The organism is Jatrophihabitans sp. GAS493, assembly GCF_900230215.1.
In the GTDB taxonomy this organism is placed as follows: Bacteria; Actinomycetota; Actinomycetes; order Mycobacteriales; family Jatrophihabitantaceae; genus MT45.
The window spans coordinates 459,937-575,279 of the sequence record NZ_LT907982.1; the positions used below are offsets into that span (position 1 = coordinate 459,937).

The following is a 115,343-nucleotide window of genomic DNA, read 5'->3' on the forward strand; positions in this document are numbered from 1 at the left end:
AGAGGAACACCTCCGGTGACTCGGTGAGCGCGCGGGCGATGGAGACGCGCATGCGCATGCCGCCGGAGAGTTGAGCCGGACGGAGCTTCTCGTAATCGGCCAGTCCGACACGCTTGAGCGCCTCGCGCGCGGTGGCGTTCGCCTCCCGGCGGGGGCGGCCGGCCAGCCGCAGCGGGAGCGTCACATTCTGCAGGGCGGTGAGCCAGGGCAGCAGCGTCGCGTCCTGGAAGACGTAACCGACGTGGGAGGCCGCGCTCTCCACGCTGCCGGTGGTGGGGGCGTCGAGTCCGGCCAGCATGCGCAGCAGCGTGGACTTCCCGCAGCCGGAGGGGCCGACGAGGGCGACCATCTCGTCGGGCGCCAGTTCAAGCGACGTCCGCTCGATGGCCACCGTTCCGTTCGGGAAGACCCGCGTGACGTCGGTGAGCCGCGCTGCCGGCTGTGTATACGAGATGCCCATTCACGTATACAACGATGGCTGTGTTTCGGCGCTGTTGCCTCGCTGTGCTTGGGCTGTAAACGTCGCGTCGGGGGGCGGCCCGCTTCAGTCGCGGGTCAGCAGGATCTCGAAGAGGAGCTTCTCGTCGCGCACCACGTCTTCCCGCATGGCGGCGGCGGCGGCCTCGGGATCGCCCTGCAGGATGGCCTCGGCGATGAGGGCGTGATGGCGCCAGGAGTCGGGCGAGCGCTGTTCGAGGTTGTACTCGAAAATCCAGCTGACCTGGCTGCGGACCGTCTGCAGCAGGGTGGCCAGCTCGGCGTTGCCGGAGGCCTGAGCCACCAGCTCGTGGAAGCGATCGACCAGGCCGGCGACGTGGTCGAACTGCTTGCGGGCGGTCGCCGACGACCCCTGCTTCAGCACCGACCGCAGCTCGGCGGCGACGGGAGCGCCCTGCCGCTCGGCGGCCAACCGGGCCGCCAGCTCCTCGAGGTTCTGCCGGATGACCATCAGCTCGCGGGTGCGTCGCGGCGACGGCAGCGCGACGGTGGCTCCGCGGCGCGGAACGATCTCGATGAAGCCCTCGTGGGCCAGCAGTTGGAGCGCCTCGCGGGCCGGTACGCGGGAGACGCCGTGCTGCTCGGCCAGCGCGTGCTCGAGAATGCGGGTGCCCGGCACCAGCTCGCCGGAGATGATCTCGGCCCGCAGCGACCGGGCGATCGAATCCCGCAACGGCTCCACAGTGGCGCTCACTGGCTGGTACCTCGGCTCGGCGTTGACACGTCCAACAGTCTGCCGCACGCCGCGGAGGTGGTTGCTCCCGAATCGCCCGTCGCCAGGCGTCGTCGTACCGGGCGGGCGAGTCTTGGCGCCCGCGTCCGCGGCCTTCCCAATTCGCCGGGCCTTCTTCGTGCCCATAACATCTGGGCATGACGACGCCGCGGGATGCCGACCCTTACGACGAGGGACGCCAATTCTCCCGTCCCTATATGCCAGTGGCGTCCACGCCGGCCGGAGATGCTCCCACCGCCTACGGTGTGAGCCCGGCCCCCTACGGATATGCCGCCGCTCCGTGGACGCCGCCGTATTCGTCGGACCCGAGCTACGCCCAGTACCCGTCGGACCCGAACCACACCCCGTATCCGAACTACACCCCCGACAATCTGCAGGTCGGGGCGCCGTACGCGCCGCAGGGCTATCCCCCACCGTATTGGGCGACCGAGATGCCACCGGCCCGGGTGGCTCCACGCCGACGGAAGGGGCTGTGGATCTCGATGGCGGCGGCGGTCGTCCTGATCGGCGGCCTCGCGACGGCGGTTGCGGTCAGTTCGCAGAGCACGTCCAACTCTGGCGGCAACGCATTCGCTGCCGTCCCGACCGTCGTCGACACCGGGTCAGGAGGCGTCGTTATCAATTCGAGCTCGGGCCATTTTCGGGCCCGGTTCCCGGCGACACCCGACGAGCAGTCCATCCCACTGACGGTGAGCGGAGTGAAGATCGCCGTCCACGTCGCTGTCACCCGCGACCCGCTGACCGCGGTGGAGAGCGAGTCCTACTCCGAAGGGCTACCGACCGACCAGACAGCGGACACTCTGCGGATCGCCCTGCGTTCCTTCGCCGCGTCGGCGAACCTGACCGTTGACAGCCAGTCCGACACGACGTTCCGGGGCCTGGCTGCCCGAACCGCGACGTACACGGCCCCGGACGGTGAGCACCTCACCGGAGTCATCTTCATGGCGTCGCCCACCATGTCTTATTTTCTTGTCGCCGATACGGGTGCCCCGTTCGAAGCGCTGGAGAACTCGTTCGAGACTGTTCCTTAGCCGGCGCCCGTTAGCGCATAAGCGACCGATCGAGCGCCCACCGCCCGCGCTGAGCGAGCCATTCCAGCCGTGAATTGGCAATGAACCCCCCATGTTTCGCTGGGAAAAGTCCTGAGATCACGCCGTGGGCGTTCTCAATCCGATTTTTGCAACAGACGAATCGGTGTTATTTTCCATCTGCCCCTCCACCATTTCTGGTGGGGGCTTTTTGTTGCCGCGCCCCCAGCGCAATCGGGTCCCCCCGCCCACACCGAACGTTCCAGGAACCTCCATGCACACAACTCGACACCCTCTCATCGCGGCGCTCCTCGCAGGCGCAGCCTCCGCAGCTGCTCTCATCGCCGTCAGTTCCAGCCCAGCCGCCGCGGCCTCCGCGTCCGTCGATCTGGGCACGGTCAACAAATGCGCGAACCCGCTGTTGGCCACCGACACCACCGGTTGGTCATCCACCGACGGGACGATCACGCGCGTTGCCGCATCCGGCCTCAGCGGCGCGTCCTGGGCAATCTCGACCAACGGCAAGAAGCTCGTCCAGCCCAAGCTGACCGTCGTCGCCCATGAGTCCTGGCAGGTGTCGGGTTGGGTGCGTTCCATCGGCACCGACATCACCGTGCGGATCGGCATCGACTGGTTCAACGCCGCCGGCACCGTCATCAGCAATACGTTCAGCGCTTATGTGCCGGTCGCTGCCTCCACAGCGACCACCGGAACCTGGACGAAGGTATCCACCGTCGCGGTCGCGCCCACCGGGGCAGTCCGGGGAGCCGTGTCGCAATTCGCGACTGTTCCCACCGGCGCCACCGCCACACTGCTGGACACCGGCTGCGACTACGAACTCGCATCCCTGGGCGACGTGAAGATCCCGAAGGGCAACCTGCCGGCCGACGATCAGGGTCCGAACGGCTGGACCCAGACACTCTCCGAGGACTTCAACACACCAGAAGGATCCGCAACGAAAGTCGGCGCACTGCCGGACGGTCTGTGGTGGGGTTACCCCGACAACACCAAAATCACCAACAGCACCAACGGCGTCTACGAGCCGACCCAGGTCGTGACGGTCTCCGGTGGCCTGCTGCACTTCAACGGGCACACCGAAGGCAGCTCCGCGTACGCGGCCAGCGAACTTCCGTTGCCCAAGGCAGGTCAGACCTACGGCCGCTGGGACGTGCGATACCGCTACCTGCCGGGGAGCAACATCGCCGGCTTCAAATCCGTATGGATGCTCTGGCCGTCGAGCGACGTCTGGGGCGACGGTGAGATGGACTTCGCCGAATTCGACAACGCCGCCGACCGATCAACCGTCGGCGCCTACAGCCATCGCGCCTGCGGGCAGACTCCACCGGCCTGCCCGACCGACGGCGCCATCGCCAAGATCGACCCGCAGCAGTGGCACACCGCGACCGCGATCTGGTCGCCCGGCAAATACACCGCTTACACCGACGGGCACCTCATCGTCTCCGCCACTACGCAGATCGCCACGACTCCGCATCACCTGGTCCTGCAGACCGAGGCGTCCGACTACGGGCCCACCGCCAACCCTGGCGATGTGTTCAAGGTCGACGTTGCGTGGGTCGTCGCCTACACACGGAACTAGCCGAGTAGCGCCATGGTTTGGAAGCCGCCCTCTCGACCGTCATATGCACGGCGTGCGGCCACGGTGTTGCGCTGGTCGGTCTTCGTCTTTCCTCGTGGGGAGAGTGCGCCCTACGACGAACATGTTCTGCGTGATCTGCGCTCGTCGCCGGCACGGCTGCTGCGCAGGCTCGACGCCGGCCGCACGGTGCGACTGTGCGTCCACGTTGATACCCACCCTGGCTGGTCCCCGGAAGCCGGCCAAATCAATCTGACTCGCAGCGGCGGCGAGCTGTACGTCGGGGCGACTCGGATCCAGTTACCTACTGGTCCAACCACGAACGTCCGCACTGTCTCGCCGCCGGATCAAGGCGAGACAGAAGTTGGCGGCGACCCTGTCTGCTGGCTTGAAGTCGAGGTCGAGAACCGGCCTATGACCTTTGGACTACGGGTCAGCTACGCGTCGGCCCTTGGGACCAGTCTCGGCTGGCCGCCGCCCGAAGGCTTCTAGCCAACCTGTGAATCGAGCATCGGCGGCTATTGCGTCGATGTAGAGACGGCCTAGTACGGGCTACTTCCGACGTTTGGGCTTCGATTCCGGTCCGAGCGGTGCGGCGCCAAAGGCAGCCAAGCGGGCGCGGACATGCTCAGGCACCTTTGCGCCGAGCCACATGCTGGCGACGGCCTGGCGGAATCGTGGTTGCTGCCGTGCCCTGCGCTCCACATCGTCGACAAACTTCGAGGCGTGACCGCTGTGACTAACGAGGTCTTCCAAGGGTCCGGCTCCGACAAATTCGAGTTCGGCATCGGTGATGGCGGCGTCGACTAGTGCCTGGATCGCGTCAATGGCGGCTGGCGAGCCGCTGCGAGTCAGACTGGCCACAAACTCCTGGGCGGGCCCGTACACGCCTTTCGCTCGTCGATAGTCCGAGTCATTCCAGTACTGAGAAGCGACCTCGGCCATCGATCCCCATAGCACCGGACCGTCGCATCTGGACCATGTGCACACGCCCGACTGATCGACGCTGGCCTCCGACCACTCGTCGTCCACCTCGTCCATCGACCAATCATCTATCAAGCAACGCCGCGTCGCACAGGCTGCAGGTCGTTGCCCGTTGCGCCTGATGGTCGGGGTGCATGTCAGGCTTGTCGGACATGCACCCCCCTCGACTCTGACTGGAATGCGGAAGAGCCGGTAGACCGATGACTTGGCGCTTGCGATACTCGATTGGTGTTTATGCTTCATGGCCGCCTGGCCGCCAAGTCTGGTATGCGCGGGGACCTGCTGGCGATCCTGACCGAAGCCGCGAGCGGCAGCCTCCTGCCCGGTTGCCGACTATATGTCGTCGGGATCGAGGAAGGCGACTCCGACGGTGTGTGGGCGACGGAGATATGGGAATCGCCGGAGGCTCACGCGGCGTCGCTTCAGATGGACAGGGTCCGGGACCAGATTGCTCGGGCGATGCCGCTGATCGATGTCGACGCTTCTACCCAGCAGAAGCTGGACGCGATTGCCGGCATTCCTGCGTGAGACCAGGAGTCACCTGCGCAGCGTGTCGTCACCGCAAGCCAGCCGACCGGCGACACTGAACGCACCGACCCGGCACGTCACACCGTCGGCCGGTCGGAGCCGGTCGCGCTCGGTCCGTCCGGAGCCGTCAGCGGTAGAACGTGAAGATCAACTCGCCGGGGTGCAACTGTTGAGGTGGTGTGTTGAGCCGGTTTACGCCGACTCGCATGCCAGTTCCTTCGATCCATTCCTCGCAGGACAGTTCTTCGAACCCGGCTTGGTTAAACCATCGGCGGATGTCCGTTCCAAGATCGGGATCCTGCGCGCCGCGAGTCCAGATGACCGTGGCCCCCGGTGCACATAGCTGACGGGCCACGTGCACGAGCCGCTCGATGTCGGATGCGGAGATGTTGCCCATGATCCCGCTGAGGAGCAGGAGGTCGGCCGGGATGAGATCGACATAGGTGGCGGTGGTTCCGGCATCGGCTTGAACAACGTTTAGGGCGAGATCGAGCTGCGCGATGCGTCGGCGAGCGACGGCGGCGTTTATCGGGTAGATCTCGACCAGGGCGCCGCTCACTCGGGCGCGGTCGTTCCGGCCACGGGCCTGCAGCGCGCCCAGGATGTCATGGCCTTGGCCGGCGCACACGCTGAGCACGCGTACCGAGCCTGGCGTGCGGTCTAGCCACTCGAGAATGGCCTGCTGGACGTGGCGCAGCCGGACCGAGAGGCTCGACTCATGGTCGTCGTACGCCGCGTGCCAGGCCACGTAGTCACGCAGCTGCGGATGGTCTGGACCTGGATCGGCGCGATGGTCCGTCATTCTTGGATTGTCCCTGACCGCACTTTAGGACCGGAACATACCGTCGGGGTCGCCAAATTTTGGGTTATTCGCTTCGGCGAACGGCGCCTTAACGGCGATCGTCCGGCGCGGCGAGACCGGCCGCCGCAAGCTTTCTCAGCGATCTCGCGCACCGGTGGGGCCAGTCGCCGAGCGGCACACGGCGGAGCTGAGCCACCAGCCCGCGTGAACAGCACACTCCACCGGCGACATAGTCCGAGCCCTCACCACTGACCGCCCTGCAACCGTCCATTCAAACAGCACGTGTTGCGAAGACGGCTCGAATCCTCGTCGGCCCAGCCGGGTCCGTTTTCAGACGGCATTACCGACTCGCCGGCGGCGAAAACAGGAGCCAAAGAGGCCGCTCTCCGGCAGCGGACACACCAGTTGATACTGCGGCAGAACCACTGACCAAGACTCCACGACCTACATACGCGCCGAAGCACGGTCGCAGTTGTGACGCGCTGCGGCTCTGCCGAGCACAGTAGCGGCAGCGCAGAAGGTTCCTTCCCACCAGCCGCACCGACACTGTGCATCAGCGCGGGAACATAGTCGGAGATGATGTTGTGGTGCAACGGCCTGAGGATGTCCGCGCGGCATTCACCGAACCGGAGGAGTTCTGGAGCTCGCCGCTGTACCGTACGCTGTCGGCCGCGGTGGCCGGTGATCCGTACCTGGTGGGTTTGGCTGCGCATACTCGCGACGGGCAGGTGCCGACGTTCGCCTTCTTCGGTGCGGTGCACGCGCTGCTGCTCGACGGCGCGGAGCACCCGCTGGGCGCCTACTACCCGTCGCTGCGCGGCGACGCTGCCCTCCCCCCGGAGGGCGCCGGTCAGCACCTGCTGGCCTTCGCCCGTCATCACGAGACCGCCATCATCGGCATCGTCTCCACCCGATTCGCGCAAACCAACCAGGTGCGGCGGGCGGTTGGCCTGCGCCTGGGCCTGGCCGCGATCGCGCCGTCGCTCAGTGATCAGCCAGCACACCTACTCGAGGTCGGCACCAGCACCGGTCTGCTGCTGCGCCACGCGCATTACGGATACCGCCTGGGCGTTCGGCAGTTCGGCGACCGTGATCCGCCGGTTCAACTGACCACCGAATGGCGCAGTACCCAGCCACCACCAGATCTCGACGCCATACCGGTCCTCGCCTCCACCTGCGGAGTGGACCTGAACCCGCTCGACGCGACCGTCGAGGCCGACCGGCGCTGGCTGGAGGCGCTGATCTGGCCGGAGGACCGCGACAAAGCAACCCTGCTGCACGACGCGCTCACCCTCGCCACCCACGAGCCGGTCCAGATCATGGCCGGGGACGCCATCGACCTGTGCCCCGTGTGGTCGACGCGCACCCCCGCCGGCGAACCGCGCATCGTGTTTCACTGCGCCACCCGCATGCACGTACCCCTCGATCAGCGCGCGGACTTCGACCGCGCCATCGACAACATCGGCCAGGACGGGCCGCTCTATCGGATCATCATCGAAGGCGACGGCATTCAGATCACCGAGCCCGGACAGCCGACCTCCCGCCGATTCGACGCAGAGGGCCACCTCGGATGGGCCGCGCCGGCCGATAGCTGACCACGCCTCGTGGGCGCCGGGCGGTTTAGGCTGACGGAGTTCGGCTGACGTTTCCCAGTTTGAGAGCCAGTTGGTCTGGCCAGGCGGACAGGCAGTGAGGCTTGCGAGGCGCAGAGGTGAGGTTAGCCCAGCCCGAGTCCAAGGTTAGCCAGGATCTACGCTGCACCGAAGGCTGACCATCGCACGCGTTTCGCAAGCGAACGAACCACGCTGGGCTGTTCGGTCGGATGCCGGGGGATCAACTAACGTTCGCGACCGACTGGCCGTGCACCATAATGGTGCTTAGAGGTATCGTTATGGTTATGGCGATGACATTGAGGCTGCCACCGGAACTCGACGCCGCGGTCCGTGTGGCGGCCGACGAAGAGCACCGCAGCGTCCAGCAGACGGTCGTTCACGCCCTCGAGCTGTACCTCGCCGCTCGCGAGACCGCCGACATCAAAGCCGACCCTGACGCCCTCCGGGCCCTCGCCGAAGCACGCGATGCAGTCCGGGCCGGTGACGTTGCGTATGGAACCGACGCGGCGCGAGCGTTGTTGAAGGATCGCCACGCGTCGTGAGCGACGCCTTCGAGCTCGGAACAGCACCTCCTGCTCGCCGTGCGATCTCCGAGCGGCTTCCGCCGGACATCGCAGCCGCGGCCGTCGAGTTCATTACTGGACCGCTGCTGGCCAACCCCCACCGCGTGGGCAAGGCACTTACCGAAGAACTCACCGGGGTCTACAGCGCCCGGCTCGCCACCAACTGGCGCATCCTCTACGAAATCGATGAGATCAACCGCGTCGTCATCGTCCTCGACATCCGCCACCGATCCAGCGCATACCGGAGCCGTTGACTGCGCAATACGGACAGACACTGGAAGCGACGAGCCAGTACTGTTGAAGCTAGTTGGCGGGGCGTTGAATTCGCCCCAGAGCACGATGACCGCCCGCACCCAAGGGGTCCGGCCATTCAATTTGGCGAGTTCGTCGTGAACTTTGGCTGCGTTGCCGCGGGCCTGTCCAGCCGGATTGAACGTGTAAGCGGGTCGATCTGCGCCCGGGCGGGTCACCGCCAACGTCTCACCTGTGCGCGTGACGGTGCCGTTCGTTGTCTTCGTCTCCAGCACAAAGACTCCGGCAGGGCCGACGACAAGGTGGTCGACGTTCGCGCCACCGAACGTAGGAAGATCATGCCGCACGGTCCACAACGCCGGGTCGAGGTCGCTTAGCGCAGCGGCGGTACGTTGCTCGCCGTATGCGCCATTGCGCCAGTTCTCGATCCAGCTCGGCGGACTTTGGCGGACGATCACGGCCGCGGCCAGCGCCATACCCGCGAACAGCCCCGTCTCCCAGGCGGCGGCCGGCCAGAGTCGACTGCCAGCCAGCGAGCCGATGACCAGCGTCGCGACGACGCCGTTGACGATCCGAAAGAAGCGGCGGTTACGTCCGATCCACTCAAGTCGTAGTTCTTCATAGCGCCTCTCGGCGGACTGGCCAGCCCGACTGCGCCCCCGGTGAAATCCCATGCCTCTAGTGATCGACCGGGTCTCCGATGACCTTTGCCGCGGTCCGGGCACACATTTTTCCGGCAATCCTCTCGCCAGCGTTTGCACGGACCTTCGGCTGTGGCCGCGTCGCCACATCGAATACGCTGACCGGCAGAACTTTGTGGGAGGAATTGGTGACTGATCCCGGCTCGTTTGAACACCGTGTTCGCCAGGAGGCGATGCGTTGGCTCACGGTCCGAACGAACGACGGGCAGGACGAGATTTCGTCGCAGGATCTCTTGGATTTCGCCATTGATGGTGAACCATTCCGTCTTCTCGACGCCCAACGCGGGATTCGCAAGCCTGCGGCGTTTGCTGCCGCACTGGCGATCCGGACCACTTACACGTCACCGTCCCAGGAGCGCCCGTACGACGACAACGTCGGCGCCGACGGCCTGCTGCGTTACAAGTGGCGCGGCATCGATCCTGACCATCCCGAGAATCGTTCACTGCGCGAAGCGATGCGACTCGAACTGCCGCTCATCTGGTTCTTCGGCGTCGGACCCGGCGTGTATCGGCCCGTGTTCCCTGTCTTCCTGCTCTGGGAGGAGGCTGCGAGCCACCAGTTCGTCATCGATCCCGACGTAGCGCGTGGCCTCGTCGCGAAGAACAGTCCGGTCGAGGAACATCTGCGCCGGTACATCCTCCGAGAGACGAAGCAACGACTGCACCAGCCAGTCTTTCGAGCCACCGTTCTGCGCGTCTATCAAAAGCGATGTGCGGTCTGCGCGTTGGGCCATACCGTCCTGCTCGACGCCGCGCACATCATCCCAGATCGGCACGAAGAAGGCATCGCCTCGGTCACGAACGGCCTAGCGATGTGCAAGATCCACCACGCGGCCTTCGACAACCTGATCCTCGGGATCACGCCAGACCTCATCGTGCAAATCAGACCAGATCTGCTGGACGAGAAGGATGGCCCAATGCTCCAGCACGGCCTGAAAGAACGGCACGGCGAGCGACTAATGGTGATACCCAATGCCCGAGCCGAACGCCCAAATGCGGACCTGCTGGCGCGGGCCTACCAGAGATTCAAGACGGCCTAGTCAAGCTATTGGTGGACTCGCTGGTCGGGTGCCGGTTCCATCGACTCGTCCGCTTCCAAAAATGACATCCGGAGACGCTCTCCTCACTGTGGGACACCACGCTCGAAACCGGTTTCACGATGCCCGCCACACCTGCGGGACGTTGCTGCACCTTCAGGGAGTGCCTGTCGCAGTTATCTCGGCCTGGCTCGGACACTCCAACGCGGCGTTCACCAGGAAGGCCTACGTCCACTCCGAGCTGGACGCGTTGCACGACGTCGCCCGGTATTTCGAGCGGGAGCAGTGACATGACTGATGGCAATTTGATGGCATCGGCAGATTTCCCGACCGATTCTGACGTCCTATTCGAACAGGACGTACGACAAAGGCCCCGAACGAATTCGGGGCCCAGGACTGTCTCAACACAGCGTGCGCCCGACAGGATTCGAACCTGTAACCTCTTGATCCGTAGTCAAGTGCTCTATCCGTTGAGCTACGGGCGCTAGTACTAGTTCGGCACCGAAGCGCCGCAGCGATTCTGTACCGACGAGTGAGTCTACAGGGCGATTTTCGTTCCTCTGACCAGCCCCGAACCAACCCGGCCAGCACCCCCGAACAGCTCCGGCAACCCCATGAAGCACGACACGCGGGAGCAAGTTACTACCGAGAGTCACAATTCAGCAGGCGGATCGGACAGAAACCGTTACAGTGACCATAGATACAACATCGCTGACAACTGTTGACGACGACAACGTTTCGCAGATCGGACACCTGGTTTCGGGCCATGACCGCCAACGCTGTAACTCAAGACGACAAGCTCATCGACGACTGGCTAAGCATCGTCGATAGCGTCGAGCGCGCCCAGCGCCGCATGCTCATCGACATCGAGCGCAGCGGCGTCTCTCCGGCGACCTTCCAGGTTTTGCAGCTGCTTCTCCGCGCCGAAGACCACCGCCTGCCGATGAGCCGGCTGGCCAAGTCACTCTCGATGACCGGCGGGGGCTTCACCAAGCTGGCCGACCGGATGGCCCGTGACGGCCTCATCGACCGGCGCCACTCCGACACCGACCGCCGTGTCATCCGCGCCCAGCTCACCGAGGCCGGTGAGCAGCTGGCCATCGAATCCGTCCAGCGCTTCCGCGAGAGCCTCTCCGACTACCTGCTCCCCTCGATGTCACCGGCGACGGTGCACGCGCTGGCCCAGGCGATGAACGCCCTCAGCGACTCGCTGGCCACCGAATTCATCACCGGACTCGACGAGACCGTCTTCGAGGTCGTCGCCACCCCGCGCGACCCGTCCCTGCCTGACCGCCGCGGCGGGCGCAACGGACGCGAGCCCTGGACCGACGCCCAGCGGGCCGCGCATCGCGCCGCACTGGAGGCCGAGATCGAGGCCGCCGAGAACGCCACCCCAACAAACACAGCAAGCTCAGCTAGCCCAGCAACACCCACTCCCCCGCCCAGTTCTGAACTGTCAAGCCATGACCCTCGTTTCGGGACGTCAGAGTAGGCCGGGGCGACGAGCCGGCAATCGAGCCACCCTGGTAGTGCTCCTGGTCGTCCTGCTCGGCGCGTGGCTATCGCATAAGTACGGCGGCAAGAACTCGCCCAGCCCGGCGGCCAAGGACCCGATCATGAGCACCGTGCACACCGCGCTCACCGTCGATCAGACGCTGCACCTGCCGGCTGGACCCCGCCCCACCGCCGCTGACATCGATCTGCAGCGGGCCAGCAGCACGGCTGCGATCAACTCCTTCTTCACCGGCACCGCCGCCGCACAGGAGCGGGCCAGCCTTCAGCAGACGCTCTCCAAGGAGGCGGCGCTGCAGCCGACCATCCTCAGTGCCGGCATCGAGAATCTGACGTTCCGGTCGATCACCATCAAGGGCAACACCGCAACCGTCCTCTGCAGCCTCACCACCTGGACGCGCTACACCGTCACCGATCCGGCCGGCAACACTGTGCTCACCCAGCCCCGGGCCAACGTGACGGCCAATCTGACGCTGGTCAAGAACACGTCCGGCCGCTGGTTGGTCACCACGTACAAGGCCGAATCGGCCAACGCCTCCGGCTCGGCCGAACCGCAGTAACCCAGCAACCCAGCAACCCAGCAACCCAGTAGACGAAAAAAGTCCCGCAATCGCGAAGATTGCGGGACTTTCTACGTCAAAGAGCACGTCATACAACGTGGCGGAGGCTCGGGGATTTGAACCCCGGATGGGCTTGAGACCCAAACCGCATTAGCAGTGCGGCGCCATAGACCGGACTAGGCGAAGCCTCCTGTGGCCTCCAAACCAAGAAATCTCTTGCTTTGGCTACCAGCGCGCCAGCTTACCAAGGGATTCGACACTCGCCCAACGCAGGGCAACGCGCAAGGACTGCGCAACGATTCAGGAGCGTCCGAAGAGACGCCCGATGAAGTGTGGACGCACCAGAAACGCCTCAGCCTCCAGCGCTGCGATGACGATCCGGGGCAGATCCCGGGTCGCCGGGAAGGACAGGAAACGGGGCTCCCAGTCGGGGCGGAACTTCACGTTGAAGCGGTAGAGCGACTCGATCTGCCACCAGCGCGACGCGAACATCAGCACCGAACGCCAAGCCCGCAGAATCGGCCCGGCGCCGATCTTCTCGCCCCGTTCGATGGCATCCCGGAACACCGCGAAGTTCAGCGACACCCGCCGCACGCCCAGCTGCGGGCCGGCCTGGATCAGGTGCGTGATCATGTACTCGTTCAGCCCGTTGTCGGCCGTCCGGTCGCGGCGCATCAGGTCCAGCGAGAGGCCGTCCTGACCCCACGGCGCGAAGTTCAGCATCCCGCGCAGCACACCCTCGGAGTGGGCCGTCGTCACGACGCACTCGGGATCGGACGGATCTCCGAGCCGGGAGAGCGCCATCGAGAATCCACGCTCGGTCTTGGCCCCGCGCCAGGCATCGGCCACTGCCAGCAGCTCCCGGAACTCGACCGGGTCGATGTCCTTGGCTCGTCGCACCTGCACTTCATAGCCAGAACGCGCCACCCGCGTGCAGGCCTGCCGCACCCCGCGCATCGCCCGCCCGTCCAGGCTGAATTCGGCGACGTCGACGATCGCCTCGTCGCCCAGTTCGATCGCGGCCAGGCCGTACTCGCGGCGGAAGACGATCGCGCCGAGCTCACTGCAGCCGACCACCGCCGGCGTCCAGGCGTAGGACTCCACCATCTCCCGGTAGGCCGCGATCGCCCCCGGCCACGCCTCGGGATCGCCGATCGGGTCGCCACTGGCCAGCGCCACCCCCTGCACCACCCGGTAGGTGATGGCCGCCTTCCCGGTCGGCGACCAGAGCACCGACTTGTCCCGCCGCAGCGCGAAGTACCCCAGCGAGTCCCGATAACCCTGCTTCTCCAGCAGGTCCCGCAGCCGCTGCTCATCGTCGGCCGACAGCCGCGAGATGTGCTCGGACGGGCGCAGCGCCAGGATCAACACCAGCACGACGGTGAGCAGCGCGAAGCCGAAGAGCGTGTAGTGGAAGATGTCGTCGAATCGTTCGCTCTTGAGCTTCACCTCCCCGTCGACGCCGACGAGCCCGTAAAGCACCTCCTGCAGACGCTGCCAGAACGACGGATCCCCGACGACCATCCGCGGATAGAAGTAGAGCATCGCCATGCCGTAGACGATCGCGACGGCGAAGAACTGGAAGAAGATCTTCACCGCCACCCAGCGCGTCGCCGGATCCGACTTCGCCGTGAAGCGGGAGCGTGCGGTGATCAGTAGGACCAGCAGAATAAGGACGAAGAGCGCCTCACCGACGCGCCGCCCCTTGAGAACATGCCCAACGGTGAGCACCACCGTGGCCACTACGGCGACCCGCCAGGCCAGCCGCTTTCGCTTCCGTAACCCGGCCGCGACCCGCAGCAGTACAAGACCGGCACAGGCGACCACGGCCGTCGCCGCGGCATTCCCCGGCACCGGCAGGATCCGCACCAGAAACCCGACTCGGAACAGTTCGTCCGGCCAGACCGCATCCAGCAGCGTGAGTAGACCCAGCAGCATCGCGACGGTGGCGATGATGCTCGGAGAGCGCTCCAGATAGCGAACGCGGAATCGCGCCCACCGGCCGAGGCTCGCGGCGGTCGGGTCGACCGGGCGGCCCGGGCCGCTCTGCCGCTTCTGCTGCACAACTGCAGGCACCGTCGAATCCGCTCCCGATTTACTGCCGTCTCACTTGCGTACTTGGTCGAGTACGAGGATACGCGGGGCGGGTGTGAAGTCGGCCTGGGTCAGGGTGCGCCCAAGCGGCCCGCGGCCACTGGCTTCGGACGTCCGGACGGGGTCGTATTCGCCAGCAGCGGCAGCAGAATGCCGTCGACGATCCGCTCGATGTCGGCGTCGGTCACGGCGCGCCCGACGAGCAGCATCTGATGAGTCAGCATCGCCGGCAGCACCTGGGCGATGAGGTCCAGATCAACGCCTGCGCTGACCTCGCCGCGACGAGCTCCCCGCTCCAGCAGGGCAACCACGGCATCGTGGGTTGGCTCGTGCAGCCGCTCCTTCACCGCCCCGGCCGTCTTCGGGTCGCGGTTGGCCTCGCAGCTCACCGCCCGCATGGCCTCCCCGGCGACCGAGACGAACTCGACGATGCGCCGACCGAGCGCTATAAGCGCGGCTCGGGTGGTGACGTTCTCGGGCAGGTTGTCGAAGGTGGCCCGCTCGCTCTCCTCGTCCAGTCGGGCGAAGAGCGCATCGAGCACCAGGTCGAGCTTGTTGGGCCAGCGCCGGTAGATGCTGGCCTTGCCGGTTTTGGCCCGGGCGGCGACGGCGTCCATCGTGAGTCCGGCGTAGCCCTGCTGGGTGATCTCGACGAAGACCGCCTCGCGAATCGCCTGCTCCAGCGCCGCCCCTCGCTTGCGGGAGCGCAGGCCGGCGATGGCGTTCATGGCGATCGCGGCGGGGCAGCTCTCCGGCAGCCGGTCAGTCGGCTTCGACTGGGTGAGCCCGTCCGAGGCAGGCAGAAGGGGGGTTTCGACGTCGACGACCGCCGGCTTACTTCGCATCGTTGTCAGACCCCCAGTCAATAATCATTGGTGACGATAGTGCACGGTTGCGTACCTTAGAGCAACAGGACTATCTTACTCTTTTAAGAGACGATGACGTCCCTTAAACGTCTTTCCATCGCTCGCTTTCCCTAGCTTCACCCGAGTTCGAACGGAGCATCCCGTGACCGGGACAGATCAAAAATCCTCTACCTCTGGCTCCACCGCGCGGCGCACTATTCACCCCGGGCTGGTTCTGCTGATCATCGCCGGCGCCCAGGTGATGGTCGTCCTCGACGCCACCATCGTGAACATCGCACTCCCCTCAATGGGTGAGTATTTCGGCAAGAACCAGACCGACATGACGTGGGCCCTCAACGCCTACACCCTGGCCTTCGGCAGTGGTCTGCTGCTCGGTGGGCGCTCCGGTGACCTGCTCGGCCGGCGCAAGATGTTCATCATCGGCCTTGGCCTCTTCACCCTCGGCAGCCTGCTGGGTGGCCTCTCATTCAACTTCGGATTCCTGCTCTTCGGACGGGTCATCCAGGGCTTCGGTGGCGCGATCGCCTCACCGACCGCCCTGTCGCTGATCACGACTTCGTTCGACGAGGGCGAGGAACGCAACCGCGCCATCTCCGTCTACGCCGCCGTCTCCGGCGCCGGTGCAGCCGTGGGCCTGCTGCTGGGTGGCATCCTCACCGAGTACCTGACCTGGCGCTGGGTCCTCTTCGTGAACGTCCCGATCGGCATCCTGCTGATGGTCGGAGCCTTCCTCTACCTGCACGAGAGTGAGCGACTCAAGGGGAAGTTCGACTTCATCGGCGCCGTCTCCTCGGCCCTTGGCATGTTCATGCTGGTCTACGGCTTCATCCATGTGGCCCACGACGGCTGGGCCAACGCCGAGACCTACGCGCTCTTCCTAGCGGCCGCCGTGCTGCTCATCGGCTTCGTCGTCTTCGAAGCGAAGGTCGCCAAGGAACCGATGATGCCGATGCGCATCTTCGCCAACCGCAGCCGCTCCGGGGCCTACATCGTGATGCTGGTGGTGGGCGCGGCGATGTTCGGCCTCTTCTACTTCGTCACGTACTTCATCCAGCAGGTACTCGGCTACAGCGCCCTCAAAGCCGGTTTCGCCTTCCTGCCGGTGGCCATCACCATCGGCATCACCGCTCAGATCGCCGGCAAGGCGCTACCCAAGGCCGGACCGAAGGCACTGATCACCGGTGGCACCGGGCTGCTGGTGGTGGCGATGCTGCTGCTCTCGACGGTCACCGCCGAGAGCACGTACCTCGGCAAACTGCTGCCCGGCATGATCATCCTGGCCATTGCCATGGGTCTGATCTTCGTCCCGATCACCAGTGTCGCGGTCTCCAACGTCCGCAACACCGACGCCGGTCTGGCCTCGGCACTGCTCAACGTCGGGCAGCAGGTTGGTGGCGCGATCGGTCTCTCGGTGCTGGCCACGGTGGCGGCCACCACCGGCAAGAACTACGCCAGCGCTCACATCAGCGACGCCGGCAAGGCCGTGGCCACGCTCCCGCAGGATCTACAGCAACCGGTCCAGGGCTTCCTCGGCAGCAGTGGCGGGAAGGCTCCGGAACCCGAGCAGATTCAGGCATTCATCCATAGCCAGCCCGCGGCCGAGCAGGCCACCCTGCAGCACTTCTTCGGACCGGACGGTGCCCTGCAGCAGATGTTCACCGCGCACGTCCAGGCGCACTCCTCGGCGATGGGCTTCCTCACCGCCGCCGTCTTCGCGATCGTCGCCCTCGTCGTCGCGGCCACGGTGATCAACGTCAAGAAGGAGGACCTGCCCACGGGCGCCGAAGACAGCGCGCCGATGGTCGTCTGATCCGGCGTTTTGGTGGCGGGGGCTGACGAAACCGGTCATCCCCTGCTACCGTCCGCGGATGGGGGAACTTAGATACCAAGTTGAACGCAAGTTTGGGGCGGCCGAGTTCAAGCGGTCCCGGACGCGCTCTCGGGCGCCGCACATACTCACCACCAGCTCAGACCGCGACCACGTCCACCGTTACGCCGGGGGCAAGGGACGCAATCTTTACGAGCTCTCCCGGCACGGCCTCCAGCCAGTCGACGGAGGGCAGAGCTTCGCCGTCCCGGGCTGGGCCGCCATCGGCAGCGACGTCTTCTCCGACGTGGTCGCCGAGCTCCGGCCGGGCGCGCAAGTGGCCGGCTCCGAGACGACCGATTCCAAGGAGACCGGCACCCCGGCGCGGCTGCGGGAGACGATTCTGCGGCTCGACCTCTCCGCCTCGACACTCGCCCAGATCGACGCCGCATACGCCCATGTCGGCGGCGGGGCCGTGGCCGTCCGCAGCTCAGCCAACCAGGAGGACGGGGCCAACCTCTCCTACGCCGGCCAGTTCGACACGTGCCTCAATGTCGTCGGCGTCGAGGCCGTCCGGGACGCCGTGCTGCAGTGCTGGGCCTCGGCCTACTCCGACCGCGCGGTGCAGTACCGGCTGGCCCACGGCATCGGGGTCGATGACGTCGACATGGCGGTGGTCATCCAGCAGATGGTCCCGGCCCAGACCGCCGGGGTCCTCTTCACCGCGCACCCGACCACCGGCGCCCCGGACCGCTTTCTCCTCTCGGCCGTCTACGGACTCGGCGAGGGACTCGTCTCCGGACACGTCGACGCCGACACCCTCACCCTCGACGCCGACACCGGCGACGTGCTCGAGGTGGCCATCGGCGAGAAGAGCGAACGCTTCGACCCGGCCGCCGGACCGGACGAGGGCGGCGGGATCGAACCGACCGACGTCGACCCCGGGCTGCGTGACGCCCAGGCCCTCACCCCGGCCCAGGTCAGCGAGTTGCACCGCGTCGGCCAACTCGTCACCAACCACTTCGGCGCCCCACAGGACATCGAGTGGGCCTTCACCGCGGACGCGCTGCACCTGCTGCAGAGCCGGCCGATCACCACAGATTTCGTGACGGGTTCGAACCGCTCCGAGAACTGCACGCAGGGTGACCTGCTGGAGGACGTGCAGCTCTGGGACAACTCGAACCTGATCGAAAGTTTCAACGGCATCACCTCACCGCTCACCTACACCGTCGCCAAGGAGATCTACTTTCGCGCCTACCGCAGCTACGCCAAGTCGCTGGGCGTGCGCAGCGCCCAACTGCGCCAGATCGACGCCTGGATGCCCGACATGCTGGGCGAGTTTCACGGACGCATCTACTACCAACTGCTGCATCGCTACCGGATGCTGCGACTCGCCCCGCTCTATAGGCTCACCCGTCGGGTGCTGGAGGTGGCCCTCGGTGTCAGCGAGCCGATGCCGGACGAGATCCTCGACCGGCTACACCCGTTCACCTTCACCTCCAACCGGCAGCGGTACCTGCGCCGCGGCCGTTCGGCGGCCATCTTCGCCCGCCGGTACCTCACCAACGACCGGGAGATCAGCGCGTTCTCCGAGCGCTTCTATGCCAGTTATCGCAAGTTCGACCAGCTGAACTACGAGCGGATGAACAGCGAGGCCATCTTCGCCACCTTCCGCCTGATGGAGGAGGAGCTGGTCGACAGCTGGGGCCCGACCATGATCGGTGACGACAGTGTGCTCATCACGGTCGGCCTCATCCACCTGCTGACCCAGCGCTGGCTGCCACAGGCACCGGCCTGGCTCATCTACTCGGCCGTGACGCCGGGGGCTGAGGTCGAGTCGGCCGGGCCGGCCGAGGCGATCCGGGCGCTGGCCGCCTACCTGCGCGCACATGGCGAGCTGGCCCAGCTCGTCTCGACGACACCGCCCAAGCAAGTATACGAACGCCTCGTCGCCGGGGATTACCCCGAGTTTTTCGGCATGTTCAACGACTACGTGCGTGACTACGGCTACCGCAGCACCGACGAGCTGAAACTCGAAGTGGCCGACCTGCGCGAAGACCCGACGGTGCTGCTGCCGATGCTGCGTAACGCCCTCAACGAGCCACCGGCCCGCAGCTCGGCCAATGACCCCGACGCCTACCTCGACGCGCATCTGCACGGCCCGCGCCGCTACCTCTACAACCGGCTGCGGAGGAAGGGCTCGCACCTGCTGGCCAACCGGGAGCGGCTGCGCTTCTGCCGCACCCGGGCCTTCGGGCTGGCCAAGCGGATGTGCCGGGCAATGGGTCGCGATCTGGCCGCCCGCGGCATCCTCGAATCCTGGGACGACATCTTCTACCTGGAGTTCAACGAACTGCGCAGCTACTTCGACGGGATTCTCCCGGCCGAGAAGCTACCGGGCCTGATCGCCGAGCGCCGGGCCCGGTCAGTCGACGACGCGAAACTCATCGCACCGCCCCGTTTCGAGACCCGGGGTAAACCCCCGAACTACACCTGGCGGCACGTCGACGACATCGACCCGCATGCCGAGCAGGTCAGCGAACTGCGTGGCGTCGCCTCCTGCCCGGGCGTCGTCGAGGGGGTCGCGGTCGTGGCCCAGACGCCTGAGGACGCGAACGGTGGCATCCTCATCAGCTACCGCACCGACCCGGGCTGGATCGCCGCCCTGGCCAACGCCACGGCGCTGCTGGTCGAGCGGGGCAGCCCGCTCACCCACGTCTGCGTGGTGGCCCGCGAACTCGGCATCCCGACCATCGTGCAGATCCCCGGCCTCACCGAGCGGATCCGCACCGGCAGTCGGCTGCGCATCGACGGGGCGACCGGAGTGATCCAGATTCTCACCGAACCAGAACAGCCAGTAAAAGAAGCGACATCAGCACTCGATGACGTTGACGGCGAGGCCGCCTCGTGAGGTCTCCTTGTACTTGTCCTTCATGTCGGCTCCGGTGTCGCGCATCGTCTTGATGACCTTGTCCAGGCTGACGATGTGCTCACCGTCGCCGCGCAGCGCGATCCGCGCGGCGTTGATCGCCTTCACCGCCGCCATCGCGTTCCGCTCGATGCAGGGCACCTGAACCAGGCCGCCAATTGGGTCGCAGGTGAGCCCGAGGTTGTGCTCCATGCCGATCTCGGCCGCGTTCTCCACCTGCTGCGGCGTCCCGCCGAGCACCTCGCAGAGCGCGCCGGCCGCCATCGAGCAGGCCGAGCCGACCTCACCCTGACACCCCACGTCGGCGCCGGAGATGGAGGCGTTCTGCACGTAGAGCACGCCGATCGCGGCCGCGGTGAGCAGGAAACGCACCACCCCGTCGTCGGAGGCGCCGGGGACGAAGCGGGTGTAGTAGTGCAGCACCGCGGGCAGGATTCCGGCCGCGCCGTTGGTCGGCGCGGTGACGATCCGCCCCCCGGCCGCGTTCTCCTCGTTGACGGCGAGGGCGAAGAGATTCACCCAGTCCATCACGCGCAGCGGGTCGGTCGAGAACTGCTCCCGGCAGAGATCCGCATAGAGCTCGGGGGCGCGCCGGCGCACCTTCAACCCGCCGGGCAGCACGCCCTCGCTGGCCAGGCCGTTGCGGACACACTCCTGCATCACGCCCCAGATGCCCAGTAATCCCTGACGAATCTCGGCCGGCTCGCGCCAGGACGTCTCGTTGGCCAGCATCACGGCGCTGACGGCGATCCCCTCGGCTGCGCAGTGCTGCATCAGCTCGGCCGCCGAGTTGAACGGGTAGCGGACCGGTGTGGTGTCCTCGGCGATCCGGTCGGCGCCGGCCGCCTCCTCGTCGACGACGAAGCCGCCACCCACCGAGTAGTACGTCCGCTCGCGCAGCACAGTGCCTTCTGAGGAGTAGGCGTGGAAGCGCATCCCGTTGGGGTGGAAGGGCAGCGACTGACGGCGCAGGAAGAGCAGGTCGTCGGCCGCGAAGTCGACCACCCGCAAACCGAGAAGATTCAGTCGGGACGCCTCACGGACCGCACTCACCCGACCGGGGATGGTCGTGGTGTCGACGCTCTCCGGCGTGGCCCCCTCCAGCCCGAGAATCACCGCCCGGTCGGTGCCGTGGCCGCGTCCGGTGGCGGCCAGCGAGCCGAAGAGCTCGACCCGCACCCGGGCGACGTCGTCGAGCAGCCCGTCGGCGGCCAGCCCGGCGGCGAAGGTGCGGGCAGCTCGCATCGGCCCGACCGTGTGCGAGCTGGACGGGCCGATGCCTACCGAGAAGAGGTCGAACGCACTGATCGCCACCGGTTCATCATGCGCCTGCCAACGACGTGAAGGGGCTAGACGACTTCCAGCGTCACGTTGATGTTCCCCCGGGTCGCCTTCGAGTACGGGCAGAACTGGTGCGCGAGCTCGACGAGCTCCTGGGCCTTCTCGTCCTCGACGCCGGGAATGTTCACCTTCAACGTGACCGCGATGCCGAAGCCACCATCCTCGGACGGGCCGAAGGAGACCTCGGCGGTGACGGTCGAGTCGGAGGTGTCGAACCCCTGCGTCTTGGCCCGGTTGGCCAGTGCGCCCTGGAAGCAGGAGGCGTAGCCGGCGGCGAAGAGCGTCTCCGGGTTCACCTTGTGCTCGGCGCCGGAGCCCGGCTGCCCCAGGTCGAAGTCGATGAGGCCGTCACTGCTGGTGACGTGTCCGGCTCGCCCACCCTTCGCGGTTGCGGATTCGGTATAGGCGACCTTGGTCAGCTCAATTGCCATGCTGGGGAACTCCTCGGATTGTGATTGTTTGTGTTCCTACCTCCCACATTAGGGTGAACGGCGATGACCTCGATACGCCGCACCCCTCTGCACACCGCTACCGTCACCGCGGCCAGCGACCTCACGCCGCGGATGCGCCGGGTGACGGTGACCGCGCCGACGCTGGTCGGGGTGGCGGTGAATCCGGCGCAGGACGTCGAGCTGGTGCTGGCCGAGCCCAGCGGGCGCCGGGTGAAACGCCGCTACACGATCCGCTTCGCCCGACCCGAGATCGGGGAGTGGGACCTGGACATGCTGCTGCATCAGGAGGGTCCGGGCTCCCAGTGGGCGGCTGACGCGAAGCCCGGAGACGCGATCACCTTCTTCGGACCCCGCGGCCGGCTCAAACTCACCGAAGCCGACTGGGACCTCTTCGTCGGCGACGAATCCTCCTTGCCGGCGATCGCCGCCCTTCTGGAGGCGCTGCACGGGGACGGGCCGGGCGGCCAGCCCCGCCGCGCTCGCGCCTTCATCGAGGTGGAGGGAGCTGGCGACGAGCTACCGATCCAGGCCGGTGATGGGGTCGAGTTGGACCTGCGCTGGATCCACCGTGGAGGGCTCGCCGCCGGGACGCCGACCGCGCTCGCCCCGCAGCTCGATGGCTTCGTCAGCGACGGCTGGACCGCCTCCGGCATCGGTCACGCCTACCTCCTCGGCGAGAGCCGCACCGTAGTGGCGCTGCGGGCGCATCTGGCCCCGCTCCAGCTGAGCACCGAACAGATCTTCACCAAGGGCTACTGGAACCTTCCGCTCGGCTCAGACCGTTAGCCAGCCCCGTCGACCGGCGGTTCGTGGTCAGTTCAGGTGTACGAGCTGTTCCGCATCGAGGCGGGTGGTGTAAGGATCAACTGGTGAACAGCCCGCGGGCCGGTCAACCGGCGCAACCATCGGATCTCGTCGACGTACCCCGCCTGGTGACGGCCTACTACTCCGAACATCCCGATCCGAGCGTCGTCGAGCAGCGCGTCGCCTTCGGTACCTCCGGGCATCGTGGCTCCGCCTTGAACACCACCTTCAACGAGGATCACATCCTCGCCACCAGCCAGGCGATCTGCGAGTACCGCCAGGCGCAGGGCATCGACGGGCCGCTCTTCCTGGGGGCGGACACGCATGCTTTGAGCGCTCCGGCCACCGCCTCGGCGCTGGAGGTCTTCGCGGCCAACGACGTCACCGTCCTCATCGACTCCCGCGACGGCTACACCCCGACCCCGTCGATCTCGCGGGCGATCCTGTCGCACAACTCTGCCAATACCGCCGCGGCCCACCGGGCCGACGGGGTGGTGGTCACCCCGTCGCACAACCCACCGCGGGACGGCGGCTTCAAGTACAACCCACCGGACGGCGGCCCGGCCGGCACCGAGATCACCGGCTGGATCCAGGACCGGGCCAACGAGATCATCGCCGGCGGGCTGAAGGAGATCAGGCGCACCACGCTGGCCCGGGCCCTGGCCGCCGACACGACGCAGCGCTACGACTTCCTCGACGCCTACTGCGCCGCGCTGCCCGAGGTGATCGACCTGGAGAGCATCCGCCGGGCCGGCGTCCGGATCGGCGCCGACCCGCTGGGCGGGGCCAGCGTGGCCTACTGGGGCGAGATCGGTTCGCGCTTCGGCCTGGACCTGACGGTGGTGAATCCGAACGTCGACCCCACCTTCGGCTTCATGACGCTGGACTGGGACGGGAAGATCCGGATGGACTGCTCGTCGCCGTCGGCGATGGCTTCGCTGATCAGCCGGCAGCAGGATTTCGATATCGCGACCGGCAATGACACCGACGCCGACCGGCACGGCATCGTCACCCCGGACGCCGGGCTGATGAACCCGAATCACTACCTGGCCGTCGCGATTCAGTACCTCTTCGCCAACCGCCCCGACTGGCCGGCCAGTGCCGCCATCGGCAAGACGCTGGTCAGCTCGTCGATGATCGACCGGGTGGCCGCGTCGCTGGGACGGACGCTGCTCGAGGTGCCGGTCGGCTTCAAGTGGTTCGTCCCCGGCCTACTCGAGGGATCGGTGGCCTTCGGCGGTGAGGAGAGCGCCGGGGCCTCCTTCCTCAAGCGGGACGGCTCGATCTGGACCACCGATAAGGACGGCATGATTCTCTGCCTGCTGGCGTCGGAGATCACCGCTGTCACCGGCCGTTCCCCCTCGCAGCACTACGACGCCCTCACCGCGCAGTTCGGCGCTCCGGCCTACGCCCGGGTCGATTCGCCGGCCTCGCGAGAGCAGAAGGCGCTGCTCGGAAAGCTCTCCCCCGAACAGGTGAGTGCCACCGAGCTCGCCGGCGAGACGATCACGGCCAAGCTCACCGCCGCCCCCGGCAACGGCGCCGGCATCGGCGGCCTCAAGGTCACCACCGAGTCCGGCTGGTTCGCCGCCCGCCCGTCCGGCACCGAAGACGTCTACAAGCTGTATGCCGAGTCCTTCCGTGGCGCTGAGCATCTGGCCGAGATCCAGGAGGAGGCGCGGGGCATAGTCGCCTCCGCTCTCAACGTCCGTTGAGACTGAAAATCTGATTTAGACGAAACGTCTAAGGTCAAGACCGGAGCTACCGGACAAATATCCATGGCAACCCGCGGAGATCGCGACCTTTGCGCGGTATGCCGGATAATTGGTTGCCCGCGAAACGACATAACTAGGTGGATCTGTTGCACAATGTGTCAGTAACGGACACCGGATCGCAGCAGCAGAACATCGCGTAACAGCGCGGGCGGAGTACGCAACTACCGAATTGCGGTCATCTGACGTCGGGGGAGCTCATGAGTGCGGTGCGGACGCCTCACCGAGAAGACGACGATGCCCTCTACGCGTCGCTGACCGTCGAGCCGACCTCGCCGATCCATCCGCTCCAGTTCACCGCACTACGGGCAGAGGACACCGTCGAGGTGGTCCACGGCCGAGCCGGCGTGGAGCAGGCGCTGCTGCAGGCCGTTGCTGACTGCCGCACCGAGTTGACCGCTCTCTCCGCCGGCCGCGGACAGGGACGACTGGCCCCACCGATGCGGCAGGCCGGCGAGACTGCCCGGCAGAACGGCGCCGTCAACCGGGCGATCTTCCACTACGCCGAACTGCGGGACGAGGCCACCGCCGACTACCTGCGCGAGATGACCCGGGACGGGGCGCAGGTGCGGCTCACCCGGGTGGTACCCGGGCAGGGGCTGGTGATCGACCGCCGGATCGCGCTAATCCCCTTCTCCTCGGACGAGTCGCCGGAGGAGGTCTCGCTGGCCATCGTCCGGGAGACCGCGACCGTCGGGTGGGCGCTGGCCTGTTTCGAACAGTTCTGGATGACCGCCACCCCGATCGAGGAGGTGCCGGGCTGGGCCGAGTGCGCCTCACCGGCCGGGCGAGTGCGCCTGGACCCGACCCGGGTGAAGATTCTGCGGTTGATGGCCGACGGCGAGAAGGACGAGGTGATCGCCCGCCGGCTGTCGATCTCGGTACGCACCTGCCGGCGGCACATCGCCGACTATCTGGAGCAGGTCGGCGCGGCCAGCCGCTTCCAGGCCGGTGTCATCGCCGCCCAGAGTGGGCACCTGCGCTAGCCGTCTCCCCGCATTCAGATCCCCGAGTTCAGGTCCCCGCGTTCAGATCCCCGCGTTCAGGTCCGCAAGAACAGATCTGCAAACTCAGACGTCGAGGGCGCGCAGTTCGTTCTTCAGCACCTTGCCGGTGGCGTTGCGCGGCAGCTTCTCCAGGAAGCGGACGTCGCGGGGAACCTTGTAACGGGCCAGGTTCTCCTTCACGAACGCACGGGCCCCCTCGTCATCCAGCTTGGCGTCCGGCTTCAGCACGATGAACGCCGCCAGCCGCTGCCCGAAGGCGTCATCTTCGACCCCGAGGACCGACACGTCGAGCACGTCCGGGTGGCTGATGAGCAGGTTCTCCACCTCGAGCGGGAAGACGTTCTCGCCGCCAGAGACGATCATGTCGTCGTCGCGGCCGTCGACGAACAGGCGCCCCTTCTCATCGAAGTGGCCGACGTCGCCGCTGGAGAGCAGCCCGTCGATGATCTGCTTGTTACCCCCGTCGGTGTAACCGCCGAAGGCGAGGCTGCTGCCGGCGAAGATGCGACCGACGGCGCCAACCTCCTTGATTTCCTTGCCATTCTCGTCGTATAGGCGGACCGTGCAGCCATGCGGCGGGTACCCGACGGTGCCCGGCGCCTCGCGCCAATCCTGCGGGGTGGCGACGCTGATCACGGCGACCTCGGTCGAGCCGTAGAGGTTGTGGATGACATCGCCCCAGAGCGCGGTGACGCGCTGCCCCAGTTCCGGCGACAGTGCGGAGCCGGCCAGGAAGATGATGCGCAGCGGTGAGAGGTCGTAGCGCTTGATCGTCTCGTCCGGGAGGTCGGCCATCCGCTGCAGCATGGTGGGCACGGCCACCAGAGCGGTACAGCGATGCTCGGCCATCGCGGCCATCGTCGCCTCGGGGTCGAAGCGGCGACGCACCACCAGCTTCGCGCCGAGGGAGAAGGCCATGATGAACTGCGAGAAGCCGGTCGCGTGGAAAAGCGGGGCGGCGATGAAGATCGGCTCGCCCTTCCCCAGTGGGATGCGCTCCAGGAAGTAGGCGGCGGCCAGCGGCGAGGTGACCTGCCGGGGCGCGCCCTTCGGCGTTCCGGTGGTGCCGCTGGTGAGCAGCACCAGGCCGCCGGAGTCCTTCGGCGGGGCGGCGACCGGTGCGTCGTCGGTGCCCTGGATCAGCGATTCGATATCGCGCAGCCCGTCGCTCTGGGCCCCGGGCACGTCCTGCCACCCCAGATAACGAGTGACGTTAGCCGGCAGCGCAGAGAGCAGGTCGGTGAACTCCTCGTCGTAGACGATCACATTGACGCCCTCGCGGGCCGCGACATCGGCCAGCTGCGGCTTGCTGAAGCCGGTGTTCATCAGCAGCAGCTTGGCCCCGACCTTGGCCGAGGCGATGATCGAGTCGACCAGGCCGCGATGATCGCGGCAGAGCACCGCGACCACTGACTTCTCGTTGACCCCGGCGGCCATCCAAGCCCGGGCCAGCGCGTTCGAGCGGCGATCCAGGTCGCCGTAAGTGAGGACGCCGCGCTCGTCGGCCAGTGCGGAGTGATCTCCGTGACGCATGGCGCTGGCCGCGGCGGCTCCGGCGACCGGGCCGAGGCGGCGCATGGCGATGAGCGACTGGAGGCCGTGGTCGAGGCGTAGCGGCACGATTCCCCGCCGGACCAGTACACCGGCGTTGTGTGCGGAGTCGGTCATTTTCGCCAGAACGCTTGGCATCGAGGTCCCTTCGCGCGGCCGATCGGCCACCATCCTGAGTTGTTCCGTACGGACGGTACCGTGTATTTCCCCGGCACGGAAGACGAAGCGGATCAGCGCCGTCAGTCAGGGTCCGATGGCCAGCATTTCGTTAGGTAACGCGTACTGCGCGTACTACTTACGCAAGCGTAGGTTAGACGTGCGAAGGACTGACCACTTCGGCTTGGAGACCTCATATGACGATCACCGCCACCGGTCTGGGCACCGGCCCAGCGGCGAACCAGACCCGGCTTCTGCATGAGCTGGAGCAGGTTGTGGAGACGAACCTCGAGCGGCACCTGAGCGTCGCCAAACCGTGGCAGCCACATGACTACATCCCGTGGAGCCGTGGGCGTGACTTCGCGTTTCTCGGCGGCGAGGACTGGCAGCCGGAAGATTCCCCGCTGGACCCGGTGGCCAAGACGGCGATGATCGTCAACCTGCTCACCGAGGACAACCTCCCCTCCTACCACCGCGAGATCGCCACCCGCTTCGGGCGCGAAGGCGCCTGGGGGCAGTGGGTCGGGCAGTGGACGGCCGAGGAGGGGCGGCATGGCATCGCGCTGCGCGACTACCTCGTGGTCACCCGCGGGGTCGATCCGGTGAAGCTGGAGGCCCTGCGGATGGAGCACATGACGGCCGGCTACGACTCCGGCGACAAGACGATGCTGCAGGCGACCGCCTACGTCTCCTTCCAGGAGCTGGCCACGCGGGTCTCCCACCGCAACACCGGCAAGGCCACCGGCTGTCCGCTGGCCGAGCAGTTACTCAGCCGCATCGCCATGGACGAGAACCTGCACATGATCTTCTACCGCAACCTCGTCGAGGCGGCGTTCCAGATCGACGCGGACGCCACCATGTCGGCCATCCGCGACGAAGTGGTCGGCTTCCAGATGCCGGGGGCGGGCATGACCGACTACCTACGCAACTCGGTGATCATCGCCAAGGCCGGAATCTATGACCTGCGCCTGCATCACGATGCGGTGGTCGCACCGATCCTGAAATACTGGCGCGTCTTCGAGCGCGACGACTTCGGCCCGGAGGGTGAGCAGGCTCGCGAGGAGCTGGCCACGTTCATGGCCACCCTGGATGCGCAGGCGACGAAGTTCGTCGAGCAGCGGGACCGCATGCAGGCTCGCGCCGCCGCCCGCGCCTGACTAGTCGCGTCTCCGGCGAACGATCCTGCACTCTGGGGGCTCTGGGCCACATAGTGCAGGAGGTTCAGCGCGCGTTTGCCCGACCTGGCCTCAGATCAGCTGGCGGTGGTCGCTCGGTTCGGGGTCCGGCGTCACCGGGTCGTCCTCATCCCGCCCGTCGCCGCCCTGGCACTGGGGGCACCAAGGCTGCAACCGTCGGTGCGTCGAATATGAGGCGATCAGGTAGATCATGCTCAGCTGTAACGCGGCCCAGAGAATCCGGGTGGCGGCGTTTGGATCGACACTGACCAGCAGGTTCACCGCGACCAGGGCCAGCAGATAGCCGACGACGATCTTCTTGTTCCCCCCGGCGTGGGCCACCCGGAAGCGGTTCTGGTAACGCGCGGCACTCTCGCTCGGGTTCAGTGGCATCGAGGACATGCAGCGTTCACAGAGGCGACGGTCGTGCTGGCGCATCAACGTCCAGGTGCCCAGAACGACAAACATCAGCAAAACAGGGAGTGTTATCGCCAGCGTCGAGGTGCCGTCCTCGATCGGGTGCACGCCGAGCGCGACCGCGGCGATGATCGCGGCAACCAGAATCTGCGGAGCGAAGTGGCCGAGTTGCCAGCCGATGCGACGCGGCTGCGCGCCGCCGTATGTGTATGTCATCTCTGATGCCCCCGCACCTCGATGGTGGAGCTTTCCACTGTAGGCGGAGGTGCGGCTCCGGTCTAGGAGCTGGGCGGTAGTTGAGACGTTGCCCTCAGCGCCCGGACGGAACCGGTCGCCGATCCTTCGACGACCGGAATGTCCATAAATACAAGGGCTATACGAACTACGCGTCCGGTAGCGCCTGATTGAAGAGGCGAACCTGCCCGCGGGCGATCGCCTTCCCCGCGCTGTTGGTGAGCTCGGCCGACCAGAGCTGAAGCGTCCGTCCCTGCTGGATCGGAGTGCTCACGACGTCCAGGCGGCCGCGGACGTGCGGGCGAAGGAAGTCGGTCTGATTGTTCACCCCGACGGCGAACATCCCCTTATCTTGTACGGCGAATGAGGCCCCGACGCTGGTGACGCTCTCGATGACCGTTGCGTACAGTCCGCCGTGGGTGATCCCCCACGGCGTGTGATGCTCCTCGGTTACCTCCAGATGCGCACGCACCTCGGTCGCCGTGATCAGGTCGAACTGCAGGCCCACGGCCTGCAGGAATAAGCTGGCTCGACCCAGCTCCACCGCCTGCAGCGGGTCGGAGATGGGGCCAACCGCAGGGTCAGTCAGAGGTGCTTGCGTCATCTATTCTTCCTTGTTTCATTGTCGATACTCGAACTATTCGATCGTCGAACTCTTCGACGATCGTCGGAGTGGAGAGAACCCGGACTGGAGTCAGTCGAGTCGCTCGATGATCGTGGCGTTGGCCAACCCGCCCGCCTCACACATGGTCTGCAGGCCGAACCGGCCGCCGGTCTGCTCCAGCACCGACAGCAGGGTGGTCGCCAGCCGGGCGCCGCTGGCGCCCAGCGGGTGACCGATCGCGGTGGCGCCGCCATTGACGTTCACCTTGGCCAGGTCGACACCGGTCTCGGCCTGCCAGGCCAGCACCACACTGGCGAACGCCTCGTTCACCTCGAAGGCATCGATGTCACCGATCGACAGGCCGGCCCGGGCCAGCACCTTGCGGGTCGCCGGGATGACCCCGGTCAGCATCATCAGCGGATCGTCGCCGACCACGGCGAAGGAATGTAGCCGAGCTCGCGGTCGTAGCCCGAGACGGGCCGCCGTCTCGCTACTGGCGATGAGCACGGCGGCCGATCCGTCGGTTATCGGGCTGGAGTTGCCGGCGGTGACACTCCAGTTGATCTGCGGGAAGCGCTCGGACATCGCGTCACTGTAGAAGGCCGGTTTGAGACCGGCCAGCACCTGCACCGAAGTTCCGGCCCGGACGGCCTCGTCCCGGCTGAAGTCGATCACCTCGCCACTGGCCGTCTCCACCTTCAGCGGAGCCACCTCGCGGTCGAAGCGGCCGGCGGCGGCGGCGTCGGCGGCGCGCCGATGGCTCTCTGCGGCGAACTCGTCCAGCTGGGTGCGGGTGAAGCCCCACTTGGCGGCGATCAACTCGGCGCTGATCCCCTGCGGGATCAGTCCGTCCGGGTAGCGGGCCTGGACCCCGCTGCCGAACGGGTTCTGCCCGATGAGGTTTGCCCCCATCGGTACCCGACCCATCGACTCCACGCCGGAGGCGATGACCAGGTCGTAGGCCCCGGCGATGACACCCTGGGCGGCGAAGTGGATGGCCTGCTGGCTGCTGCCGCACTGCCGGTCCACCGTGGTGGCGGGCACGCTCTCGGGGAGCCCGGCGGCCAGCGCAGCCCACCGGGTGGTGTTGTTGCTCTGCTCCCCGACCTGACCGACGGCACCACCGATGACGTCGTCGATGAGGGCCGGGTCGATGCCGGTGCGGGCGACGAGCTGACGGATCGAGTGAGCGTGCAGGTCAACGGAGTGCACCCCGGCGAGGCCGCCGTTCGGCTTCCCCTTCCCGATCGGGCTGCGTACCGCGTCGATGATTACCGCGTCTGTCATGACTGACTTCCTTCGAAAGCGACTGAAGAAGCAAGCAGGCGACTCCCCGGACGCATACCCCTGCGATGCGAGCGGGTTTGAGAATCAAACCTACTGATCGGAACGCTAGCAGAGCGAGTTTGATTTCACTACCCACCAGGGGCGAGAATTGTGGAATGTCAGGTACGACCGAGATTCATCAGCTGCCGACCCTGCCGGCCACCCCGGAGCCGTACGTCCGCGAGTGCACCATCGCCGACGCCCTCGCCGTCATCGGCGATCGCTGGTCGCTGCTGGCCATCCGGGAGATGTTCTACGGGGTGCACCGCTTCAACGACATCGCGCGTAACACCGGCGCGCCGCGGGACATCCTGACCAGCCGGTTGCGCAAACTCGTCGATACCGGAGTCCTGACCCGGGAGCAGTACAGCGAGCGCCCGGCCCGCTTCGAGTACCAGCTGACCGACGCCGGGCGCGCCCTCTCACCAGTGCTGCTCACCTTGAAGGAATGGGGGGACACCTACCTCATCGAGGGGGTGCCGCCCGTGCGCTACCGGCACTCCTGCGGCTCGGAGCTGCACGCGGTGGTCACCTGCCAGAACTGCGAGCAGCCGCTGGCTGACCGATCACTGCGCCTCATCCGAGACTGACCCTGCTCTCGTCGCCTCACTGCCGAGTACGCATATTTCCGCGCTTGGAGAGTTTTGTTCCCGGATTCCGGGAACAAAACTCCCCAAGAACTACGGACGGGCGTCGAGTCGCGAGCACGGGCAGACCGTTCAGCTAAGCGACCTGGAAATGGACCACGCCTGGCCGTCGACGGACGGCCAAGCGTGATGAGGGGGGCGTGATGAGGGGGGAGGGAGGAGCTTAGATGCGCGGCTCAACCGTGCTAGCCGGCTCGACGTAGGTCGCACCGTCGGGGCGGTACACGACGTCAGTACGGCGACGGGCCGTCATCATGATCAGGGTAAGGACCAGGCCGGCGGCACCGACGACCATCAGCACCACGCCAACGGTCGAGAGGTCGATCCCGTTTACCTGTTTTGTCACCGCGAAAGTAAGGATCGCGCCGACTGCGATGAGAAAGAAGCTTGCACCGATTCGCATGATTACTCCCCGTGTCTGACCCCGGTGGGGGTCGCTTGATTGACTCAGAGGCTCCATGCCTCGGGGAGTTTGATACCCAGCTCGCAGAACATCCAAACCGCCGGATATCGACTAGGGAGGGCTAGGGAGGGCTAAGGAGGGCCTAAGGAGGACCTAAGGAGGGCGAGCCAGTGACTAGGGAATGCGGTTGGTCCACTCGGGTGTGCCGAACTTCGTCTCGACGAGCTCCGATGCCCGTAGCAGTTCGGCGTCGGTCACCTCGTCCGGCTTGAGCCCGTAGCGACGAGAGAAGCTGGCCAGCATCACGTCGATGACCGTCTCCCGCGGCAGCCCGGTCTGGGAGCGCAGCGGGTCGACCCGCTTGGCCGCGCTGGCCGTTCCCTTCATCGACAGCTTCTCGCCGCCGATTCGCAGCACCTGAGTCATCTTCTCCGCATCGATGTCATACGACATCGTGACGTGATGCAGCACGGCCCCGGTTCCCAACCGCTTCTGGGCGGCGCCGGCTATCTTCCCGTCCGGGGATGCGATGTCGTTGAGCGGCTGATACCAGGCCTTGATCCCCAGTTCGTGCAGCGCCGCCAGCACCCAATCGTCGAGAAATGCATAGGAATCCTGGAATGAGAGTCCCTCGACCAGTGAGCCCGGGACGTAGAGCGAGTAGGTGATCGTGTTCCCCGGCTCGACGAACATCGCGCCGCCGCCGCTGATTCGACGCACCACCTGGATGCCGTAGCGTTCGGCACCCTCGGCATTCACCTCATTACGGACCGACTGGAATGACCCGATAACCACGCAGGGTTCAGACCACTCCCAGACCCGCAGGGTGGGTGGCCGACGCCCGGCGGCGACCTCCTCCAGCAGCGTCTGATCCATGCTCATGTGGTAGAGCGGCGAGCGCGGGGGCTCGTGAATGAGCTGCCAATCGTGATCGGTCCAGCTGGTCGCCGCCGCCAGCGCCCGCCGGACCGCGGTGGCCACGCTGGCTGTACTGAAGCCGTACATGACGGTCTCCGGCGGGAGGGCGCGCTGCACGACGGCGGACAGTGACTCGCCGGTGGAGTTCGCCGGTTGGCCGTCGAGGGCTTCGTTGATCAGCAGCAGAGCCTCATCCGGTTCGAGGAAGAAATCGCCGGATACCCGTACATTCCTCAGGGTTGCGTCGACGACGTCGAGGTCGACCACGACCAACTTGCCCCCTGGCACCTTGAACTCGCCGTGCACTTCGACCCCACTCCCGGTAGTTACTAGTTCAAGTAACTCACGAATACGGTCGAAATAGTCCCAACCTGTGGGCTATCAGCCTACTTTCCGGCAGAGTTCGGGCCCTGTTCACCGATGCTGGCCAGTTCCTTGATCACATCCGCGATCTGCGATGCGCCGTCGGCAACATGCCCGAACGTGTCCCGGGTCTGGGCGGTGATCACCGACTGCTCCTCGACGGCCGCGGCGATGGTCGTGGTGTAACCGTCGATCTGGTCGATGACCTCGGAGACCTGCACCATCGACTCCAGCGCATTGCCGGTTCCGGAGGTGATACGCGCGGCGATGGCGCTGATCGTGTCGGTTGCCGTCGCGGTGTCCCGGGCCAGATCCTTCACCTCGGCGGCGACAACCGCGAAGCCCTTCCCCGCCTCACCGGCTCGAGCGGCCTCGATAGTGGCGTTGAGGGCGAGCAGGTTCGTCTGCGCGGCGATACCGGTGATGACCCCGACCAGGCGGGTGATGTCCTCGACCTCGTCGCCGAGGGCGGAGATGACGGTGCTGGTTCCCTTCACCAGGTCGACCGCACCGGTGGTGACGACGGAGACATTGCTGACGTTGGTCGAGATCTCGCGGATCGCCGAGTCGATGGAGGCGACCGCGGTGGCCGCAGCCGAGACACCCTCGGAGACGTTGCCGGATGCGCCGCTGAGTGAGTGGATCTGCTCGTCGACGCTCTCCCGGCTCTCGCGGGCCTGGGCGTCGGCCGCGGCGAGAGCCCGGTCGTTCTCGAGACGCTCGGCGTTGTTACGGCGTTCGGCGTCCAGCTGGTCGGCGAGGGCCTCACGGGCCTGGGTCTCGGCGACGGTCGCATCGATCTGGGAGGCCTCGGCGAAGCGCCAGAAGGTGATCTGCGCGGCGGCCGCGCCAAGAACGAAAGCGGCGTGGATGAGGGCCCAGAGAACCGGCTTCTGCGCCTCGGTGCTGCCCATCGAGAAGAGGTGCATGGGCATCCAGATCGCCATCGCGAGGTGGTGCACGGCGGTGAAGGCTACGGCGATGAGGTAGACCGACCAGCTCTGGTAGAGCGCGATGAAGCCGAGGACGACGAAGAATTCGAAGTGCGCCGAGACGGAGCCACCCATCAGTTCGACCAGCGTGCTGGCGCTGCCGAGGAGGGCGATCGAGGTCGCAATCGAGGCGACGGCGCGGTTCTGCGTGATTCCGGCGATGGTGGCCGGCAGCAGGATGAGGACGGCGCCCTCGATGAGCGCGCCGCGAGTCCCGAACGAGCCGAAGAGGGCGAGCCCGACCAGTAGCGGAACGTGCAGCAGCAGCACGGCCTGGACCACCCGGTGCCGCTGCTTCCAGGCGGCGTCGCTGAGCGGCAGACCGATCGGCAGGAGCGCGAGCAGACCGGTGCGGTGCTGGTTGGCGCTGGCTGGCTGAGTCAAGACAGTTCCTCGTCTGGGTAGGGACGTTTCCCCCTCTATCGGCAGGCCACGATCGGACGTTAGGCGAGCTATTGGCCGGTCAAATAATCGGCGAGTAGTCGGACGGCAGTCGGCCGATACGGGGCGGCAGTCTTGCCCGGAGTGGCCGACCGTTGCCCGGCAGAACGTCGAATCCGGCGACCCGAACGACGTTTCGCGGGGCGGAGCGCCAGTAGAGCGGTCAGCAGAGCGGTCAGATGAATCTTTCGGCCGAACAGGCTGTACACGCCGACGGCTCTTGACCGGCCACCTACTCATGGGTGAAAGTCAACTAAGAATTCGCAATGAGCTGATCAACCGATCCGGGCCCTTGGGGGATTTTCGTGAGGAAGTTAATCGCTGCGTTCATCGCGGCCGTAGTTTTGCTCGGTTTCGCCGCCACGGCCCAGGCCAGTCCGGTCGCTAAATCGCCCGCGCCGGCCGCTGAGTACACCCCGGCACCGATAGTCTGGGGCCCGTGCGACAGTCCGACGCTGCAGTCCTTCGGGGCCCAGTGCGGCATGCTGACCGTTCCGATGGACTACGCGAAGCCCAACGGCACGAAGATCCAGCTCGCTGTGTCGCGGGTGTTGCACACGACAACCGACTACAAGGGCGTCATGCTCGTCAATCCAGGTGGCCCCGGCGGCTCGGGGCTCATCTACTCCGTCTTCCAGACCTTCGTTCCGAACGGTGGCGGGGCGCCTTACGACTGGATCGGATTCGACCCCCGTGGCGTCGGTTCCAGCGTCCCGGCGCTGACCTGCAACCCGAACTTCTTTCACGGTGACCGACCCCCGTACGAGCCGACCACGTCCAAGATCTACAAGCAGTGGATCAACCGCTCGAAGGCCTACGCTGCCGACTGCAAGGACGCGGCGAGCAGCGCGCTGTTCAAGCACGTGAAGACCACCGACTCGGTGGCTGACATGGAGAGCCTGCGCATCGCCCTCGGCCAGCAGAAGACCAACTACTACGGCTTCTCGTACGGGACGTACCTGGGCTCGGTCTACGCCACGCTGCACCCGACGCGCGTGGGCAAGTTCATCTTCGACGGCACCGTCGACCCGCAGCGGGTCTTCTACAAGAGCAATCTGGATCAGGACCGCGCGTTCCAGAAGACCTTCGACATCTACTTCACCTGGCTCGCGAAGTACAACAGCATCTACCACGTCGGTGCGACTCAGGCGGCGGTCCGGGCGAACTACTTCAAGGCATTGCGTCAGCTCGACCAGAAGGCAGCGGGCGGCATCCTTGGCGGCGACGAACTGATCGACGTCTTCACCTCCGCCGGGTACTACGTCTACGACTGGGAGGACATCGCTCAGGCGTTCTCGGACTACATCAACCAGGGCGATGCGACGGCGCTGATCGCTCGCTACGTAGATGCGAACCCGACCACGACCGGTGCCGACAACGGCTACGCGATGTATCTGGCCACGCAGTGCACCGACGCGCCGTGGCCGCAGAGCCAGCAGAAGCTGGACCAGGACAGTTACAAGCTGGTGAGCCAGGGTTACAACTACTTCACCTGGAGCAACGCCTGGTTCAACGGTCCCTGCGCGTACTGGAAGTTCCAGGCGAACCAGCCGGTGGACGTCACCGGCGCGAAGGTCAAGACTCCGATCCTGATGATCGGCGAGACCTACGACGCCGCGACGCCGTTCGCCGGCAGTCTGGTCGTGCGCAAGCTCTTCCCGACCGCCTCCCTGATCGAAGGCCTGGACGGGTCGACGCACGCGGGGTCGTTGTCGGGCGTGGCCTGCACGGACGACACGATTGCCACCTATCTGCTCACCGGCGCGGTGCCACCACGCAAGAGCGGCAACCAGTCGGACAAGATCTGTCCGCCGGTGCCGCAGCCGACCCCGACCCCAGCGACGGCCGCGGCGGCGTCCTCCGCGTCACGGGCCGGGACGGGCCGGGCGCAGGTGCTCGACCAGCTACGGGCGACGGTCGCATTCTCGGCCACCCACGGCTGATTCCCGGATTGGGCGGTCGACAGTGGGTGTGGTGGATGCCGACGCCTACCGGTAACTCATTCGCGTGAGCGACCGGTACGGCGATCGGACGCCTGAGCGGAGGGCGTGGGATTTGAACCCACGGTTGGGGATCACCCAACAACGGTTTTCAAGACCGTCGCACTCGGCCACTATGCGAGCCCTCCAAGTTGCCGGTCCAGCCTAGCCGACGGCGATCGGGGCGGATTCCACCAGAAATTCTGCCGCCGCTGTCGATCCGCCGCCACCTCACGCGTCGATACTGTGTGAGGCCCCAAAAAAGCGGGCCGCGACGAAAGGACAGCCCATGTCGCAGTACCTCATCCTGATCTTCGGAGACGAAGCCGAGTACGCCGCCGCCGACGAGCAGACCACCAAGGAGATCCACGCCGGGCACGGCGAATTCGCCGACATCGCCGGGGCCGCCATGGTCGGCGGCAACGCGCTGTACCCGACCGCCACCGCCACCTCGATCCGTAAGGGAGCCGATGGCGAGTTCACCGTCACCGACGGCCCCTTCGCCGAGATCAAGGAGGCGCTCGGCGGCTACTACCTGGTCGAGGCGGAGGACCTCGACGCGGCCATCGCGCTGGCCAAGGCCGTTCCGGCACCGTGGGGCGGTGTCGAAGTTCGCCCGATTCAGGTAATCGATATGTCGTGACCGGTTCGGCTACGGTCACGGCCGCAGTCGCGGACGCGCACCGTCGCGAGTGGGCCTTCGTGCTCGCCGCGACCGTGCGCGTCACCCGCGATCTGGACCTCGCCGAGGAGTGCGTCCAGGACGCCTACGCCAAGGCTCTGGACACCTGGGGAGCGCGCGGTGTCCCGGCCAACCCCGGCGCCTGGCTGACCACGGTGGCTCGACGCCGGGCCCTGGACGTGCTGCGCCGCGACTCGCTGTGGCGCCGGGCGGTACCGCTGCTCATCGAGGAGGCGGGGGCAGCCGGCGATCACATCGGCGATGATCGTGACGAGATCCCGGACGACCGGCTGCGCCTCATCTGCACCTGCTGCCACCCGGCCCTCTCGCCGGAGGCGCAGGTGGCCCTGACGCTGCGCCTGGTCGGCGGCCTGAGCACGCCGGAGGTGGCCCGCGCCTTCCTGGTGAGCGAGTCGACGATGGCCGCCCGCATCACCCGGGCCAAGAAGAAGATCAGCGGCGCCGGCATCCCCTACCGCATCCCGGACGTGCATGAACTGCCGAGCCGGATCAGCGCCGTCCTCGAGGTCATCCACCTCGTCTTCACCGCCGGACACACTGCGGCCGCGGGCGAGCAGCTACAGCGCAGTGACCTCTGCGAGCGGGCCATCGATCTCGCCCGCATGCTGCACTCGCTGCAGCCGAAGAACGGCGAGGCGACCGGCCTGCTCGCCCTCCTGCTGCTCACCGACTCGCGACGGGAGACCCGACTCGACGCCGACGGCCGGCTGGTTCTGCTGGCCGATCAGGACCGCACCCGGTGGGACCGAGCGGAGATCACCGAGGGCCTGGCGCTGGTGCCCGTCGCCCTGCGAGCCAAGTCCAACACCAAGGCCAAGTCCAAGACCAAGGCCAAGTCCAAGACCAAGACCAAGTCCAAGACCAAGTCCAAGACCAATGGCGACGGCTATCTCCCCGGACGCTTCGCCCTGCAGGCGGCGATCGCCGCCGTTCACGCTCAGGCCGCCTCCTCGCCGCAGACCAATTGGGAGGAGATCATCGGCCTCTACGACGTGCTCCTGCAGGTCTGGCCGACCCCGGTCGTCGCCCTCAACCGCGCCGCGGCGATCGGCCTGGGGCGTGGACCCGCGGCCGGCCTGGCCGCCGTCGATGACTTGACGGTGGAGCCGCAGCTGGCCAGCTACCCGTACCTGGCCGCGGCCCGGGCCGACTTCCTGCGCCAACTCGGATGCGCGGACGAGGCCCGCACCGCCTACACCGAGGCGGTCATGCTCACCGACAACGATGTGGAACGGGCCTTCCTCGCCGGCCGCCTCGCCGCGCTCTAGCCCGCTAGCTGAAGGCCCGCGGCTGGCCGGTCGCCTCCAGTACCGACAACCAGAGATCACCGTCGGGGTCCACCGTGTTGCGGGTGCTCACCACCAGCTCGATCGGCAGGTGCACGAAGCGACCGTGCCAGCGCCCCACGACCATGGCCGTGTACCCGGCCATCGCCGCGTGCACCGCGTTGTGGGCCAGCCGCAGGCAGTAGACGCTGTCGAACGGGTTCGGCGGGATGCTCCGGATCGCGTACGAGGGGTTCACGTAACGCAGATTCATCTCCAGCCCGGCTTTGCGAAAATGCGCCGCGATCCGCTCCTGCATCAGCAGCCCGATGTCGTGCAGGCGGGCGTTGCCGGAGGCGTCGGTCTCCGAACCGCGACCGGCCAGCAGTTCCTGCCCGGCTCCCTCGGCCAGAATCACCACCGCGTGCCCGCGGGCCTCCACCCGTCGCCGCAGCTGGGCCAGGAACCCCTCCTCCCCCTCCAGCCGGAACGGGATCTCCGGGATGAGCACGAAGTCGGCGTCATTCTTGGCCAGCGCCGCGTAGCAGGCGATGAAGCCGGAGTGGCGACCCATCAGCTTCACCAGCCCGACCCCGTTCGGCGCCGCCCGGGCCTCGACCGTGGCGGCTCGGATCGACTCGGTGGCCCGTCCGAATGCGGTCTGAAAACCGAAGCTGCGGTCGATGTAGGGGATGTCGTTGTCGATCGTCTTCGGAACCCCGACGACCGAGATGGTGAGACCCCGGGCGGCGATGACGTCGGCGATGGCCAGCGCCCCGCGCAGCGACCCGTCACCGCCGATGACGAAGAGCATCGAGATCCCGTCGGCCACCAGCCGGTCGACCATCGCCCCCGGATCCTGCGCGCCGCGCGACGAGCCGAGGATGGTGCCGCCGATCTCGTTGATGTCGCGCACCACGTCCGGGGTGAGCCGCATCGGCTCCCGCCCGATCAGCCCGGCGAACCCGTTGCGGTAACCGATGATGTCGCTGACCCCGTAGTGCAGGGACAGCTGCAGGACGATGCCCCGGATGACGTCGTTGAGGCCCGGGCAGAGACCACCGCAGGTGACGATCGCGGCCCGGGCACCGGCGCCGAAGAAGATCTTGCGGCGCGGCCCGCCGGGCTCATAGGTCGGGAGCTCGCTGGCGCTCACCCGCCGGGCAGTGGCCGCCACCAGGGTGTCGTCGACCAGCACCCGGTCGGTCTCGTCGACCCAGTGATAAGAGGCCTTGCGGTCGCTGAGCATCGCCAACAGCGGGGAGTCGATCGTCGCCGGCCCGAGGGTGCGAACGGCCAGATCGATGTTGGGAACAGTCATAGCCATATGATCCCGTAGCTATGTTTCCAGACACTGCAGTCTTGGCTACGCGCTAGTAGGAATGCGGGCAGAATTGACGATCGAGCTCAAGACCGTAGCCGGCCGCGGCGTCCTCGCGGCCACCATCCTCGGCGCGGGCATGTCGTTTCTGGACAGCACAGTCGTCAACGTCGCGACCCGGCAGATCGGCCTCGACTTCCACGCCAGCTTCGCCGCGCTGCAGTGGGTGCTGAACAGTTACATGCTCACGCTGGCCAGCCTCATCCTGCTCGGTGGATCCCTCGGCGACCGCCTGGGCCGGCGGCGCATCTACCTCATCGGCGTCATCTGGTTCGCCTCCGCCTCGATCCTCTGCGCGGTGAGCTGGAACATCGAGTCGCTCATCGCCGCCCGGGCCCTGCAGGGGGTCGGCGGCGCGCTGCTGACCCCGGGCAGTCTGGCCATCATCTCGGCCGCGTTCGTGCAACGGGACCGGGCCGCTGCGGTCGGCGTCTGGTCCGGCCTGACCGGAGTCAGCTCGGCCTTCGGACCGATCCTCGGCGGTTGGCTGGTCCAGGACGTCTCCTGGCGCTGGGCCTTCGCCATCAACGCACCGCTGGCCGTCGCCGTCGTGATCCTCGGGCTGCGTTACGTTCCGGAGAGCCGAGCCGAACATCTGGCCAAGCACCTGGACATCGTCGGCACCGTCCTGGTCTGCCTCGGCCTGGGCGGACTCACCTACGGCCTGATCCACGCCGGCGCCGGCTGGGACAGCACCGCGGTCGTCAGCGTGGTTGGCGGCGCCGCCATCTTCGTCGTCTTCGTCCGGCACGAGGCGCGTACCCCCGGTCCGTTGGTGCCCCTGGATCTGTTCAAGAACCGGACCTTCACCGGCACCAACATCATGACGTTCTTCACCTACGGCGCGCTGGGTGCCCTCTTCACCGTGCTGGTGCTGCACCTTCAGATCGTCGCCGGCTATGGCGCCTTCGCGGCCGGCATCTCCACCCTGCCGATCACCCTGGCGCTGCTGATCCTCTCCCGCCGCTCGGGCGCGCTGGCCAGCCGGATCGGTCCCCGCCCGCAGCTGATCGGCGGACCGCTGGTCGCCGCGGTCGGGATGGCGTTGATGCTTCGCATCGACCAGACCCACAACTCCTACCTGCTGGACGTCCTGCCGGCGGTCACCGTCTTCGGCATCGGAATGGCGATCCTGGTCGCCCCCCTCACCGCGACTGTGATGGCCGCCGCGCCGTCGGACGAGGTCGGAATCGCCTCCGGGGTGAACAACGCGGTGGCCCGGGCCGCGTCGCTGCTGGCCGTCGCCATCCTGCCCGGGCTGGGCGGCCTGCACGGCGAGAACTACCGGATCCCCGAGGACATGCTGCACGGCTTCCGAGTGGTCACGGTCTGCTGCGTGCTGCTGCTGCTCATCTCAGCCGCGGTCGTGGCGCTGACGGTGAGCGGCACCCCGCTGGCGTCGCGGTCGGTGCCGGCGACGGGCGGAACCGATGGTGGCGGTGTTGCGGATTTCGGCGACGCCACCGCATGATGATGGGCATGGACGACAAGACGATTCTCGATCACATCCACGCACTGGTAGCCGAAGAGAAGGATCTTCGTTCATCGCACGCCGGTCACGGCCTCGGCGGTGAGGGGCGTCAGCGCCTGCAGCACCTGGAGGAGCAGCTCGACCAGGCCTGGGACCTGCTTCGGCAGCGCCGGGCCAAGGTGGAGATCAACGAGGACCCGAGCACTGCTCAGCAGCGGGACGTCCACGAGGTCGAGAGCTACCTGAATTAGCCGGGAATTAGCCGGGAATTAACCGGTAACTAGCTCGGAACGAGCCGCCCGCTAACCGATCCGGACTTCGCGGCGCCCGGTCGGGGCGAAGGTGTCGTCGATGATCCGGCATGCGTTCTCGACGCCGTCCTCGGCCTGCAGCCAGCTCCCCACCAGCGCCGACTTCTCCCGGATGGAGCGGTCCGAGGTGGCCACCCGCAGCCGACGGGCGAGGCGATCGGCGTCCAGATCCTTCATCGGCGCCGGCGCCGGCCCGACGCCGAGCTCGGTGACTTTGTTGCCCCAGAACGGCTGATCGCCGAAGAAGGGGCAGACCACGCTGGGCACACCGGCCCGCAGCGCGGTGGCCGTGGTTCCGGCGCCACCGTGGTGAACGGTGGCGGCCATCTGCGGGAAGAGCATCGCGTGGTCGACCTCGTCCACGAAATACACGGTGTCGCCGGTGTGGTTCCAGCGGGGCAGCCCCTGCACCACTCCGCGGAGTCCAGTGCGGTGGAGGGCGGCCCGCACCACGTCAGCCAGGATCCGCGGCTCGCTCGCCGTCATGCTGCCGAAGCCGACGTAGACCGGCGGCGGACCGGTGTCCAGAAACTCGGCCAGCGACGGCTCCAACGGCCGGCCGTCCGAGCGCAGCCAGAATCCGGTCATGTGCACATTCGCCGGCCAGTCGAGCGGGCGGGGCACGACCACCGAACTCACTCCGCAGAGCATCGGGACCGCCGCCGCCCGGTCGTAGTGGAACGTACTGCGGCGCAGCGGCGCCAGCCCGAGCACCGAGCGGCGCAGCCGGTTGGTCATCCGGGCCAGCGCGGCCCAGGTGAGTCCCTCGATCAGCGCGAAGGTAGCTCGGTTAGCCGTGCCACCGAGGTTCCTCGCCGTGATCACCGGGTTGGCGAAGGCACCCGTCGGCTCACTGGGTTGGAACTGCAGGATTCCGTGCGGGATGCCGTAGCGCTCGGCGATGTGCCGGCCGCAGCCGCCCATCGCCGGCGCCAGGATGAGCTCGGCATCCTCGCAGGCGGCCTCCATCTCGCTGAGCGTCCGCTCCGCCAGTGGTTCGATCACGTTACGTATGCCGCGCACGAAACCCAGCGCGCCGCCGGCGAGCATCGCCTGACCCTCCTCCGACTCCACCATCTCCTGCGGATCGAAGGAGATCGGCACATGAGTCAACCCAACTCCCCGAACAACATGCGCATACCGTTCCGACGCCAGCACAGTGACGTCGTGCCCACGCTGCATGAGTCCTTCAGCAAGCGCGACGCATGGTTGGGTATCGCCGCGCGAACCAAGCGCAGCCAGAACTATTCTCATGAATCCCCCTCTTCGCTCTGATAGATCTCACTTGTCGGGCCGGCGGCCGAGACGAGCACCAGCGGATGGGACTGCATCGCCTGACCGGTTCGAAGTTCGACGTCATCCAGCAACCGGCGATGACGTCCGGACGTATCTGACACTGTGCGCAGGTGCTTCGGAACATGGCGCATCGTCACCAGCGCGACGACGGCTCCGACGAGCGTGAGCAGGGCCCCCACCTGCAGCCCGCGTTCATACCCCCCGACAAAGGCATCCGAGGCGGAAGACCCTTGCTCCACAAGGGAATTCTGCCGTCCGAGCAGTACAGCCCCGGTAAGGACGATGCCGAACACGCCGGCGATCTCCTTGGCTGCGGTGAGGACGGCCGAAGCCATCCCCGCACTCACCTCGGGAACGACGGTGAGGGCGGCCGAGGTGAGGGGAATGGACAGGGCCGATCCGACCCCGACCAGGATCAGCGCGGGCAGCAGATCGAGGTAGACCCCCGACGAGCCGACCGTGGAGACCCAGAAGAGACCGATCGCCACCATCAGCAGCCCGGCGGCGACGGTGAGGTCGGTGCCCAGCATCGCGACGATCCGCCCGACGAAGGGCACCACCAGCACCAGGACCACGGCCAGCGGGATGAAGGCCGCCCCGGCCTGGGTGGGCGAGTAACCCATGATGTTCTGCAGGAAGAGCGAGGTGAAGAAGAAGACTCCGTTGATCCCCAGACCCCAGAGGAACTGCGCGACGGTGGCCCCGCTGAAGAGGCGGTTACGGAAGAGGGCAACGTCGATGAGCGGGTCGTCGGTGTGAAACTCGGCGTAGATGAACGCGATGACGCAGAGCACCGCGACCGCGAATGCGAAGAGGATCGGCTGGGAGTTCCAGCCCTGCACCCCGCCTTCGATGAGCGCCCAGGTGAGCCCGCTCAGGGCCAGCCCGGAGAGCACCAGGCCAGGCACGTCCATCGGCCCGTCCGGGTTGGCCGGCGGTGCCTTCGGCAGCCCGATCGCGGCGATCAGCACAGTGACGGCGACGACCGGAACGTTGAGGAAGAAGATCCAGCTCCAGTGGAAGTACTCGGCGATCGCCCCGCCGACGAGTGGACCGAGGGCCAGCGCGCAGGCGGCCGACGCGGTCGCCATGCCGGCCCCGAGGACGCGCTCACGCGACGTCGCATCGGAGGCCAGGATGGCGAGCGTCGCCGGCAGGGCCAGCGCGCCACCGACGCCCTGCACGGCCCGAGTGGCGATCAGCACGCCGGCGTTGGGGGCCAGTCCCGCCAGGAGCGAGCTGGTACCGAACACCAGCATGCCGATCATGAAGATGCGCCGCCGGCCGAACCGGTCGGTGAGCTTCCCCCCGGCCAGCATCAAGCTGGCGAAGGAGAGGATGTAACTGGAGGCGATCCATTCCAGATCGTTGGTGCTCAGCTGCAGCTCTCGCTGCATCACCGGGAGAGCTACGTTGACGACCGTATTGTCGAGCGCCGTAATGAACGTAGCCAGGGAGATCGAGACGATGATGGTCGTAGAGGTCCATCGCCCCCGATCAGTGGTGGCCGAACTCAGGGCGACACTCCGGTGAGCGAACCGCTGATGCCGGCAGCGGCGGCGAACATCGGCCAGGAGCGGACGAACTCGCGGTCCCAGTAGAACCAGCTGTGGGTTCCGTTGCCGTAGAAGTCAGAGGTGACGGGAACTCCGGCTGACTGCGCCTTCTGAGCGAAGGACTGGCTCGTGCCGAGCACGACCGGCTCGATCGAGTCACTACTGGCCCCGGACGGATCGAGCGGGCCGACCTTGCCGTTGCCGGCGGAGACGAAGACCGGTGTGTTCCGCAGGTTCGCCAGCAGCGCGGCCGGGTCGTGGGCCCGCCAGATCGAGTTCTGCAGCAGGTAGTCACCCCACATGGCGACCGGGCTCTTCAGGTCGATCAGGTTACCGGCCTCGATGATGAGTCCGGTGGTGACCGAGGAGAGATCGTCCAGGCCGCTGTAGGAGGCGGCGGCGGCGAAGGTGGCCGGGTGCAGGGCGGCGAGGGCGAGCGCGCTGTAGCCGCCGCTGGAGATCCCGGCCACGACGGCCTTGCTGTTGGCCCGGTAACCACGCTGCAGCAGCTGCGGCAGCTCGGTGGCAACGAAGGTGTCGTACTGGTTTCCCTGACCGGAGATGCCGTAGTTCCAGTAATTGGTGGCGAAGGCGGAGCTGCCGATGCTGGGCAGCACGAAGAGGGCGTCGGTGGCCGCCGTCTCCTGCGGAAGCTTGGTGAACAGCGACCAGGACTGGTAGTCGGTCTTGTCATTGCCACCGTGCAGCAGGTAGACCGACGGCCAGGTCGAGCTGGGCTGGGTGGACCAGTCGGCCGGGAGCATCAGGCGAACCGGCGCGGGACCGTTGAGGGCCGGTGAGTAGACCATCAGGTCGACGGTGCGGGCATCGACCCGGCTCTCGTAGGCGACGAAGGCGCCGTCGTCGGCGCGGGCGCTGTTGAGACCGACGATCGGTACCACGCCGGCGTTCGGGACACCGATCTTGCTGGTCGAGGGGACGGCACCCAGCTTGGGGTTGGTGCCGCCGTTGCCGCTCTGGTTGACCTGGCTCAGCTGTGCGACGGAGGTGCCGGGAGCACCGGTCGGTGCCTTCGGCGCACAGTTGGAGAGGCCGAGGAAGCCGCAGCCCAGCGCACCGGCCGCGGTCTGCGGGATGACGGCCAACGCCAGGGTCACCGCTACCGCGGCGGGAATGAGAATGCGCCTCCGCCGGGAGCGACCAGCCTTGCGAATTGACTTGCTGTCGGATGAAATCTCCACTGCGCCACATCCCCCACGGTTGGCTGTTGCGGCGACATTTTTCAACGAACCGACAGTCGGCCCAGCCCCCGCAATCATTACTTGTGAGTAACCGTATTGGCCGGGTGAAGGAGCGTCAATAGCTTTGTTGGTATTGCAACCAATACCGCCGACGGACTCGGCCGAAGCCCCGTAAACACGGCACTTGCGGTGGTTGCCTACCGTCTGGACGGCATTTCGAACCGGTAATTCTCGCCGGTTTCAGCTAGTGACGTCCTTGTTACTGAAACGGGCCCAGCTGAGGGTGAGAAAGAGTGCCACATAAACCAGCGCGACCACGCAGCCATGTTGAACTCGGGCTGTGTCCATAGGGTCACGCAGAAGATCCGCGAACTGCAGCCAGTAGTGACTCGGCAGCCAGGGATGCAGCGTACGCAGTTGCGGAACCGCGTCCAGCACCTCGCTGGTGATAACCAGGGCCAGCGTGGCGGCCATCGACGCCACCGGCACCTCAGTCAGGGTCGAGACGAAGAGCCCGATCGCGCCGACCGCGGCCATCATCCAGCTCAGGTAGAGCACCACCAGCAGCAGTCGATAGAGCCCGGCCGCGAACGAGACGGAGGTGCCGGATAGCAGCGTCACCGATCCACCGCCGAAGAGCGCGACGCCGATCAGAACGCCGATGAGGGCGACCAGCAGCACGCTCACCAGGCACCAGACCAGGATCCCGAGGTACTTCACCACCAGAAGTCGAGTGCGTCCGACCGGCACCGTCAGCAGGTAGCGCAGGGTGCCGACATTCGCCTCCCCGGCGATCGCGTCGCCGGCCACCACCGCGACGGCCAGCGGCAGGAAGAAGGCGAGGACGGCGGCCAGCGCGGCGAAGGCGACGAAGACCCCGTTGTCGGTGATGCTGTTGAAGAGCGCTCCGCCGTTGTCCTCCCCGCCGCGGCTCGGATGCTGGGAGGTGCTGCGCACCGCGATCGCGATGACGATCGGGAGTGCACCGAGGACGGCGAGGATGGCCAGGTTGCGGCGGCGCCGGAAGATCATGGCCAGTTCCGAGCGCAGCAGTCGCAACACCGCGAAGGGAGATCGGCGCCCGAGGGGGCGGCCGGCCAGCGGGTCCACTGGTGCCTCAGCCACTGACATCGAAACCCGACCCGGTGAGCTCGACGAAGACGTCCTCCAACTGCGGGCGGGCGACGACGAAGCCGCGCACCGCCACTCCGGCATTGACCAGGGCGGCGACCACCGACTCCGGGGGCACCGATCCGAGCACGGCCGTGGCGCCGCTGTCGTTGATCGCGACGTTGGCCAGTCCCAGCGCGGCCAGGGTCGACGCGGCCCGCTCGCCGTCGGCCGTGCTCACCTGGGCCAGCACGTGCTGCTGCTGCGAGAGCTCGGCGAAGGAGCCCTGCCAGACCATCCTCCCGACACTCATCACGCCGACATGGCTGCAGACCTGCTCGACCTCGCTCAGCAGGTGCGAGGAGACCATCACGGTCACCCCGTCGGCGGCGAGTTCGGTGATCAGATGCCGGACCTCGCGGGTGCCCTGCGGATCGAGGCCGTTGGTGGGCTCGTCGAGTACGAGCAGGTCGCGCGGCTGCAGCAGCGCGGCGGCGATGCCGAGCCGCTGTCGCATGCCGAGGGAGTAGTTGCGGTACTTCTTCCCGGCGGCGGCGGCCAGGCCGACCCGGTCGAGGGCCGCCCCGATCCGGTGCCCGGCGTTGCGCGGATCGGCGAAGGCGTCCGCGGCATCCAGCCGCGCCAGGTTGGAACGTCCTGATAAATACGGGTGAAAGGCCGGCCCCTCAACCAGCGCGCCGACCTTCGGCAGTACCCGCGCGGCGCCGGCCGGGAAGGCCTCACCGAGCAGCGAATGAGTTCCGGCGGTGGGGAGGATGAGGCCGAGCAGCATCCGGATGGTGGTGGTCTTACCCGAACCGTTGGGGCCGAGGAAGCCGTAGACCGATCCGGTCGGCACCGCCAGATCGAGGGAGTCGACCGCGACCTGGCCGCCGCGGAAGCGTTTCGTCAGGGCAGCGGAGGCCACAGCCAGCTCGGTCACCTGACGATTGTCGCTTACTTGTAGGTGGCCGCCGCCGCATATAGCGCGGACGGCTCCACCGCGCCGGCCAAGACGCGGCCGTCATCGGTGAGCAAGACCGTCAGCAACTTCGAATCGAAGAGCCGGCCGCTGCCCCAGGCGCCCTTCACCGGGGTGAGCGCGGCCATCAGCTTGGAGTCGCTGCCCGTGTCGGCCGGAAGTTTGGCGTGGGTGGCCAGCACGCTCGTCCACCCGCTGCCGATCGTCGAGGGCTGGTCGGCCGTCGACGCGGCGGCGATCGCCTTGCCGGCCTGCTTGGAGGTACCGGAGTCCTGGGTGACCGTCGCGCCCGACGGCGGCTTCCAGTCGAAGTTGGAGTCGTCCGGTACGGCGAAGTTGATCTCGGTGAAGGAGACGTCGAGCGCCGCCTTCGACAGGTCGTTGCGGGCATAGACCTGCACGGCCAGCGGGACGCGTTTGGCCCCGTCGACGGCGATGCGAACCGACCCGATCCGCGACGCGGTGTCCCGCGGGGTGAGGACGAGCTCGTAGGCCGCCCGTCCGGCGACCTCACGGGAGGAGTCGGTGGTGACCAGCGTCGAGGGGCTCATCACGGCCAGCGCTCGGGCCGCCAGCTGATCGGGGGTCAGCGTCGTCGCGCTCGGAGTCTTGGCGTCGGCGGCCGGCAGCGTGGTGTGCGAGGCGACCTTGGAGCTGCTGTTCCAGGACCAGAGGTCGGCGCCGCTGCGGAAGATGTCGGTCTCGCCAACCGAGTCGAGCAGTGCCACCCGCTGCTTGGTGGCCCCGGAGTACCAGACCCGGGCGGTGTGCGAGCCGCTGAGCAGGCCGAGCAGCGTGCCTCCGGTCTGACCCGAGCTGTCGACGCTGGGTAGTTCCGGAAGTCCGAGCGCGGCCTTCTGCACGACGGTGCCGCTCAGGCCGCCGACGTGTGAGGACTCGAGGTCGGCCAGCAACTGGGCCGCACTTCGGTACGGCAGGTCGGTGCTGGCCTGCGCCGAGAGGCCGCCAGCGGCGACGACGGCGACCACCCCAGCGACCGCCGTCGGCACCAACCACCGCAGATAACGATGTCTGGTGAAGACACCACTGATCCCGCGCATGCCGCAAGTCTGGCTCGAAGTGACTGTGATCAGCCTGAGCGATTCCCACCCATCCTGAGAAATTCCTGGCAGAGTGAGTGGCAGAGTGAGTGCCTGACCCGCTCGACTCTGCTGACGGAGGACTCATCGTGCGACTGCTCATCGTGGAAGACGAAGTGCGCTTGGCCTCAGCCCTGCAGCGCGGGCTGATCAGCGAAGGTTTCACCGTCGATGTGCTGCACAACGGCCCGGACGGGCTGCACGCGGCCCAGGAGACCACCTATGACCTGGTCATCCTCGACATCATGCTGCCCGGACTGTCGGGCTACCGGATCATCGAGGCCCTGCGCAAAGAGGAGAACTGGGTCCCGATCCTCATGCTGACGGCCAAGGACGGCGAGTACGACGAGGCCGACGCGCTGGATATCGGTGCCGACGACTACCTCACCAAACCCTTCTCCTTCGTGGTGCTGGTGGCCCGGGTGCGCTCGCTGCTGCGCCGCGGTGTCATCCCCCGGCCGGCGTCGCTGACCGTCGACGATCTGGTGCTGAACCCGTCCGCCCATTCGGTGCACCGCGGCGAGACCGAGATCGAGCTGACCCCGCGCGAGTTCTCGCTGCTGGAGTACCTGATGCGCCGCGCCGGCGAGGCGGTCTCGAAGTCCGACATCCTGCACCATGTCTGGGACGCCCACTACGAGGGCGACGCCAACGTGGTGGAGGTCTACGTCGGGTATCTGCGGCGCAAGATCGACGTCCCGTTCGGTCGCCAGAGCGTGCAGACAGTTCGTGGTGCCGGCTACCGGCTCGCTGTGACCGGCGTCGGCGGAGCGGATGCCACCAGCGGCGCCGGCGGGTAGCTGCCGGCCGTGATTGGCGCTCTCAAGGGGTTCTGGCGCAAGCGGTCGCTGCGAGAACGGATCACCGCCGCGACCACGCTGCTCTTCGCCTTCGCTGTGGTGACCGGTGCCGTGCTGCTCATCGGGCTGCAGCGCTGGTCACTCACCCGCTCCATCGACTCGTCGGCCTACAAGACCGGAAACGAGATCGCCGCCCTGGTGCGCAGCGGCAAGCAGCCGTCCCCGCTGGTCGGCGGGGCCGGTGACTACATCCAGATCGTCGACGCGCAGAACCGGGTCGAGGCCTTCCAACTCGGCACGGACGCTGCGGTCTCGCTGCTCTCGGACGGGCAGGTGGCCGCGGTGCGGGCCGGCGGTCGGCTGACCATCAACGCCGAGAGCCGCGGCGTGAACGACACCCTGCGCGTCGTCGGAGTGCCGGCCGACGACGAGACGGTGATCGTCGCGACGAGCATGGCCCAGGTGACCCGCAGCGTGCATCTGCTGCGAAACGCGGCCCTGCTGGGCATCCCCATCGCGGTGCTGGCGATGGCCCTGGTGACGTACTGGATCGTCGGGCAGACGATCCGCCCGGTACGCGGGCTGCGGGCCAAGGCGGAGGCGATAACCGCGGCCGGGTTGGCCGACCAGCGGCTGCCGGTCCCCGCCGCCGAGGATGAGATCCAGCGCCTGGCGGTGACGCTCAATGCGATGCTCGACCGGCTGGACTCGGCGACCTCACGGCAGCGCACCTTCGTCGGCGACGCCGCCCACGAGCTCCGGTCGCCCATTGCCTCGGCCCGGCTGCAGTTGGAGATCGCGCAACGGCTCGGCCCGGAGACCGACTGGAACGAGGTGGCGGCCGATGTCATGGTGGATATCGACCGTCTGCAGCGGCTGGTCGATGATCTGCTGGCGCTGGCGCGTTCAGATGAGGCGGGCGGCGGTCTGGCCCGGCGTGAGCCGGTGGACGTCGGTGAGCTCGTGGAGTCGCTGCTGCCGCAGTACAGCCAGGCGCGGGTTCCGGTCGAGGTGGTGATCGCGCCGGAGGATCGGGGGCCAACGGTCTCGGACGCGGGCTCCGGTGGCGCGCGGGCATTCGGGCCACTGACCGTCTCCGGCGACCCCGATGGGTTGCGCCGGATCGTGGTGAATCTGGTCGACAATGCGCTGCGCTATGCGGCGGCCTCGGTCTGCGTGACGATCTCGTCGGAGGGCGGCGGGCGGCGCAACGTCGTCATCGCGGTCAGCGACGACGGGCCCGGAATCGAGCCGAACGAGCGGGGCCGGGTCTTCGATCGCTTCTACCGGATCGCGGCGTCGCGGTCGCGTGGCACCGGCGGCACCGGGCTCGGCCTGCCGATCGTCCGCGACCTGGTGCGCGCGCACGGCGGCAGCATCGTGCTGTCAGACACCCCGCGTTCGGCGGGGAAACCCTCGGAGAAGGGTGGTCGCGGCGGACTCACCGCGACCGTCACCCTCCCCGCCCGCAGCGTCTAGCAGCCCGGAGCCGGCGGAACCACCGTCGGAGTCGGGGTCGCCGCCGGATCCGGCGTCACCCCCGGCAGCGGCGTGGCGGCCGGGCTCGGCGATGGCGCACAGGTCGGCGTCGGCGCGATGAACTGGTAGACGGTGAGCGTGATCGGCGTCGCCTGCGTGTAGGAGATGCCCGGCTGCGGGTTCATCGCCGAGACCAGACCGTCCTTGGACTTGTCGCTCGTCTTGACGATCGTCGGCGTGCTGTTGACCGCGAGCCACCCCTGCTGGGTCAGCTGCTGGCGCGCGTCGGCGAACTTCATCCCGACCACGTTCGGCAGCGGCACCTTTCCGGAGGAGACCGACAGCTGAACCGTTGACCCGGTCGGTACCGAGGTGTTCGCCTTCGGATTCTGATCGACGACCTGCCCGGCCGGCGCCGCGTTGTCGACACTCGTGGAGGTCACCGTCAGGCCCTGTGCGGCCAGCACATTGCTGGCATCGGAGAGCTGCTTGCCGACGACCGACAACACGGCCACGGTCGGCACCGCGTAGACCGTGTACGTCACCACAGTCCCTTCGCGCTCCTGCGAGTTGGGCAGCGGCGTCTGCGTGCAGACGTTGCCCACCGCCACCGTCTGCGGGGCGTTGTCCGGGTCGATGCCGCACTTGCTGGCGGTGGCGTGGGTGCCGGAGGCGAGCTTGAAGCCCTGCTGCAGCAGGGAGTTGTCCGCCGCCGCCGGAGCGGCCGCGATGATGTTCGGCACCGCCACCAGCTTCGGTTTGTCGCTGCCGGCGAAGACGATCAGGTACGCGGTGAGTCCGATGACGATGAGCAGCGCGGCCACCACGGCCAACCAGACGAAGGCGGCCCGTCTGTTCTTCGGCTCCTCCTCGGCCAATGGGTCGCCGTCACCGCCGGCCGCGACCGCGGCCGCACCGGCCACCGGAACCGGTGTCTTGGCGATGAGCTGGGTCCGCTCGTCGTCGGTGAGAACCGCCTCGGCCTCGACCGGCAGATCCGCCAGCGCCCGCTGCAGGTCCGAACGCATCTCCGCCGCCGACTGGTAGCGGTTCAGCGGGTTCTTGGCCAACGCCTTCATCACGATGGAGTCCAGCGCCCGCGGGATCGTCGGGTCCACCGAGGACGGCGACGGCGCCGTCTCCCGGACGTGCTGGTAGGCCACCGCGACCGGCGAATCACCCGTGAAAGGTGGATGTCCGGTTATCAGTTCGTAGAGCAGGCAGCCGGTGGAGTACACATCCGAACGGGCGTCGACCGACTCCCCCCGTGCCTGCTCCGGGGACAGGTACTGCGCGGTGCCGATCACGGCCGCGGTCTGGGTCACCGTCGCCGAGTTGTCGCTCAGGGCGCGGGCGATGCCGAAGTCCATCACCTTCACCGCACCGGCTTCGGTGATCATCACGTTCGCCGGCTTGATGTCGCGGTGCACGATTCCGTTGCGGTGGCTGAAATCCAGGGCGGCACAGATCTCGGCCGAGACCTGCATGGCCCGCTCGGCCGGCAGTCGTCCCTCGGCCTTGAGGACGTCGCGCAGGGTCCGTCCCGAGACGTACTCCATGACGATGTAGGGGATCGGGCCGTCGGTGCCGACGTCCTCTCCGGTGTCGTAAACGGCAACGATTGCCGGGTGATTGAGTCCAGCGGCGGCCTGCGCCTCGCGACGGAACCGGTTGAGGAAGGTCTGGTCCCGAGCCAGGTCGGCGCGCAGCACCTTGATCGCCACCTCGCGGCCGAGACGCACGTCCCGCCCACGGTGCACTTCGGCCATGCCGCCATAGCCGATGAGCTCACCGAGCTCGTACCGGTTCGCGATTAGACGGGGCTGTGTCATCGAACATCCTCACTCATTGCCGTACGCATTTCGCTTGAAATCTTCATATCAACTGCTCGCCGGATCATTGAGATACGCCGACATGACGGCCCTGGCCACCGGCGCTGCCGCCAGACCACCGGCGCTCTCGCTTCCGTTGACGCCGGCGTTCTCCAGCACCACCGAGATGGCGATCTTCGGGGTGCCGTTGCGGATCGCGTAGCCGGTGAAGGTGGCATGTGGGGCCAGCGGGTGGCCCTGCGAATCCTGGTTGTCAGCCGTTCCGGTCTTGCCCCCGACGACCACGCCCGGCAGCTTGATCTGGGCCTTCGTCCCGGTGCCGTTCTGCACGACGCTCACCATCATCTGCTGGAGCATGGTGGCCTGGGCGGAGTCGAGCACGGTGTTGAAGAGCTTCGGTTCGGTCACCGAGAGGGACGAGAGGTTCGGCGCCTGCTCGCGGGCCACCAGATACGGGGTCATCAGCTTGCCGTCGTTGGCCACCGCGGCCGAGAGCATCGCGATCTGCAGCGAGGTCAGCTGCACATCCCGCTGACCGATGCTGGTCTGGGCCAGCGCCGCCTGGTCGGGCACCGGCCCGATCGTCGACCGGACCACCGGCAGCGGCACCGTGCGCGACTGATCGTCGATTCCGAAGAGCGCCGCCTCACTGCGGACGGCGTCGGTACCCAGATCCATGCCGAGCTGCCCGAACGCGGTGTTGCAGGAGATGGTGAACGCGTTGAGGAGCGTGTCGGTCACTCCGTTGCCGCACTTCTCGCCGCCGAAGTTGGTCATCGTCGCCGACTCGGTACCGGGGAGCTTCAAGACGGTCGGCGCCGGGATCCGATCGCTCGGCACCTTCCCGGCCTTCAGCGCAGCGGCCGAGACGACGACCTTGAAGACCGAACCGGGCGGGTAGCTCACGGCGAGGCCGCGATCGAGCATCGGCTGGTTGGGGTCGTTGACGTTGCGGTCCCAGGCCGCCTGGATCTCGGCCGAGTTGTGCGAGCTGAGCAGGTTCGGGTCGTAGGAGGGCGAGCTGACGTCGGCCAGGATCGCCCCGGTAACCGGATCCATCGCCACCACCGATCCGCGCCGCCCGGCCAGCGCGGCGTAGGCGGTGGCCTGAGCTGCCTTGTTGAGGGTGAGGATCACGCTGCCGCCCTGCGGCTCCCGACCGGTGATGATGTCGGCGATGCGCCGTCCGAGCAGCCGCGGGTCGCTGCCGGAGAGCACCTCGTCCTCGGACTGCTCCAGACCGCCCTTGCCGTAGAAGAGTGAGTAATATCCCGTCACCGACGCGTACTGCTTGGCCAGCGGGTATCGACGGAGGAACTCCAGCTCGTCGGTGGTGCGCACCGACTCGGCGACCGGGGTGCCCTGCACCACGATCTGCCCGCGCGGCGTCGAGTACTCGGTGAGCAGCACCCGGCGATTGCGAGAGTCGTCGCGATAGGCATCGCTCTTGATCACCTGGACGTAGTTGAGGTTCAGCAGCAGCGCGGCCATCAGCACACCGACGGCGATCGCGACTCGGCGGATCTGGCGGTTCATGCGTCCACCACCACCGGGATGCTCGTCGTCGGCGGCCCGGCCGGGCTGCTCGGCGGAGGTGGCAGCGGCAGCGAGCCGGCCGGTCGCCGCGCGGAGTCCGAGATTCGCAGCAACAGGGCCAGCAGCACCCAGTTGGTGACCAGCGACGATCCGCCGTAGGAGAGGAACGGGGTGGTGAGACCGGTCTCGGGCAGCAGCCGGCTGACCCCGGCGACAACCACGAACAGCTGCAGCGCGACGGAGAAGGCGAGACCGGTGGCGAGCAGTTTCCCGAATGAATCACGCACGGCCAGGGCCGCCGCGAAGCCACGGGCGATGAAGAGCATGTACACCAGCAGCAGCGCGACCAGGCCGAAGAGGCCGAGTTCCTCGCCGAAGGAGGAGATGATGAAGTCGGTCGCCGGCAGCGGGACGATCTCCGGATGGCCGCCACCCAGACCGGCTCCGAAGAGCCCACCGGTCCCCAGACCGAAGAGCGACTGCGACACCTGATACCCGGCATCCTCGGCGTCGGCGAAGACATGTAGCCAGACCTCGACCCGCAGCTGGACGTTGGCGAAGAGGTGGTAGGAGACGTAGGCCCCGGCGGCGAAGAGCAGCACACCGATGATGACCCAGCTGACCCGCTCGGTGGCGACGTAGAGCAGCACCACGAAGAGTCCGAAGAACATGAGGGATGTGCCCAGGTCGTGCCCGCGGACGAGCACGGCGATACAGATCAGCCAGGCCAGCAGCAGCGGGCCGAAGTCGCGCCCCCGCGGCAGTTCGAGGCCGAGGAAGCGCCGCCCGGCCAGAGAGAGGACATCCCGTTTGGCGACGAGATAGGCGGCGGCGAAGATCGTCAGCAGGATCTTCGACAACTCACCCGGTTGAATCGAGAATCCGGCCAGCCGGATCCAGATGCGAGCCCCGTTGACCTCGCTGAATCGCGCCGGCAGGACCGCCGGGAGGGCGAGGAAGAAGAGCCCGATGAGGGCCAAGGTGTAGGCGTAACGCTGCAGGATGCGGTGATCACGAACGATGATCAGGATCGCCGTGAAGCAGATCAACGCGATCACCGTCCAGAGCACCTGACTCGGAGCGGCGGCGCCGTCGAAGCTGCGCCCGAGCTCGCGGGCCTGCTGCTCCAGTCCCAGATCGAGGCGGCGGATCATCACCAGCCCGAGGCCGTTGAGCAACACCGCACAGGGAAGTAGCAGTGGGTCGGCGTAGAGCGCGTAGCGGCGCACCACCAGATGGGCCAGCAGAGCCAGACCCAGCGGCACGAGCCCGTAGCTGAGCAGGTGCGAATTGACGTGGCCCTCGTTGGTCGCCTCGACGACGGCCTCGGCGGCGAGCACGACGCCGACGGCGAAGATGAGCATGACCAGCTCGACGTTGCGCCGGTTCGGCGGCTTCGGCGGCTTCTCGGCCGGGCGGGCCGGCGCGACGGCTACGGACGACATGGCGTCTTGCCCGGCTCGGAGGTGGACCCGGAATCGGTCGCGCCGGCGTCGGTGGGCGCTGAGGTGGCGACCGAGGTGGCGACCGGGGTAGGCAGTGGCGTCACCACCGGGGTGGGCACGACTGGACGCGTGCCAGCGCCGGAGGGGATCGGTGAGGGCGTCGGAAGCGGTGAGGGCGTCGGCGCTATCGACGAGCAGAGCGGCAGCAGGTTGTCCAGCAGATTCGCCTTGATCTGCTCAGCCTCCGACAGCGAGTGGGCCGTGATTCCGGAGGCCACCTGGTTGCGGCTGGCCAGATTCAGGTCGGACATCTTGATGTCGGTGTTCTGCGCGACGTTGTAGAACTTGACCGGGCCGAACGCGGTGTTCACCCCGCGAAAGATGGCCACTTCGCTGCCGTCCTGGCCGACGAAGTACTGCGACTGGGTCCAGCCGTAGAAGGCGAAGAGCGCCCCGAAGAGGACGACCAGTGTGGCGATCGGCACTGCGGCCCGGCGCAGCATCCGCCAGTGCTTGGGCTTGCTCGCGGGGGCTGGGGCGGCCGGCCCCTGGGTCATCTGGGCCGCCCGTTCAGCCGGGCTGGAGGCGCTCTGGTCGCGGGCCGGCTTATTCGGGAAGTCGATGAATGCCCCGGCAATCACTGGCATATCGTCGCCGGAGTAGTCGGAGTCGATGACGTCGGCCACGATGCAGGTGATGTTGTCCGGCCCACCGCCGCGCAGCGCGAGATCCACCAGATGATCAGCACATTCCTGGGGATCACCTTCGCGCAGCGCCTCCAGGATGGTGGCGGAGGTGACCACGTCACTGAGCCCGTCGGTGCAGAGCAGGTAACGATCGCCGGCCCGGGCCTCGCGGATTGAGACGTCGGGGTCGACCTCGGTGCCCATCAGCGCCCGCAGAATCACTGATTTTCTCGGATGATGCTGGGCCTCCTCGGCAGTGAGGCGGCCGGAGTCGACCAGCGACTGGACGTAGGTGTCATCGTGGGTGATCTGCGACAGCTGCCCGCCGCGCAGCAGGTAGGCCCGCGAATCACCCACGTGCACCAGGCCGACCTGCGCGCCGGTGAAACGCAGCGCGGTCAGCGTGGTGCCCATACCGTCGAGCTCGGAGTCGTTGGTGACCGCGTCGGCGATGCGGTTGTTGGCGTCGTTGACGGAGCGTCGCAGTGCGGCCAGCATGTCGCCGAGCGGGCGGTCTTCGTCGAGGCGCTCCAAGGCACCGATGACGATCTTGCTCGCCACCTCACCCGCCGCGTGTCCCCCCATGCCGTCGGCGATGGCCAGCAACCGAGGGCCGGCGTAGACGGAATCCTCATTGTTTCCGCGGACCAACCCCGGATCGGAGCGCACCGCAAAGCGCAGGGCCAGACTCATGAGAGGACGCCACTGCTCTTCGCGCAAGCGCTCATCGGGTACTCAGATACCACTCGCTGCGCTCGGGCACCTTCGCGACCCGATCCGGCTCCGCCGACGGTGACACTGCTCTTCGCGCAAGCGCTCATCATCGCAGCTCGAGAACTGTCTTGCCGATGCGCACCGGCACCCCGACCTCGATCGGGCTGGGCGCCTCGATCCGGCGGGCACCGAGGTAGGTGCCGTTGGTGGAGCCCAGATCCTCAACGAACCAGACGCCGTCCTGCTGGGAGATGCGGGCGTGCCGGGTGCTGGCGTAGTCGTCGGTGAGGACCAGCGTGGAATCGTTGGCCCTCCCAATGAGCACCGGGGCACCGGTGAGCCCGATGCGGGTGCCGGCCAGGCCGCCGGCAGTGACCACCAGCTGGGTCGCACCGCGGCGAGCCGGAGCCGCCGGCACCGGCTCCTTGGTGCGGTTACGCCGACGGGCGGGCGGTGGAACACCGACGCGTTGCTGGCCGCTGGCACTGAGGTCGGTGCGGATAACTCGGACTGCCGCCAGCACGAAGAGCCAGAGAAGCGCCAGGAAACCGAAGCGCATCAGCTGGATGGCCAGCGGAGAGTTCACTCCTGCTCCTGCTGAAAGACCAAGCGCGTGTGGCCCACCCGGATGACGTCGCCGTGGCGCAGCTGGTGACTGGTCACCGCGTGGCCGTTCACTGTGGTGCCGTTGGTCGAGCCGAGATCCGACAGCGTGGCCACGTGGCCGTCGAAGGCGATCTCAATGTGCCGTCGCGAAACACCCTGGTCGAGCAGCTGCAGATCGGTGTTGTTGCCCCGCCCGACGACGTTGGAGCCACCCTGCAGGTCGAAGCGGCGGGCGGTGCCGTCGATGAGTACCGAGACCCGGCTGCGCGGTGGGGCGGCGGCCGCCGCCGGCGCGACCGGCGGTGACTGGGCGAACGACGGGGCCAATGGCGGGGCGGGGGGCACGGGTACCGGCGGGACGGCGACCGGCGGGACAGCGACGGGTGGGACACCGACTGGCGGGACAGCGACTGGCGGGACTCCGACCGGCGGGATGTTCGCGGGGGCGATCGGCTCGGCGGCCGGATCCACGGTCGAGGCCGGCAGCGAGAGCGAGTCGACCGGGCGGCGCCGCGGTGGGGCGCTGGACTCCATTCGAGACGCGACACCGAAGACTCCGGTGTGGAGCGATTCGTCCAGAGCCAGCAGCACCACAATGTCACCGATGGTGCGCCACTTGTTCTCGTCGAGGTGCTCCTGGACGAGCTCGGCGAGCGAGTTGCACAGCTGCACCTGCCAGGGCACCAGGCGTTCGTAGTCACTCGGCGAGAGGGTGACCCGGTAGCGGTTCGGTGCGAGCACCTCGCCATTGCCCATCACGTTTCGCTTGTCGGTGGCTTCGCGCTGTAGCGCCGTGCCGATCTCCACCGGCTCGACCTGGCCCTTGAAGACGCGAGCAAATGCGGTTCCGACGAGACTCTCCAGGCGTCGCTCGAATCGTTGCGCCAGGCTCATCTCATGCTCCTTCATCTGTCTCGACTGCGTCTGCGAGTTGTCGCAGCTGCAGTTGCGCAGCTAACCCGTTGCGGCAAGCTCGGCGTCTGACCGGCGTCGTCACGCCATGCCCAGCCCACAGAATCGGGCAAAACGCATACGAGAAGACGCGTTGATCAAGACGCGCTTGGGCAATCCTACTGGGGAGCCGTTGAGCGAGACACCAACCTGGCGCAAGGTGTGTCCGGATAGTGATAACCTTCTTCACTGCACTACGGTTTGCCGCAACGGTCGGCCGCAGTGTGCTCGTCACGGGCAAGTGGCGGAATGGCAGACGCGCACGGTTCAGGTCCGTGTGTCCGAAAGGACGTGGGGGTTCAACTCCCCCCTTGCCCACCAATTTGGGTGGTTCATCTCGCACGAGGTGGGCCACCCATTTTCATTTCCCGTCGGTGGTTCCGCCGGCACTGCTCCTGCCCGCGCTTTGTCCGTTGAACGCCCGCAAATCGGCCCGCAGGCGGAACTTCGGCAGACAAGGCGGGGGCGCGAGCGGGGGTCTAGACGTGTAGCGGGCAGGCGGTCGCGGCCACCACCTCGGCGACGCTCACCCCCGGTGCCGTCTCGCGCAGCACCAGCCCGTCGGGGGTCACGTCGATGACGGCCAGGTCGGTGATGATGCGCTGCACGCACGCCTTACCGGTGAGCGGCAGCGTGCACTCCGGCACGATCTTGGACGTCCCGTCCTTGGCCACGTGCTCGGTCATCGCGATCACCCGCTTCGCCCCGTGCACCAGGTCCATCGCGCCGCCCATCCCCTTGATCATCTTGCCGGGGATGGTCCAGTTGGCCAGATCTCCACGCTGCGACACCTGCATCGCGCCCAGCACCGCGATGTCGATGTGCCCGCCGCGGATCATCCCGAATGACAGCGCCGAGTCGAAGTAGGCCGCCCCGGCCAGCACGGTGACGGTCTCCTTCCCCGCGTTGATCAAGTCCGCGTCGACGTGCGCCTCATCCGGATACGGCCCCACCCCGAGCACGCCATTCTCCGAGTGCAGCACGACCTCAACACCGGCCGGAACGAAGTTGGGGATCAGCGTCGGCAGGCCGATCCCGAGGTTCACATAGCTGCCGTCCTCGAGTTCGGCCGCCACCCGGGCCGCCAGCTCGTCACGCGTCAGAGCCATCTCAGACTCCCCCGACCCGGCTGACCGTTCGCTTCTCGATGGCCTTCCCCTCGACCCCCACCTCGACGACGCGCTGTACGAAGACGCCCGGGGTGTCGACATCGTTGGGGTCGATCTCCCCCGGTTCGACCAGCTCCTCCACCTCGGCGATGGTGATGCGGCCGGCCATCGCGCAGAGCGGGTTGAAGTTGCGCGCGGACGCCGCGTAGACGAGGTTGCCGTGCCGGTCGCCCCGCGCGGCCCGGACCAACGCGAAGTCGGTGACGATCCCCTCCTCCAGGACGTAGTCACGCCCGGCGAAGGAACGAACCTCCTTCGCCGGTGAGGCCACCGCCACCGAACCGTCGGCCGCGTAACGCCACGGCATACCCCCATCGGCGACCAGGGTTCCCACCCCGGCCGGCGTGTAGAAGGCCGGGATCCCGGCGCCGCCGGCCCGCAGCCGCTCGGCCAGCGTCCCCTGCGGGCAGAGCTCCACCTCGATCTCGCCGCCCAAGTACTGCCGGGCGAACTCGCGGTTCTCTCCCACATAGGAGCCGATGGTGCGGCTGATCCGTCCCAGGCCGAGGAGGATCCCCAGGCCGGCGCCGTCGACCCCACAGTTGTTGGAGACGGTCCGCAGGCCGGTGCTGTCGCCGGCGACGATCGCGTCGATGAGCCGGATCGGGACGCCACAGAGGCCGAAGCCACCGACGGCCAGCGAGGCACCGTCGCCGATATCGGCCACCGCCTCCCGAGCCGAGCTAAAGGTCTTATCCATGCCCGCTCCTCACAACTAGGACTGGTCGAGCAGCCGGCGCGCGTGCCGCAGCACCGGCTCGTCCACCATCTTCCCCTCGAACGCGAAGACCCCGCGCTCCTGCTCAGCCGCGGCCACCACCCGCACCGCCCAGCTCAACTCCTCGGGCGTGGCCGCGTAGCTGCGGCGGATCACCTCGACCTGGGACGGGTGGATCGCCGCCTTCGAGGCGAAGCCAGAGGCGCGGGCATCGTCGGCTTCAGCACTTAGCCCGTCCAGGTCGGGGATATCCAGGTAGACCGAATCGATCGCTCGCTTACCGGCGGCCGCCGCTGCGATGAGGACGCGCGAACGGGCATAGCGGGCCACTTCCCGATAACGCCCGTCGGCGAAGCGACTGGAGGTGCCACCGAGACCGGCCAGCAGATCCTCCGCGCCCCACATCAGCGCCTCGACGGACGGGTGCCCGGCGAGCGCCGGTGCCTGCTGCACCCCGGCTGGTGTCTCGCAGAGCGCGGTGATCCGATACCCGGAGAGCGGCTGCAACTGCCCCGGCGACTCCGCCTTGGCCAGCATGATGCGCCGAAACTGCGTCGCCGCCAGCGCCTCCAGATCCGCCGCGTGCTCCGGCGTGTCGACCGGGTTCACCCGCACCACCACCCGCTGCGGGTCGAGGCCGACCGAACCCTCCAAGGCGGCGCGCGCCGCGATCTTGTCGGCCGCAGCGACGCCATCCTCCAGATCCAGGATGACGATGTCCGCGATCGCGGCCGCTTTGGCGAATCGCTCCGGCCGGTCGGCCGGGCAGAAGAGCCAGACGATCTCGCCGCTCATCGTCAGGTCGTCTCCGGAGCGGGGCGGCAGCGAACCAGGGTCGCACGGGTGGCTGTGGCGACGACGACGTCGTCCTGATTGAGCGCCACGTGCTCCAGGGTGACGACGCCCTCGCCGGGGCGGGTGGTGGACAGCCGGCTCGACAAGACTCTCGTCTCGGCGTAGAGGGTGTCGCCGACGAAAACGGGGTGGCCGAACGACACCTCGCTGAAGCCGAGGTTGGCGACGATGGTGCCCTGGGTGAGCTGCGCGACCGAGAGGCCGACCATCGTGGAGAGGGTGAACATGCTGTTCACCAATCGCTGGCCGAACTGCTGCTGCCGGCTCCAGGCCTCATCCAGGTGCAGCGCCTGAGTGTTCATCGTCAGCGTGGTGAAGAGGACGTTGTCGGCTTCGGTCACGGTGCGTCCCGGACGGTGTAGATACACGACACCGGTCTCGAACTCCTCGAACCAGAGGCCACGCTGCTCGATGCGCCGCTCGTTCGGGTTCGGCTCTGCGCTCACCACGGCGCGCCGTCCTGGATCGCTTCGGTTCGGATGGCTTCGATCCGCTGCGATCGCCAAGCTTCGTAACGTGATTCGTTCAATGGCGCATTGAGCCGGGTCCGCAACTGAGCCAGGGCCGCGATCACTGCTGCCATCTCCTCAACCGTCGCGAAACGACTGGTTACCCGCACATCCGTCACTCACAGACCCCCGTCAACAAGCTCTCCCGACGTCATACTGGTGGCACACCATGTCGTTTGGCGGGAACGGCACGCGATTTTCCGACAAGCACGGCAAATCTTGCCTGCACTTGTGAACGTAACTCCGCGGGCGTGATGACCGCGTCAATGACCAGATCAGACGCCAGCCGCATCAGGTCGACGTCCTGCTCGTACTCGGCCCGCATTCGAGTGACGAAATCCTCTCGCTCCGTCTCGTCGGAGATTTCGGCTATCTTTCCGGCATAAACCGCGTTGACCGCTGCCTGCGGACCCATCACCGCGATCTTCGCGGTGGCCAGCGCGATGCAGGCGTCGGGCATGAAACCCGGCCCGTCCATGGCGTAGAGACCGGCGCCGTAAGCCTTCCGCACGATCACCGAGAGTTGCGGCACAGTGGCCTCGGCAACGGCGGTGATCATCTTCGCCCCGTGCCGGATGATCCCCTGCCGTTCGACCGCGCTGCCGATCATGAATCCGGGGACGTCGGCCAGGTAGAGCAGCGGCACGTTGAAGGCGTCACAGAGTGAGATGAAGCGGGCCGCCTTGTCAGCGGAGTCTACGAAGAGCACGCCGCCACGCACCGCGCTGTTGTTCGCCACCACGCCGATGGGATGCCCGTCAACGCGGGCGAAGCCGATCACCAACTCGGCGGCGAATAGTGGCTTGATCTCGAAGAAGGAGTCCTCGTCAACGACCCCGTCGATGATCTGGTGCATGTCGAAGGGAACCGACTCCTGCTCCGGCACCGACTCGTCATCCAACTCGACGGACGGCTCCAGCGCGGCCATCGCCGGCGGCTGCTCGCGCCAGCAGGTCGGCAGGTAGGAGAAGTAGAGCTTGGCCTGCTCGATGGCGTCGGCGTCGTCGACCGCCAGGTTGTCACCGCAACCGGAGACGGTGCAGTGCATGCGGGCGCCGCCCATCTCCTCCAGCGACACCTCCTCACCGACCACCATCTGGGCCATCCGCGGCGACCCGAGGTACATCGAGGCGTTCCCCTCGACCATGATCACGATGTCGCAGAAGGACGGGATGTAGGCCCCACCGGCGGCCGACGGCCCGAAGAGGCAGCAGATCTGCGGCACCTTCCCCGAGAGCGCCACCTGGTTGTGGAAGATGCGCCCGGCGCCACGCCGCCCCGGAAAGAGTGCCACCTGGTCGGTGATCCGCGCCCCGGCCGAGTCGATGAGCCAGAAGATGGGTAGCTCGGCGGCCAGCGCCCGTTCGGTCACCCGGACGATCTTCTCGACGGTCAGCGCGCCCCAGGACCCCGCCTTTACCGAGGGATCGTTGGCCACCACCAGCACCGGACGCCCGTCGACCAGGCCCTGGCCGGTGACGACACCATCGGCCGGCAGTCCCCTGCCGAGCGCGTTGGCCAGCTGCCCGTCCTCGATGAAGCTCCCCTCGTCCAGCAGGAGCGAGACCCGGTCCCGGACGTAGAGCTTCTGCTGCGCTTCGAGCTTGGCCGCCGCCGCCGCTGAGGGTTGCAGCGTCACTGCCCGCGCGAGCTCGTACTTGTCGCTCACGTCGTGACCGGGAGACCGAGGCCGCGGGCGATGACCAGGCGCTGGATCTCCGACGTCCCCTCACCCAGTTCGAGGATCTTGGCGTCGCGGTAGAAGCGGGCCACCGGGTACTCCTCCATGAAGCCGTTGCCGCCGAAGACCTGAGTGGCTACCCGGGTCGCGGCGATCGCCGCCTCGCTGCTGTAGAGCTTGGCCATCGCCGCAGCCTGGCTCACCTCCTTGGCCGGACGGCCGGCGTCCTTCAATCCCGCCGCCTGGTAGGTGAGCAGACGCGCCGCTTCGACGGAGACCGCGAGGTCGCTGAGCTGGAAGGCGATCGCCTGCCGCGAGCCGATCGGGCTGCCGAAGGTGCTGCGCTGGTTGGCGTAGGCGAGACTCTGCTCCAGGCAGGCCCGGGCCAGCCCCAGGGCCAGGGCCGAGATGGCGATCCGCCCGTCGTCGAGGATGGCCAGGAACTGCCGCAGTCCGCTGCCCCGGGTGCCGAGCAGGTTCGACTCGGGGACGTGCAGGTCATCGAAGGTGAGTCCGTGGGTGTCGGAGATCCGCCACCCCAACTTCTCGTAGGGCGGGTCGACGGTGAGCCCCGGTGTGCCGGCCGGAATCATGATCGCCGAGATCTCGTTGGCCCCGGTGCGGGCCGTCACGGTGATCACCGACGTCACGTCAGTTCCGGAGTTGGTGATGAAGGCCTTACTTCCATTGACGATCCACTCACCACCGACGAGTTCGGCCCGGGTCTTGCTGGCCCCGGCATCGGAGCCGGCGCCGGATTCGGTGAGCCCGAACGCGGCGATGCTCCGCCCGGCCACCAGGTCGGGCAGCCATTGATCCCGCTGGTCGTCGTTGCCGAAGGTGAGGATCGGGTTGATGCCGAGGCCGACTCCGGCCGAGAGCGTAATCCCGACTGATTGGTCGACCCGCCCCAGCTCCTCGATGGCGACGCAGAGGCTGGTGAAGGCGCCGTCACCCTTAGAACCGCCAGCCTTTGAACCGCCGTACTCCTCGTCGACGACCAGGCCGAAGAGGCCGAGGTCGCCCATCGCCTTCACCAGGTGGGTTGGGAAGTGATGCTCGCGGTCCCAGGCCGCTACGTGCGGCGCCACCTCGCGCTCGGCGAAGTCCCGCACCACCCGGCGGAACGCCTCGTGTTCGTCGGAAAGTTCGAACGGCATCGGTCGACTCCAGTCTGCTTGACGTTTACGTCAACGTAAAGCGATGATAGCCCGATGCCGGCCCGGACGAAAGCGTCACCGAGAACGAAGCCGTCGCCGCCTGTCAGGCTGTCCGCGAGGCTCTCTGCGGGCCCGCCTGCTGAACGCACCTGGAGCGTGCGCGAGCTGGCCGACGAGCTCGGCGTCAGCACTCGCACCCTGCGCTTCTACGAAGCCGAAGGGCTGATCGCCCCGGAGCGGCAGGGGACGGCCCGGATCTACCGGGCCCGCGAGCATGCCCGGCTCAAGTTGATCCTGCGCGGGAAGCGCTTCGGGATGTCGCTGGTCGAGATCGCCGACATCGTCAATATGTACGACGGGGCGAAGGCCAGCGAGAAGCGCCAGCTCACCAAACTGCTGGCCCGCCTGGACGAGCTCGGCGAGGACCTGCGGGCCCGCCAGCGCGACCTACGCCGGACACTGCGCGAGGTCGACGACGTCGCCGCCGAGTGCCGCAAGCGTCTCGTCGAACTGAGCTAGCCGGCTGATAGCGTCGGGCCCGCGCGGCCATCGGAGGGGGAGCAACGTGCTGAGGCTCATCGATCGCGACCAGTTTCCGACTTCAATGCTCGGCGTGCCAATCACGGCCGGGCCGCCGGTGGAGGATCTGAAGAAGCCGAACAGCGGCGTCTGGAGTTTGGACATCGCGACGGCCGGGGTGCCGCTGCGGATCGAGGCTCGCCAGCATGACGGGCGGACCCGAGCACGGGACCAGGCCGACCGAGCCGAGCTGACGGCCTACTTTCCGGTGCCGGCCGCCCTTCCTCAGCTCACGGTCGAGCGGCGCAGCACAATGGACCGTCGGGTGAAGGCCCGCAGCGTCGAGTCGAGCGTGCAACTCGAGACCGGTGACGCCGACTTCGACGGTGCCCTGCGCATCACCACGCACGCCGAGGTCAGCGAACATCAACGGATCCTCGCTGTGCTTGAGCCAGCGCTACGGGCGGCCCTAGTCCAGGCTCCGGTCGAGCGACTGCGCACTGGCGATGGCTGCGTCGAGATCGAACTGGTCGCCGACACCACCATGACCGAGCCGAACGCAAGCCTGCTCCTGGGGCTGGCCACCGGGATCGCCGCGCGCTGGCCCGCGCTCCTCGCCCCGCTGCCGCCTGATGCCGAGGAGTGGGCTCACCACCTGGCTCGGCAGCAGTCCGGCTGGCTCCCGGACCTGCGCTCCTTCTGCTGCGACCTCGGCGAAGACATGTGGGAGGGTCCGATCTTCGCGCCACACCAGGTAGTTGCCGGCGGCGTTCCCGAGACGGCCGGCGGCCCGTTCCCGGAATTCGAATACGACTGGGAGAACGCCCCCGACTGAGAGCATTCGGTTCAGCTGAACCGATCAGCTGACGGCCGCAGCAGCCGACACGAGACCGTTAGTTCCGTCGGTTCCACGCCCGGCGCTCGGCCAGCACGGCGATCGCCCAGTGATGGTCCATTCGCTGGCCGTCCCATCTCGTACGCGCCGCGTCGAGCGCGACGTTTGGGTGTTCATCGTCGATGGGAGACGCCGGGCTGACGGGAGGAACAGTCGTTCCTGCCCTGAGCGAGGTGCCGTCGGCGCGAAGGAATTCGAAGTACCCGTCGACGCCGTCGATCGGAACGATGACAAATTCACCTTCGTGATGCGCCAGGTGGTGGGCCTGGCAGAGCAGCGTCAAGTTGCCCAGATCGGTACACCCGCCGTCGAGCCAGTGCCGTACGTGATGGGCCTGCAGGTTACGACGGCTCTCGCAGCCGGGAAAGGTGCAGCAACCGTCACGAAGCAGCAGCGCCTGGAACTGTCGGTCGGATACCACTCGATGAGATCGGCCGAGATCGAGCACGTTGCCGGCGCCGTCCCGAATTGCGGTGCGAATCCTGCCGTCACAGAGCAGTCGTGTGACCACTTGCTTCGATAGCCCCGGCCCACCCTCGATACGCCCGTACGCGCGCCCGTCTGTACTCGCAGGCGCCTCGGCTGAGCTGGTCGTCGGTGTATCGGCCTCGACTGCCGGCACCGCGGCGACGTCGAGGTGAATGACGACGGCGGCCCGCTCGTGCCCACGCAGTTCACGCACCGGCGGGGTGGAGTCGTTCATCGCGATCGTCGCCAACTCAGCCATTCGCAGCAAGGCCTGCGGCGCGGAAATGCCTTCCGCCGCGCTGATGCGTTCGATGGCGCTCTGCACGAGTGCGCCGTCCTCCGGATTCATACGACTGCTCAGTTGCCACTGGGATTCGTCCGTCCAACGGTAGGTCAGCGACGCTTCGCGGCGTCGGCCGGCGTCGATTCGGTCAACGGTTCGCAGCCCTCGGACCGCTGCCTCCAGATGACCGACGGTGCCGTGTTCGGCGACCGTGATCAGCTCGGCGACGAGTGCATCCTCACCGGGCGACGCAACGCGCGAGATCGCACGAACATGAGAGTAGGAGAGGCGACCGGCGCTCATTTCAGTGGCGAGCGGAGGAAACATGGCCAGTGCGCGGGCGACCCGTACGTGATCGACCGACGTGCGCCTGGAGAGCCCGCAGGAATGCGATAGCCATTTGGCAGTCGACCAGAGGCCGAAATGAGCAGCGCCTTCGCGGGCGTCGAAATCGGCGACGAGCAGCAGCCAGCGACAGGTGGCGGCGGCCAATCGCCCGGCCATGCCGACGATCTCCGCACCGAGGACGTCGAGCGACGCCGGCACCGGTAGGCAGGTCAGCGTCGCGCGGGGCGCGGCCGGATCCGAGTTGGTTGCCGTGTTTGCGCGCGGAGTTGAATTATTGAGAAGGGGTGTCGCGTCCATGCGGCGACCGTAGCGAGAGGGTCTGACAGTTTCCGGCCGCAAGGGACGGAACGCCCATCTCGGCCCTGCAACCAGCGCAATCGGTTCAGCTGAACCGATCAGCGACCAGCCGCGGGTGGCGGCACGGCCAACCGCAGGGTCAGGAAGCGGGTCATCGTCTCGATGAGCTGCAGCCGCGAGGCGGGCAGCCGGTACTCATGCCCCTCGCCGGCCAGCTCCAGGTATTCGACATCCCGCCCCAGCGCCCGCAGCGACGCGACGATCTGAGTCGCCTCATTGAGCGGCACGTTGGTGTCGAACTCGCCGTGCACCACCAGCACCGGCGCCATGATCCGCCGCACATGATTGATCGGCGAGATCTGGCGCAGCAGCGCCGCGTCCGTCTTGGGATCGCCGTACTTCGTGACCGCGGCCGCCGCGATCCACGGCTCGGTGTCACGGTAGAAGGTCATCAGATCCGACATCCCGCAGATGTCCACCCCAGCCGCGAAGAGCCGGGAGAATCTAGCCAGCGCGGCCAGCGTCAGGTACCCACCGTAGGAGCGGCCGGTGACCGCGATCCGGCGGCCGTCGGCCACCCCGATCCCGGCCAGGTAGAGCGCGCTCGTCTCCACGTCGGAGATCGCATCGTGTCGCCCGTGCCGATCATCGGCGTGCACGAAGGCCCGTCCATAGCCGGACGACCCTCGAATGTTAGGGGCGAAGACGCTGATACCGGCCGCGGCCAGCGTCTGGTGCTGCGCGCTGAAGGTCGGCCGCTCCTGCGACTCCGGCCCGCCGTGCAGGCTCAGCATCGCCGGGCCGGCCTGATGGTGACCGACCGCCCGATAGAGCCAGCCGCTCAACGGCAGCCCATCATGAGCCAGGAAATGCTGCAGAGTTGGCGTCACCAGCTCAGCCTCGGGTAGGGGCGGCCGCTCGCTGACCAGGCTCCAGGTCTGCGACCCGAGGTCGAAGCGCCAGATCTCCTGCGGCCGGGTCGGAGACTGCACGCAGAAGACGACGCAGGATCCGTCCCGCGAGAGCACGCAGCCGTCGACCACCGCACCGGGAAGGTCAGGCACCGGAGTCCGCCGGCCGGACTCAACGTCCAGCAGTTCGACCTCACTACGTCCCTGGACGTTCCAGACCAGCACCATCTCCCGACCGGCGTCGTCGGCGTCGACGAAGTCGAGCTCGCCGTCCTCGCGGGCGGCCAGCAGCCCGACCTCACCGCGCTCGCCGTCGGCGTGAATCGGTATCGCCAGCAGCGCCTTCCGCGGCTGACCGGCGTCGGAGACCAGATAGGCGACCATCGCCGTCTCGTCACCGTACGGAGCCGGGCGGAGCATCCCGGCGCTCGTCGAGCCGGTCTGCGGGTAGGGCAGCAATGGATGGTCGGAATCGAGCTGCCGATCCAGCACGACACAGAACTGCGCGCCCCGCTTTCCGTCGCGCAGCAGGGCGAAACGCTCCCCGGCCGAGAGATCCAGCACGTCGACCAGCCCACCGACGGCCAGCGGCTCATGCTCGCCGGTGGTCGGATCGACGAGATCAGCCCGGCTGGAATCCCCAGTGTTTCGCGGGGCATTCGTGACGACGACCTGACGGCCATGACGCGTCCAGGGGCCGAGGGTGGCGTGATGCTCATCCGACCCCGCGACCCGCTGGGCGCCGGTTCCGTCCGGGCGAACAATCCATACCTCGGTGCGCACGCCACCGTGGGCGGCCACCGCGCAGGCCAACCATTCACCGTCGGAGGACCAGTGCACCGAGACGATCGGGTCCTCGCTCACCGGCACCCGTACGGCGCACGCAAGATCCGGCGCCGGCCCCGATGCCATCGGCTGCAGCCACACCTCGGGGCGGCCGCTGCGATCGCTGATGAAGGCGACGTGGTCGGAGTCGGGTGAGACGGTCGGCCCCCAACTTCCCCAGGCGTCGACCAACTGCTGCATCAGCCGGGCGAGGTCTGATTGCAGGTCAAGAGTGGGACGAAGAACCATCCCTAGTAGATATCCATCAGTAGATATCCATCAGTTGATATCCATCTTCTGCAGCCACATCTCCAGTAACGCCAGCTGCCACAGCGCGTTCGAGCCGAGCGTCGTGCGGGTCCGGTTAGGGTCGGCCAGCATCCGTTCGACCGGCTCCCGCTGGAAGAGCCCGCGGGCCTGCGCCGCCGGATCGGTGAGCGCCTCACGCACTCGATCCAGGTAGGGACCCTCCAACTGACGGATCGCCGGCACCGGGAAACTCCCCTTCGTCCGGTCGATCACCTCATCGGGCACCACGCCTCGGCTGGCCTGCTTCAGCACGCCCTTGCCACCGAGTTCCAGCTTCAATTCCGGGGGGATTCGCCCGGCCAGCTCGACGAATTCATGGTCCAGGAACGGCACCCGAGCCTCCAGGCCCCAGGACATCGTCATGTTGTCGACGCGCTTCACCGGATCGTCGACCAGCATGATCGTTGTGTCGTTGCGCAGCGCCGCGTCGACGGTCGTCTCGGCTCCGGGCCGGGCGAATTGAGCGGTGATGTACTCCGTCGGGGCATCGGTGTCGATCATCCACTCCGGCGAGAGCAGCTGCCCGAGCGCGGCGAAGCGGCGGTCGAAGAAGACGTTCGCGTAGGCCTCTACGGCCTCGCCCCGCGGGACTCCGAGTAGCGGTGGGTACCAGTCGTAGCCGCCGAGCACCTCATCGGCACCCTGCCCGGACTGCACCACCTTCACCTCCTGGGCCACATCCTGGCTGAGCAGGTAGAAGGCGACGCAGTCGTGGCTGACCATCGGTTCGCTCATGGCGGCGATGGCCGAGTCGATGCCCGGCAGTAGCCGCGAGGAGTCGATCGGGATGCGGTGATGCTTCGTCCCGAAGTGCCGGGCCACCAGGTCGGAGTACTCGAACTCGTCGCCGGTCTCGCCGCCGGCCGCGTCGAAGCCGATGCTGAAGGTCATCAGGTCGGTCTGCCCGGCCTCGGCCAGCAGCGCCACCACCAGGCTCGAGTCGATTCCGCCCGACAGCAGCACCCCGACCGGCACGTCAGCCACCATGCGCCGCTCGACTGCGGTACGCAGGCTCCCCAGCAGGGCCTCCTGCCAATCCCGCGAGGTGGCCCCGGCCATCGAATCGTCCCGGGCGAAGGTGGCGTCCCAGTAGACCCAGTCACTGAACGAGCCGTCCGGCGCGACCGTGCGCACCGTCGCCGGCGGGAGTTTCCGCACCCCGTTGAGGATCGTGTGCGGCGCCGGCACCACCGAGTGGAAGCTCATGTAGTACGCCAGTGCGGTCCGGTCGATTGACGTGTCGGTGCCACCGGCGGCCAGCAGCGCGGGCAGCGTCGAGGCGAACCGCAGCCGCGACGGAGTCTGGTCCAGGTAGAGCGGCTTGATGCCGAGCCGGTCACGGGCCATCACCACGACGCCGGTGCGCCGCTCCAGGATGACGAAGGCGAACATCCCCAGGAACCGCTCGACGCAGGACGGACCCCAGTGGTCGTAGGCCTTGGTGATCACTTCGGTGTCGGAGGTGGAGAAGAAACGGTAGCCGGCCGCCTCCAGCTCACCGCGCAGTTGCTTGTAGTTGTAGATGCAGCCGTTGAAGACGACGGTCAGCCCGAGGTCGGAGTCGACCAGGGGCTGGGCGCCGGCGTCGGAGAGGTCGATGATCGACAACCGCCGGTGGCCGAAGGCGACCCGGCCGTTGGCCCAGATGCCGTTGCCGTCCGGGCCCCGGGGCGCCATCTTCACGCAGATCCGCTCGACGGCGGCGGCGTCCGCGCTCTGCCCGTCGAAACGGATCTCGCCCGCTAGTCCGCACATGTCTGCTCCGCCTTGTTCGTTGCCCAGTCTGCAGTTACCCGTTCACCGATGATCGTCTTCTCCAATGATCCATGTGTCCTTCGCGCCACCACCGCGCGATGAGTTCACGACCATGCTGCCCGCCGGGGCCACCCGGGTTAACGCGAGATCGGCCACATGCGCATCCTCCGGTTCGGTTCCGGTCAGGTAGACGAAGGCCCGCAGGTCGACGTGGCGGGGCTCCAGGTTGGCACCGTTGAAGGTCGGGTGTGATGAGAGGGCCACCACCTCCTGCGCCACCCAGCGCGGCGGGTCGGCCGCCACCTCGGCCCGGCGGGCGGAGACGGCCGCCGCTGAGGCCAGCGGTCCGACCATCACGCCGCCGCCGCCGTAACCGTCAACCGGCTTGGTGACCAGCTCGCCGACCCGCTCCAGCACCGACCGGCACTCCTCCGGATCGCTGCAGCGGTAGGTCGGTACCGAGTCGAGGAGGGGCTTCTCGCCCAGGTAGTAGGCGATCAGATCGCTGACGTAGCAGTACATCGCCTTGTCGTCGGCGACGCCGTTCCCGGGCGCATTGGCCAGCCGTACCGTGTCGGCCACCGCGGCCTCCAGCAGGTCGCTGCCGATGGCCCGGCCGTCCGAGTCGACGAGGTCGAGCAGTTCGACGTCCAGCCGCAGGTAGAGCACCGCGATCTCGGCTCCGGTCGGGACGTAGACGACCCGCCCGTCGACGACCTCCAGCTGCTCCGGGGTGGCCAGCAGTAGTTCGGCCCGCTCGGCCAGCAGCCGATGTTCGAAGAAAGCCGAGTTCCCGGCACCGTCGGAGAGCAGGGCCAGCGTCCCGGTGGCACCGGGGGCGGCACAGGCCTGCAGGCAACTGCGGAGCAGAGCGGGCAGGCTGGCCGGTGCGAGCAGGTGCTCCGGACGGGGTAGCCCCGGCACGACGACGTCCATCAGCTCACGGATCGCCAACGCAAAGCCGGCCCCGGACGGGACCCGTACGTTGTCCTCCAGCACCCGCCAGGCCCCGAGCTCGTTGCGCACCAGATCGAAACCCTGCACCGGTGCCCGGAGCACCCCTCGGGGCAGCCGCCGGGCCTCCTCGCGCCAGCCGATCGCGCCGCGCACCACGTCGCTGGGCAGCACCGCCTCGTCCAGCACCTTCTCATCGCTGTAGATGTCCTGCAGGAACGCCTCGATGGCCCGGGCCCGCTGAGCCAGGCCGGCCCGCAGCGCCGTCCATTCGTGAGCCGGGATCACCCGGGGCAGCAGGTCGACCGGGAAGGGACGATGGCCGCCGTCGACGCCGAAGGTCATCCCCTGCGCGACTGACCACTCGTCCCGCTGGGCCGCCTGCTCGGCCGCCTCGGAGAGCGTCGTCTGCTCCAGCTCCTTCAGCACCTCGCGGTAGGGCGGGCGCGGCTCGCCCGAGGCCATGAAGACCTCGTCACCGGCGCGGGCCGGGTAGCGCCGGATCCCCTTGCGGGCCCGGGCCGAGTCCTCGATGGTGCCGTGCGTCTCGCCGACCACCTGGTCGACCACGTCCGACATCCGGCCGTGCTCGGCAAAGGCCGCGCGCTGCCGGTCGGCGGAGTTACCGCGAATCAGCGTCGCCTCGGCGAGCTCCACGACGGTGCTCCAATCCCCGAGCTCCTCGAGGTGTGGGCGGAGCCGGTTCACCAGCGCCCGCACCACCTGCGCCGCCGGGACCGGCTGCGGACGTGGGCTGTTGTCGAGCAGATCGCCAGCCAGCCCGCTGCGGGCGGCGCGCCACATCGCGGCCCGGTGCAGCGGTGCCGGAAGCGGGACGATCGGCTCGCCGGCGATCGCCGCCGCTTGGGCCTCGGCGACCAGACCGCGGAAGAGCCCGGCGATGAGCACTGCGTCGTCGACGATCGGGCAGCCGTCGCAGACCCGCAGCTCGATCGTCGGCACGTGCGAGGACGGCCGGACGTCGAAGTAGGCCATCTTGGCGTCGGCGATGACGCCGGAGCTGATCAGGTCGGAGACCAGATCGTCGTACTGGCTGGCCGAGGTGAGCTCACCGAAGGTCCCGGCGGTGGGCCAGCGCTGCCAGATGATGGTGCGGATGCTCGCGTAGCCGGTGTCGGTACCGTGCCAGAACGGCGAGCTGGCCGAGAGCGAGAGCAGGGTGGGGAGGTCGCGGCTGACGCGCTGGGCCACGCTCACGGCGACGTCCCGGTCGGCCAGCCCGACGTGCACCTGGGTGCCGCAGATGAGCTGCTCGTCGACCAGTAGCCGGTACTCCTCCTGCATCCGTCCGAAACGCCCGGTGGCGGTGAGCTCGAAGTCGTCGGCCGAGGAGAGCGGCGCTGTGCCGACCGCGGCGACCCCTAGACCCTCCGACCCGACGACGCTGATCAGCTCCCGGCGCAACCGCACGATCTCGGAGTGCAGCTCGTCCAGGGTGGTGCAGACCTCGGTGTTCGTCTCGATGGTGCTGCGCTGCAGTTCAGCCGAGAAGCTCTCCGCGGGCAGGCGCGCCAGCAGTTGCGGCGCGCGGGGCACGAGGAGTGAGGTTTCCAGGTCGACGACGTGAAGCTCTTCCTCGACACCCAGGGTCAGAGATGAAGTCACACCTTCAGTATGTCGAGGTTTGTTGCACCCAGGTGTCTGCGGCGGGTAAACCCGAGGCTGCACCGGCCGTACTTAGATAGGTAACCTGTCAATCACTGTGACTTGCGACCTAATTCATCAAGACTTCGGGTCAGGTTTCTGTTAAACATTGACACCGACGTTGGAGGTCGTGGCGTGACGCGCTTGAGCAGTGCACAGCTGGATCGCGCCGTCGGCGTGCTGCTGGGCAGCGCTGCCGGCGACGCCCTCGGCGCACCCTATGAGTTCCATCCGCCCCGCGCGGCGGCCGAGTCGATCGCCATGATCGGCGGTGGCACCTTCGGCTGGGAGCGCGGCGAGTGGACCGACGACACCTCGATGGGACTGGTGCTGGCCCAGGTCGCCGCCTCCGGGGCCGATCTGGCCGGCGACGACGCCCAGGACCGGATCGCCAACGCCTGGTACCGGTGGGCTCAGAAGGCGCCGGACGTGGGCGCGCAGACCCGCAGCGTGCTCAACTCGGCCTATCACGCAGCCCGCGAGGCGCTCACTCCACTGCGGGCCTCGCACCTGCGGATTGCCGCCGACGAGCACCACAAGCAGTCCGGGCGCTCCGGCGGAAATGGCTCGCTGATGCGCACCGCCGTCGTTGCACTGGCCTACCTGCACGACGAGGACAAGCTCTTCGAGGTGGCCCAGTCACTGAGCCACCTGACCCATCACGACGACGAGGCGGCGGAGGCTTGCGCGCTCTGGTGCCTGGCCGTCCGTCACGCCGTGCTCTGCGGCTCGCTGAACATCCGCCGTGGCCTCTCCCGCCTCTCCACCACCCGCCGCGAGGTCTGGCTGGCCCGGATCGAGGCCGCCGAGATCACCCTTCCGGCCGACTTCGAAGAGAACGGCTGGGTCGTCGAGGCCTTCCAGGCCGCCTGGTCGGCGATCTCGCACACTGGTGTCCCGATGGAGAACCCGTCCGAGCGCACCTTCCGCGTTCAGCACCTGGCCCGGGCGATCGAGCTCGCGGCGCGTAGCGGCAATGACACCGACACGATTGCCGCGATCGCCGGTGGCCTGGTCGGAGCGGCCTATGGCGGCTCGGCCGTCCCCGCCGAGTGGCGGCGGCTGCTGCACGGCTGGCCGGGGCTACGCGAGCGGGACCTGACCCGGCTGGCCGTCCTCATCACCCGCGACGGCGACGACTCGCCGGAGCACTGGCCGAACCGGCCGCACCTGCAGTACCCGGGGCCGGCGGCGGCCGAGGCGATCAGCGCCCACCCCTACGACGACGATCTGCTCATCGGCGGCTTCGACGCGCTGCACCATCTCCCCTTCGGCGTGGAGGCGATCGTCTCGCTCTGCCGGGTCGGTCGCGAGGACATCCCCGAGCTGATCGCACCCGAGGACCACGTCGAGATGTGGATCGTGGAGAGCGACGCCCGGGTAGAGAACCCGAACCTGGCCTTCGTCCTCGACGACGCGGCCCGGGTGATCACCCAACTTCGCAGCGAGGGCAAGCGCGTCTACCTGCACGGAATCGGCGCGGGCGGGGTTGCCTGCGAGGTCGCGGCCCGCTACGGCGCCGACCGGCGGGACGTGACCCCGGCCGAGGCGCTGACGGCCGTGCTGGAGTCGGTCAGCCACTCAGCCGCTGGGTCAATCGCGCTGCGGTGAGCTGAGTCTGACGGATCAGCGCCGCCCGTCGCTGCTGGTTCACCTCCACCTGGGGATAGGTCACCGCGACCGCGGCCAGCGGATGACGATTGTGGTCCAGCACCGCTGCGGCCACGGAGGCGAAACCCTCGGTTATCTCCCCTGATTCGCTGGCGACTCCGTCTCGGCGCACGCCGACCAGCAGCTGTTTGAGGGCCGAGATGGTCTGCGGCTGGGTAGCCGCCGGCGTCTCCCGCCAGCTCACGAAGGCGGCCGCGTCCGGGAAGAGCGCCCGCACCTGGGTGGCCGGCAGCGCGGCCAGCACCGCGCGCCCGCTGGCGGTCAGGTGAGCCGGCAGGCGCACCCCGACGTCGGTGATGAGGGGTGCTCGCCCGGGTGCCCGCTCCTCCAGTACGTAGACGACATCGCGTCCGTGCAGCACGGCCAGATGGGCGCTGTGACCGGTGCGGTCGACGAGTCGAGCCAGCGGCACCCGGGCCAACCGCTGCAGCGGGGCCTGCCGGCTGTAGCCACTGGCCAGTTCGTAGGCGCGAACCCCGAGGGCGTAGCGCCGCTCCTCGCTCAGGTGCAGCACGAAGCCGGATTCGCAGAGGGTGTTCAGCAGGTGGTAGGTACTCGATCGCGGCAGTTTCAGCTCCCGGGCGAGCACCGCGGCCGGCACCGGGCCGGCCTGCTCGGAGAGCAGTTGCAGTATCTGCAGCACATGCGTCGCCGCCGGAACCTGCTTCACCGCTCGGAGCCTAGTCGTTGGAGCCTAGTCGCGCAGTGTCTCGGATACCAGACACCGGGCGCGCCGCGGCCCTGGCGTTTCCGGCCGGGAGCGAGTGTGATGGATAGACCGGACCGAAGGAGAAGCAGCATGGATGGCGCCCGTTCCGTACGCGCAGCCCGCGGCACGACCCTCACCGCCCGCTCCTGGCAGACCGAGGCCCCGCTGCGGATGCTGATGAACAACCTCGACCCGGAGAACGCCGAACGCCCCGACGACCTGGTCGTCTACGGCGGCACCGGGCGGGCGGCCCGCAGCTGGCCGGCCTTCGACGCGATGGTGCGCACCCTGACCACCCTCAAGCAGGACGAGACGATGCTGGTGCAGTCCGGTAAGCCGGTCGGCGTCATGCAGACGCACGAGTGGGCGCCGCGGGTGCTGATCGCCAACTCGAATCTGGTCGGCGACTGGTCGACCTGGCCGGAGTTCCGCCGGCTGGAGAAGCTCGGGCTCACCATGTACGGGCAGATGACGGCCGGCTCCTGGATCTACATCGGCACCCAGGGCATCCTGCAGGGGACGTATGAGACGTTCGCCGCGGTGGCCGCCAAACGCTTCAACGGCACGCTCGCCGGCACCCTCACGGTCACCGGCGGCTGCGGTGGCATGGGTGGCGCGCAGCCACTGGCCGTCACCATGAACGACGGCGTCTGCCTCATCATCGACGTCGATGAGACCCGGCTGCGGCGCCGGGTCGAACACCGGTACCTGGACGAACTGGCCGAGAACCTCGACGACGCGACCGCTCGCTGCCTGGCCGCCAAAGGCGAGCGGCGCGCCCTCTCGGTGGGACTGGTCGGTAACTGCGCGACGGTGCTACCGCAGCTGCTGACCCGGGGTGTGGCGATCGACATCGTCACCGACCAGACCTCGGCCCATGACCCGCTGGCCTACCTGCCCGAGGGGATCGACGTCGACGACTGGCGCGACTACGCCGACCGCAAGCCCGAGGAGTTCACCGACCGGGCGCAGGCCTCAATGGCCAAGCACGTCGAGGCGATGGTCGGCTTCCAGGACGCCGGAGCCGAGGTCTTCGACTACGGCAACTCGATCCGCGACGAGGCCCGCAAGGGTGGCTACCAGCGCGCCTTCGACTTCCCGGGTTTCGTGCCGGCCTACATTCGCCCTTTGTTCTGCGAGGGAAAGGGGCCGTTCCGCTGGGCCGCGCTCTCGGGCGATCCGAAGGACATCCACGCCACCGACCGGGCCGTCCTCGACCTCTTCCCGGACAACGATCACCTGCACCGGTGGATCCGCGGCGCCCAGGAGAAGGTCGCGTTCCAGGGGCTGCCGGCCCGGATCTGCTGGCTCGGCTACGGCGAGCGGGACAAGGCCGGCGAGCGCTTCAACGAGATGGTGGCCAGCGGTGAACTCAGTGCGCCGCTGGTGATCGGGCGCGACCACCTGGACGCCGGCTCAGTCGCGTCGCCGTACCGCGAGACCGAGGCGATGGCCGACGGCTCCGATGCGATCGCCGACTGGCCGCTGCTGAATGCCCTGGTAAACACGGCTAGTGGGGCCACCTGGGTCTCGATTCACCACGGCGGCGGGGTGGGGATCGGTCGCTCCCTGCACGCCGGCCAGGTCACCGTCGCCGACGGAACGGCGCTGGCCGGCGAGAAGCTGCGCCGCGTGCTGACCAACGACCCGGGCATGGGCGTCATCCGGCACGTCGACGCCGGGTACGAGATCGCCTCCGAGGTGGCTGCTGAGCGGGGCGTCCGCATCCCGATGCAGGAGAGCTGACGCGCTTGCCCGTCTTCGACAATCTCTGGAGTGAACTCGCACCGATCGGCCGTCACGCCGCCACCGGGGGGTACCGGCGCTTCGCCTGGACGAGCGAAGATGCCGTATTACGCGAGTGGTTCGCCTCGCACGCGGCGGCCCGCGGCTTGGACCTGACCCTGGATCGGGCCGGGAACCAGTGGGCCTGGTGGGGCGATCCGGATGCCGCGGTGGCCGCCGGTGATCCCGGCGTGGTGATCGGATCGCACCTGGACTCGGTCCCCGACGGTGGTGCCTTCGACGGACCCCTGGGCGTGGTCTCCGCCTTCGCCGCCGTCGACGCGCTGCGCGCGGATGGCTTCACCCCCGCCCGCCCGGTCGGGGTGGTGAACTTCGGCGACGAGGAGGGGGCGCGCTTCGGGGTGGCCTGCGCCGGTTCCCGGATCATCTGTGGCGCATTGGCCGGCGAGCGGGCCCGCGGCCTGCGTGACGGCGCGGGCGTCACGATGGCCGAGGCCATGCAGCATTCCGGTTTCGCACCGTCATCGATCGGCCCGGACGCGGAGACCCTCGCTCGGATAGGGACATTCGTCGAACTGCACGTCGAGCAGGGACGCGCCCTGGTCGACCTCGACGCACCGGTCGGGCTGGCCTCCTCCATCTGGCCGCATGGGCGGTGGCGGCTGGACTTGCTGGGTGAGGCGAACCATGCCGGCACCACCCGCCTCGTCGATCGCCGGGACCCGATGCTGAACCTGGCCGCGGTGATCCAAGCGGCCCGCAGTGCCGCGGAGCGCTACGGGGCGGTCGCGACCGTCGGCAAGGTTCGGGTCGAGCCGAACGGGGTGAACGCCATCGCCTCTGCGGTGACGGCCTGGCTGGATGCCCGCGGCCCGCACGAAGACGACGTCCGGCGCATCGCCGAAGTGGTGGCGGCGGCCGGCGGGGTGGCGGCGATCGAGGAGTCTTTTACCGGCGATACGGGCTTCGACGCCCCGCTGCGTGACCGGTTGAGCGGCGCGCTGGGCTCGCAACTGCCGGTGCTGGCGACCGGGGCCGGTCACGACGCCGGCATCCTGGCTAGCGCCGGGATCCCCACCGCGATGCTCTTCGTCCGCAACCCGACCGGGGTCTCGCACTCACCGGCCGAGTACGCCGAACTCGACGACTGCCACGCCGGGGTCGCGGCGCTGACGGGCGCGGTCCGGGAGCTGGCCTCATGACGAACTGGTGGTGCGAATACGCCTATCTACCAACGGGTCTGGCCCGCGACGTCCGCCTCGAGGTCCGCGACGGTCGGTATGCGGCGATCACCCCGAACTCCTCACCCGACGCCGCCTCCATCTTCGCCGGACTGGCACTGCCCGGCTTCGCCAACGCCCACAGCCATGCCTTCCACCGCGCGCTACGCGGACGCACGCACGACGGTGGCGGCACGTTCTGGACCTGGCGGGAACGGATGTACCAGGTGGCCCAGCGTCTGAACCCGGACACATACCTGGCGCTGGCCCGGGCCACCTACGCCGAGATGGCGCTGGCCGGCATCACCGGTGTCGGCGAGTTTCACTACCTGCATCACGGCCCGGGTGGCTCCCGCTACGACGACCCCAACGCGATGGGTCACGCGCTCATCCAGGCCGCCCGCGACGCCGGCATTCGCCTGACGCTGTTGGACACCTGCTACCTCGCCGGCGGCCTCGACGGCGGCGGCCACACTGGGTTGAACGAGGTGCAGCAGCGCTTCTCCGACGGGACGGTGGAGAGGTGGGAGGCCCGAGTCAGCCAGCTGGAGGCGACCGAGCAGCTCCGAATCGGCGTGGGGATCCACTCCGTCCGGGCCGTCCCGCAGCAGGACCTGGCGGCCATCGCCCGGGCGGCGGGCGGCCGGCCGTTACATTTTCACCTCTCCGAACAGCCGGCCGAGAATGAGGCGACCCTGGCGTTCTACGGTCAGACCCCGACCGAGCTCCTGGACGGGGAGTCGGCGCTCGGTCCGAACAGCACCGCCGTGCACGCGACCCACCTCACCGCAGCGGATATCAAGCGGCTCGGCGCCACGCACACCACCGCCTGCTTCTGCCCCACCACCGAGCGGGACCTGGCCGACGGCATCGGGCCGGCCCGCGCACTGGCCGACGCCGGCTCACCGCTGAGCCTGGGCAGCGATCAGCACGCGGTGATCGACCTGTTGGAGGAGGCCCGGACGCTGGAACTCCATGAGCGGCTGGCCAGCAATGAACGTGGACGCTTCACCCTGCCCCAGCTGCAGGCCGCCCTCACCGCACACGCCGGCATCGGTTTCGACGACGCCGGGGCGCTAGCCGTCGGGCAGCGGGCCGACCTGGTCACCGTCGATCTCAACTCGACCCGCACCGCCGGCGTCGACCCGGCTCAGCTGATCTTCGCCGCCACCGCGGCCGACATCCGCGACGTCTGCGTGGACGGCCGGCGCATCGTCACCGGCGGCCAGCACATCCTCGGCGACGTCGGGGCCCTACTGCGCCGCGCCATCGATCCCCTTTACGAATAGGACATCCAGCCATGACCCCCGGTAAGACAGCCAGCGTCGTCCTGACCCAGCAGGCCCTCACCCTCGACGAGGTGGTGGACGTGGCCCGGCACGGCGCGCCGGTGCAGATCGAGCACGGTGCCCGCGTCGGGATCCGGGCCGCCCGGCACGCGGTCGAGACTCTCGGCGCCGGTGACACGCCGATCTACGGTGTCTCCACCGGTTTCGGGGCGCTCGCCTCGACCCGGATCTCAGCTGATCAGCGGGAGGACCTGCAGAAAGCGCTCGTCCGCTCGCATGCCGCCGGCTCTGGCCCCGAGGTCGAGCGGGAGGTCGTTCGCGCCCTCATGCTGCTGCGGCTGCACACCTTCGTCACCGGCCACACCGGCGTGACCGAGACCACCGTCGACGCCTACGCCGCCCTCCTCAACGCCGGAATCACTCCGGTGGTGCGCGAGTACGGCTCGCTGGGCTGCTCCGGTGACCTCGCCCCGCTGGCCACCTGCGCGCTGGCCGCCACCGGCGAGGGCGAGGTGCGCGACGCGACGGGCGCGCTGATGCCGGCCGCCCAGGCGCTGGCCGCCGCCGGGATCACCCCGGTGACGCTGGTGGCCAAGGAGGGTCTGGCCCTGATCAACGGTACCGACGGGATGCTCGGCATGCTCTGCCTGGCCCTTATCGACCTGGCCCGGCTGGCCAAGATCGCCGACATCTCGGCCGCCATGAGTGTCGAGGCGCTGCTCGGCACGGATCGGGTCTTCGCGGCCGACATCCAAGCGCTGCGACCACACCCCGGGCAGGCCGATTCGGCGGCCAACCTCCGCGCCCTGCTCGCGGGTTCGCAGATCATGCAGAGCCACCGCGGCGAGGACTGCAGCGTGGTGCAGGATGCCTACTCGCTGCGCTGCGCCCCCCAGGTGGCCGGCGCCTTCCGCGACACCGCGAGCTACGCCCGGCAGGTGGCCGAGCGGGAACTGGCCAGCGCGATCGACAACCCGGCGGTCCTCTCCGATCAGCGCATCGAGAGCAACGGCAACTTCCACGGCGCGCCGGTCGGATACGTCCTCGACTTCCTGGCCATCGCGGTGGCCGACCTCGCCTCCATCTCCGAACGACGCACCGACCGGATGCTCGACCCGGCGCGCTCCCACGGCCTCCCCGCGTTCCTGGCCGGCAACCCCGGCGTCGACTCCGGGCTGATGATCGCGCAGTACACCCAGGCTGCCCTGGTCAGCGAGCTAAAGCGTTTAGCTGCTCCGGCGAGCGTCGACTCGATCCCCTCCTCGGCGATGCAGGAGGACCACGTCTCGATGGGCTGGTCGGCCGCCCGCAAACTGCGCAAGGGCATCGACGCGCTGCAGCGCGTGCTGGCCATCGAGGTCCTCACCTCGACCCGGGCCCTGGAACTGCGGCAGCCGCTGCTGCCCTCACCCGCTTCGACCGCGGTGCTGAGCGCGCTGCGCGAGACCGTCGCCGGCATCGGCCCGGACCGCTGGCTCACCCCCGAGATCGAGGCCGCGGTGGCCGCCGTGGAGTCCGGCCAGATCCTCGACGCCGCACAGGGAGCCGTCGGGCCACTGCACTAGCTAAGCCAGCTAGCCATCGCGAATGCGCCGCCTAGCCGAGCGAGAAGGAGCGTGGCAGTACCCGCTCGGTCCCACCCGCTCCGGCGATGGCCGCCGAGGCCCAATACCCCTCCGGAACTTCGACGTTGACGAAGCTCCACCCCGACGGGAGGGCCTCCTCCGGCGCCCCGGCCATCCCGGTGTAGTGACTGGCCAGCCCACCGGCCATCCCGATTCCGGTGGCCTTCAGGTAGGCCTCCTTGCGAGTCCAGCAGTCCAGGAACAGCTCCTCGGTCGGGGCGGAGCGGAGCATCTCACGCTCCATCGGATGCAACCGGCTGATGACTCCGCTGCGATCGCGCCCCGGCCGGGCGCGTTCCACGTCGACCCCGACCGGCCGGTCGGCCACGGCGATCAGCACCGCGTCGCCGGAGTGGGTGAGCGAGAACTGCGGCCCGGCGCCAGCCAGGATGGGCCGGCCGTGGTCACCCCCACACCCCGGGCACTTGTCCCGCGCGAAGACCAGCCGCTGCGGCTCGACGCCCACGTATCCGGCCAGCACCGAGCGCAGGGCCACGTGGGCGGTGAGATAGCGGTCAGCCATCTCAGCCGTCGAAATCGCAGCGAGGCGGCGCTGCTCAGCCTCGTCGAGTACGCCGGCCAGCGTGGTTGCGGCCTCGGTCGAGGTGGCTACATCGAGAAGCCAGAGATGAAGTGGGGCGTGACTCATCGCGCCTGCTCACCGGCGACGAACTCGCGATGTGCGCAGAACGTAGCCTGCTCGTCACTGCGGCTCTTCGAAATCGAAACATGCCGTTCGTAACGTCCGCCGTCTACATCAACTGAAGGGGCTTGGACGTTGAGCGGGAATTTGAGCGGGCACGTGAGCATCTACGACTCCATCGGTGGCGCCCCCGCGGTGCAGGCCACGGTCGACGAGTTCTACCGGCGGGTGCTGGCAGATCCTACGCTCGCCCCGATCTTCGCGGACTCGGATATACAGCGTTTGAAGGCTCATCAACGCTCCTTCATCGCCGCCGCGGTGGGCGGTCCGGAGATCTTCGCCGGCCGCGACCTCGGCGCCGCCCACGCCGGGCTGGAGATCTCCGACGCCGACTTCGACGCGGTGGTGGCTCATCTGGTCGATACGCTCACCAGCCTCGGCGTCTCGGACTCCGCCATCGGCGAGATCGGCGCCAAGCTACTCCCGCTGCGTTCGACGATCGTCAACGCGCCGACGGTCACTCACCTGCGGCACGTCCGGACCTGAGCCGGGTCGCTCCGCCGGCCGGCGCCAAGCTCCGCCGCCTGCCACGATTCCGCGGCCTGCCACGATGGAGGGATGACGACGACATCCCCCTATGGCAGCTGGCACTCTCCGATCTCCGCCGCCGACCTGGCCGCCGGTGAACATCCGGTCGACGGCAGCGCCTTCGCGGGCGGGGCGGGCGGCGCCGACGTCTGGTGGTCCGAACTGCGCAGCGACGAGGGCGGTCGCTACGCGGTGCGCCGCAGCGGCCCCGACGGCCAGCCGATCGACGTCCTGCCGCCACCCTGGAACGCCCGCACCCGGGTTCACGAATACGGCGGCGCAGCCTGGGCCGTTACGGCCGACGGCGTGCTCGTCTTCGCCGAGTTCAGCGATCAGCGCCTCTACCGCCTCGATCCGGGCAGCAACCAACCGCGTCCGCTGACCCCGTCCTCGGAGCAGGCGGCACTGCGCTACGCCGAAGTGCAGTTCGACCCGGCCGGTCGGGAGGTGCGCTGCATTCGCGAGACCCACCGCGATGGACAGGTGCGCCGCGACCTCGTCGCCGTGCCCCTCGACGGCAGCGCCGCCACCGATCCGGACCAGATCCGCTCCATCGTCGCCGGCTCGCATTTTCTGGCCGCCGCCCGCTTCTCACCAGATGACAGCCAGCTGGCCTGGCTGGCCTGGGACCACCCGCAGATGCCGTGGGACGGCTGCGAACTCCGCGTCGGGCGAATCGACGGCGACGGCCGCTGCACCGAGTGGACGACGATGCTGGGGTCGCGCACTGAGGCGGTGCTGCAGCCGGAGTGGATCGACGAGCAGCGCCTCTACGTGATCAGCGATCAGACCGGTTGGTGGAATCTCTACCGCCTCACCCAGCCGGCGGCCGGCGCCGGGGAGGCCCCGCGACTCGAGGCGCTCTGCGAGATGGCGGCCGACTTCGGCGCCCCACTCTGGCAGTTCGGTGCCCGCTGGTACCAGGCGCTGCCGGACGGCCGTCTCCTCACCGTCCGCACCTTCGGCCTGGACACACTGGGCATTCTGGACCCGCAGACGGGCGAGCTGACCGATCTCGACACCGGCGATCTCACCACCCTGCGGTTCGGACAGTTGAAGGGTGACGAGGTGCTGCTGCGCGGCGGTGGAGCCCGCACTCCGCACGGCCTGCGTCGGTACAACCTCAGCACCCGGCAGTTGACGGATGTGCGGCTCAGCGTTGACGGGCTGCCGCCCGCCGAATACCTTCCGCCCTCCTCTGCGATGACCTTTCACGCAGCCGACGGCCGTGAGGTGCACGCCTTCGTCTACCCACCGAGCAACCCTGACTTCGCCGCGCCCGAGGGTGAGCTGCCGCCCTTCGTCGCACTCGTGCACGGTGGTCCGACGGCTCATGTGGCCGGCATGTTGAATCTGGGCGCCGCCTACTTCACCAGTCGCGGAATCGGCGTCGTCGACGTCAACTACGGCGGCTCCAGTGGCTACGGGCGGGCCTACCGCGAGCGCCTGCGCGGTCAGTGGGGCATCGTCGACGTCCAGGACGTGGTTGCCGCCGCGCAGGGGCTGGCCGACGCGGGTCTGGCCGATGGCCGTCGGCTGGCCATTCAGGGCGGCTCGGCCGGCGGGTGGACGGTGCTCTCAGCCCTCACCCAGACCGACGCCTTCGCCTGTGGGGCCTCCTACTTCGGCGTCGCCGAGCTACTGCAGTTCGCCGAGGAGACCCATGATTTCGAGTCCCGTTACCTGGACGGGCTCATCGGCCCGCTGCCCGAGGCTCGGGCGCTCTATGAGAGCCGGGCGCCGCTGAACAACGTGGACGGCCTCTCCTGCCCGGTGCTGCTCCTGCAGGGATTGGACGATCCGGTCGTGCCGCCCTCGCAGGCCGAGCGGTTCCGCGATGCGTTGGTGGCCAAGGGCCTGCCGCACGCGTACCTGGCCTACGAGGGCGAGTCGCACGGGTTCCGGAAGAAGGAGACGATCGTTCACTCCCACGAGGCGGAGCTCTCCTTCTACGGGCAGGTGATGGGCTTCGTCCCGGCGGATGTGCCGGTGCTACCCCTCAGCTGACCGAGACTGTCCGGCCGATTCTGACCCCACGAGGTGACCAGAACCGGCCGGGACAATCAGGTGGTGCCGTTTAGCAGCCGCTGCTGCTGGCGGACACGCCGTTGAAGCGATCAGTGAGGAACTTGACCACGTCGCCAATGGCGCCGTTGTCGGTGGTGAGGTGCTCACTGAAATAGTTGTTCCGGTACTGCGTGGTGATACCCGAGGCACAGTAGGCCTTGGCCGTGGCGTCCTCGGTCTGGGTGTTGATGACCTCTTCGAGCGCACCGCGGTACTGGTACACCGGGAAGCTGACCGTGTACTTGGCGCCCGATCCCGGCTTGCCGATGCTGACGCCCAGCTTCGATGAGTCCAGGAACTGGCCGACGGTGTAGCCCGACGGGTCGGCGACCGCGTTAGAGCTGGGTCAGGCTGAGCCCGGCCGTGGTGTAGCTCTCGATCTTCTGGCCGGCGACGGCGGCGAGCGTACCGAGCAGGCAGGTGGTCTTCAGCTGCGCGATGGCACTTGCCCCGGTCGCGTTGATGAGACTGTTCACCGGGAAGCTCGGGTGCGCGGTGATGGTGCCGATGACGGCGTCACCCAGGAACCCGAAGAACGCACCGCCGTTGAGCTGCGAGGCGGTGAGCTTGAGATCTCCCGGCACGCCACCGGCGGCGTCGCCGGCGACCTGCAGCTCAGGTGCGTAGCTCGCGGCCAGCTGTGCGGCCCAGAGGGAGGCCTGGCCGCCCTCGGAGTAACCCCAGATGCCGACCTTGGTGCTCGAGACGAGACCGGCCGAGGGAACCTGGAACGCGGTGCGGGCGACGTCGAGAAGCGCGTGTCCGGCGTCGGTTCCGTTGACGTAGGGGTGCACCTGGCCATTGAGGTAGCCGATGCCGTCGGTGGCGGCGACCGCGATGCCGGCCTTGAGCAGGGCGCTGATGTTGTCACCCTCGTACTCGTCCTGGAAGGCGCCGGCGAGCTGCTTGGAGAAGGCGCACTGTGGGCCGATGCCGAGCGTGCCCGGGTTGAAGGCGACGACCGGGCGGGTGCCCTTTCCGGTCCAGGCTGCCGTCGGAACGGCGATGGTGCCGGAGACCGCGACCCGGGCTCCGTTGACGTCGGTGGAGGCGTACTGAACCTGCCAGGCCTTCATCGGGACGCTGTTCGGAACCTGGCTCAGGGTGACTGAGCGGCAGGCCAACAGCGTTCCGTTGGCCGCGGTGATGCTCGACGGCGCTGTGTAGATGTCGTTCGCGGACGCCGAGCATCCGGTCAGCGCCGAAGCGGCCGAACCGGTGGTAGCGATCGCGGTGGTGACGCCGATACCACAGGCGATCACCGCAATCGACGCAACTAACTTCTTTCTCATAGACCATCCCAGTTGGTTTAGAGAGTGGGCCGCGAACACATTTTGTTCGCGGATGGAATTGCGACAGCAGACGAATACATGCCGTACTGCATGCCACGCTGGGGAGTATTTACGCAAAGTTACCGGCGAGTCAACAAGTTCCACAAAATCCGCGCACTTTGGGGTGATTTCCACGGTTAGCGGCTTATTGTGTCCGTATTTTGGGGGCCTTGCAGGGGCTCACGACGCCCCTCGGAAGCACCCCGGCCAGTCGCGAACCCAGAATTCGACGCTATTAACACTTCGTCTGATAAGCCGCCGTTTCAGACTGTTGACAGTCTGTCTCATAAATTTTCGGCAGCCACTACCCGCGACGATTCCTCCTGGACAAGCGGGATGATTTTGACCGGTCGGAGTTGGCTAATCGCTTGAGCCGACGCCCGGCCGACGGGCGGCGGCGGAGACCTCGCTGATCCCCACCTGATGTCCGGCGGCGCAGCGGACCTCGACGGCGATCGGTTGGCCGCACCCGGCGTGGGTGAGCTCAATCGGACCGCCATCCTCGGCGACGTACTTGTCCCCCCACTGCATCATCGCGAGAGCGACCGGGAAGAGGTCGCGCCCGGCGTCAGTGAGGACGTACTCGAACCGGGTCCGCTGGCCGGGCTCGCGGTACGGGACGCGCGTCAGCAGGCCGGCCGCGACCAACTCCTTGAGGCGGGCGGAGGCGACCGCTTCGGTGATCCCGACGCGGCGGGCGAAGTCGTCGAAGCGGGTAGTGCCGTAGAACGCCTCGCGCATCAGCAGCAGCGCCGAGCGGGTGCCGACGACACCGATGGCCCGATCCAGCGAGCAGCGACCGGGAGCCGGCCAGCGATCCCGACGGGCCAGCCCACCCTGCAACTGCACGACCGGATTCGATTGGTCGGCGGTCCTCTCCATGCGGTCACTTTACCTCGCTGACTTGCATCTACCCAAGTCAGCCTCTTAGAGTGCTGACTATGGTCAATTCCAGTCAGCCTCAGCCGTCGGGCACCGCGCCCGGCTCCACGCCAGCCACCAGCCGCCCCGGTCTGGTGCTGGCCATCCTGTCGGTGGCCGCGTTCATGGCCAGTCTCGACCTCTTCATCGTCAACGTGGCCTTCGACGACATAGGCCACGACTTCAGCAGCGCCTCGCTCTCGGATCTCAGCTGGATCCTCAACGGCTACGCGATCACCTACGCGGCACTGCTGGTCCCGCTCGGACGGCTGGCCGACCGCTACGGGCGCAAGGCTGGATTCCTGCTCGGCGTCGGGCTCTTCACGGTAGCCAGCGCAGCCTGTGCGGCCAGCACCGGCCTCTGGCTCCTCGTCTTCTTCCGAGTTCTGCAGGCGGTCGGCGCGGCGCTGCTGACACCGACGAGCCTCGGACTGCTACTGAGCGCCACCCCGGCGCAGCGCCGGGCCCGGGCCGTTCGGATCTGGGCCGCGTCCGGCGCGTTGGCCGCCGCCGCCGGCCCGGTCGTCGGCGGGCTGCTGGTCAGCGCATCCTGGCGCTGGGTCTTCCTGGTGAACATCCCGATCGGCATCGTCGCGCTGATCGCCACCGTCCGCTACGTACCCGATTCCCGTGACGCCAATCGCGGCCCGATCCCCGATCTGGCCGGCGCGTTGTTGCTGGTCATCGCCATCGGGTCACTCGCCCTCGGGCTGGTGAAGGCACCGAGTTGGGGTTGGCTCAGCGCCGACTTCATCACCACGATGGTCGTCGCCGCACTCGGCCTCGCCTTGTTCTGGTACCGCTCGCTGCACCACCGCGCTCCGGTGGTCGAGCCCGCCCTCCTGAAGGTCCGCGCCTTCGCCTGGTCGAACGTGACGGCACTGCTGTTCAGCATCGGGTTCGCGGCCAGCCTGCTCAGCAACATCCTGTGGATGCAGCAGATCTGGCACTACTCAGCGCTGCGCACCGGTCTGGCGGTCGCCCCCGGGCCACTGATGGTGCCGATCTTCGCCGCCGTCGGGCAGCGACTGGCCTCCCGGGTCTCGGTTGGCCGGCTGGCCGCCGCCGGCTGCCTGCTCTTCGGCGTGGGCGCGGTGCTGGTGTTGACCCGCGTCGGCCCAACCCCGAACTACGCGGAGGAGATCCTCCCCGGTTGGCTCGTCGGCGGTATCGGGGTCGGGCTGGCCCTTCCCACGATCCTCTCGGCCGCCACCATCGACCTGCCCGCGGCGCGCGCCGCGACCGGCAGCGCGGTCGTCAACATGAGCCGCCAGGTCGGCACTGTGCTCGGCGTGAGCATCCTGGTCGCATTGCTGGGGGTACCGCACGGCTACCTCGAGGCGCACACGGCCTTCCAGCGGGTCTGGTGGGCGATCGCCATCTCGGCCTGGGTCGCCGCCGTCACCGCCTTCGGCATGACGCCGCGCGGGCAGCGGGTCGACGTCGAGACATCAGCGCCGCTGGAGTCCGAGCCTCAGCACGGGACGAGCGCTTCGGGCGTCAGGTCGGCGATGCTGCGGTAACCGTCGATGGCCATCGTCAGATCGGCCTCGGCCAGCAGGCTGCGCAGGACGTGCTCGACCCCGCGCGCTCCGGCTAGGGATAGCCCGTAAACATAAGGGCGTCCGACCCCGACGGCGGTGGCGCCGAGGGCCAGGGCCTTCACGATGTCCGGGCCGCCGCGCACACCGGAGTCGAAGAGCACCGGCATCCCGTCGGCCGCGGCGACCACCCCGGCCAGGCAGTTCAGCGCCGGCAGTCCGCCGTTGGCCTGACGCCCGCCGTGGTTGGAGCAGACGATGCCGTCGACGCCGCCGTCCTTGGCCCGGGTGACATCCAGCGGTGAGCAGATTCCCTTGAGAAGTAAAGGGAGATTGGTGAGCGAGCGAAACCACGGGAGATCGTCCCAGCTCAGCGTCGGTTTCCCGAAGATGGAGGCCCAGGCGAGTTCTTCCCGGTGCGGCTGGCTCTCGGGGATCTGCCCGACAATCTGCGCGAAGCGTGGGTCACTGCGGTAGTTGGCCAGGCAGTGCCCGCGCAGCATCGGCAGGTAGGCGTTGCCCAGATCCCGCGGGCGCCACCCGTTGACCCAGGTGTCCACCGTGATGACGATGCCGGCATACCCTGCAACCTCGGCCCGATGCACCAGATTCTCGGTCAATTCACGGTCATTCGGCGGGTAGAGCTGGAAGAAGGCGGGAGTCGCTCCGGTCGCCTTGGCGACCTCCTCCAGCGGGCTGGCCGAGAGGGTGGAGGCGAGCATGGGCACCCCGGTGGCGGCGCTGGCCCGGGCGGTCTCCAGGTCACCCTCGGGATGACAGACGCCGAGGACGCCGACCGGGCAGAGATAGAGCGGACTGGGCAACTGCAGGTCGAAGAGCTCGACCGAGAGATCCCGCTCAGCCGCACCCACCATCATTCGGGGCATCAGCCCCCAACGCTGGAACGCCTCGACATTGCGGCGCTGGGTGTTCTCATCCCCGGCCCCACCGGCCACATAGCCGAGAACCGCCGCCGGGAGAGCGGCGTGAGCTCGCCGCTCCAGTTCGGCGTAGCTGACCGGAAGGTCAGGCTGCACGCCCTGCACGCCGTTGTAGTAGATCCCCAGCTGGTAGTCGCTCCAGTTCGCCATGGTTACGCATTATGCGCTGATGAGCTCGTGAATGAGGCGCATCTTCTCCAGCACGGCGGGGGGCAGGACGAACGGGTACAGGTCCTGATGACCCATGGATCGATTGATCATGTTGAGCGCCCAGGACAGCGGGAGCCAGAGCTCGATGATCCGGTCGAAACCGCTGCTGCCGGCTAGCGGCTTGTCCACGGTCGCGCCGGCCGGGGCGAAGCCGAAGGCGGCCGCGGTGTCGATGGTGTCGCGGATGTGCAGGTAGTGGGCGAACGTCTCGGCCCAGTCCTCGGCCGGGTGCATGGTGGCGTAGGAGGAGATGTAGTTCTCCGTCCAGCCCTCGGGTGCGCCCTCGGAGTAGTGCCGATCCAACGCGGCCTGGTAGTCGAGGTCGTAGTCACCGAAGAGCGCCTCGTACTGCTTGCGCGGCTCACCCTCCAGAGCCAGGACGTCGTTGTAGTAGTGGCCGATCTCGTGGCGGAAGTGCCCGAGCAGCGTCCGGTACGGCTCATCCATCGAGATGCGCAGCTGCTCGCGGTGGACGTCGTCACTCTCGGCCAGATCGAGGGTGATGACGCCGTTGTCGTGCCCGGTGATCACCTGCTCGTGAACGCTGGAGAGGAGGTCGAAGCAGAGACCGTGTTCCGGGTCGGTGTCACGGTCGACGATCGGCAGCCCGAGTTCGGTGAGCTCGAGTACCAGTCGGCGCTTCGCCGCCTCGGCCTCGGCGAACTCGGGCAGGCCGGTGAGGTCGCTGTCCGACGGTCGGGTCCGGGTCAGCGAGCAGGAGCGGCAGAGACCGGTCGGCGAGTCGGCGGCGACGAGCCAGTTGCAGACGGCGAGATTGAGGTTGGAGCAGATCCGCCGGGGCGGCTCGACGGTGGTGAGCCCGTCGGCACCGACGATCGCGAAATCACGGGTGTCGAGGTCGAACCCGACGTTGTTGCCGCAGCTGAGGCAGACGGAGTTCTCGAAGGCGAGGCGATTGCCGCAGTTCGGGCAGAGGAAGTCACGCATGATGATCCAGTTCAGGAAGCTTGCGCCGGAGGAGTCCGGCTTGGTAGTCAGGGGCCACCGCCTGACTACCCAACCACGGACCGTCCCTAACGCCGGCCTCCCAACGTCGGCTTCCCAAATGCGTGCGGCTAGCCGACCGTTCCGAAGATGTCGACGACCACATCGGTGGCGGTCGAGGCCAGGATGGCGATCTGGCGACTCGGCGGAACGTTCATCATCACCGTATTGCCACACTGCTGACCGGCCTGGTAGTTCAGCACCGTCATCTGCGGAAGCGACCCGCCGGCCGGATAGGCCTTGAGGTTTCCGCTGATGGTCGAGTTGGCCGAGGTGAACTTCAGCTGCACCGATGTCGTGCCCACCGGCACGGCCGAGGCCGGCAGCGTGATCGCGCGCAGCTCGCCGCCGGCGAACCGCCCCCCGCTGCTGCGGGTGTCGTAGGCACGCACCGGCACCGGGAGCACTCCGACGGCCCCCGCGCCCTCACTGAAGCCGACCCGCACCCCGTTGACCTGCTGCTTACCCGTGGTGTCGTTGTTGTAGAACACGAGGGCTAGTTTCGTCCCCGGCGGGAAGGGGCCGTAGTTCGCCGAGGTGACGACACCCCGGGTGGCGACGACGGCGGAGCTGACCGGGATGGTCACGTCGACCACTGGTGTGTAGAAACCACCGGTACCCGCTTCCCAGATCCGGCCGAGACCGCTCGTGGGGCTGGAGGCGCTGTTGTAGGTGTACCACTCGATGTCGCGAATCTTTGCCCCAGCCGGAATCTCCATGCTCGCCCAGAGGGCACTGGTCGTGCCGGTGGTGTAGACCCCGGATCCGCCCCAAGCGCGGAGCGCACTCGGCGACTCGGGCGTGAAGTCGAACATCTCGGCGTGGCGATAGGTGTAGCCGGCCAGCGGGGCCGAGGCGATCGTGGTGCCGGCGGTCGTAGCGTTCGGATGAGCACCGGACCCGCCGGCGGCGCCCCCGCCGGGGAGGACGGCCACGGCTTCGGCGGGCGCGGCGGCCGTGACACCCACGGCGGTAGCGCCGAGAGCGGCGGCGCCGGCCCCGGCGAAGAATCGGCGGCGTGGGATGTAGCGATCCATGTATTGGGCCATGACATGCCTCTCGATTGGGCGACGACTCGCGACCGGCGGCGTCGCAGCGAAGGAGCGTCCGTCAGCACTGTCGGACAGGAGCAATCACGCAGCCGTCATTGGCCGCTACCTCATCGAGAGGCTGCACCCGATCCGGTGATACGTCGCAAGCGTCCTGCGTTCTGGGTGCTATCACGCCACATGTGCAGGACCTTCGGCCAGATGTGCAGGCACGTGCGCACGCGCGCCGGCGAATGCCGACGAGAACTACCAGCGATCTACGGCCGTTACGTGCAGCACGGCTTCGCCGGCCTCATCGCTGGCGGCCAGATCCACCACCGCACTGATGCCCCAGTCGTGGTCCTCCTCCGGGTCGTCGAACACCTGGCGCACCACCCACTGGGTCGGCTCGACGGTCACCTGGAACAGGGCCGGCCCGCGGGCCACCGAACCCCAGCCCATCGAGGGATACTCCTCGAAATACTGGTCAAGCGCCTCCTGCCAGGCCTCGAAGTCCCACCCGTCGGCTCCGTCCAGCAGGCCGAGTTCGTAGTAATTGCGCCGGGCCGCGAGCGCCACCCGGCGGAAGAGCGCGTTGCGGACGAGCACGGTGAAGGCGCGCACATTCGAGGTGAGGCTGCGGGTCGGTGGGGCCACATCGCGCACTGACGGGTCGAGGTCGCCGCTGGTCATGTGCTCCCACTCGTCCAGCAGGCTGGAGTCGACCTGATGCACCAGCTCGCCCAGCCACTCGGTGAGCTCCTCCACACCCTCCGTCCGGGCCACCGCCGAGACACCGGCCCGAAGCGCCCGATAGGCGTCGGAGAGGTAGCGCAGCACCAGCCCTTCGGAGCGGGTAAGGCCGTAAAAGGAAACGTATTCACCGAAAGTCATCGCCCGTTCCCACATGTCCCGCACGACCGACTTCGGCGATAGTTCCAGCTCGCGCAGCCACGGGTGCCCCTGGGCGTAGATCTCGAAGGCGGCGTTCAGCAGCTCGGCCAACGGCTGTGGATAGGTGACCTCCTCCAGCAGCTCCATCCGCTCGTCGTATTCGATCCCCTCCGACTTCATCCGCCCGATCGCCTCACCCCGGGCCTTGTGTTCCTGGGCCGAGAGGATCTGACGTGGGTTCTCCAGCGTGGACTCGATCACCGAGAGCACGTCGAGGGCGAAGGTCTCCGATTCGAGGTCGAGAATCTCCACAGCGGCCAGGGCGAAAGTCGACAGCGGTTGGTTCAGCGCGAAGTTCATCGGCAGGTCCACCGTCGGCCGGACGGTCCGGCCGACGGCGTCCGGAACCTCCAACCGCTCGATGACCCCAGCCGTCAGCAGTGAGCGATAGGCCTGGATCGCCGTCCGCACATGGCGGCGCTGGGCAGCGGCCGGCTCATGGTTGTCGGTCAGCAGCTTGCGCATCGCGACAAAGGCATCACCGGGACGGGCGATCACGTTCAGCAGCATCGAGTGGGAGACCTGGAAATGTGACTTCAGCGGCTCCGGCTCGGCCGCGATCAGACGATCATGCGTCCCCTTCGACCACGAGACGAACCCCTCCGGCGCCTTCTTGCGCTGCACCCGCTTCAGCTTCTTCGGGTCGTCTCCGGCCTTGGCGACGAGCCGGATGTTCTCCACCTCGTGCTCGGGGGCCTGCACGACCACGGTGCCCGCGGTGTCGAAGCCGGCCCGGCCGGCCCGCCCGGCGATCTGGTGGAACTCCCGCGCCTGCAGGTGACGGGTGCGCTGACCGTCGTACTTCGACAGCGAGGTGAGCACCACCGTCCGGATCGGGACGTTGATGCCGACCCCGAGTGTGTCGGTGCCACAGATGATCTTGAGCAGGCCGGTCTGGGCCAGCTGCTCGACCAGCCGCCGGTACTTCGGCAGCATCCCGGCGTGGTGCACCCCGATCCCATGGCGAACCAGCCGGGAGAGCACCTTCCCGAAGCCGGAGCTGAAGCGGAAGTCGCCGATGGCCAGCGCGATCCGATCCTTCTCCTCCCGGGTGCAGACGTTCACGCTCATCAGGGCCTGCGCCTGCTCCAGCGCCGACGCCTGCGTGAAGTGAACGATGTAGATCGGCGCCTGATGCGTCTGCAGCAGGTCGGTGATCGTCTCGTGCAGCGGCGTGGTGGCGTAGTAATGGTGCAGCGGGACTGGGCGATTCACCGACGTGACCACGGCGGTGTTCCGCCCGTTGCGCCGGGTGAGGTCATCGGCGAAGAACTTCACGTCACCGAGGGTGGCCGACATGAGCAGGAACTGGGCCCGGGGGAGTTCCAGCAGCGGAACCTGCCAGGCCCAGCCCCGATCGCCGTCGCCGTAGTAGTGGAACTCGTCCATGATCACCAGGTGGATATCGGCCGCCGCCCCCTGCCGAAGCGCCAGGTTGGCCAGCACCTCGGCCGTGCAGCAGATGATCGGCGCGTCGGCGTTGACGCTCGCGTCGCCGGTCATCATGCCGACCCGCGACGGCCCGAAGATCGCGCAGAGGTCGAAGAACTTCTCACTCACCAACGCCTTGATCGGCGCGGTGTAGAAGCTGCGCTTCCCCTCGACCAGAGCGGCGAAGTGCGCCCCGGTGGCGACCAGAGACTTTCCCGAGCCGGTCGGGGTCGAGAGGATGACGTTGGAACCGGTGACGATCTCGATGAGGGCTTCGGACTGTGCGGGGTACAGCTCGATCCCCCGTGACTCGACCCAGCTGGAGAACGCGTCGAAGACCGCATCCGGGTCGGCCGCCCCAGTCTCGGCCTGGCTCACGGCAGCGTCCAGAATTGCGGCGAGCGCGCTCGGCTGGCTGGTCATCACCGCCTAGCCTGCCTGATGGGTTCGGCGAGGCTTCGGGCAGGACCGGGCGGGACCGGACAGGGCCGGGCAGGACTGGGCGCGGCGCCGGCCTAGGTCTGCCGCGGGGTGAGTGCGCCGGCCAGCAGGCTGCGCACGACCTCGATACCCACCTCTATATCCGGGTCGCGCACCGCGAGCACGTCGGAGTACATGAAGCTCTCGATGAGACGGACGATCGCATAGGCCAGGGTGGCCGGCGGGATGCTGAAGTGCAGGTCGTCCTTCTCGATCTCCAACTCGAGGAGGTTGCGAGTCACCGTGATGAAGCCGCGCTGGATCTGACCGGTCGGGCCGGTGAGGATGCGCATCGCCGCCTGCGGCTCCTCGTCGATGAAGCGCCGGATCTGCGGGGTGCCCTGGTAGCGGCGCACAACAGTGCCGATGGCGGCGTTGAGGCGCTCCAGGCCGGTCAGCTCGGCGGTCTCCTCCAGCACCAGCGCGTAGCTCATCCGGGAGCGCCACCAGATCGCCTGGCCGAGGAGATTGTCCCGGTCGCCGGCCTGGCGGTAGAGCGTAGAGCGTGAGACACCGAGGGTCTGGGCCAGCGAACCCATGTCGAGGCGGCGCAGTTCGTCGAAGTCTCGAAGCGCGGCCGAGAGGGCGGCCTCGCGGATGTTGGACGGCGCAGAGACCCCGCCGGGGAGCACACGGGCGACATCTGGGCAGCGTTCAGCGGCTCGAACCGAATCGGCCTGCAACTTCGCGGCCCATCTCGTCGAATGACCGAATGTGGGTGTTGCGCTTGCCAAGCCAGAGGGATGGGCAGATATTGAAGCGGACGAGGTCGCGCCTGCCCGGTCTTTCGGGTCCGGCGGACCTATCGGAGCCTCGGCCGACACCCCCACTGGCGAAATCCTTTCCTTCGTGCAACATTTCCCATATCGTCTCATTTCTGAGACCTAGAGCACAACATGCCCCCAAGCTGGAGGAATACGAATGACCGCGCTCGCGCATTCATCAGATGAGGCGCCGGAAACGGCCGTCACCGAATCCCTATGGAACCGACAACTCGGTCGTTACCCGACTAACACCCGTCGCTATACATACCTCGCAATCACCGTCCTCGCCACCGTAGTGCTCTATTACGAGCTATACATCCAAGGCGCGGTCGCCACGCAGATCATCACGTACTTCCACATGACCTTCGGGTTCTACGTGGCGGTCTCGATCGTCGGCAACGCGGTGGGGGCACTCGGCTCACTGGCCGCCGGTCTGGCCGATCGCTGGGGACGGGCCAACATGGTCGTGTACGGCCTGGCCATCACCGGCCTGATCATTCTCTTCGGGCTGCCGCACGCCGGCAGCAAGGGCGTCTACATGTTCCTCTTCGCGATCCTGAGCGTGGTCGAGGGCATCGTGCTGGTGGCCACTCCGGCGCTGGTGCGCGACTTCAGCCCGCAGATCGGACGGGCGAGCGCGATGGGTTTCTGGACCCTCGGCCCGGTCCTCGGTAGCCTCGCGGTCACCGCGGTCAGCAGCAACACCCTCGACTCGCACCCCGATTGGCAGTTCCAGTTCTACGTCTGCGGCACCGTCGGCCTGATCGTCTTCGTGCTTGCCTTCATCCTGCTGCGCGAGCTGAGCCCGAAGCTGCGCGACCAGCTGATGGTCACCCACCGCGAGCGGGTGCTCGTCGAGGCCCGCGCCGCCGGACTCGACCCGGAGACCGCCCTGCACGGCCACTGGAAGCAGATGATGAAGGCCGACATCATCGGCCCGGCCTTCGCCATCAGCATCTTCCTGATCTTCTACTACGTCGCCGTCGGCTTCTTCGTCGTCTACTTGGCCACCGTCTTCGGGTACTCGGAGTCGCAGGCCAACGCGCTCGGCAACTGGTACTGGGTCACCAACGCGATCGCCCTGGTGGTCGCCGGTGTGCTCTCCGACCGCTTCCGGGTCCGCAAGCCGTTCATGATCATCGGCGCCCTGGTCAGCGCCGCCGGAGTAGCCGTCTGGGCCACCAAGGCGACGACCGGCGTGCACGGCACCAACCCGCCGACCACCAGCTACTACGAGCTGGCGGCGATCATCGTCGTCATCGCCGCCGGTGGCGGCGTCGCGTACACCGCCTGGATGGCCGCCTTCACCGAGACGGTCGAGAAGCACAACCCGGCGGCCACGGCCACCGGTCTCGCCGTCTGGGGTGCGCTGCTGCGCACCGTGGTCACCGTCGTCCTCATCGCCCTCACCTTCGTCGTCAGCGGCACGAACGCCCTGGTCGACAAGGGTCCGAAGGTGCAGGAGTTGGCGGCCAAGTACCACGCCGAGCTGGCTACCGCCGCCCTCATCACACCGGCTCATCTAGCGGCGCTCACCGCCAACCCAACGAGCCCGCTGGCCCAGGTTGCCGCACTCGCCGACATCACCGCCAGTAAGGGCGTCACCGCCACCCAGATCGTCCAGGTGAAGACGGATTCGGCGAAATACAAGGACGAGCTGGCCACTGCGGCGGCGATTCAGCCGGCCAACCTGGCTGCACTGACGGTCGCTCCGACCGACCCGGCGGCCCAGGTGGCGGCCCTGGCCGACCTGACCGGCCCCAAGGGGGTCAATGCGGCGCAGATCGTGCAGCTGAAGACCGACTCGGTGAAGTACGCCCAGGAGATCGAGACGCTCAGCGCGATCAGTCCGGCCACCCTGGCCGCGTTGCAGGCCAACCCGACCGGCCCGGCGGCCGTCGCCGCGGTCGGTCAGATCGCGGTCAGACTGCGCGTCCCCGCAGCGACGGCGGCGGCCCGGTTGGCGGCGGCCAGTGCCGTACCGAAGGCCGACCTGGCCCTGCTCACCACGGCCGGTCCGGTGGTGAAGGATGCCTCGGCGCAGTTGGCCGCACTCGGTGCCGTGCCGGTCTCCTCGCTGGCCCTGCTCAAGACGGCGGGACCGGTCGTGCAGGATGCCGCCGCCCAGCTGACCGCGCTCGGCAAGGTACCGCCGGCGGACTTGGCCTACCTCAAGGCCAATGCGGCCGACGTGGTCAAGGCCCAGAACGACATCGGCAAGCAGTGGCGCACCTGGTGGTGGATCTGCTTCGCGGCCCAGATTCTCTTCATCCCGTTTGTTTTCCTGATGATCGGACGCTGGAGCCCGAAGGCCGCCAAGCAGGATGCGGCTGAGTACGACGCCAAGATCGAGGTGGAGCTGCAGGCGCTTCAGGCGGCGGAGGCGTCCAGTTAGCCAGACGGCGCAGGCGTCCAGCTAGCCACAGCTCAGCTCGCTCGACGAGTACGACAATGGGAGCCCCCGCACGCTGCAGGGGCTCCCATTGTCGTTACTGCTTGCGCCCCAGCCACCCGGCCAGCCGGGCGTAGGCACCGGCCTCGTCCGGCACCTCGATGACCGTGTCGAACGGCATCTCAGGATCCTGCCGCGCCTCGGCCGGAACGGCCATCCGACCGATTCCCAACGCCAGTTCGGCCAGCTCCGGCGCCCCTTCACTGGGCTGGCCGGTGGCCACCGCCAGGTCCCAGCCGTGCGTCAGGATCTCCATGACGTAGCCCCCGAGCGCGATCCGGCCGGGCACCACGCCCCACGGCACCTTGGCCATCGCATCGAGCGTCGACTCCGGCGACCACACCGCCACCGTGCGCAGCCGCGCCTGCCGGAACTCGGCCAGCAGCTGCTCGTCGGGGACACCGTAGATCTGCGGCTCGACATCGTCACAGTCGCCGCCCCGGCCGACGTGCGCGATGCGGTTCATCCCGCCGATCATGTGCCCGACCAGGGTGCGGACGTCGTACTCGTCGCACGGGGTGGGGAGGCCGAACTGCTCCGGACGGATACCGGCCACCGTCAGCTCCGTCTGGGCGGTCGCCTGGGCGTAGGGAAGTCGGGGATCGAAGGTGGTCAGCTGTGCGGTCATGGGATTCTCCTGAGATCTCTGAGTGATTGGCTGCTGCGCTCTACATCGCTGTCGGTTCGACGAGATCCATATTGGTTGCCAATACTTGACACGTGATGTCAGGTATTGATGCCACTATTGAGGCATGAGAGCTGACCGGTTGCTGGCGATCCTGCTCACCCTGCAGGGGCGCGGAATGGTCTCCGCGCGCGAGCTAGCGCAGCGGCTGGAGGTCTCCACGCGCACCATCTACCGCGACGTCGACGCGCTGAGCGCCGCCGGGGTGCCGGTCTACTGCGAGCAGGGTCGCTCCGGCGGGGTGCGCCTGCTCGACGGCTACCAGGCGAAGGTTCCGGCGCTCACCCCGGAGGAGTCGATGTCTCTCTTCGTCCTCACCTCGCAGCGCACGCACGCCGACCTGGGCCTGGGCGACGCCCTGGCCAGCGCCATGTCCAAGCTGCTGGCAGCCGTGCCACAGAGTCAGCGCAGCGACGCCGAGCGGGCCGGCCTGCGCATTCTGGCCGACCCGCGCCCCTGGATGAAGCCCGGCGACGAGGTGCCCCAGCTGGCCCTGGTGCAGCGGGTCGTCCTCAACGACCTTCGACTGCACATCACCTATAGACATGGGCGGAGCGAACGGGTCAGCCGCTACACCCTTGACCCGTACGGGCTGGTCGCCAAGGCCGGCGTCTGGTACCTGGTGGCCGACTCGCGGCGGGCGGCCCGGCTGTTCCGGGTGAGCCGGATGCTGGAGGCCACCGAGCTCAACGAGCCGGTACGCCGGCGCAGCACGGTCACCCTGGAGCAGCTCTGGAGCGATCTCTCGACGGTGGCCGAGCAGCGGCCGACCGAGGTCTCAGCCGTCGTCCGGGTGGTACCGGCGGCACTGGGGCGTATCAGACGGATCACCGCCTCCTATCTTGTCGCCGAGGATCCGGTCACCGATGTCCCGGGAAAGAAGGGGCAGGTAGACATCACGCTGCAGTTCAACCACATCTGGGCCGCCCGAGGACTGCTGCTCGGCTTCGGGGCCGACGTCGAGGTGCTCTCCCCGCCCGAGCTGCGTGAGGAGATGCGGCGCTGCGCCGAAGAGGTTCAGCAGTTGTATAGCTAGCCCGAATCTTTCGTGATGGTCTGGGCGATGGCGGGTTTTCGGTTCGGTGGTGGGCGTTTGCGTGATTCTGATTCTGGGGTGCGGTGATCTGACCGGGGTTCGCCTGGGTGGGCGCCGGTTTCCACTGTCCGGTGGGTGCTTTGCTGGTCGTGGGGTCGGCGGGTGGGGTGGTGCTCAGCTGGGTGCTGGGATTCGCCGTAGTCGTTGCAGACCGTCGGTGATGAGGTGGGCCCAGGGCGCGGTCGCGGCGAGGTGGAGCTGTTGTCGCCGGCCGTGACGGCTGAGTCGGGCCGCGATGCTGAAGATCCGCAGCCGTAGCCGTTTCGGTTCCCACCTCCGGGCGTGGTGGGTGGTGAACGCGAGCAGTTGGGTCCAGGCGGTCAGCTCGCAGGCCAGGGCGACGATGGCGCACCAGATCTGGTTCTGGTTGAAGTCGTGCAACGGGAGGTTGTTCAGGCCGGTGTCTTTGGCGTGGCGGATGCGGTCTTCGCAGCGGGCCCGGCGGCGGTGGCGTAGTTCGAGGTCAGCGATCTGCCCGGTGCTGGCGTTGGTAGCGAAGGCGGTGATGCGGTGCCCGTCGGTGTCGGTGATCCGCAGCTGAGCGCCGGGGTGGGGTCGTTCTTTGCGATGATGACCCGCATCCCCGTGGGCCAGGTGCTCAGGTTCATCAGCCCGGAGACGTCGGCGACCCACGCCCCGTCGCGGACACCGCCGTTGCTGTCGTAGGCCGGTGACCACGCCTGGTCGGGGACTTTCGGCAGTACATCATTGGCGAAACCGGTCTGGAAGGCGAACCCGACCGAGTACAACAATCCTTGCGCGGTGAGCCAGGACAGCAACTCGTGGGTGCCGCCGGCGGAATCGGCCCGGATCAACACCGCTGGTCGACGGCGGCGCGCTGGGAGTTGCGCCAGCGCTTGTTCGATGACGATGATGTGGTCGGTCGCGGTGTTGGAGCCGGCGTTGCCCGGACGCAGCAGGAACGACAACGGCTCACCGCCACCGTCTTCGCCATGGTCGGCGAAGGCCCATAGCGGGTGATGACCGAAGCCTCTCTTGAACGTCGGCGCCGCTTTCTCTTTCTCCGAATGGGCGGCGATGAGGGTGGCGTCGACGTCGATGATCAACGGCGCTGTCGCTGTTCGTCCTCGGTTCGGGGCGTGCCGGCCGGCGGCTGACCACGCTGCTGCTCGGGCCTGGGCGCGGGCGGTGTTGATCGCCGCCAACGCTGCTGGCGCGTCCACGGCGAGCGTGTCGATCAACCTCGACACCGTCGGATCGGAGGCCACCGCACCGAAGACACCAGGCTCGGCACGGAGCACGGAGATGTCGGCCAGGCAGTCCCCGCCCAGTGCCAGGCTGATCGCGAGGTCGGTGATGATCTTCCCAGGATCATGCACCGCCATCGGCTTACGCCACGGCGCCACGCCTGCGACAACGACGTCAGCAGCCCCGTACTGCGGACGGTTTCGACCACCACGACACCACCGGCATGAGACACCACACCGGTCCCGGCCGTGTCGGCTTGGACGCGCGGATACGACCCGATATTCTTCACCACGAAGGTGCTCCCCGTTCAACGAACTTGGTTACTCGACATCTCCAAGTTTCATTGACGTGGAGCACTTTTCAGTTCAACGGCACACCCTCACCGTGAAAGCAGCGGGCTAGGTGCCTCTCGACTGCCCAGCTGTTGTTGCAGCGGAGCTCAGTTGTGCGTGCCAGCAAAGACGTGATCGAGCTCGCAGATGAAGTCCATACCCCGTAAGTGGCCGTTGGGGCGGCTACGGCCTGCGGGCAGGAGAACGTCTCCGCAACAGGTCCTGACTTCGTCACCGAATCCGACGAATAGGCCAACGTCTTGGCCGTGATCGAAACCAGCAGGTTGCCCTCGGCGTCGTAGATCCTGGTCTGTACCTGCCCGGTCGCGACGTTCTTCACGCTTGCCAGGTGCCCGGCGGTGTCCCAGGTCAGAGCCTTGCCGGGCGCAGACTGCGTATCGCCTACTGCGTCGTAGGCGTAGGGGTCGTGACATGGCTGCGGTAACCTCAAGAACTGGGGTACCGATGGGGCGGACTCACCTGTTGACGGCGAACTCGTCCACGATTGACTGCGCCAATGCGCGAAGTTCTGGTAGATCCGCCGCAATTTTTCGTGTCCGCGCAAAGTCAGCGGCGGCTTCAACTGACTGCAGGATCATTATCGACATCGTCTCGTCTACCGTGTGCGGCTCCATTGGGAGTTCGTTCGGAACACCGGCTGTGACAAGAAGCAAAGACCGCTTCTTGGAGTAGCGCCCGGTTCGGATGCCGGGCACGTGCGGTGCTCCGTCACGTCCTGGCGTCACTTCGCCCGGAACGATGTACACGACATTTAATCTGAGCACCGACTTGACATCTCTGCGGGCAGAGCGAACGAAAGGCGAAATCCGGCTTAGGCCCGCGGACCACGCCCGAGGGAACGGCATCGTCCCTCCGACATGGGCGCCCAATGTGAGGGCGGCAGCCTCCGCTTCGCGCTCACGTTCTAGCCACTCCTCACGGGTTATCAATCTTCGTAGTCACCTCCACTGCCACCTCCACCACCCACCCCGTCCTCGTCAAATGGGTCAATGGATCCAGGGGCAGGATTCCAGTTCTCGTTGTTCATCGGACCCGCATCGCGTTGGACGATCCACCGCTCCAGTGCAGCCATTACCGCTCTCGGCCCCTTGGTCAACTGGATCATCTGCTTGTCTGCCATGAATGTCTTAGACTAGTGCGGCAGGTGGGCGTGGCTGACGTAGTGGTCGCTCTCGACCTGGGCCTGGCCGAGCGCCAGCTCGACCGTCGCGACCACCATGATGACCGTCGCCACCGCCATCAGCAGCAGCTTCCCGTGACCGACTCTCAGGTGCTCCTCCAGCAGCAGCACCCCGAGGATCGAGGCGGTGAGCGGCTCGACGACCTGGATGATCGGCATCGACGTCCGCAGCGATCCGGCCTGGAAGGCCACCTGCTGCAGATAGACCCCGCCCAGCCCGACCACCACCAGCGCATAGGTCTCCCACGAAGTGAAGACCGCCCCCGGGCCGTGCTGGACGAGCTCGACGACCACCTTGGTCAGCAGCGCGGCGACGCCGGCCAGGAAGCCGACGGCCAGCGCAAGCAGGCTGGAGCGGGTCGCGCCGCTGCGGCGCAGCCCGACGGCCACACAGAGCGCGACCAGCGGGCCGCCGACCAACAGCAGCAGAATCCACGACCGGGGGTGCGGCTGCTCCAGACCACGGGACGGGTTACCGACCACCACGAAGATGGCCAGCGCCATCACGAGGGCGCTCCCCCAGATCCAGACGTGGCGACGCAGCTTCACCTTGGCCACCCGCGCCTCCAGCGGCAGCGCGAAGAGGATGGAGGTGACCAGCAATGGCTGCACCACCAGCAGCGACCCGAAGCCGAGAGCCACCGCCTGCAGCAGGTAGCCACCGAGGTTGCCGAGCGTGCCGGCCCACCAGAGCGGGCGCCGCAGCAGCACGCCGATGAGTTGCCCACGGTCGACCTCGTCGTCGGTGACCTTCGAGGCCGCCCGCTGCTGGGCCACCGTGGCCACCGCGAAGGCCACCGCCGAGAGGAGGGCCAGGATTATCGCGATCGTCGTGTGATGTCCGAGGATCCCGTGATGGTGGTGATGCACCCGCTGCCCTCCCTCCGGTTGTGCCCGTCTTTCCTTCAGCCTGCCGTATGTTGCCTCAGCCGGCGTCAGTGCGCCTCACCGCATTCAGCCAGCTCACGGGGAGCACCGCTACTCTGGGCCGATGCCCAGCACAGACTCCACCCAGCTTCCGGTCAGCCGCGGATCGGCCACGTCCCAGTCCAGCGTCGCTGCGTTTCGCTACGTCGCCATCGCCGAGGCCACCTCATGGCTGCTGCTCATCGTCGCGACGATCGTCAAGTACGCCGCCGACGCCCCGATCGGGGTGAAGTTCCTCGGCCCCATCCACGGCATTCTCTTCATCGCCTACGTGCTGCTGGCCCTGTCGTTGAAGCGCCCGCTCGGCTGGAGCGGGCGCACCCTGCTCATCGTGCTGGGTGACTCGATCCTGCCCGGTGGTGGCTTCCTGGTCGCCCGGCGCGCCGACCTGCAGACGCCGCCCGCCGCGACCCCTACCACCCCCGCCGCCCCCGCCGCCCCCGCCGCCCCCGCCGCGGCGAACGATCCTGCCAATAGCGCGCTGTAGCCCTCGATTAGCAGGATCGTTCGTCTCGAAGGGGTGGCCATGGAGCCAGAGTCAGCGCCGCCGACTCCCGGCCGCGGGCGGCCCCGAAGCGAGCGAGCCCGGACGGCGATCGTGCAGGCGGCCGGCGAGCTGATGTACGAAGGCGGCATGAAGGCCGCCACCATGGAGGCGATCGCCGCCCGCGCCGGCGTCAGCAAGGCCACGATCTACAAATGGTGGCCCAGCCGCAACGCAGTCGCCCTCGAGGGGTTCTTCGCCCGCGTCCGAGACGCCAGCGAGATTCCGGAGACGGACGACCTCCGGCAGGCCCTCAGCTATGAGGTCGACGCGCTCATCCAGGTCTTCCGCGACACCGAAGGCGGACCGCTGATGCGGGCCATCATCGGCCAGGCGGTGGCCGACCCCGATGTCGCGCTGGCCCTTCGTGAACGCTGGCTGGCTCCGCGGCGCGAGGTGGTGGCCGAAATCCTCACCGAGGCCGTCCGACGGGGCGAGCTGCGCGCCGACACCGACACCGACCTGGCCGCCGATCAGCTCTTCGCCCCGATCTACCACCGGCTCATCTTCGGCCACGAGCCCCTCGACGCCGGGATGGCGGAGCGCATCGTCAACCAGCTGCTGCACGGTATCGCCGCCGGCTAACACGTCCGAGCCGACTTGCCGGTAGGAATTAATGAACGTAGCGTTTAGTTAAAGGGGCGAGACGAAGAGATCCGGACGAGAGAGACAGCAGCCGTGGCCGTGCAAGACACCGTGCAACATCCAGTGATCGATCCGCTCCTCGAGCTTGATGCGTCGAAGGCTCGCAGTATGCGTCTGATCACCCTGGTGCTGGCCATCGCCTGTGGGGCCACCGTCGCCAACCTCTACTACTGCCAGCCGCTGCTCCCCCTGCTCAGCGATACCTTCGGCGTCAGCCAGGGCACGGCAGCCGTCGTCGTCACCCTGACCCAGCTCGGCTACGCCTTCGGGATGCTCTTCCTGCTCCCACTCGGCGACCTGCTGGAGAACCGCAAGTTCGCCTCCCGCACGCTGCTGGCCACCACGGTGGCCCTGCTCATCGCCGCGTTCGCCAAGGACTTCGCCCTCTTCGCCGGCATGTCGGTGCTCATCGGAGTCACCTCGGTGGTGGCCCAGATCCTCATTCCCTTCGCCGCCCACCTGGCCCCGGAGGCCGAACGAGGCCGCTTCGTCGGACGGGTGATGAGCGGCCTGCTGCTCGGGATCCTGTTGGCCCGCACGGTCGCCAGCCTGGTCGCCGCTCAGTGGGGGTGGCGCAGTGTCTACGTCATCTCGGCGGTGCTGATGCTCGCCACCTCACTGGCCCTGGTGAAGGTGCTACCGACGCACCGCCCGCAGACCAAGGCCAAGTACCCGCAGTTGCTGCGCTCGCTCGGGATGCTGGTGCGGACCGAGCCGGCACTGCGCCGCCGCGCCGCCTGCCAGGCCCTGATGTTCGGTACCTTCTCCTGTTTCTGGACCTCGATCGCCTACGAACTCATCGACGAGCACGGCTTCTCGCAGACCGCCATCGGCCTCTTCGCCCTGGTCGGCGCCGCCGGCGCCCTGGCCGCGCCGATCGCCGGCCGGTTGGCCGACCACGGCCACAGCGTGATCGGCAGCGGCTCGGCCATCGCGCTCGCCTTCATCGCCATGCTGCTGGCCGGGTTCGGCTCGGCCAACATCGTGGTCCTGGCCGCCGCGGCGGTGCTCCTCGACCTCGGCGTGCAGGGGCACCAGGTCTTCAGCCAGCAGGAGATCTACTCGCTGCGCGGTGACGCCCGGGCCCGCATCAACACGGTCTTCATGACCACGGTCTTCATCGGTGGCGCAATTGCTTCCGGTCTCTCCGGCCTGCTGCACGAGCAGTACGGCTGGCGCACCGTCGCCTTCTTCGGGGCCTGCCTACCGCTGGTGGCGCTGAGCATCTGGGGTGTCGCGACACTGCGGCGACGTTCGAGCCGGAGGCTTGTCAGCAGCCCGCGCTAACGTCGGCGCATGCCTGACATCGCCCTCTTCCACTCGGTGCTCGGAGTGCGCCAGGGTGTGCTCGACGCGGCGCTGCGATTGACCCGGTTGGGGCATCGCGTCGTGGTGGTCGATCAGTACGAGGGTCGCGAGTTCGACGACTACGACGAGGCCGGCGAATTCGCCGAGTCGATCGGCTATCCGGCGCTGATGCAGCGGGCCCTCACGCACACGGCCGAGATCCCGGACGGTTTCGTCGCCGCCGGCTTCTCCAACGGCGGCGGCATGGCCGAATTCGTCGCCACCCGGCGCCGCGTCGCCGGGGTGCTCATGCTCTCCGGCGCCCTCCCGCTGGAGATGCTCGGCGTCGGCGAGTGGCCGGCCGGCGTCCCGGCCCAGATTCACTACGCCGTCGACGACCCGTTCCGACGGCAGGCGGGCATCGACAGCGTGGTCGCCTCGATCAGAGCCGCCGGCGGAGACCTGGACGTCTACGACTACCCCGGCCGCGGCCACCTCTTCACCGACAAGTCCCTCGAGGCGGAGTATGACGCGCGGTCGGCGGCGCTGCTCTGGGAGCGAGTATCCGACTTCTTAAGCTGAGCCGGGGCCGGTGACGGGCAGCCAGCTCCGCGGTTCGGGCGGCTCGGTCGGCGGTTGCGCACCGGCGAAGAGGGGGCGCTGCCACCAGCCGACATCCCACCACTGACCGAACTTGAACCCGACACCCTGATAGACGCCGACCGGCGTGAAGCCCATCGCTTCGTGCAGCCCGACACTGGCCGCGTTCGGCAGCGCGATGCCGGCGTAGAGGCGCAGGTAACCCAGCCCGCGCAGCTCGTCGAAGAGTCGTTCGTAGAGCCCTCGCCCGATGCCCTGCCCAGCCACCGACGGCTCCAGGTACACCGAGACGTCAGCCATCCACCGGTAGGCCGATCGGGCTCGGTGGGGCGATCCGTAGGCGTAACCGACGACCCGCCCGTTCCGTTGGGCGACCAGCCACGGCAGCACCGGAGCCTCGTCGATCGGGTCCGGCGTCCGGTGCCGCATCCGGCGCTGGATCTCGCCGGCATCCGGCGGCACCTCCTCGAAGGAGATCGCCGTCTCGGCCACGTAGGGGGCGTAGATCTCGGCGATCCGGGGCGCGTCCGCCGCGGTTGCCGCCCGCAGCGTCACCTCGCCGCTCACACCCGACCCCCGAAGAACACCTCGGTCTCGACGAGCTTCCCGTCCCGGACCTGGCTGTACTCGACGTTGCGATAGCGGGTGCCGTCGGCCAGCTGATACTCGTAGAGCACCATCGCCGCGGCTGGCCCGACATCGGTCAGCTGCAGGATCTCCTGCGAGACGAAGCGCGCCGCCGTCGGGAAGCAGCGCTCTAGGAAGGCGGTGCGGTCGATGTGGTCGTCCTGCGGGCTGGTGAAGCGGAAGCCGTCGGCGAGCAGGCTCTGCATTCGCTCCAGATCCTGAGCGCGGTAGGCGGCCAGGGCGGCGCCGACGATGTCGCGGGCTGACATACCTCCATCATGACAAGATCTGAAGCACAGGCGCACGGCCCACGCCGAGACTCCTCGGCGCAGCCGGGCCTGCCGAGATTCCTTGGAGGAGCAATGACGGTCGGCTTCGTCGGCGCGGGAAACATGGCCCGGGCGATGAGCCTCGGTTGGGGCGATCCCATCCTCTGCACTGACGCCGGCTCCGGACGCGCCGCGGCGCTGGCCGCTGAGGTCGGCGGCAGCGCGGTGGCCACCAACGCCGAGCTGGCCGCCGGCAGCGACCTGATCGTCCTCGCGCACAAGCCGGCCCTCCTCGGCCGGGTCGCCGACGAGGTGACGGCCGGGCTCACCAGCCGGACCAGCCGCACCAGGGCGATCGTCTCCGTGCTGGCCGGCGCCACCCTGGCCGACCTGCAGTCGGCCTACCCGCACGTACCGGTGCTGCGGATCGAACCGAACACGCTGGTGCAGCTGCGGCGTGGGGTGCTGCTGATGGCCACTCCGCGCCCGGAGACGGATCGCGCGCTGGTCGCCGAGATCGTCGAGCTCTTCGAGCGGCTCGGGACGGTGGTCACGGTCCGGGAGGAGCAGTTCTCGGCCGCCTCCTCGGTCTCGGGCGTCGGACCGGCCTACTGGGCCTTGCTGGTCGAGGCGCAGATGGACGCCGCGGTGCGCCACGGACTGACCCCCGAAGTGGCCGGGCGGTTGATCACCGCGACGATGGCCGGCACCGCCGAACTCCTGCGCCAGGATGACTTCGATACCCTCGCCGCCCGGCGGGCCGTAACCTCACCGGGCGGCGTGACGGCCCGCGGGTTGGCCGCACTGGAGCGGGCCGGGATCCGCAGCGCCTTCAACGACGCGATGGACGCGACGGTCGACGACTGACGTGGCGACCCCAACCGATCCACCGTCCGCCGATCCACCGCCCGCCGAGCCGCCGGAGGATCGCCCCCGTGACGCCGACGGACGGGCTCGCAGCAACCGGCCCCGTGATGGGCTGGGGCGGCCGCTGCCCTACGGCGCGACCGGGGTCGAGCGCCAACCCGAGGGAGTCGTCCGAACCCCGGAGCAGACGCTGGCCGAGGCTCGGCGACTACTGGAGGGCGGCAAACCATTCCACGCGCACGAGGTCTTCGAAGATGCCTGGAAGGGCGCCGGCGAGCCCGAACGCGAGCTCTGGCGCGGCCTGGCCCAGCTGGCCGTCGGCCTCACCCACGCCGCGCGGGGGAACCCGGCCAGCGCGGCAACCCTGCTTCGGCGCGGAGCGGTCACGATCACCCCGTACCGGGTAAGTAACCCCTTCGGGATCGACGTCGGGCTGCTGGTGGAGTGGGCCGATTCGTCGGCCGACGAATGCGACGATGCCGCGAACGGGGGAGGCTCCGAGGCGACCCCAGCCCCCCTCCGGATGCCGTCAGGCTGGTCGGGTCAGCGCGCGTCAATGACCGATCTGCGCAGAACGGGCGAATAAGGTTTCTCTGGAAACTAATTTGCCAACTCAGCGCGCCGTATCCAAAACCACTGGATATGCTGACCTCATGGTCCCCCGCCGCACACAGGAGCAACGCAGCAGTGAGATGCGCACGCGTCTGCTCGAAGCCACCATTGACTGTCTCGTCGACTACGGGTATGCCGGAACGACGGTGAACCGGGTCGCCGAGCGCGCCGGCGTCACCCGCGGTGCTCAGGTCCACCACTACCCGGCCAAGGTCGACCTGGTGGTCGCTGCGGTCCAGTACCTGGCAACCAAGCGCATCGAAGCCGCCCGCATCGACGCGAAGACGCTGGTCACCTCGACGAACAAGCTCTCCGACGCCCTCGATCTGCTCTGGAAGATGAACCAGGGGCGCCTCTTCGAGGCCAGTGTCGAGCTCTGGGTCGCCGCGCGCACCGACTCCGACCTGCGCTCGCACGCGCATGAGGTCGAGGGTCTGGTCGCAGCCGCCGCGCTGGAGATCGGCACCATGATCATGCCCGAGCGCACCAAGGATCCCCGCTTCATCGCGCAGATCTACAGCGCTCGCGACACGATCCGCGGCTTGATCATCTGGAGCTGGGGCATGAGCGAGCCGCAGCGCGAGGCTCGTTGGATGCATGCCAAGCGGCTCATGCTCGACGCCTGGCCGGTGCCCGCCGACGAGGAGATCCGTCAGTTCGCCGGCGCCCAGCGGGTCGCCCGCTAGTTGTTCGGCGGGTCGCCCAACACCTCGGCACCGAAGACCGCCGCCTGGGTGCGCCGCTGCATACCCAACTTCGCCAACAGCCCGGAGACGTAGTTCTTCACCGTCTTCTCGGCCAGGAACAGCCGGTCACCGATCTGCCGGTTGGTGAGCCCGTCGGTGATCAGCGCGAGGATCTCCCGCTCCCGGTCGCTCAGACCGGCCAGCCGAGGATCGGTGGCGGCCCCGTCGCGCAGCCGGGCCAACACCCGCTCACTCACCTCCGGATCGATCAGCGACTTGCCGGCGGCCACCTCCCGCACCGTGTGCACCAGGTTCGAGCCCCGAACCTCCTTCAGCACGTAGGCGGCGGCTCCGGCCAGCACCGCGGAGAAGATCGCGTCGTCGTCGTCGTAGGAGGTGAGGATGAGGCAATGCGTCTCCGGCACGCTGGAGCGGATCTCCCGGCAGACGTCGATCCCGCTTCCATCGGGGAGCCGGGCATCGAGGATCGCGACGTCCGGGCGCAGCGCCTTGACGCGCAGCAGTGCCTGTTCGGCCGTGCCGGCATCCCCGACGATCTCGATTCCGGGTTCGTAGCTCAGCATCTCAGCGATGCCCCGGCGCACGATCTCATGGTCGTCGAGCAGAAAAACTCGTATCACCGGGCACCATCTCTCCTGAAGTCCATCGATATCATCGCGGGTCGATCGGGACGGTCCAGGTCAGGATCCGTCCCTCAGAGGGCAGATCGGCACCGACGGCGAAGTCGAATGCACCGCTGCGGGAGAGGGCCAGGGCACGCACCTTGGTCAGGCCGGCCCGAATCGGCGAGCGGGCCTCGATGTCGCCGTTGTCGTGCACGGTGACGGTGACCAGGCCCGGCGTGAGAGTAACCGCCACATTCACCTCGGTGACTCCTCCCCGGCGCACCACATCGGCGAATGCCTCGTGGAGCACCGTGGCGATGTCCTCGAGCAGCTGGTCACCCAACTGCTTGCCCATCGTTCCATTGATACGCAGCGACGGCGTGAAGCCGAGCAGATCCGTTGCGCCATCGACGATCTGCTTCAGCCGGCTGCTGAGCGCGTCCTCGCCGACGGCCAACGAGCCCCGCAGCCGCAGGATGCTCGAGCGCAGCTCGCGGATGATGGCGTCGATCTCGCCGACCTCGCCGATCAGCCGCTCCCCCACCTCGCCAGCGCCGAGGGAGCGCGCGATGCTCTCCAGGCTCAGCCCCGTCGCGAAGAGGCGCTGGATGACGTGGTCGTGCAGGTCCCGGGCAATGCGGTCGCGGTCCTCCAGCAGCATCATGCGCTGCTGGTGCAGACGGGCTTCGGCCAGATCCAGGGCCAGCGCGGCCTGGCTGGCGAAGGCGGCGGCGAGCTCGAGATCGACCGGGGTGAAGGGCGGTCGGTCCCGGGCGCGCACCAGCGAGAGAATTCCCCGCACCTGACCAGACCCCGACAACGGCAGCACCAGCGTCGGCCCGACCGGCAGCAACTGATCATCGCGGACCGGCACGCGCAGGTGATCGACCACCGCGAAGTCGTCGAGCAGAATGGGTTCTCCGCTCTTCACAACGCGCCCGCTCAGTGACCCGTCGATGGGGAAGACCCAGCCGACCAGGCCCTCCGCCGCGCGCCCGGCGCTGACCCGCACCTCCAGGCTGTTGCCGTCGGCCCGACCCACCGCGAGCATGCCAGCGTCGGCGTCGGCGATGTCGCGGGCCCGGCTGGTGATGAGCGCGAGATGTTCGTCGGTCGAGCCGGAGAGCAGCTGGCGGAAGATTTCGGTGGAGGCCTGCAGCCAGTGCTGACGGTGACGAGATTCGTCAAAGAGCTCGGCGTTGTCGATGGCCACCGCGGCGGTACGGGCCAGCGCCTCGATCAGCTCGTTCTCGCGCTCGCCGAGTAGTCGCGGAGCCGGAAGCGACAGGTAGATCGTCCCGAAGAGGCGCTCGCCGCTCATCACCGGCGTGCTGCTGTACCCGCCCGGAGCCGTCGTGGAAGTGGCCAACGCTTTCACGGAGGCGAGCTCGGCACTGTCGACATTGAAGCCGACCGCTTCCGCGACGTCACCGAAGGGACTGCGGCGGACCAGCACGCAGCCGTCGGCGCCGGAGACCTCGCAGGCCGCCTCCGCGATGCGGCGCAGCACGATCGGCATGAGCAGGTCGCCGATGATGAGCTGGTTGGAGCGCAGCAGTTCGGCCAGGCGCTGGTTCGCGGCCAGGCCCGCGGCCACCCCGACCTGCAACTGACTCAGCAGCCGGTCGCTCTCTCGAGCCACCGGATCGTCCGGCCACACCCCGATCGGCGGGTCAGCCGACCGGGGCATCGCGGCGATGCCGGCGGGGTCGGATACATCGGGCTTCATCGCGGTTGGCCGTTCAGCGGGACCCGCCACCGCAGTGTGGTCCCCCGCAGCAGAGCGCCGGGGCCACCGTCACCGAATGCTGCGGCGAAACCGGAGGTCGAGCTAATCGCCCTCGACTGCGTCGTCGGCGCGACCGCAGGGGTCGGCGCGACCGCAGACGTCCCGGTCACCGGGGACGTCCCGGCGCCACCCGAGGTGGCATGGAACTCACCACCCCATCGCTGGGCGCGCTGACCAAGATTCTCCAAGCCGCTGCTGCGGGCCCGCCCGCTCAGGCCGACCCCGTCGTCGCGCACCGTCAGCGAAACGAGCTCGGCCCCCACCTCGACTTCGATGTCGACCCGGGTCGCCCGGGCGTGCCGCACCACGTTGGCCAGCGCCTCGCGCAGCACGGCGGCCAGATCGTCGGCGATCTGCGGCGGTATGGCGTCAGAGGTGCTGTGAAAGCGCAGCGTGGGCGCGAATCCCAACGCCTCCTCGGCTTCGCCGGCGATGGCCAGCAGGCTGGGAATCACGATCCCCTCGGCCGATCCCGATGCCTCCTCACCGGCGGCGCGCAGCTGGAAGATGCTCGAACGGATCTCCCGGATGGTGTCATCGATGTCGCCGACGCGGGCCAGCAGCCGGCTCGCCGCATCGCCGGCACCGACGTCGGCGGCGATCCGTTCCAGCACCAGGCCGGTGGCGAAGAGGCGGGCGATCACGTGGTCGTGCAGGTCACGGGCGATGCGGTCCCGGTCCTCGAGCAGCAGGACCCGCTCGAGGTCTTTGCGGGCATCGCTGAGTTCCAGGGAGAGCGCCGCGTGGCTGGCGAAGCTGGTCGCCATCTGCAGGTCAGCGTCGGTGAAGGGGCTCCTCCCGGCCCGGCGGCAGATGGTCAGCACACCGCGTGCGCCACGGGCGTCGACCAGCGGCAGCATCATCATCTGGCCGTACTCGTCGAGCAGGGACTCCGCCCGGGCCCGATGCAGCAGTTGGGTCGGTTCGGCGATGCGGATCGGCCGGGAGTGCAGCATCACCAGGCCGTGCGTCGAACCGACGATCGGTACGCCAGGGTCGGTGAGTCGGTTCCCGGCCCGGTCCACCCCGACCGCGCCCTCGAGGCGCACGCCGTGCTCGTCCGGGAGCATCACCATCACGGCGTCGGCATCGGCCACCTCCAGGGTGCGCTGGACGATGAGCTCCAGAGGCTGGGTGGTGGTGTTGCGGAGCAGCTCGGAGGTGATCTCGGCCGAGGCCTGCAGCCACTGCTGGCGCGCCCGTGACTCCTCGAAGAGGCGGGCATTGTCGATCGCGACGCCGGCGGTCTCAGCAAGCGCAGTGAGCAGCTCCTCGTCCTGCCGGAAGAAACCACCGCCGTTGGGCGCCAGGACATAGACATTCGCAAAGTTCTCGCCGCGGACGCGGATTGAGACACCGAGTGCACCGACTCCCTCGGCTGGGGCGTCGGCACCGGCCACCGTCACCGGCAGGTGGCCGAAGTCGCAGAGCTGCATCCGCAGACTCTCCTCGCTCGGTGGGCAGAGCAGGCCGTCCGCGTGCACGCTGCGCACGAGCTCGCTCGCGTCGTCCTCGTCGGAGATTCCGACCAACACGAACTCACGGATCCGTTCTCCCGGGCCAAGCAGCGCCAGGACACCGACGTCGGAGCGGCTCAGCCGGCAGGCCACCTCGACCACTCGGCGCAGCACCACCGGTAGCCGCAGATCTCCGATGACGTGCTGAGTCACCCTGAGCAGATCCTGCAGTCGTTCCCCGGCCGAGTGGACGTCGTCGGCCAGTTCCCGAAGTGAGGTGAGCTGCCGATCCAGCTCTCGCCAGGCCAGGGGCAACTCCGTGGCGACAGTGACGGAAACCATAGTGTGCCCATCATGAGTCAGATCTGGCCGGGTAGCCAGCCCTGTAGCGCACGCTCGGTTACAGATAACTAGCCGGTATGCCCGGTATGTCGATAAGTGGGGGGTATGCGGGTCGTTTGCGGGGTATTCGAAGGCTCAGAAGGGAAGTAGATACATCCAGATCGGAACGTGGTTTAGCCGGTGCGCCACGCTCGGCGCACCGGCTCCAGACAAGCAACCGCTCATCCTTCAACCTCGACCATGCGCCAGCCCCCAGCCACCGACATGATCCCAGGTCGGCTGCACAATCTTGCTCAACGCAGTCCCCCGACCGCGACGGTCCAGTGACCGCACTTGAGCGCCATCGGCGCCAACCGTAGGCCCAATTCTGCACTACCGGAGGCGCCAAAAGGCAGGGACTAAGGTCCCAGATATTGCCGTCTAAACCGGCAAAACGCCCTACCGCCTGGTACTAACGGTTTCCGGAATTCGAAAATCGGGACATTATGGGATTTTG

The 115,343-nt window shown here is 67.8% G+C and carries 102 protein-coding genes, 4 tRNA genes and 2 pseudogenes (2 of these 108 only partly in view); 44 read left to right on the forward strand and 64 right to left on the reverse strand.

The features are described from left to right. Together CPH63_RS02075 and CPH63_RS02080 are read right to left on the reverse strand one after the other, a co-directional pair. On the reverse strand, nt 1–460 hold the 5' portion of the coding sequence (locus CPH63_RS02075) for an ABC transporter ATP-binding protein (RefSeq protein ID WP_096301353.1). It extends 308 nt beyond the left edge of the window; only the first 460 of its 768 coding nucleotides appear in the window; it begins with the start codon at nt 458–460; its stop codon lies off the left edge, out of view. Between the two features lie 84 nt (nt 461–544). Continuing rightward, nucleotides 545–1,192, reverse strand: coding sequence for a GntR family transcriptional regulator (locus tag CPH63_RS02080; protein WP_172892145.1), 648 nt, complete (start codon nt 1,190–1,192; stop codon nt 545–547). 176 nt (nt 1,193–1,368) lie between these two features. Here CPH63_RS02080 and CPH63_RS02085 point away from each other — a divergent pair, with 176 nt between their 5' ends. Together CPH63_RS02085 and CPH63_RS02090 are read left to right on the forward strand one after the other, a co-directional pair. Beyond that, the gene (locus tag CPH63_RS02085) at nt 1,369–2,262 is read left to right on the forward strand and encodes a DUF3824 domain-containing protein (RefSeq protein WP_157749217.1); all 894 of its coding nucleotides are present in this window, start codon (nt 1,369–1,371) and stop codon (nt 2,260–2,262) included. 271 nt (nt 2,263–2,533) lie between these two features. Next, nucleotides 2,534–3,856 (forward strand): glycoside hydrolase family 16 protein, encoded by a 1,323-nt coding sequence (locus tag CPH63_RS02090; protein WP_096301356.1) that lies wholly within the window; start codon nt 2,534–2,536, stop codon nt 3,854–3,856. Between the two features lie 549 nt (nt 3,857–4,405). Here CPH63_RS02090 and CPH63_RS02095 read toward each other — a convergent pair. Next, the gene (locus tag CPH63_RS02095) at nt 4,406–4,894 is read right to left on the reverse strand and encodes a DUF6869 domain-containing protein (RefSeq protein ID WP_096301357.1); all 489 of its coding nucleotides are present in this window, start codon (nt 4,892–4,894) and stop codon (nt 4,406–4,408) included. A gap of 177 nt (nt 4,895–5,071) precedes the next feature. Here CPH63_RS02095 and CPH63_RS02100 point away from each other — a divergent pair, with 177 nt between their 5' ends. Next, a complete protein-coding gene (locus tag CPH63_RS02100; protein WP_241895872.1) occupies nt 5,072–5,365 on the forward strand; it encodes a putative quinol monooxygenase in 294 nt (97 codons plus the stop codon). A gap of 127 nt (nt 5,366–5,492) precedes the next feature. On the opposite strand, the gene CPH63_RS02105 is transcribed toward CPH63_RS02100, so the two are convergent. Then, on the reverse strand, nt 5,493–6,167 hold the full coding sequence (locus CPH63_RS02105; RefSeq protein WP_096301359.1) for a class I SAM-dependent methyltransferase: 675 nt from the start codon (nt 6,165–6,167) through the stop codon (nt 5,493–5,495). A 587-nt stretch (nt 6,168–6,754) separates the two neighbouring features. On the opposite strand from CPH63_RS02105, the gene CPH63_RS02110 reads away from it, so the two are divergent. The 3 genes from CPH63_RS02110 (at nt 6,755) to CPH63_RS02120 (ending at nt 8,597) form a co-directional block, all read left to right on the forward strand. After that, on the forward strand, nt 6,755–7,762 hold the full coding sequence (locus tag CPH63_RS02110; RefSeq protein ID WP_157749218.1) for a DUF2332 domain-containing protein: 1,008 nt from the start codon (nt 6,755–6,757) through the stop codon (nt 7,760–7,762). A 308-nt stretch (nt 7,763–8,070) separates the two neighbouring features. After that, nucleotides 8,071–8,322 carry a hypothetical protein gene (locus CPH63_RS02115; RefSeq protein WP_096304886.1) on the forward strand — a complete coding sequence of 84 codons (252 nt, stop codon included), beginning with the start codon at nt 8,071–8,073 and terminating at the stop codon, nt 8,320–8,322. Next, complete coding sequence (locus CPH63_RS02120; RefSeq protein WP_096301361.1) at nt 8,319–8,597, forward strand: type II toxin-antitoxin system RelE/ParE family toxin; 279 nt, start codon at nt 8,319–8,321, stop codon at nt 8,595–8,597. Before CPH63_RS02115 ends, CPH63_RS02120 begins: the two co-directional genes overlap by 4 nt. Nucleotides 8,598–8,687: 90 nt before the next feature. On the opposite strand, the pseudogene CPH63_RS23595 reads toward CPH63_RS02120, so the two are convergent. Further along, a pseudogene (locus CPH63_RS23595) lies at nt 8,688–9,386 on the reverse strand (nuclease-related domain-containing protein); the annotation flags it as partial. A 38-nt stretch (nt 9,387–9,424) separates the two neighbouring features. On the opposite strand from CPH63_RS23595, the gene CPH63_RS02130 reads away from it, so the two are divergent. Both CPH63_RS02130 and CPH63_RS22685 read left to right on the forward strand, forming a co-directional pair. Continuing rightward, on the forward strand, nt 9,425–10,336 hold the full coding sequence (locus CPH63_RS02130; protein ID WP_206745630.1) for an HNH endonuclease: 912 nt from the start codon (nt 9,425–9,427) through the stop codon (nt 10,334–10,336). A gap of 61 nt (nt 10,337–10,397) precedes the next feature. Beyond that, entirely contained in the window at nt 10,398–10,622 is a 225-nt protein-coding gene (locus tag CPH63_RS22685; RefSeq protein WP_197704527.1) for a tyrosine-type recombinase/integrase, read from the forward strand. A gap of 123 nt (nt 10,623–10,745) precedes the next feature. Here CPH63_RS22685 and CPH63_RS02140 read toward each other — a convergent pair. Next, nucleotides 10,746–10,818, reverse strand: a tRNA-Arg gene (locus CPH63_RS02140). A 281-nt stretch (nt 10,819–11,099) separates the two neighbouring features. Here CPH63_RS02140 and CPH63_RS02145 point away from each other — a divergent pair. Then, a complete protein-coding gene (locus CPH63_RS02145) occupies nt 11,100–11,825 on the forward strand; it encodes a MarR family winged helix-turn-helix transcriptional regulator (protein WP_096301364.1) in 726 nt (241 codons plus the stop codon). Next, nucleotides 11,797–12,405: a hypothetical protein gene (locus CPH63_RS02150; protein ID WP_157749219.1), complete on the forward strand. Its 609-nt coding sequence runs from the start codon at nt 11,797–11,799 to the stop codon at nt 12,403–12,405. Before CPH63_RS02145 ends, CPH63_RS02150 begins: the two co-directional genes overlap by 29 nt. Before the next feature lie 98 nt (nt 12,406–12,503). On the opposite strand, the gene CPH63_RS02155 is transcribed toward CPH63_RS02150, so the two are convergent. The 3 genes from CPH63_RS02155 to CPH63_RS02165 form a co-directional block, all read right to left on the reverse strand. Then, nucleotides 12,504–12,596, reverse strand: a tRNA-Ser gene (locus CPH63_RS02155). A 109-nt stretch (nt 12,597–12,705) separates the two neighbouring features. Next, nucleotides 12,706–14,481 (reverse strand): phosphatidylglycerol lysyltransferase domain-containing protein, encoded by a 1,776-nt coding sequence (locus CPH63_RS02160; RefSeq protein ID WP_157749220.1) that lies wholly within the window; start codon nt 14,479–14,481, stop codon nt 12,706–12,708. A gap of 89 nt (nt 14,482–14,570) precedes the next feature. Continuing rightward, nucleotides 14,571–15,344: a TetR/AcrR family transcriptional regulator gene (locus CPH63_RS02165; RefSeq protein WP_096301367.1), complete on the reverse strand. Its 774-nt coding sequence runs from the start codon at nt 15,342–15,344 to the stop codon at nt 14,571–14,573. A 163-nt stretch (nt 15,345–15,507) separates the two neighbouring features. On the opposite strand from CPH63_RS02165, the gene CPH63_RS02170 reads away from it, so the two are divergent. Further along, nucleotides 15,508–17,175, forward strand: coding sequence for an MFS transporter (locus tag CPH63_RS02170; protein ID WP_197704528.1), 1,668 nt, complete (start codon nt 15,508–15,510; stop codon nt 17,173–17,175). A 58-nt stretch (nt 17,176–17,233) separates the two neighbouring features. Beyond that, the gene (locus tag CPH63_RS02175; protein WP_096301368.1) at nt 17,234–20,083 is read left to right on the forward strand and encodes a phosphoenolpyruvate synthase; all 2,850 of its coding nucleotides are present in this window, start codon (nt 17,234–17,236) and stop codon (nt 20,081–20,083) included. Here CPH63_RS02175 and CPH63_RS02180 read toward each other — a convergent pair. Together CPH63_RS02180 and CPH63_RS02185 are read right to left on the reverse strand one after the other, a co-directional pair. Next, nucleotides 20,045–21,415: an L-serine ammonia-lyase gene (locus CPH63_RS02180; protein ID WP_096301369.1), complete on the reverse strand. Its 1,371-nt coding sequence runs from the start codon at nt 21,413–21,415 to the stop codon at nt 20,045–20,047. The genes CPH63_RS02175 and CPH63_RS02180 overlap by 39 nt on opposite strands. A gap of 35 nt (nt 21,416–21,450) precedes the next feature. Beyond that, nucleotides 21,451–21,873, reverse strand: a complete 423-nt coding sequence (locus tag CPH63_RS02185; RefSeq protein WP_096301370.1) for an organic hydroperoxide resistance protein — start codon at nt 21,871–21,873, stop codon at nt 21,451–21,453. 63 nt (nt 21,874–21,936) lie between these two features. Between CPH63_RS02185 and CPH63_RS02190 the strand changes: the two genes are divergently transcribed. The 3 genes from CPH63_RS02190 (at nt 21,937) to CPH63_RS02200 (ending at nt 25,456) form a co-directional block, all read left to right on the forward strand. Next, nucleotides 21,937–22,680, forward strand: a complete 744-nt coding sequence (locus CPH63_RS02190) for a siderophore-interacting protein (protein WP_096301371.1) — start codon at nt 21,937–21,939, stop codon at nt 22,678–22,680. Nucleotides 22,681–22,763: 83 nt separating this feature from the next. Then, nucleotides 22,764–24,413, forward strand: a complete 1,650-nt coding sequence (gene pgm, locus CPH63_RS02195) for a phosphoglucomutase (alpha-D-glucose-1,6-bisphosphate-dependent) (protein ID WP_096301372.1) — start codon at nt 22,764–22,766, stop codon at nt 24,411–24,413. A 257-nt stretch (nt 24,414–24,670) separates the two neighbouring features. Further along, nucleotides 24,671–25,456, forward strand: a complete 786-nt coding sequence (locus tag CPH63_RS02200) for a helix-turn-helix transcriptional regulator (protein ID WP_096301373.1) — start codon at nt 24,671–24,673, stop codon at nt 25,454–25,456. A gap of 84 nt (nt 25,457–25,540) precedes the next feature. Here CPH63_RS02200 and CPH63_RS02205 read toward each other — a convergent pair whose 3' ends face one another. Then, the gene (locus CPH63_RS02205; RefSeq protein ID WP_241895786.1) at nt 25,541–27,145 is read right to left on the reverse strand and encodes an acyl-CoA synthetase; all 1,605 of its coding nucleotides are present in this window, start codon (nt 27,143–27,145) and stop codon (nt 25,541–25,543) included. A 236-nt stretch (nt 27,146–27,381) separates the two neighbouring features. Between CPH63_RS02205 and CPH63_RS02210 the strand changes: the two genes are divergently transcribed. After that, complete coding sequence (locus CPH63_RS02210) at nt 27,382–28,341, forward strand: acyl-ACP desaturase (RefSeq protein WP_096301375.1); 960 nt, start codon at nt 27,382–27,384, stop codon at nt 28,339–28,341. A gap of 90 nt (nt 28,342–28,431) precedes the next feature. Here the strand turns inward: CPH63_RS02210 and CPH63_RS02215 are convergent, their stop codons facing one another. The 3 genes from CPH63_RS02215 to CPH63_RS02225 all read right to left on the reverse strand — a co-directional run bounded on the left by CPH63_RS02215 (nt 28,432) and on the right by CPH63_RS02225 (nt 30,901). After that, nucleotides 28,432–28,992, reverse strand: coding sequence for a hypothetical protein (locus CPH63_RS02215; protein ID WP_096301376.1), 561 nt, complete (start codon nt 28,990–28,992; stop codon nt 28,432–28,434). A 166-nt stretch (nt 28,993–29,158) separates the two neighbouring features. After that, complete coding sequence (locus tag CPH63_RS02220) at nt 29,159–29,614, reverse strand: PaaI family thioesterase (RefSeq protein ID WP_096301377.1); 456 nt, start codon at nt 29,612–29,614, stop codon at nt 29,159–29,161. Nucleotides 29,615–29,704: 90 nt separating this feature from the next. Further along, nucleotides 29,705–30,901, reverse strand: coding sequence for a thiolase family protein (locus tag CPH63_RS02225; RefSeq protein ID WP_096301378.1), 1,197 nt, complete (start codon nt 30,899–30,901; stop codon nt 29,705–29,707). Nucleotides 30,902–31,056: 155 nt separating this feature from the next. On the opposite strand from CPH63_RS02225, the gene CPH63_RS02230 reads away from it, so the two are divergent. Further along, nucleotides 31,057–31,530 carry a helix-turn-helix domain-containing protein gene (locus CPH63_RS02230; RefSeq protein ID WP_096301379.1) on the forward strand — a complete coding sequence of 158 codons (474 nt, stop codon included), beginning with the start codon at nt 31,057–31,059 and terminating at the stop codon, nt 31,528–31,530. 220 nt (nt 31,531–31,750) lie between these two features. Here CPH63_RS02230 and CPH63_RS02235 read toward each other — a convergent pair whose 3' ends face one another. From CPH63_RS02235 to CPH63_RS02245, 3 genes are all read right to left on the reverse strand, one after another. Then, on the reverse strand, nt 31,751–31,990 hold the full coding sequence (locus tag CPH63_RS02235) for a DUF6458 family protein (protein WP_096301380.1): 240 nt from the start codon (nt 31,988–31,990) through the stop codon (nt 31,751–31,753). 174 nt (nt 31,991–32,164) lie between these two features. Beyond that, nucleotides 32,165–33,214 carry a biotin/lipoate A/B protein ligase family protein gene (locus tag CPH63_RS02240; RefSeq protein ID WP_096301381.1) on the reverse strand — a complete coding sequence of 350 codons (1,050 nt, stop codon included), beginning with the start codon at nt 33,212–33,214 and terminating at the stop codon, nt 32,165–32,167. Between the two features lie 80 nt (nt 33,215–33,294). Beyond that, on the reverse strand, nt 33,295–34,647 hold the full coding sequence (locus tag CPH63_RS02245) for a methyl-accepting chemotaxis protein (RefSeq protein ID WP_157749221.1): 1,353 nt from the start codon (nt 34,645–34,647) through the stop codon (nt 33,295–33,297). A gap of 362 nt (nt 34,648–35,009) precedes the next feature. Here CPH63_RS02245 and CPH63_RS02250 point away from each other — a divergent pair, with 362 nt between their 5' ends. Continuing rightward, on the forward strand, nt 35,010–36,647 hold the full coding sequence (locus CPH63_RS02250; RefSeq protein WP_096301383.1) for an alpha/beta hydrolase: 1,638 nt from the start codon (nt 35,010–35,012) through the stop codon (nt 36,645–36,647). 97 nt (nt 36,648–36,744) lie between these two features. Here CPH63_RS02250 and CPH63_RS02255 read toward each other — a convergent pair. Then, a tRNA-Ser gene (locus CPH63_RS02255) sits at nt 36,745–36,832 on the reverse strand. 140 nt (nt 36,833–36,972) lie between these two features. Here CPH63_RS02255 and CPH63_RS02260 point away from each other — a divergent pair. Together CPH63_RS02260 and CPH63_RS02265 are read left to right on the forward strand one after the other, a co-directional pair. Beyond that, nucleotides 36,973–37,326, forward strand: coding sequence for a YciI family protein (locus CPH63_RS02260; protein ID WP_096301384.1), 354 nt, complete (start codon nt 36,973–36,975; stop codon nt 37,324–37,326). Next, on the forward strand, nt 37,323–38,654 hold the full coding sequence (locus tag CPH63_RS02265) for an RNA polymerase sigma factor (protein ID WP_096301385.1): 1,332 nt from the start codon (nt 37,323–37,325) through the stop codon (nt 38,652–38,654). Before CPH63_RS02260 ends, CPH63_RS02265 begins: the two co-directional genes overlap by 4 nt. A 4-nt stretch (nt 38,655–38,658) precedes the next feature. On the opposite strand, the gene CPH63_RS02270 is transcribed toward CPH63_RS02265, so the two are convergent. Continuing rightward, a complete protein-coding gene (locus CPH63_RS02270; protein ID WP_206745631.1) occupies nt 38,659–39,972 on the reverse strand; it encodes an ATP-dependent 6-phosphofructokinase in 1,314 nt (437 codons plus the stop codon). A 73-nt stretch (nt 39,973–40,045) separates the two neighbouring features. Here CPH63_RS02270 and CPH63_RS02275 point away from each other — a divergent pair, with 73 nt between their 5' ends. Beyond that, nucleotides 40,046–41,503 carry an MFS transporter gene (locus CPH63_RS02275; protein WP_157749222.1) on the forward strand — a complete coding sequence of 486 codons (1,458 nt, stop codon included), beginning with the start codon at nt 40,046–40,048 and terminating at the stop codon, nt 41,501–41,503. A gap of 8 nt (nt 41,504–41,511) precedes the next feature. Further along, nucleotides 41,512–41,754 carry a DUF2630 family protein gene (locus CPH63_RS02280; RefSeq protein WP_096304888.1) on the forward strand — a complete coding sequence of 81 codons (243 nt, stop codon included), beginning with the start codon at nt 41,512–41,514 and terminating at the stop codon, nt 41,752–41,754. A 51-nt stretch (nt 41,755–41,805) separates the two neighbouring features. Here the strand turns inward: CPH63_RS02280 and CPH63_RS02285 are convergent, their stop codons facing one another. From CPH63_RS02285 to CPH63_RS02310, 6 genes are all read right to left on the reverse strand, one after another. Then, the gene (locus CPH63_RS02285; RefSeq protein WP_096301388.1) at nt 41,806–43,068 is read right to left on the reverse strand and encodes a glycosyltransferase; all 1,263 of its coding nucleotides are present in this window, start codon (nt 43,066–43,068) and stop codon (nt 41,806–41,808) included. Further along, nucleotides 43,065–44,717 (reverse strand): MFS transporter, encoded by a 1,653-nt coding sequence (locus CPH63_RS02290; RefSeq protein WP_096301389.1) that lies wholly within the window; start codon nt 44,715–44,717, stop codon nt 43,065–43,067. The genes CPH63_RS02285 and CPH63_RS02290 overlap by 4 nt, the downstream gene beginning before the upstream one ends. Continuing rightward, on the reverse strand, nt 44,624–45,868 hold the full coding sequence (locus tag CPH63_RS02295; RefSeq protein WP_157749223.1) for an alpha/beta hydrolase family protein: 1,245 nt from the start codon (nt 45,866–45,868) through the stop codon (nt 44,624–44,626). The genes CPH63_RS02290 and CPH63_RS02295 overlap by 94 nt, the downstream gene beginning before the upstream one ends. A 240-nt stretch (nt 45,869–46,108) precedes the next feature. After that, nucleotides 46,109–46,999, reverse strand: coding sequence for an ABC transporter permease (locus CPH63_RS02300; RefSeq protein WP_096301391.1), 891 nt, complete (start codon nt 46,997–46,999; stop codon nt 46,109–46,111). Further along, complete coding sequence (locus CPH63_RS02305) at nt 46,986–47,921, reverse strand: ABC transporter ATP-binding protein (RefSeq protein ID WP_096301392.1); 936 nt, start codon at nt 47,919–47,921, stop codon at nt 46,986–46,988. Before CPH63_RS02305 ends, CPH63_RS02300 begins: the two co-directional genes overlap by 14 nt. Nucleotides 47,922–47,935: 14 nt before the next feature. After that, nucleotides 47,936–49,021, reverse strand: a complete 1,086-nt coding sequence (locus tag CPH63_RS02310; protein ID WP_096301393.1) for a hypothetical protein — start codon at nt 49,019–49,021, stop codon at nt 47,936–47,938. A 128-nt stretch (nt 49,022–49,149) separates the two neighbouring features. Between CPH63_RS02310 and CPH63_RS02315 the strand changes: the two genes are divergently transcribed. After that, nucleotides 49,150–49,860: a response regulator transcription factor gene (locus tag CPH63_RS02315; protein ID WP_096304889.1), complete on the forward strand. Its 711-nt coding sequence runs from the start codon at nt 49,150–49,152 to the stop codon at nt 49,858–49,860. A 9-nt stretch (nt 49,861–49,869) separates the two neighbouring features. Then, nucleotides 49,870–51,339 carry an ATP-binding protein gene (locus CPH63_RS02320; RefSeq protein WP_096301394.1) on the forward strand — a complete coding sequence of 490 codons (1,470 nt, stop codon included), beginning with the start codon at nt 49,870–49,872 and terminating at the stop codon, nt 51,337–51,339. Here CPH63_RS02320 and pknB read toward each other — a convergent pair. The 6 genes from pknB to CPH63_RS02350 form a co-directional block, all read right to left on the reverse strand. Then, nucleotides 51,336–53,171, reverse strand: a complete 1,836-nt coding sequence (pknB, locus tag CPH63_RS02325) for a Stk1 family PASTA domain-containing Ser/Thr kinase (protein ID WP_096301395.1) — start codon at nt 53,169–53,171, stop codon at nt 51,336–51,338. The genes CPH63_RS02320 and pknB overlap by 4 nt on opposite strands. A gap of 48 nt (nt 53,172–53,219) precedes the next feature. Next, nucleotides 53,220–54,707, reverse strand: coding sequence for a penicillin-binding transpeptidase domain-containing protein (locus tag CPH63_RS02330; RefSeq protein ID WP_096301396.1), 1,488 nt, complete (start codon nt 54,705–54,707; stop codon nt 53,220–53,222). After that, entirely contained in the window at nt 54,704–56,152 is a 1,449-nt protein-coding gene (locus CPH63_RS02335; RefSeq protein WP_096301397.1) for an FtsW/RodA/SpoVE family cell cycle protein, read from the reverse strand. Before CPH63_RS02335 ends, CPH63_RS02330 begins: the two co-directional genes overlap by 4 nt. Continuing rightward, nucleotides 56,140–57,531: a PP2C family serine/threonine-protein phosphatase gene (locus tag CPH63_RS02340; RefSeq protein ID WP_096301398.1), complete on the reverse strand. Its 1,392-nt coding sequence runs from the start codon at nt 57,529–57,531 to the stop codon at nt 56,140–56,142. The genes CPH63_RS02335 and CPH63_RS02340 overlap by 13 nt, the downstream gene beginning before the upstream one ends. 127 nt (nt 57,532–57,658) lie before the next feature. Next, nucleotides 57,659–58,111, reverse strand: coding sequence for an FHA domain-containing protein (locus CPH63_RS02345; protein WP_096304890.1), 453 nt, complete (start codon nt 58,109–58,111; stop codon nt 57,659–57,661). Between the two features lie 23 nt (nt 58,112–58,134). Then, on the reverse strand, nt 58,135–59,052 hold the full coding sequence (locus CPH63_RS02350) for an FhaA domain-containing protein (RefSeq protein WP_172892146.1): 918 nt from the start codon (nt 59,050–59,052) through the stop codon (nt 58,135–58,137). A 292-nt stretch (nt 59,053–59,344) separates the two neighbouring features. On the opposite strand from CPH63_RS02350, the gene CPH63_RS02355 reads away from it, so the two are divergent. Then, nucleotides 59,345–59,430, forward strand: a tRNA-Leu gene (locus CPH63_RS02355). Between the two features lie 158 nt (nt 59,431–59,588). Here CPH63_RS02355 and CPH63_RS02360 read toward each other — a convergent pair. From CPH63_RS02360 to CPH63_RS02390, 7 genes are all read right to left on the reverse strand, one after another. After that, complete coding sequence (locus CPH63_RS02360) at nt 59,589–60,218, reverse strand: CoA transferase subunit B (protein WP_096301400.1); 630 nt, start codon at nt 60,216–60,218, stop codon at nt 59,589–59,591. Between the two features lies 1 nt (nt 60,219). Further along, entirely contained in the window at nt 60,220–60,978 is a 759-nt protein-coding gene (locus tag CPH63_RS02365) for a CoA transferase subunit A (RefSeq protein WP_096301401.1), read from the reverse strand. A 15-nt stretch (nt 60,979–60,993) separates the two neighbouring features. Then, on the reverse strand, nt 60,994–61,791 hold the full coding sequence (locus CPH63_RS02370) for a CoA ester lyase (RefSeq protein WP_096301402.1): 798 nt from the start codon (nt 61,789–61,791) through the stop codon (nt 60,994–60,996). Between the two features lie 2 nt (nt 61,792–61,793). Beyond that, entirely contained in the window at nt 61,794–62,297 is a 504-nt protein-coding gene (locus CPH63_RS02375; protein ID WP_096304891.1) for a MaoC family dehydratase, read from the reverse strand. After that, nucleotides 62,294–62,434, reverse strand: coding sequence for a hypothetical protein (locus tag CPH63_RS02380; RefSeq protein ID WP_206745632.1), 141 nt, complete (start codon nt 62,432–62,434; stop codon nt 62,294–62,296). The genes CPH63_RS02375 and CPH63_RS02380 overlap by 4 nt, the downstream gene beginning before the upstream one ends. A 77-nt stretch (nt 62,435–62,511) precedes the next feature. Further along, nucleotides 62,512–64,029 (reverse strand): acyl-CoA carboxylase subunit beta, encoded by a 1,518-nt coding sequence (locus CPH63_RS02385; protein WP_096301404.1) that lies wholly within the window; start codon nt 64,027–64,029, stop codon nt 62,512–62,514. Next, entirely contained in the window at nt 64,026–65,201 is a 1,176-nt protein-coding gene (locus CPH63_RS02390; RefSeq protein WP_096301405.1) for an acyl-CoA dehydrogenase family protein, read from the reverse strand. The genes CPH63_RS02385 and CPH63_RS02390 overlap by 4 nt, the downstream gene beginning before the upstream one ends. A gap of 156 nt (nt 65,202–65,357) precedes the next feature. Between CPH63_RS02390 and CPH63_RS02395 the strand changes: the two genes are divergently transcribed. Together CPH63_RS02395 and CPH63_RS02400 are read left to right on the forward strand one after the other, a co-directional pair. Continuing rightward, nucleotides 65,358–65,720 (forward strand): MerR family transcriptional regulator, encoded by a 363-nt coding sequence (locus CPH63_RS02395; RefSeq protein ID WP_197704530.1) that lies wholly within the window; start codon nt 65,358–65,360, stop codon nt 65,718–65,720. A gap of 94 nt (nt 65,721–65,814) precedes the next feature. Then, entirely contained in the window at nt 65,815–66,555 is a 741-nt protein-coding gene (locus CPH63_RS02400) for a hypothetical protein (protein WP_172892147.1), read from the forward strand. Nucleotides 66,556–66,613: 58 nt separating this feature from the next. Here CPH63_RS02400 and CPH63_RS02405 read toward each other — a convergent pair whose 3' ends face one another. From CPH63_RS02405 to CPH63_RS02420, 4 genes are all read right to left on the reverse strand, one after another. After that, the gene (locus tag CPH63_RS02405; protein WP_096301408.1) at nt 66,614–68,011 is read right to left on the reverse strand and encodes an HNH endonuclease signature motif containing protein; all 1,398 of its coding nucleotides are present in this window, start codon (nt 68,009–68,011) and stop codon (nt 66,614–66,616) included. 98 nt (nt 68,012–68,109) lie between these two features. Further along, the gene (locus CPH63_RS02410) at nt 68,110–69,996 is read right to left on the reverse strand and encodes a prolyl oligopeptidase family serine peptidase (RefSeq protein ID WP_096301409.1); all 1,887 of its coding nucleotides are present in this window, start codon (nt 69,994–69,996) and stop codon (nt 68,110–68,112) included. A gap of 30 nt (nt 69,997–70,026) precedes the next feature. Then, nucleotides 70,027–71,811 carry an N-acetylglutaminylglutamine amidotransferase gene (locus tag CPH63_RS02415; RefSeq protein ID WP_096301410.1) on the reverse strand — a complete coding sequence of 595 codons (1,785 nt, stop codon included), beginning with the start codon at nt 71,809–71,811 and terminating at the stop codon, nt 70,027–70,029. A 42-nt stretch (nt 71,812–71,853) separates the two neighbouring features. After that, nucleotides 71,854–74,391, reverse strand: coding sequence for a glutamate--cysteine ligase (locus CPH63_RS02420; protein WP_172892148.1), 2,538 nt, complete (start codon nt 74,389–74,391; stop codon nt 71,854–71,856). A 174-nt stretch (nt 74,392–74,565) separates the two neighbouring features. Between CPH63_RS02420 and CPH63_RS02425 the strand changes: the two genes are divergently transcribed. After that, nucleotides 74,566–76,041 (forward strand): ADP-ribosylglycohydrolase family protein, encoded by a 1,476-nt coding sequence (locus tag CPH63_RS02425; protein ID WP_197704531.1) that lies wholly within the window; start codon nt 74,566–74,568, stop codon nt 76,039–76,041. Here the strand turns inward: CPH63_RS02425 and CPH63_RS02430 are convergent. After that, nucleotides 76,004–76,771, reverse strand: coding sequence for an IclR family transcriptional regulator (locus CPH63_RS02430; RefSeq protein ID WP_096301412.1), 768 nt, complete (start codon nt 76,769–76,771; stop codon nt 76,004–76,006). The two genes, CPH63_RS02425 and CPH63_RS02430, sit on opposite strands and share 38 nt — an antisense overlap. A gap of 129 nt (nt 76,772–76,900) precedes the next feature. Between CPH63_RS02430 and hutU the strand changes: the two genes are divergently transcribed. Genes hutU through hutH form a run of 4 tightly spaced genes read left to right on the forward strand, consistent with a single transcriptional unit; the run spans nt 76,901 to nt 82,630 of the window. Further along, on the forward strand, nt 76,901–78,556 hold the full coding sequence (hutU, locus tag CPH63_RS02435; RefSeq protein WP_096301413.1) for a urocanate hydratase: 1,656 nt from the start codon (nt 76,901–76,903) through the stop codon (nt 78,554–78,556). Between the two features lie 5 nt (nt 78,557–78,561). Next, nucleotides 78,562–79,758, forward strand: coding sequence for an allantoate amidohydrolase (locus CPH63_RS02440; protein WP_096301414.1), 1,197 nt, complete (start codon nt 78,562–78,564; stop codon nt 79,756–79,758). Beyond that, entirely contained in the window at nt 79,755–81,065 is a 1,311-nt protein-coding gene (locus CPH63_RS02445; protein WP_096301415.1) for a formimidoylglutamate deiminase, read from the forward strand. The genes CPH63_RS02440 and CPH63_RS02445 overlap by 4 nt, the downstream gene beginning before the upstream one ends. A gap of 11 nt (nt 81,066–81,076) precedes the next feature. After that, nucleotides 81,077–82,630: a histidine ammonia-lyase gene (hutH, locus tag CPH63_RS02450; RefSeq protein ID WP_096301416.1), complete on the forward strand. Its 1,554-nt coding sequence runs from the start codon at nt 81,077–81,079 to the stop codon at nt 82,628–82,630. 31 nt (nt 82,631–82,661) lie between these two features. On the opposite strand, the gene CPH63_RS02455 is transcribed toward hutH, so the two are convergent. Then, a complete protein-coding gene (locus CPH63_RS02455) occupies nt 82,662–83,339 on the reverse strand; it encodes a 4'-phosphopantetheinyl transferase superfamily protein (protein WP_096301417.1) in 678 nt (225 codons plus the stop codon). A 153-nt stretch (nt 83,340–83,492) separates the two neighbouring features. On the opposite strand from CPH63_RS02455, the gene CPH63_RS02460 reads away from it, so the two are divergent. Next, nucleotides 83,493–83,879 carry a group 1 truncated hemoglobin gene (locus CPH63_RS02460; RefSeq protein ID WP_096304893.1) on the forward strand — a complete coding sequence of 129 codons (387 nt, stop codon included), beginning with the start codon at nt 83,493–83,495 and terminating at the stop codon, nt 83,877–83,879. Between the two features lie 72 nt (nt 83,880–83,951). After that, nucleotides 83,952–85,928: a prolyl oligopeptidase family serine peptidase gene (locus CPH63_RS02465; RefSeq protein WP_096301418.1), complete on the forward strand. Its 1,977-nt coding sequence runs from the start codon at nt 83,952–83,954 to the stop codon at nt 85,926–85,928. A 70-nt stretch (nt 85,929–85,998) separates the two neighbouring features. On the opposite strand, the gene CPH63_RS23360 is transcribed toward CPH63_RS02465, so the two are convergent. From CPH63_RS23360 to CPH63_RS02475, 3 genes are all read right to left on the reverse strand, one after another. Further along, nucleotides 85,999–86,211, reverse strand: a complete 213-nt coding sequence (locus CPH63_RS23360; protein WP_197704532.1) for a lipase family protein — start codon at nt 86,209–86,211, stop codon at nt 85,999–86,001. 112 nt (nt 86,212–86,323) lie between these two features. Continuing rightward, on the reverse strand, nt 86,324–87,280 hold the full coding sequence (locus CPH63_RS23365) for a lipase family protein (protein ID WP_197704533.1): 957 nt from the start codon (nt 87,278–87,280) through the stop codon (nt 86,324–86,326). Between the two features lie 399 nt (nt 87,281–87,679). After that, nucleotides 87,680–88,201: a helix-turn-helix domain-containing protein gene (locus CPH63_RS02475; protein WP_096301419.1), complete on the reverse strand. Its 522-nt coding sequence runs from the start codon at nt 88,199–88,201 to the stop codon at nt 87,680–87,682. Between the two features lie 59 nt (nt 88,202–88,260). Between CPH63_RS02475 and CPH63_RS02480 the strand changes: the two genes are divergently transcribed. Beyond that, nucleotides 88,261–89,763 (forward strand): DHA2 family efflux MFS transporter permease subunit, encoded by a 1,503-nt coding sequence (locus CPH63_RS02480; protein ID WP_096301420.1) that lies wholly within the window; start codon nt 88,261–88,263, stop codon nt 89,761–89,763. Here the strand turns inward: CPH63_RS02480 and CPH63_RS02485 are convergent. The 5 genes from CPH63_RS02485 to CPH63_RS02505 form a co-directional block, all read right to left on the reverse strand. Beyond that, a complete protein-coding gene (locus tag CPH63_RS02485) occupies nt 89,715–90,872 on the reverse strand; it encodes an alpha-hydroxy-acid oxidizing protein (protein WP_096301421.1) in 1,158 nt (385 codons plus the stop codon). The genes CPH63_RS02480 and CPH63_RS02485 overlap by 49 nt on opposite strands. 9 nt (nt 90,873–90,881) lie before the next feature. Then, complete coding sequence (locus tag CPH63_RS02490) at nt 90,882–91,880, reverse strand: putative zinc-binding metallopeptidase (protein ID WP_096301422.1); 999 nt, start codon at nt 91,878–91,880, stop codon at nt 90,882–90,884. Between the two features lie 128 nt (nt 91,881–92,008). Next, complete coding sequence (locus tag CPH63_RS02495; protein ID WP_157749225.1) at nt 92,009–92,986, reverse strand: hypothetical protein; 978 nt, start codon at nt 92,984–92,986, stop codon at nt 92,009–92,011. Between the two features lie 246 nt (nt 92,987–93,232). Continuing rightward, nucleotides 93,233–95,773 (reverse strand): RNA helicase, encoded by a 2,541-nt coding sequence (locus tag CPH63_RS02500; protein WP_096301424.1) that lies wholly within the window; start codon nt 95,771–95,773, stop codon nt 93,233–93,235. Nucleotides 95,774–95,865: 92 nt separating this feature from the next. After that, nucleotides 95,866–96,564, reverse strand: coding sequence for a QsdR family transcriptional regulator (locus CPH63_RS02505; protein WP_157749226.1), 699 nt, complete (start codon nt 96,562–96,564; stop codon nt 95,866–95,868). A 187-nt stretch (nt 96,565–96,751) separates the two neighbouring features. On the opposite strand from CPH63_RS02505, the gene CPH63_RS02510 reads away from it, so the two are divergent. Next, entirely contained in the window at nt 96,752–98,989 is a 2,238-nt protein-coding gene (locus CPH63_RS02510) for an MFS transporter (RefSeq protein ID WP_096301426.1), read from the forward strand. A gap of 94 nt (nt 98,990–99,083) precedes the next feature. Here the strand turns inward: CPH63_RS02510 and CPH63_RS02515 are convergent, their stop codons facing one another. Next, entirely contained in the window at nt 99,084–99,674 is a 591-nt protein-coding gene (locus CPH63_RS02515; RefSeq protein WP_096301427.1) for a TIGR03086 family metal-binding protein, read from the reverse strand. A 124-nt stretch (nt 99,675–99,798) separates the two neighbouring features. Here CPH63_RS02515 and CPH63_RS02520 point away from each other — a divergent pair, with 124 nt between their 5' ends. After that, the gene (locus tag CPH63_RS02520) at nt 99,799–100,767 is read left to right on the forward strand and encodes a YafY family protein (protein WP_096301428.1); all 969 of its coding nucleotides are present in this window, start codon (nt 99,799–99,801) and stop codon (nt 100,765–100,767) included. Nucleotides 100,768–100,941: 174 nt separating this feature from the next. Here CPH63_RS02520 and CPH63_RS02525 read toward each other — a convergent pair. The 4 genes and pseudogenes from CPH63_RS02525 to CPH63_RS02535 all read right to left on the reverse strand — a co-directional run bounded on the left by CPH63_RS02525 (nt 100,942) and on the right by CPH63_RS02535 (nt 104,439). Beyond that, nucleotides 100,942–102,173 (reverse strand): annotated as a pseudogene (locus CPH63_RS02525) (IS1380 family transposase). Nucleotides 102,174–102,844: 671 nt separating this feature from the next. Then, nucleotides 102,845–103,135 carry a hypothetical protein gene (locus CPH63_RS22010; protein WP_157749227.1) on the reverse strand — a complete coding sequence of 97 codons (291 nt, stop codon included), beginning with the start codon at nt 103,133–103,135 and terminating at the stop codon, nt 102,845–102,847. Between the two features lie 179 nt (nt 103,136–103,314). Next, nucleotides 103,315–103,509: a hypothetical protein gene (locus CPH63_RS22015; RefSeq protein ID WP_157749228.1), complete on the reverse strand. Its 195-nt coding sequence runs from the start codon at nt 103,507–103,509 to the stop codon at nt 103,315–103,317. A gap of 12 nt (nt 103,510–103,521) precedes the next feature. Next, on the reverse strand, nt 103,522–104,439 hold the full coding sequence (locus CPH63_RS02535) for a DMT family transporter (RefSeq protein WP_197704534.1): 918 nt from the start codon (nt 104,437–104,439) through the stop codon (nt 103,522–103,524). Nucleotides 104,440–104,560: 121 nt separating this feature from the next. Here CPH63_RS02535 and CPH63_RS02540 point away from each other — a divergent pair, with 121 nt between their 5' ends. The 4 genes from CPH63_RS02540 (at nt 104,561) to CPH63_RS02555 (ending at nt 107,554) form a co-directional block, all read left to right on the forward strand. Further along, complete coding sequence (locus CPH63_RS02540) at nt 104,561–104,983, forward strand: DUF3817 domain-containing protein (protein ID WP_096301430.1); 423 nt, start codon at nt 104,561–104,563, stop codon at nt 104,981–104,983. Nucleotides 104,984–105,022: 39 nt separating this feature from the next. Beyond that, the gene (locus CPH63_RS02545) at nt 105,023–105,625 is read left to right on the forward strand and encodes a TetR/AcrR family transcriptional regulator (RefSeq protein ID WP_096301431.1); all 603 of its coding nucleotides are present in this window, start codon (nt 105,023–105,025) and stop codon (nt 105,623–105,625) included. A 123-nt stretch (nt 105,626–105,748) separates the two neighbouring features. Beyond that, nucleotides 105,749–106,972 carry an MFS transporter gene (locus tag CPH63_RS02550; RefSeq protein WP_206745633.1) on the forward strand — a complete coding sequence of 408 codons (1,224 nt, stop codon included), beginning with the start codon at nt 105,749–105,751 and terminating at the stop codon, nt 106,970–106,972. Between the two features lie 9 nt (nt 106,973–106,981). Next, nucleotides 106,982–107,554, forward strand: coding sequence for a dienelactone hydrolase family protein (locus CPH63_RS02555; protein WP_096301432.1), 573 nt, complete (start codon nt 106,982–106,984; stop codon nt 107,552–107,554). Here the strand turns inward: CPH63_RS02555 and CPH63_RS02560 are convergent. Continuing rightward, the gene (locus tag CPH63_RS02560; RefSeq protein ID WP_206745634.1) at nt 107,546–108,139 is read right to left on the reverse strand and encodes an arsinothricin resistance N-acetyltransferase ArsN1 family B; all 594 of its coding nucleotides are present in this window, start codon (nt 108,137–108,139) and stop codon (nt 107,546–107,548) included. The genes CPH63_RS02555 and CPH63_RS02560 overlap by 9 nt on opposite strands. Then, nucleotides 108,136–108,468, reverse strand: coding sequence for a nuclear transport factor 2 family protein (locus CPH63_RS02565; protein WP_096301433.1), 333 nt, complete (start codon nt 108,466–108,468; stop codon nt 108,136–108,138). Before CPH63_RS02565 ends, CPH63_RS02560 begins: the two co-directional genes overlap by 4 nt. 93 nt (nt 108,469–108,561) lie before the next feature. On the opposite strand from CPH63_RS02565, the gene CPH63_RS02570 reads away from it, so the two are divergent. From CPH63_RS02570 to CPH63_RS02580, 3 genes are all read left to right on the forward strand, one after another. After that, a complete protein-coding gene (locus CPH63_RS02570; protein WP_172892149.1) occupies nt 108,562–109,335 on the forward strand; it encodes a pyrroline-5-carboxylate reductase in 774 nt (257 codons plus the stop codon). A 1-nt stretch (nt 109,336) separates the two neighbouring features. After that, a complete protein-coding gene (locus CPH63_RS02575) occupies nt 109,337–109,921 on the forward strand; it encodes a DUF309 domain-containing protein (RefSeq protein WP_096301435.1) in 585 nt (194 codons plus the stop codon). Between the two features lie 67 nt (nt 109,922–109,988). Continuing rightward, complete coding sequence (locus tag CPH63_RS02580; RefSeq protein WP_197704535.1) at nt 109,989–110,633, forward strand: TetR/AcrR family transcriptional regulator; 645 nt, start codon at nt 109,989–109,991, stop codon at nt 110,631–110,633. Here the strand turns inward: CPH63_RS02580 and CPH63_RS02585 are convergent. The 4 genes from CPH63_RS02585 to CPH63_RS02600 form a co-directional block, all read right to left on the reverse strand. Next, nucleotides 110,630–111,274, reverse strand: coding sequence for a response regulator transcription factor (locus CPH63_RS02585; RefSeq protein ID WP_096301436.1), 645 nt, complete (start codon nt 111,272–111,274; stop codon nt 110,630–110,632). The two genes, CPH63_RS02580 and CPH63_RS02585, sit on opposite strands and share 4 nt — an antisense overlap. A 31-nt stretch (nt 111,275–111,305) precedes the next feature. Next, nucleotides 111,306–112,988 (reverse strand): GAF domain-containing protein, encoded by a 1,683-nt coding sequence (locus CPH63_RS02590; protein WP_096301437.1) that lies wholly within the window; start codon nt 112,986–112,988, stop codon nt 111,306–111,308. Beyond that, nucleotides 112,985–114,847, reverse strand: a complete 1,863-nt coding sequence (locus CPH63_RS02595) for a GAF domain-containing sensor histidine kinase (protein ID WP_096301438.1) — start codon at nt 114,845–114,847, stop codon at nt 112,985–112,987. The genes CPH63_RS02590 and CPH63_RS02595 overlap by 4 nt, the downstream gene beginning before the upstream one ends. Before the next feature lie 483 nt (nt 114,848–115,330). Next, nucleotides 115,331–115,343, reverse strand: the final stretch of a protein-coding gene (locus CPH63_RS02600) for an adenylate kinase (RefSeq protein ID WP_096301439.1). 599 nt of this gene lie beyond the right edge of the window; only the last 13 of its 612 coding nucleotides appear in the window; its start codon lies off the right edge, out of view; its stop codon occupies nt 115,331–115,333.

Bases quoted from the DNA above. Each gene is read 5' to 3' on its own strand.
- CPH63_RS02085 (WP_157749217.1), top strand. From the start codon at position 1,369: ATGACGACGCCGCGGGATGCCGACCCTTACGACGAGGGACGCCAATTC.
- CPH63_RS02090 (WP_096301356.1), top strand. From the start codon at position 2,534: ATGCACACAACTCGACACCCTCTCATCGCGGCGCTCCTCGCAGGCGCA.
- CPH63_RS02095 (WP_096301357.1), bottom strand. From the start codon at position 4,894: ATGGACGAGGTGGACGACGAGTGGTCGGAGGCCAGCGTCGATCAGTCG.
- CPH63_RS02100 (WP_241895872.1), top strand. From the start codon at position 5,072: ATGCTTCATGGCCGCCTGGCCGCCAAGTCTGGTATGCGCGGGGACCTG.
- CPH63_RS02105 (WP_096301359.1), bottom strand. From the start codon at position 6,167: ATGACGGACCATCGCGCCGATCCAGGTCCAGACCATCCGCAGCTGCGT.
- CPH63_RS02115 (WP_096304886.1), top strand. From the start codon at position 8,071: ATGACATTGAGGCTGCCACCGGAACTCGACGCCGCGGTCCGTGTGGCG.
- CPH63_RS22685 (WP_197704527.1), top strand. From the start codon at position 10,398: ATGACATCCGGAGACGCTCTCCTCACTGTGGGACACCACGCTCGAAAC.
- CPH63_RS02145 (WP_096301364.1), top strand. From the start codon at position 11,100: ATGACCGCCAACGCTGTAACTCAAGACGACAAGCTCATCGACGACTGG.
- CPH63_RS02150 (WP_157749219.1), top strand. From the start codon at position 11,797: ATGACCCTCGTTTCGGGACGTCAGAGTAGGCCGGGGCGACGAGCCGGC.
- CPH63_RS02165 (WP_096301367.1), bottom strand. From the start codon at position 15,344: ATGCGAAGTAAGCCGGCGGTCGTCGACGTCGAAACCCCCCTTCTGCCT.
- CPH63_RS02175 (WP_096301368.1), top strand. From the start codon at position 17,234: ATGGGGGAACTTAGATACCAAGTTGAACGCAAGTTTGGGGCGGCCGAG.
- CPH63_RS02185 (WP_096301370.1), bottom strand. From the start codon at position 21,873: ATGGCAATTGAGCTGACCAAGGTCGCCTATACCGAATCCGCAACCGCG.
- CPH63_RS02190 (WP_096301371.1), top strand. From the start codon at position 21,937: ATGACCTCGATACGCCGCACCCCTCTGCACACCGCTACCGTCACCGCG.
- CPH63_RS02200 (WP_096301373.1), top strand. From the start codon at position 24,671: ATGAGTGCGGTGCGGACGCCTCACCGAGAAGACGACGATGCCCTCTAC.
- CPH63_RS02205 (WP_241895786.1), bottom strand. From the start codon at position 27,145: ATGACCGACTCCGCACACAACGCCGGTGTACTGGTCCGGCGGGGAATC.
- CPH63_RS02210 (WP_096301375.1), top strand. From the start codon at position 27,382: ATGACGATCACCGCCACCGGTCTGGGCACCGGCCCAGCGGCGAACCAG.
- CPH63_RS02215 (WP_096301376.1), bottom strand. From the start codon at position 28,992: ATGACATACACATACGGCGGCGCGCAGCCGCGTCGCATCGGCTGGCAA.
- CPH63_RS02220 (WP_096301377.1), bottom strand. From the start codon at position 29,614: ATGACGCAAGCACCTCTGACTGACCCTGCGGTTGGCCCCATCTCCGAC.
- CPH63_RS02225 (WP_096301378.1), bottom strand. From the start codon at position 30,901: ATGACAGACGCGGTAATCATCGACGCGGTACGCAGCCCGATCGGGAAG.
- CPH63_RS02230 (WP_096301379.1), top strand. From the start codon at position 31,057: ATGTCAGGTACGACCGAGATTCATCAGCTGCCGACCCTGCCGGCCACC.
- CPH63_RS02235 (WP_096301380.1), bottom strand. From the start codon at position 31,990: ATGCGAATCGGTGCAAGCTTCTTTCTCATCGCAGTCGGCGCGATCCTT.
- CPH63_RS02260 (WP_096301384.1), top strand. From the start codon at position 36,973: ATGTCGCAGTACCTCATCCTGATCTTCGGAGACGAAGCCGAGTACGCC.
- CPH63_RS02270 (WP_206745631.1), bottom strand. From the start codon at position 39,972: ATGACTGTTCCCAACATCGATCTGGCCGTTCGCACCCTCGGGCCGGCG.
- CPH63_RS02280 (WP_096304888.1), top strand. From the start codon at position 41,512: ATGGACGACAAGACGATTCTCGATCACATCCACGCACTGGTAGCCGAA.
- CPH63_RS02285 (WP_096301388.1), bottom strand. From the start codon at position 43,068: ATGAGAATAGTTCTGGCTGCGCTTGGTTCGCGCGGCGATACCCAACCA.
- CPH63_RS02300 (WP_096301391.1), bottom strand. From the start codon at position 46,999: ATGTCAGTGGCTGAGGCACCAGTGGACCCGCTGGCCGGCCGCCCCCTC.
- CPH63_RS02310 (WP_096301393.1), bottom strand. From the start codon at position 49,021: ATGCGCGGGATCAGTGGTGTCTTCACCAGACATCGTTATCTGCGGTGG.
- pknB (WP_096301395.1), bottom strand. From the start codon at position 53,171: ATGACACAGCCCCGTCTAATCGCGAACCGGTACGAGCTCGGTGAGCTC.
- CPH63_RS02330 (WP_096301396.1), bottom strand. From the start codon at position 54,707: ATGAACCGCCAGATCCGCCGAGTCGCGATCGCCGTCGGTGTGCTGATG.
- CPH63_RS02335 (WP_096301397.1), bottom strand. From the start codon at position 56,152: ATGTCGTCCGTAGCCGTCGCGCCGGCCCGCCCGGCCGAGAAGCCGCCG.
- CPH63_RS02340 (WP_096301398.1), bottom strand. From the start codon at position 57,531: ATGAGTCTGGCCCTGCGCTTTGCGGTGCGCTCCGATCCGGGGTTGGTC.
- CPH63_RS02345 (WP_096304890.1), bottom strand. From the start codon at position 58,111: ATGCGCTTCGGTTTCCTGGCGCTTCTCTGGCTCTTCGTGCTGGCGGCA.
- CPH63_RS02350 (WP_172892146.1), bottom strand. From the start codon at position 59,052: ATGAGCCTGGCGCAACGATTCGAGCGACGCCTGGAGAGTCTCGTCGGA.
- CPH63_RS02360 (WP_096301400.1), bottom strand. From the start codon at position 60,218: ATGGCTCTGACGCGTGACGAGCTGGCGGCCCGGGTGGCGGCCGAACTC.
- CPH63_RS02365 (WP_096301401.1), bottom strand. From the start codon at position 60,978: ATGGATAAGACCTTTAGCTCGGCTCGGGAGGCGGTGGCCGATATCGGC.
- CPH63_RS02370 (WP_096301402.1), bottom strand. From the start codon at position 61,791: ATGAGCGGCGAGATCGTCTGGCTCTTCTGCCCGGCCGACCGGCCGGAG.
- CPH63_RS02380 (WP_206745632.1), bottom strand. From the start codon at position 62,434: ATGGCAGCAGTGATCGCGGCCCTGGCTCAGTTGCGGACCCGGCTCAAT.
- CPH63_RS02390 (WP_096301405.1), bottom strand. From the start codon at position 65,201: ATGCCGTTCGAACTTTCCGACGAACACGAGGCGTTCCGCCGGGTGGTG.
- CPH63_RS02405 (WP_096301408.1), bottom strand. From the start codon at position 68,011: ATGGACGCGACACCCCTTCTCAATAATTCAACTCCGCGCGCAAACACG.
- CPH63_RS02410 (WP_096301409.1), bottom strand. From the start codon at position 69,996: ATGGTTCTTCGTCCCACTCTTGACCTGCAATCAGACCTCGCCCGGCTG.
- CPH63_RS02415 (WP_096301410.1), bottom strand. From the start codon at position 71,811: ATGTGCGGACTAGCGGGCGAGATCCGTTTCGACGGGCAGAGCGCGGAC.
- hutU (WP_096301413.1), top strand. From the start codon at position 76,901: ATGGATGGCGCCCGTTCCGTACGCGCAGCCCGCGGCACGACCCTCACC.
- CPH63_RS02445 (WP_096301415.1), top strand. From the start codon at position 79,755: ATGACGAACTGGTGGTGCGAATACGCCTATCTACCAACGGGTCTGGCC.
- hutH (WP_096301416.1), top strand. From the start codon at position 81,077: ATGACCCCCGGTAAGACAGCCAGCGTCGTCCTGACCCAGCAGGCCCTC.
- CPH63_RS02455 (WP_096301417.1), bottom strand. From the start codon at position 83,339: ATGAGTCACGCCCCACTTCATCTCTGGCTTCTCGATGTAGCCACCTCG.
- CPH63_RS02465 (WP_096301418.1), top strand. From the start codon at position 83,952: ATGACGACGACATCCCCCTATGGCAGCTGGCACTCTCCGATCTCCGCC.
- CPH63_RS23365 (WP_197704533.1), bottom strand. From the start codon at position 87,280: ATGAGAAAGAAGTTAGTTGCGTCGATTGCGGTGATCGCCTGTGGTATC.
- CPH63_RS02475 (WP_096301419.1), bottom strand. From the start codon at position 88,201: ATGGAGAGGACCGCCGACCAATCGAATCCGGTCGTGCAGTTGCAGGGT.
- CPH63_RS02480 (WP_096301420.1), top strand. From the start codon at position 88,261: ATGGTCAATTCCAGTCAGCCTCAGCCGTCGGGCACCGCGCCCGGCTCC.
- CPH63_RS02485 (WP_096301421.1), bottom strand. From the start codon at position 90,872: ATGGCGAACTGGAGCGACTACCAGCTGGGGATCTACTACAACGGCGTG.
- CPH63_RS02490 (WP_096301422.1), bottom strand. From the start codon at position 91,880: ATGCGTGACTTCCTCTGCCCGAACTGCGGCAATCGCCTCGCCTTCGAG.
- CPH63_RS02495 (WP_157749225.1), bottom strand. From the start codon at position 92,986: ATGGCCCAATACATGGATCGCTACATCCCACGCCGCCGATTCTTCGCC.
- CPH63_RS02500 (WP_096301424.1), bottom strand. From the start codon at position 95,773: ATGACCAGCCAGCCGAGCGCGCTCGCCGCAATTCTGGACGCTGCCGTG.
- CPH63_RS02510 (WP_096301426.1), top strand. From the start codon at position 96,752: ATGACCGCGCTCGCGCATTCATCAGATGAGGCGCCGGAAACGGCCGTC.
- CPH63_RS02515 (WP_096301427.1), bottom strand. From the start codon at position 99,674: ATGACCGCACAGCTGACCACCTTCGATCCCCGACTTCCCTACGCCCAG.
- CPH63_RS02520 (WP_096301428.1), top strand. From the start codon at position 99,799: ATGAGAGCTGACCGGTTGCTGGCGATCCTGCTCACCCTGCAGGGGCGC.
- CPH63_RS22015 (WP_157749228.1), bottom strand. From the start codon at position 103,509: ATGGCAGACAAGCAGATGATCCAGTTGACCAAGGGGCCGAGAGCGGTA.
- CPH63_RS02540 (WP_096301430.1), top strand. From the start codon at position 104,561: ATGCCCAGCACAGACTCCACCCAGCTTCCGGTCAGCCGCGGATCGGCC.
- CPH63_RS02545 (WP_096301431.1), top strand. From the start codon at position 105,023: ATGGAGCCAGAGTCAGCGCCGCCGACTCCCGGCCGCGGGCGGCCCCGA.
- CPH63_RS02555 (WP_096301432.1), top strand. From the start codon at position 106,982: ATGCCTGACATCGCCCTCTTCCACTCGGTGCTCGGAGTGCGCCAGGGT.
- CPH63_RS02565 (WP_096301433.1), bottom strand. From the start codon at position 108,468: ATGTCAGCCCGCGACATCGTCGGCGCCGCCCTGGCCGCCTACCGCGCT.
- CPH63_RS02570 (WP_172892149.1), top strand. From the start codon at position 108,562: ATGACGGTCGGCTTCGTCGGCGCGGGAAACATGGCCCGGGCGATGAGC.
- CPH63_RS02580 (WP_197704535.1), top strand. From the start codon at position 109,989: ATGGTCCCCCGCCGCACACAGGAGCAACGCAGCAGTGAGATGCGCACG.
- CPH63_RS02590 (WP_096301437.1), bottom strand. From the start codon at position 112,988: ATGAAGCCCGATGTATCCGACCCCGCCGGCATCGCCGCGATGCCCCGG.
- CPH63_RS02595 (WP_096301438.1), bottom strand. From the start codon at position 114,847: ATGGTTTCCGTCACTGTCGCCACGGAGTTGCCCCTGGCCTGGCGAGAG.